113 protein-coding genes (2 of these 113 running past the window's edge) are annotated in these 109,177 nt (G+C 68.7%); 58 read left to right on the forward strand and 55 right to left on the reverse strand.

All coding sequences use genetic code 11. The annotated features are described in order from the left end of the window. A protein-coding gene (gene dnaQ / locus RSP_RS14565) for a DNA polymerase III subunit epsilon (RefSeq protein WP_009563276.1) crosses the window boundary here: on the forward strand, positions 1–167 show its 3' portion. It extends 523 nt beyond the left edge of the window; the window shows 167 of its 690 coding nt (coding positions 524–690); its start codon lies off the left edge, out of view; it ends in the stop codon at positions 165–167. Between the two features lie 3 nt (positions 168–170). Here dnaQ and secB read toward each other — a convergent pair whose 3' ends face one another. Next, on the reverse strand, positions 171–671 hold the full coding sequence (gene secB, locus RSP_RS14570; protein ID WP_002721743.1) for a protein-export chaperone SecB: 501 nt from the start codon (positions 669–671) through the stop codon (positions 171–173). 60 nt (positions 672–731) lie between these two features. Further along, positions 732–1,208 (reverse strand): FxsA family protein, encoded by a 477-nt coding sequence (locus RSP_RS14575; protein ID WP_009563277.1) that lies wholly within the window; start codon positions 1,206–1,208, stop codon positions 732–734. Between the two features lie 143 nt (positions 1,209–1,351). Here RSP_RS14575 and RSP_RS14580 point away from each other — a divergent pair, with 143 nt between their 5' ends. From RSP_RS14580 to RSP_RS14590, 3 genes are read left to right on the forward strand one after another with little or no spacing between them, the layout of a single operon-like run. After that, complete coding sequence (locus tag RSP_RS14580) at positions 1,352–2,011, forward strand: Tim44/TimA family putative adaptor protein (RefSeq protein ID WP_011338812.1); 660 nt, start codon at positions 1,352–1,354, stop codon at positions 2,009–2,011. After that, positions 2,011–3,036, forward strand: a complete 1,026-nt coding sequence (gene mltA, locus RSP_RS14585) for a murein transglycosylase A (RefSeq protein WP_011338813.1) — start codon at positions 2,011–2,013, stop codon at positions 3,034–3,036. Before RSP_RS14580 ends, mltA begins: the two co-directional genes overlap by 1 nt. Beyond that, positions 3,036–3,632, forward strand: coding sequence for a Smr/MutS family protein (locus RSP_RS14590; protein ID WP_011338814.1), 597 nt, complete (start codon positions 3,036–3,038; stop codon positions 3,630–3,632). Before mltA ends, RSP_RS14590 begins: the two co-directional genes overlap by 1 nt. Before the next feature lie 27 nt (positions 3,633–3,659). On the opposite strand, the gene RSP_RS14595 is transcribed toward RSP_RS14590, so the two are convergent. Both RSP_RS14595 and RSP_RS14600 read right to left on the reverse strand, forming a co-directional pair. Further along, positions 3,660–4,073 (reverse strand): glyoxalase/bleomycin resistance/extradiol dioxygenase family protein, encoded by a 414-nt coding sequence (locus RSP_RS14595; RefSeq protein ID WP_002721753.1) that lies wholly within the window; start codon positions 4,071–4,073, stop codon positions 3,660–3,662. Next, positions 4,070–5,089 (reverse strand): LacI family DNA-binding transcriptional regulator, encoded by a 1,020-nt coding sequence (locus tag RSP_RS14600; RefSeq protein ID WP_011338815.1) that lies wholly within the window; start codon positions 5,087–5,089, stop codon positions 4,070–4,072. Before RSP_RS14600 ends, RSP_RS14595 begins: the two co-directional genes overlap by 4 nt. 150 nt (positions 5,090–5,239) lie before the next feature. On the opposite strand from RSP_RS14600, the gene RSP_RS14605 reads away from it, so the two are divergent. From RSP_RS14605 to RSP_RS14625, 5 genes are read left to right on the forward strand one after another with little or no spacing between them, the layout of a single operon-like run. After that, positions 5,240–6,298, forward strand: a complete 1,059-nt coding sequence (locus RSP_RS14605; protein ID WP_011338816.1) for a sugar phosphate isomerase/epimerase family protein — start codon at positions 5,240–5,242, stop codon at positions 6,296–6,298. Further along, positions 6,295–7,440: a Gfo/Idh/MocA family protein gene (locus RSP_RS14610; RefSeq protein ID WP_011338817.1), complete on the forward strand. Its 1,146-nt coding sequence runs from the start codon at positions 6,295–6,297 to the stop codon at positions 7,438–7,440. Before RSP_RS14605 ends, RSP_RS14610 begins: the two co-directional genes overlap by 4 nt. Next, positions 7,437–8,936 (forward strand): sugar ABC transporter ATP-binding protein, encoded by a 1,500-nt coding sequence (locus RSP_RS14615; RefSeq protein WP_011338818.1) that lies wholly within the window; start codon positions 7,437–7,439, stop codon positions 8,934–8,936. Before RSP_RS14610 ends, RSP_RS14615 begins: the two co-directional genes overlap by 4 nt. After that, a complete protein-coding gene (locus RSP_RS14620) occupies positions 8,933–9,925 on the forward strand; it encodes an ABC transporter permease (RefSeq protein ID WP_002721763.1) in 993 nt (330 codons plus the stop codon). The genes RSP_RS14615 and RSP_RS14620 overlap by 4 nt, the downstream gene beginning before the upstream one ends. Positions 9,926–9,943: 18 nt before the next feature. Continuing rightward, positions 9,944–10,906, forward strand: a complete 963-nt coding sequence (locus RSP_RS14625; protein WP_009563288.1) for an ABC transporter substrate-binding protein — start codon at positions 9,944–9,946, stop codon at positions 10,904–10,906. Here the strand turns inward: RSP_RS14625 and RSP_RS14630 are convergent. Further along, positions 10,882–11,079 carry a cupredoxin domain-containing protein gene (locus RSP_RS14630; protein WP_017139999.1) on the reverse strand — a complete coding sequence of 66 codons (198 nt, stop codon included), beginning with the start codon at positions 11,077–11,079 and terminating at the stop codon, positions 10,882–10,884. The genes RSP_RS14625 and RSP_RS14630 overlap by 25 nt on opposite strands. A gap of 355 nt (positions 11,080–11,434) precedes the next feature. Here RSP_RS14630 and RSP_RS14635 point away from each other — a divergent pair, with 355 nt between their 5' ends. Both RSP_RS14635 and RSP_RS14640 read left to right on the forward strand, forming a co-directional pair. Further along, a complete protein-coding gene (locus RSP_RS14635; protein WP_011338819.1) occupies positions 11,435–11,836 on the forward strand; it encodes a hypothetical protein in 402 nt (133 codons plus the stop codon). Between the two features lie 296 nt (positions 11,837–12,132). Then, on the forward strand, positions 12,133–12,411 hold the full coding sequence (locus RSP_RS14640) for an H-NS family nucleoid-associated regulatory protein (RefSeq protein ID WP_002721771.1): 279 nt from the start codon (positions 12,133–12,135) through the stop codon (positions 12,409–12,411). A gap of 55 nt (positions 12,412–12,466) precedes the next feature. Here RSP_RS14640 and RSP_RS14645 read toward each other — a convergent pair whose 3' ends face one another. From RSP_RS14645 to RSP_RS14670, 6 genes are all read right to left on the reverse strand, one after another. Next, positions 12,467–13,408 (reverse strand): NAD(P)H-dependent flavin oxidoreductase, encoded by a 942-nt coding sequence (locus tag RSP_RS14645; protein WP_011338820.1) that lies wholly within the window; start codon positions 13,406–13,408, stop codon positions 12,467–12,469. A 324-nt stretch (positions 13,409–13,732) separates the two neighbouring features. Beyond that, entirely contained in the window at positions 13,733–13,918 is a 186-nt protein-coding gene (locus RSP_RS14650; protein ID WP_002721775.1) for a hypothetical protein, read from the reverse strand. A 134-nt stretch (positions 13,919–14,052) separates the two neighbouring features. Next, the gene (locus RSP_RS14655) at positions 14,053–15,243 is read right to left on the reverse strand and encodes an acetate/propionate family kinase (protein ID WP_011338822.1); all 1,191 of its coding nucleotides are present in this window, start codon (positions 15,241–15,243) and stop codon (positions 14,053–14,055) included. Continuing rightward, positions 15,240–16,661, reverse strand: coding sequence for a bifunctional enoyl-CoA hydratase/phosphate acetyltransferase (locus tag RSP_RS14660; RefSeq protein ID WP_011338823.1), 1,422 nt, complete (start codon positions 16,659–16,661; stop codon positions 15,240–15,242). Before RSP_RS14660 ends, RSP_RS14655 begins: the two co-directional genes overlap by 4 nt. Then, positions 16,648–17,406 carry an enoyl-ACP reductase FabI gene (fabI, locus tag RSP_RS14665; protein WP_011338824.1) on the reverse strand — a complete coding sequence of 253 codons (759 nt, stop codon included), beginning with the start codon at positions 17,404–17,406 and terminating at the stop codon, positions 16,648–16,650. Before fabI ends, RSP_RS14660 begins: the two co-directional genes overlap by 14 nt. Before the next feature lie 12 nt (positions 17,407–17,418). Continuing rightward, entirely contained in the window at positions 17,419–19,140 is a 1,722-nt protein-coding gene (locus tag RSP_RS14670; protein WP_011338825.1) for a PHA/PHB synthase family protein, read from the reverse strand. 306 nt (positions 19,141–19,446) lie between these two features. Between RSP_RS14670 and RSP_RS14675 the strand changes: the two genes are divergently transcribed. The 3 genes from RSP_RS14675 to RSP_RS14685 all read left to right on the forward strand — a co-directional run bounded on the left by RSP_RS14675 (position 19,447) and on the right by RSP_RS14685 (position 21,187). Then, entirely contained in the window at positions 19,447–20,385 is a 939-nt protein-coding gene (locus tag RSP_RS14675) for an alpha/beta fold hydrolase (protein WP_011338826.1), read from the forward strand. Positions 20,386–20,466: 81 nt separating this feature from the next. Further along, positions 20,467–20,670: a PLD nuclease N-terminal domain-containing protein gene (locus RSP_RS14680; RefSeq protein ID WP_002721784.1), complete on the forward strand. Its 204-nt coding sequence runs from the start codon at positions 20,467–20,469 to the stop codon at positions 20,668–20,670. 55 nt (positions 20,671–20,725) lie between these two features. Further along, positions 20,726–21,187 carry a ferritin-like domain-containing protein gene (locus RSP_RS14685; protein ID WP_002721785.1) on the forward strand — a complete coding sequence of 154 codons (462 nt, stop codon included), beginning with the start codon at positions 20,726–20,728 and terminating at the stop codon, positions 21,185–21,187. A 46-nt stretch (positions 21,188–21,233) separates the two neighbouring features. Here the strand turns inward: RSP_RS14685 and RSP_RS14690 are convergent, their stop codons facing one another. Further along, on the reverse strand, positions 21,234–21,656 hold the full coding sequence (locus RSP_RS14690) for a BLUF domain-containing protein (protein WP_011338827.1): 423 nt from the start codon (positions 21,654–21,656) through the stop codon (positions 21,234–21,236). Positions 21,657–21,727: 71 nt separating this feature from the next. Continuing rightward, a complete protein-coding gene (locus RSP_RS14695; protein ID WP_011338828.1) occupies positions 21,728–22,315 on the reverse strand; it encodes a response regulator in 588 nt (195 codons plus the stop codon). Between the two features lie 834 nt (positions 22,316–23,149). Here RSP_RS14695 and RSP_RS22275 point away from each other — a divergent pair. From RSP_RS22275 to RSP_RS14725, 7 genes are read left to right on the forward strand one after another with little or no spacing between them, the layout of a single operon-like run. Next, the gene (locus RSP_RS22275) at positions 23,150–23,290 is read left to right on the forward strand and encodes a hypothetical protein (protein ID WP_165446439.1); all 141 of its coding nucleotides are present in this window, start codon (positions 23,150–23,152) and stop codon (positions 23,288–23,290) included. A 12-nt stretch (positions 23,291–23,302) separates the two neighbouring features. Next, positions 23,303–23,389: a K(+)-transporting ATPase subunit F gene (gene kdpF / locus RSP_RS14700; protein WP_002721789.1), complete on the forward strand. Its 87-nt coding sequence runs from the start codon at positions 23,303–23,305 to the stop codon at positions 23,387–23,389. A gap of 7 nt (positions 23,390–23,396) precedes the next feature. Beyond that, a complete protein-coding gene (kdpA, locus tag RSP_RS14705; protein ID WP_011338830.1) occupies positions 23,397–25,052 on the forward strand; it encodes a potassium-transporting ATPase subunit KdpA in 1,656 nt (551 codons plus the stop codon). An 8-nt stretch (positions 25,053–25,060) separates the two neighbouring features. After that, a complete protein-coding gene (gene kdpB / locus RSP_RS14710; protein WP_011338831.1) occupies positions 25,061–27,088 on the forward strand; it encodes a potassium-transporting ATPase subunit KdpB in 2,028 nt (675 codons plus the stop codon). Positions 27,089–27,100: 12 nt separating this feature from the next. Next, the gene (gene kdpC / locus RSP_RS14715) at positions 27,101–27,658 is read left to right on the forward strand and encodes a potassium-transporting ATPase subunit KdpC (protein ID WP_011338832.1); all 558 of its coding nucleotides are present in this window, start codon (positions 27,101–27,103) and stop codon (positions 27,656–27,658) included. A 3-nt stretch (positions 27,659–27,661) separates the two neighbouring features. Further along, on the forward strand, positions 27,662–30,325 hold the full coding sequence (locus tag RSP_RS14720; RefSeq protein WP_011338833.1) for a sensor histidine kinase: 2,664 nt from the start codon (positions 27,662–27,664) through the stop codon (positions 30,323–30,325). Continuing rightward, on the forward strand, positions 30,322–31,008 hold the full coding sequence (locus RSP_RS14725; RefSeq protein ID WP_011338834.1) for a response regulator: 687 nt from the start codon (positions 30,322–30,324) through the stop codon (positions 31,006–31,008). The genes RSP_RS14720 and RSP_RS14725 overlap by 4 nt, the downstream gene beginning before the upstream one ends. A 76-nt stretch (positions 31,009–31,084) precedes the next feature. Here RSP_RS14725 and RSP_RS14730 read toward each other — a convergent pair whose 3' ends face one another. The 4 genes from RSP_RS14730 to RSP_RS14745 form a co-directional block, all read right to left on the reverse strand. After that, positions 31,085–31,282, reverse strand: a complete 198-nt coding sequence (locus tag RSP_RS14730) for a CsbD family protein (RefSeq protein ID WP_002721800.1) — start codon at positions 31,280–31,282, stop codon at positions 31,085–31,087. Between the two features lie 105 nt (positions 31,283–31,387). Beyond that, entirely contained in the window at positions 31,388–33,169 is a 1,782-nt protein-coding gene (locus RSP_RS14735; protein WP_011338836.1) for a sensor histidine kinase, read from the reverse strand. Next, positions 33,166–33,750 carry an RNA polymerase sigma factor gene (locus tag RSP_RS14740; protein WP_002721805.1) on the reverse strand — a complete coding sequence of 195 codons (585 nt, stop codon included), beginning with the start codon at positions 33,748–33,750 and terminating at the stop codon, positions 33,166–33,168. Before RSP_RS14740 ends, RSP_RS14735 begins: the two co-directional genes overlap by 4 nt. Next, on the reverse strand, positions 33,747–33,953 hold the full coding sequence (locus RSP_RS14745) for a NepR family anti-sigma factor (RefSeq protein ID WP_002721806.1): 207 nt from the start codon (positions 33,951–33,953) through the stop codon (positions 33,747–33,749). The genes RSP_RS14740 and RSP_RS14745 overlap by 4 nt, the downstream gene beginning before the upstream one ends. A gap of 102 nt (positions 33,954–34,055) precedes the next feature. Between RSP_RS14745 and phyR the strand changes: the two genes are divergently transcribed. Continuing rightward, on the forward strand, positions 34,056–34,865 hold the full coding sequence (phyR, locus tag RSP_RS14750) for a response regulator PhyR (protein ID WP_011338837.1): 810 nt from the start codon (positions 34,056–34,058) through the stop codon (positions 34,863–34,865). Between the two features lie 13 nt (positions 34,866–34,878). Here the strand turns inward: phyR and RSP_RS14755 are convergent, their stop codons facing one another. Beyond that, positions 34,879–35,238, reverse strand: a complete 360-nt coding sequence (locus RSP_RS14755; protein ID WP_009563311.1) for a hypothetical protein — start codon at positions 35,236–35,238, stop codon at positions 34,879–34,881. A gap of 74 nt (positions 35,239–35,312) precedes the next feature. Between RSP_RS14755 and RSP_RS14760 the strand changes: the two genes are divergently transcribed. After that, a complete protein-coding gene (locus RSP_RS14760; RefSeq protein WP_011338838.1) occupies positions 35,313–36,062 on the forward strand; it encodes a Crp/Fnr family transcriptional regulator in 750 nt (249 codons plus the stop codon). A gap of 97 nt (positions 36,063–36,159) precedes the next feature. Further along, positions 36,160–36,654: a hypothetical protein gene (locus RSP_RS14765; protein WP_002721815.1), complete on the forward strand. Its 495-nt coding sequence runs from the start codon at positions 36,160–36,162 to the stop codon at positions 36,652–36,654. A gap of 301 nt (positions 36,655–36,955) precedes the next feature. Here the strand turns inward: RSP_RS14765 and RSP_RS14770 are convergent, their stop codons facing one another. The 9 genes from RSP_RS14770 to RSP_RS14810 form a co-directional block, all read right to left on the reverse strand. Beyond that, on the reverse strand, positions 36,956–38,212 hold the full coding sequence (locus tag RSP_RS14770) for an AGE family epimerase/isomerase (protein WP_017140001.1): 1,257 nt from the start codon (positions 38,210–38,212) through the stop codon (positions 36,956–36,958). 47 nt (positions 38,213–38,259) lie between these two features. Beyond that, positions 38,260–38,916, reverse strand: a complete 657-nt coding sequence (gph, locus tag RSP_RS14775) for a phosphoglycolate phosphatase (RefSeq protein ID WP_011338841.1) — start codon at positions 38,914–38,916, stop codon at positions 38,260–38,262. Further along, positions 38,916–39,608 (reverse strand): HAD family hydrolase, encoded by a 693-nt coding sequence (locus RSP_RS14780; RefSeq protein WP_002721822.1) that lies wholly within the window; start codon positions 39,606–39,608, stop codon positions 38,916–38,918. The genes gph and RSP_RS14780 overlap by 1 nt, the downstream gene beginning before the upstream one ends. Further along, positions 39,605–40,534 carry a CbbX protein gene (gene cbbX, locus RSP_RS14785; protein WP_017140002.1) on the reverse strand — a complete coding sequence of 310 codons (930 nt, stop codon included), beginning with the start codon at positions 40,532–40,534 and terminating at the stop codon, positions 39,605–39,607. The genes RSP_RS14780 and cbbX overlap by 4 nt, the downstream gene beginning before the upstream one ends. Before the next feature lie 170 nt (positions 40,535–40,704). Further along, on the reverse strand, positions 40,705–41,094 hold the full coding sequence (locus RSP_RS14790; protein WP_002721826.1) for a ribulose bisphosphate carboxylase small subunit: 390 nt from the start codon (positions 41,092–41,094) through the stop codon (positions 40,705–40,707). An 11-nt stretch (positions 41,095–41,105) separates the two neighbouring features. Beyond that, complete coding sequence (locus RSP_RS14795; RefSeq protein ID WP_002721829.1) at positions 41,106–42,566, reverse strand: form I ribulose bisphosphate carboxylase large subunit; 1,461 nt, start codon at positions 42,564–42,566, stop codon at positions 41,106–41,108. Positions 42,567–42,580: 14 nt separating this feature from the next. Continuing rightward, positions 42,581–43,660, reverse strand: a complete 1,080-nt coding sequence (gene fba / locus RSP_RS14800; RefSeq protein ID WP_011338843.1) for a class II fructose-bisphosphate aldolase — start codon at positions 43,658–43,660, stop codon at positions 42,581–42,583. A gap of 123 nt (positions 43,661–43,783) precedes the next feature. After that, a complete protein-coding gene (locus tag RSP_RS14805; protein ID WP_002721831.1) occupies positions 43,784–44,656 on the reverse strand; it encodes a phosphoribulokinase in 873 nt (290 codons plus the stop codon). 6 nt (positions 44,657–44,662) lie between these two features. Continuing rightward, entirely contained in the window at positions 44,663–45,670 is a 1,008-nt protein-coding gene (locus RSP_RS14810) for a class 1 fructose-bisphosphatase (RefSeq protein WP_043764031.1), read from the reverse strand. Between the two features lie 84 nt (positions 45,671–45,754). Here RSP_RS14810 and cbbR point away from each other — a divergent pair, with 84 nt between their 5' ends. After that, on the forward strand, positions 45,755–46,687 hold the full coding sequence (cbbR, locus tag RSP_RS14815; protein WP_011338845.1) for a LysR family regulator CbbR: 933 nt from the start codon (positions 45,755–45,757) through the stop codon (positions 46,685–46,687). A 4-nt stretch (positions 46,688–46,691) separates the two neighbouring features. On the opposite strand, the gene RSP_RS14820 is transcribed toward cbbR, so the two are convergent. The 5 genes from RSP_RS14820 to RSP_RS14840 are packed head-to-tail and all read right to left on the reverse strand — an operon-like array spanning position 46,692 to position 51,177. Beyond that, a complete protein-coding gene (locus tag RSP_RS14820) occupies positions 46,692–47,387 on the reverse strand; it encodes an ABC transporter ATP-binding protein (protein ID WP_011338846.1) in 696 nt (231 codons plus the stop codon). A gap of 1 nt (position 47,388) precedes the next feature. Beyond that, positions 47,389–48,090 carry an ABC transporter ATP-binding protein gene (locus tag RSP_RS14825; RefSeq protein ID WP_011338847.1) on the reverse strand — a complete coding sequence of 234 codons (702 nt, stop codon included), beginning with the start codon at positions 48,088–48,090 and terminating at the stop codon, positions 47,389–47,391. After that, the gene (locus RSP_RS14830) at positions 48,087–49,019 is read right to left on the reverse strand and encodes a branched-chain amino acid ABC transporter permease (protein WP_011338848.1); all 933 of its coding nucleotides are present in this window, start codon (positions 49,017–49,019) and stop codon (positions 48,087–48,089) included. Before RSP_RS14830 ends, RSP_RS14825 begins: the two co-directional genes overlap by 4 nt. Beyond that, positions 49,016–49,894 (reverse strand): branched-chain amino acid ABC transporter permease, encoded by an 879-nt coding sequence (locus RSP_RS14835; protein ID WP_011338849.1) that lies wholly within the window; start codon positions 49,892–49,894, stop codon positions 49,016–49,018. Before RSP_RS14835 ends, RSP_RS14830 begins: the two co-directional genes overlap by 4 nt. A 2-nt stretch (positions 49,895–49,896) precedes the next feature. Further along, entirely contained in the window at positions 49,897–51,177 is a 1,281-nt protein-coding gene (locus tag RSP_RS14840) for an ABC transporter substrate-binding protein (RefSeq protein WP_011338850.1), read from the reverse strand. Between the two features lie 246 nt (positions 51,178–51,423). Here RSP_RS14840 and RSP_RS14845 point away from each other — a divergent pair, with 246 nt between their 5' ends. Then, positions 51,424–51,948, forward strand: coding sequence for a DUF2478 domain-containing protein (locus tag RSP_RS14845; RefSeq protein ID WP_011338851.1), 525 nt, complete (start codon positions 51,424–51,426; stop codon positions 51,946–51,948). On the opposite strand, the gene amaB is transcribed toward RSP_RS14845, so the two are convergent. From amaB to RSP_RS14865, 4 genes are all read right to left on the reverse strand, one after another. After that, positions 51,932–53,416, reverse strand: coding sequence for an L-piperidine-6-carboxylate dehydrogenase (amaB, locus tag RSP_RS14850; RefSeq protein ID WP_011338852.1), 1,485 nt, complete (start codon positions 53,414–53,416; stop codon positions 51,932–51,934). The two genes, RSP_RS14845 and amaB, sit on opposite strands and share 17 nt — an antisense overlap. Further along, positions 53,413–54,447 (reverse strand): ACP S-malonyltransferase, encoded by a 1,035-nt coding sequence (locus RSP_RS14855; protein ID WP_011338853.1) that lies wholly within the window; start codon positions 54,445–54,447, stop codon positions 53,413–53,415. The genes amaB and RSP_RS14855 overlap by 4 nt, the downstream gene beginning before the upstream one ends. After that, complete coding sequence (locus tag RSP_RS14860; protein WP_011338854.1) at positions 54,444–56,627, reverse strand: thiamine pyrophosphate-dependent enzyme; 2,184 nt, start codon at positions 56,625–56,627, stop codon at positions 54,444–54,446. The genes RSP_RS14855 and RSP_RS14860 overlap by 4 nt, the downstream gene beginning before the upstream one ends. A gap of 75 nt (positions 56,628–56,702) precedes the next feature. Beyond that, entirely contained in the window at positions 56,703–57,914 is a 1,212-nt protein-coding gene (locus RSP_RS14865; protein WP_011338855.1) for an acyl-CoA dehydrogenase, read from the reverse strand. Positions 57,915–57,993: 79 nt separating this feature from the next. On the opposite strand from RSP_RS14865, the gene RSP_RS14870 reads away from it, so the two are divergent. Next, the gene (locus RSP_RS14870; protein WP_011338856.1) at positions 57,994–58,908 is read left to right on the forward strand and encodes a LysR family transcriptional regulator; all 915 of its coding nucleotides are present in this window, start codon (positions 57,994–57,996) and stop codon (positions 58,906–58,908) included. Here RSP_RS14870 and nagA read toward each other — a convergent pair. Beyond that, positions 58,880–60,013, reverse strand: a complete 1,134-nt coding sequence (nagA, locus tag RSP_RS14875; RefSeq protein ID WP_011338857.1) for an N-acetylglucosamine-6-phosphate deacetylase — start codon at positions 60,011–60,013, stop codon at positions 58,880–58,882. The two genes, RSP_RS14870 and nagA, sit on opposite strands and share 29 nt — an antisense overlap. Positions 60,014–60,134: 121 nt before the next feature. Between nagA and RSP_RS14880 the strand changes: the two genes are divergently transcribed. From RSP_RS14880 to RSP_RS14920, 9 genes are all read left to right on the forward strand, one after another. Continuing rightward, entirely contained in the window at positions 60,135–62,069 is a 1,935-nt protein-coding gene (locus RSP_RS14880) for a hypothetical protein (RefSeq protein WP_011338858.1), read from the forward strand. Between the two features lie 27 nt (positions 62,070–62,096). Further along, positions 62,097–63,035, forward strand: coding sequence for a phosphatase PAP2 family protein (locus RSP_RS14885; RefSeq protein WP_011338859.1), 939 nt, complete (start codon positions 62,097–62,099; stop codon positions 63,033–63,035). A gap of 1 nt (position 63,036) precedes the next feature. Then, positions 63,037–64,707 (forward strand): S8 family serine peptidase, encoded by a 1,671-nt coding sequence (locus RSP_RS14890; RefSeq protein WP_011338860.1) that lies wholly within the window; start codon positions 63,037–63,039, stop codon positions 64,705–64,707. Between the two features lie 130 nt (positions 64,708–64,837). Continuing rightward, a complete protein-coding gene (locus tag RSP_RS14895; protein WP_011338861.1) occupies positions 64,838–65,731 on the forward strand; it encodes a hypothetical protein in 894 nt (297 codons plus the stop codon). 74 nt (positions 65,732–65,805) lie between these two features. After that, entirely contained in the window at positions 65,806–66,642 is an 837-nt protein-coding gene (locus RSP_RS14900; RefSeq protein ID WP_009563338.1) for a flagellar motor protein MotB, read from the forward strand. 94 nt (positions 66,643–66,736) lie between these two features. Beyond that, the gene (locus tag RSP_RS14905; RefSeq protein WP_002721867.1) at positions 66,737–68,134 is read left to right on the forward strand and encodes a flagellar hook protein FlgE; all 1,398 of its coding nucleotides are present in this window, start codon (positions 66,737–66,739) and stop codon (positions 68,132–68,134) included. A gap of 12 nt (positions 68,135–68,146) precedes the next feature. Then, positions 68,147–69,592 (forward strand): flagellar hook-associated protein FlgK, encoded by a 1,446-nt coding sequence (flgK, locus tag RSP_RS14910; protein WP_011338862.1) that lies wholly within the window; start codon positions 68,147–68,149, stop codon positions 69,590–69,592. Next, the gene (locus RSP_RS14915) at positions 69,593–70,594 is read left to right on the forward strand and encodes a flagellin (RefSeq protein ID WP_011338863.1); all 1,002 of its coding nucleotides are present in this window, start codon (positions 69,593–69,595) and stop codon (positions 70,592–70,594) included. It abuts the gene before it with no gap. Further along, positions 70,594–71,685, forward strand: coding sequence for a flagellar basal body P-ring protein FlgI (locus RSP_RS14920; RefSeq protein WP_011338864.1), 1,092 nt, complete (start codon positions 70,594–70,596; stop codon positions 71,683–71,685). Before RSP_RS14915 ends, RSP_RS14920 begins: the two co-directional genes overlap by 1 nt. On the opposite strand, the gene RSP_RS14925 is transcribed toward RSP_RS14920, so the two are convergent. Continuing rightward, on the reverse strand, positions 71,661–74,510 hold the full coding sequence (locus RSP_RS14925; protein WP_011338865.1) for a hybrid sensor histidine kinase/response regulator: 2,850 nt from the start codon (positions 74,508–74,510) through the stop codon (positions 71,661–71,663). The two genes, RSP_RS14920 and RSP_RS14925, sit on opposite strands and share 25 nt — an antisense overlap. 120 nt (positions 74,511–74,630) lie before the next feature. Here RSP_RS14925 and RSP_RS14930 point away from each other — a divergent pair, with 120 nt between their 5' ends. Then, positions 74,631–75,656, forward strand: coding sequence for a helix-turn-helix domain-containing protein (locus RSP_RS14930; RefSeq protein WP_023003751.1), 1,026 nt, complete (start codon positions 74,631–74,633; stop codon positions 75,654–75,656). Here RSP_RS14930 and fliP read toward each other — a convergent pair. The 4 genes from fliP to fliF are packed head-to-tail and all read right to left on the reverse strand — an operon-like array spanning position 75,647 to position 78,840. Continuing rightward, on the reverse strand, positions 75,647–76,363 hold the full coding sequence (gene fliP / locus RSP_RS14935) for a flagellar type III secretion system pore protein FliP (protein ID WP_017140004.1): 717 nt from the start codon (positions 76,361–76,363) through the stop codon (positions 75,647–75,649). The two genes, RSP_RS14930 and fliP, sit on opposite strands and share 10 nt — an antisense overlap. Further along, positions 76,363–76,629 (reverse strand): FliM/FliN family flagellar motor switch protein, encoded by a 267-nt coding sequence (locus RSP_RS14940; protein WP_009563345.1) that lies wholly within the window; start codon positions 76,627–76,629, stop codon positions 76,363–76,365. Before RSP_RS14940 ends, fliP begins: the two co-directional genes overlap by 1 nt. Beyond that, positions 76,622–77,212: a FliH/SctL family protein gene (locus RSP_RS14945; RefSeq protein WP_011338868.1), complete on the reverse strand. Its 591-nt coding sequence runs from the start codon at positions 77,210–77,212 to the stop codon at positions 76,622–76,624. Before RSP_RS14945 ends, RSP_RS14940 begins: the two co-directional genes overlap by 8 nt. Further along, positions 77,212–78,840: a flagellar basal-body MS-ring/collar protein FliF gene (gene fliF / locus RSP_RS14950; protein WP_017140005.1), complete on the reverse strand. Its 1,629-nt coding sequence runs from the start codon at positions 78,838–78,840 to the stop codon at positions 77,212–77,214. Before fliF ends, RSP_RS14945 begins: the two co-directional genes overlap by 1 nt. 69 nt (positions 78,841–78,909) lie before the next feature. Between fliF and RSP_RS14955 the strand changes: the two genes are divergently transcribed. The 10 genes from RSP_RS14955 to RSP_RS15000 all read left to right on the forward strand — a co-directional run bounded on the left by RSP_RS14955 (position 78,910) and on the right by RSP_RS15000 (position 88,456). After that, the gene (locus tag RSP_RS14955) at positions 78,910–79,398 is read left to right on the forward strand and encodes a flagellar basal body-associated FliL family protein (protein WP_011338870.1); all 489 of its coding nucleotides are present in this window, start codon (positions 78,910–78,912) and stop codon (positions 79,396–79,398) included. Between the two features lie 9 nt (positions 79,399–79,407). After that, positions 79,408–79,794: a DUF6468 domain-containing protein gene (locus RSP_RS14960; RefSeq protein WP_023003752.1), complete on the forward strand. Its 387-nt coding sequence runs from the start codon at positions 79,408–79,410 to the stop codon at positions 79,792–79,794. Next, the gene (locus RSP_RS14965) at positions 79,791–80,348 is read left to right on the forward strand and encodes a MotE family protein (protein WP_011338872.1); all 558 of its coding nucleotides are present in this window, start codon (positions 79,791–79,793) and stop codon (positions 80,346–80,348) included. Before RSP_RS14960 ends, RSP_RS14965 begins: the two co-directional genes overlap by 4 nt. A gap of 56 nt (positions 80,349–80,404) precedes the next feature. Further along, entirely contained in the window at positions 80,405–81,274 is an 870-nt protein-coding gene (gene motA / locus RSP_RS14970; protein ID WP_002721884.1) for a flagellar motor stator protein MotA, read from the forward strand. Continuing rightward, positions 81,271–83,229 (forward strand): hypothetical protein, encoded by a 1,959-nt coding sequence (locus RSP_RS14975; RefSeq protein WP_011338873.1) that lies wholly within the window; start codon positions 81,271–81,273, stop codon positions 83,227–83,229. Before motA ends, RSP_RS14975 begins: the two co-directional genes overlap by 4 nt. 295 nt (positions 83,230–83,524) lie before the next feature. Next, positions 83,525–84,205, forward strand: coding sequence for a transglycosylase SLT domain-containing protein (locus RSP_RS14980; protein WP_011338874.1), 681 nt, complete (start codon positions 83,525–83,527; stop codon positions 84,203–84,205). A 3-nt stretch (positions 84,206–84,208) separates the two neighbouring features. Beyond that, positions 84,209–86,275 carry a flagellar biosynthesis protein FlhA gene (flhA, locus tag RSP_RS14985; RefSeq protein WP_011338875.1) on the forward strand — a complete coding sequence of 689 codons (2,067 nt, stop codon included), beginning with the start codon at positions 84,209–84,211 and terminating at the stop codon, positions 86,273–86,275. Next, entirely contained in the window at positions 86,272–87,054 is a 783-nt protein-coding gene (locus RSP_RS14990; protein WP_011338876.1) for a flagellar biosynthetic protein FliR, read from the forward strand. Before flhA ends, RSP_RS14990 begins: the two co-directional genes overlap by 4 nt. Further along, entirely contained in the window at positions 87,051–88,130 is a 1,080-nt protein-coding gene (locus RSP_RS14995; RefSeq protein WP_011338877.1) for an EscU/YscU/HrcU family type III secretion system export apparatus switch protein, read from the forward strand. Before RSP_RS14990 ends, RSP_RS14995 begins: the two co-directional genes overlap by 4 nt. Beyond that, positions 88,127–88,456 carry a hypothetical protein gene (locus RSP_RS15000; protein WP_011338878.1) on the forward strand — a complete coding sequence of 110 codons (330 nt, stop codon included), beginning with the start codon at positions 88,127–88,129 and terminating at the stop codon, positions 88,454–88,456. Before RSP_RS14995 ends, RSP_RS15000 begins: the two co-directional genes overlap by 4 nt. Before the next feature lie 31 nt (positions 88,457–88,487). Here the strand turns inward: RSP_RS15000 and RSP_RS15005 are convergent, their stop codons facing one another. Genes RSP_RS15005 through RSP_RS15045 form a run of 9 tightly spaced genes read right to left on the reverse strand, consistent with a single transcriptional unit; the run spans position 88,488 to position 92,993 of the window. Next, entirely contained in the window at positions 88,488–89,003 is a 516-nt protein-coding gene (locus RSP_RS15005) for a flagellar basal body-associated FliL family protein (RefSeq protein WP_017140007.1), read from the reverse strand. Between the two features lies 1 nt (position 89,004). Further along, positions 89,005–89,724 carry a flagellar basal body L-ring protein FlgH gene (flgH, locus tag RSP_RS15010; RefSeq protein WP_002721891.1) on the reverse strand — a complete coding sequence of 240 codons (720 nt, stop codon included), beginning with the start codon at positions 89,722–89,724 and terminating at the stop codon, positions 89,005–89,007. A 10-nt stretch (positions 89,725–89,734) separates the two neighbouring features. After that, entirely contained in the window at positions 89,735–90,154 is a 420-nt protein-coding gene (flgA, locus tag RSP_RS15015; protein WP_002721892.1) for a flagellar basal body P-ring formation chaperone FlgA, read from the reverse strand. After that, positions 90,154–90,939 (reverse strand): flagellar basal-body rod protein FlgG, encoded by a 786-nt coding sequence (gene flgG, locus RSP_RS15020; RefSeq protein WP_011338880.1) that lies wholly within the window; start codon positions 90,937–90,939, stop codon positions 90,154–90,156. The genes flgA and flgG overlap by 1 nt, the downstream gene beginning before the upstream one ends. Continuing rightward, positions 90,936–91,655, reverse strand: a complete 720-nt coding sequence (locus RSP_RS15025; protein WP_011338881.1) for a flagellar hook-basal body complex protein — start codon at positions 91,653–91,655, stop codon at positions 90,936–90,938. Before RSP_RS15025 ends, flgG begins: the two co-directional genes overlap by 4 nt. Before the next feature lies 1 nt (position 91,656). Further along, entirely contained in the window at positions 91,657–91,923 is a 267-nt protein-coding gene (locus RSP_RS15030; protein WP_011338882.1) for a flagellar biosynthetic protein FliQ, read from the reverse strand. Next, a complete protein-coding gene (fliE, locus tag RSP_RS15035) occupies positions 91,923–92,213 on the reverse strand; it encodes a flagellar hook-basal body complex protein FliE (protein WP_011338883.1) in 291 nt (96 codons plus the stop codon). The genes RSP_RS15030 and fliE overlap by 1 nt, the downstream gene beginning before the upstream one ends. 13 nt (positions 92,214–92,226) lie before the next feature. Further along, positions 92,227–92,607 carry a flagellar basal body rod protein FlgC gene (flgC, locus tag RSP_RS15040; RefSeq protein ID WP_023003754.1) on the reverse strand — a complete coding sequence of 127 codons (381 nt, stop codon included), beginning with the start codon at positions 92,605–92,607 and terminating at the stop codon, positions 92,227–92,229. Between the two features lie 2 nt (positions 92,608–92,609). Beyond that, positions 92,610–92,993, reverse strand: coding sequence for a FlgB family protein (locus tag RSP_RS15045; RefSeq protein WP_011338884.1), 384 nt, complete (start codon positions 92,991–92,993; stop codon positions 92,610–92,612). Between the two features lie 83 nt (positions 92,994–93,076). Here RSP_RS15045 and RSP_RS15050 point away from each other — a divergent pair, with 83 nt between their 5' ends. Then, positions 93,077–94,387, forward strand: a complete 1,311-nt coding sequence (locus RSP_RS15050; protein WP_011338885.1) for a FliI/YscN family ATPase — start codon at positions 93,077–93,079, stop codon at positions 94,385–94,387. Between the two features lie 3 nt (positions 94,388–94,390). Here the strand turns inward: RSP_RS15050 and RSP_RS15055 are convergent, their stop codons facing one another. Continuing rightward, a complete protein-coding gene (locus RSP_RS15055; protein WP_011338886.1) occupies positions 94,391–94,714 on the reverse strand; it encodes a hypothetical protein in 324 nt (107 codons plus the stop codon). After that, positions 94,704–94,982: a rod-binding protein gene (locus RSP_RS15060; protein WP_011338887.1), complete on the reverse strand. Its 279-nt coding sequence runs from the start codon at positions 94,980–94,982 to the stop codon at positions 94,704–94,706. The genes RSP_RS15055 and RSP_RS15060 overlap by 11 nt, the downstream gene beginning before the upstream one ends. Positions 94,983–96,732: 1,750 nt before the next feature. Here RSP_RS15060 and fliK point away from each other — a divergent pair. Together fliK and RSP_RS15070 are read left to right on the forward strand one after the other, a co-directional pair. Then, positions 96,733–97,305, forward strand: coding sequence for a flagellar hook-length control protein FliK (fliK, locus tag RSP_RS22450; protein ID WP_227590614.1), 573 nt, complete (start codon positions 96,733–96,735; stop codon positions 97,303–97,305). A 9-nt stretch (positions 97,306–97,314) separates the two neighbouring features. Further along, positions 97,315–97,983, forward strand: a complete 669-nt coding sequence (locus tag RSP_RS15070) for a flagellar hook assembly protein FlgD (RefSeq protein WP_011338889.1) — start codon at positions 97,315–97,317, stop codon at positions 97,981–97,983. On the opposite strand, the gene ubiB is transcribed toward RSP_RS15070, so the two are convergent. Both ubiB and ubiE read right to left on the reverse strand, forming a co-directional pair. After that, on the reverse strand, positions 97,978–99,507 hold the full coding sequence (ubiB, locus tag RSP_RS15075; RefSeq protein ID WP_017140011.1) for a 2-polyprenylphenol 6-hydroxylase: 1,530 nt from the start codon (positions 99,505–99,507) through the stop codon (positions 97,978–97,980). The genes RSP_RS15070 and ubiB overlap by 6 nt on opposite strands. Before the next feature lies 1 nt (position 99,508). Next, positions 99,509–100,261, reverse strand: coding sequence for a bifunctional demethylmenaquinone methyltransferase/2-methoxy-6-polyprenyl-1,4-benzoquinol methylase UbiE (gene ubiE / locus RSP_RS15080; protein WP_002721909.1), 753 nt, complete (start codon positions 100,259–100,261; stop codon positions 99,509–99,511). A gap of 93 nt (positions 100,262–100,354) precedes the next feature. Between ubiE and mutM the strand changes: the two genes are divergently transcribed. The 8 genes from mutM to gyrB all read left to right on the forward strand — a co-directional run. Then, positions 100,355–101,206, forward strand: a complete 852-nt coding sequence (gene mutM, locus RSP_RS15085) for a bifunctional DNA-formamidopyrimidine glycosylase/DNA-(apurinic or apyrimidinic site) lyase (protein WP_011338891.1) — start codon at positions 100,355–100,357, stop codon at positions 101,204–101,206. Between the two features lie 60 nt (positions 101,207–101,266). Then, positions 101,267–102,043 (forward strand): enoyl-CoA hydratase, encoded by a 777-nt coding sequence (locus RSP_RS15090; protein ID WP_002721912.1) that lies wholly within the window; start codon positions 101,267–101,269, stop codon positions 102,041–102,043. A gap of 110 nt (positions 102,044–102,153) precedes the next feature. Continuing rightward, a complete protein-coding gene (rpsT, locus tag RSP_RS15095; protein WP_002721915.1) occupies positions 102,154–102,432 on the forward strand; it encodes a 30S ribosomal protein S20 in 279 nt (92 codons plus the stop codon). A 538-nt stretch (positions 102,433–102,970) separates the two neighbouring features. Beyond that, entirely contained in the window at positions 102,971–104,338 is a 1,368-nt protein-coding gene (gene dnaA / locus RSP_RS15100; RefSeq protein ID WP_002721917.1) for a chromosomal replication initiator protein DnaA, read from the forward strand. Positions 104,339–104,455: 117 nt separating this feature from the next. Then, the gene (dnaN, locus tag RSP_RS15105) at positions 104,456–105,574 is read left to right on the forward strand and encodes a DNA polymerase III subunit beta (protein WP_011338892.1); all 1,119 of its coding nucleotides are present in this window, start codon (positions 104,456–104,458) and stop codon (positions 105,572–105,574) included. Positions 105,575–105,641: 67 nt separating this feature from the next. Next, positions 105,642–106,733: a DNA replication/repair protein RecF gene (gene recF / locus RSP_RS15110; RefSeq protein ID WP_017140012.1), complete on the forward strand. Its 1,092-nt coding sequence runs from the start codon at positions 105,642–105,644 to the stop codon at positions 106,731–106,733. Next, positions 106,730–107,152, forward strand: a complete 423-nt coding sequence (locus tag RSP_RS15115) for a VOC family protein (protein WP_011338894.1) — start codon at positions 106,730–106,732, stop codon at positions 107,150–107,152. Before recF ends, RSP_RS15115 begins: the two co-directional genes overlap by 4 nt. 91 nt (positions 107,153–107,243) lie before the next feature. Beyond that, a protein-coding gene (gyrB, locus tag RSP_RS15120) for a DNA topoisomerase (ATP-hydrolyzing) subunit B (RefSeq protein WP_002721924.1) crosses the window boundary here: on the forward strand, positions 107,244–109,177 show its 5' portion. It continues 502 nt past the right edge of the window; the window shows 1,934 of its 2,436 coding nt (coding positions 1–1,934); it begins with the start codon at positions 107,244–107,246; the stop codon falls past the right edge of the window.

Here is a 109,177-nt window from a genome sequence, read left to right on the forward strand (position 1 = left end):
GACTGGCCAGCTCGGCCGGTGCGCGTCCGGGCAGCCCGGAGGGCGAATGGCGCCCGCGTCCCCGGCCCGTGGCGCTGCCGCCGCGCATCACCGAGGAAGAGGCCGCCGCCCATGCTGCCTTCGTGGCGAAGCTGGGCGACGGCGCGATCTGGCTCAAACGGGCCTGAGCCTCACTGGACGGGCTGGGCCGCCTTCTGCGCCTCGGCGCGGCGGGCCAGCTCCATCCGGTAGAGCGCGAGGAAATCGACCGTGTCGACGTTCAGCGGCGGGAAGCCGCCGTCGCGCGTCACGTCCGAGATGATGCGGCGCACGAAGGGAAACAGCAGGCGCGGGCATTCGATCAGCAGGAACGGATGCAGCTGGTCTTCCGGCACGTTCTCGACATGGAAGATCCCGCCGTAGTCGAGCTCGAGCAGAAACAGCGTCTCGGCCGAGCCCGACTTGTTCTTCGAGGTCACCTTGAACTTGGTGATGACCTCATACTGATGTTCCACCGACCGTTTGCGGGCGTCGAGGCTCACCTGCACCTGAATGTCGGGCTGGACGTCGCCGCCCTGAAGGCCCTTCTGGGCCACCATGTTCTCGAAGGACATGTCGCGCACATATTGCGCGAGCACCTGCATCCGGATCTGCGGTGCGGCCTCTGCGGGCGCTCCATTGGCATCGGTCATCGTGTCTCTCCCTGGGTCACGGGCCATTTGCGGCCGGTGTATCAGGTCGACGGCTGCGCCTCAATGCCGCGTCCAGCCGGAGCTGCCCGGCGGCTGCGACGGCGGAGCCAGCGGATCGCGCACGGGCTCGACCTCGTGATAGTCCGCCTCGATGGGCGCATCGTCCCGCACCGGCCCGCGCCAGGTCGTGCTGCGCACCTGCACATTGCGCCCGAGGCGGCGGATCAGCGCCCGCCGGACCGGCGGGATCAGAAGCAGCAGACCCACCGTGTCGGTGAAGAAGCCGGGCAGGATCAGCAGAGCCGCCGCCAGCGACACGGCAGCGCCGTCGGCCATCAGCGCCAGCGGATCCATCCGCCGCGGCATCTGCAGCGCGGCCTGCATCTCGACCCCCTGCCGCCGCAGCAGGAAGACACCGAGCGCGGCCGTCCCGAAGATGATGAGCAGCGTGGCCAGAAGGCCGATCGCGCCGCCGATGGTGACGAACAGCGCGATCTCGAGGATCGGCAGCGCGAGGATGGCCGCAAGTGGCCTCATGGGATGTCTCCTCTATCGAACGTCTTGCAGGCGCGGCGGTGGACTTGCCGCGGGGCCTCCCCTACATAGGGAGGGATCGCTATCCATACCAACCCCGATATGCCGCGGGACTTCAGGCCCGACGCCCCCGACCGAGGTTAAAAATGAGTTCGTCCCTGATCCAACTGCTGGTGCTGGCCGGGATCGCCGTCTTTCTGATCATCAAGCTCAAGAGTGTTCTGGGCACGCGCGAGGGCTTCGAGAAGCCTGCGGTGCCGCTCGAAGATCCCAAACCGCGTACCCGGCGCGACTTCGAGGTGATCGAGGGCGGACCCGACCGCGACATCATCGACCATGTGACCGATGGCAGCCCCTCGGCCAAGGCGCTGGCGGGCATGAAGATGGCCGAACCGGGCTTCTCGGTGTCGGAATTCCTCACCGGCGCCCGCGGCGCTTATGAAATGATCGTGATGGCCTTCGAGAAGGGCGAGCTGGAGCAGATCCGGCCCTTCCTCTCGTCGGACGTGTTCGAAAGCTTCGAGGAGGCCGTGAAGGCCCGCGAGGCCGAGGGCCTGAGCGTCGAGGCCACTTTCCTCGGCCTGCGCGAAATCGATATCCACGAGGCCTCGTTCGACCGCGACACCCGCGTAGGCCAGGTGGCCGTGCGCTTCGTGGGCGAGCTGACCTCGGTTGTGCGCGACCGGACGGGTCAGGTGATCGAGGGCAGCCCGACCGAGGTCAAGCGTCAGCGCGACGTCTGGACGTTCGAGCGCCGCATGGGCGCGAACGACCCGAACTGGCAACTCGTCGCCACCGGGGAGTGATGCGTGCCCTCGTCCGTGCGCTGGCGGTCTGTGCCGTGACGGCGGCCTCCGGCGCCGCGTCGGCGCAGGTTCTGGAGTTCGAGGCGCTCGACGGCTGGACGAAGGACGATCACGCCGCGGCGCTCGCCACCTTCCGCCAGACCTGCGACCTCCTGAAGGAGCCGGACTGGCAGCCGCTCTGCCGGCTCGCGGCCGAGGCCGCCGAGCGTCCTGAAGCCGCACGCGAGTTCTTCGAGCTCTTCTTCCGGCCGGTGCAGGTGGGCGATCCGCCTGCCCTCTTCACCGGCTATTACGAGCCGGAGCTGGATGGCTCGCCCATCCGCACCCCCCGCTTCGCCTGGCCGATCTATGCCCGTCCGCCCGAGTTGCAGGACGGCGCCGTCTGGCGCACCCGGGCCGAGATCGAGAGCGGGCTCCTCGCCGGACGCGGGCTCGAGATCGCCTGGCTCGACGATCCGGTCGAGGCCTTCTTCCTGCAGGTGCAGGGGTCCGGCCGGATCCGCATGCCCGACGGCCGGGTGGTGCGCGTGGGCTATGCCGGCAAGAACGGCCATCCCTACGTCTCCGTCGGCAAGGAGATGGTCCGTCGCGGGCTTCTCCGGCTCGAGGAAGCCTCGGCGCAGACGATCCGGGCGTGGGTCCGGCGCAATCCGGCCGAGGGCGCGGCGCTCCTCGCGCTCAATCCCTCCTTCGTCTTCTTCCGCAGGCTGCCGCAGCTGGGCGCAGACCGGGGTCCCATCGGCGCGATGGGACGGTCGATCACCACCCTGCGCAGCATCGCGGTCGATCCGCTCTTCACGCCCCTCGGCGCGCCCGTCTGGGTCGAGAAGGACGGGCACCGCCCGCTCCGGCGCCTGTTCGTGGCGCAGGATACCGGCGGGGCGATCAAGGGCATGCAGCGGGCCGACATCTTCTACGGCACCGGAGCCATGGCGGGAGAGGTCGCGGGCGAGGTCAAGGACGGCGGGCGGATGATGGTGCTGCTGCCCATCGACCGCGCCTACGCCATGCTGCCCGAGAACTGATGGCCCGCCGGCGCACCCTCCGTCCCGATGAGGAAGAGCTGTGGCAGGCCGTGGCGCGGTCGGCCCAGCCGCTCCATCCGGCCCGCATCCGGACGCATCTGCCCAAGGACGAGCCCGCCCCGCGCGCGCCCGAGCCACAGGTGCAGGTTCCGATCTTCCCCCATTTCCGGGTGGGCGAGAAGGTGCGCCACGGCACCTCCCACAATCTCGTGCCGCCGCTGCGCGACCATCTCGCGGCCCAGCCTTTGCGCATGGACGCCAAGAACTTCGCCCGCATGTCGCGCGGCAAGCTCTCGCCCGAGGCGCGGATCGACCTGCACGGCATGACCCTCACCGAGGCCCATCCCGAGCTCATCCGCTTCGTGCTGAATGCCCATTCGGACGGGCTGCGGCTGGTGCTTGTCATCACCGGCAAGGGCAGCCGCCGGCCCGACGATCACGGGCCGATCCCGCAGCGGCAGGGCGTGCTGCGCCATCAGGTGCCGCAGTGGCTCCGGATGCCGCCGCTCGGCGCCGTGGTGCTGCAGGTGGCGGTGGCGCATCTGAAGCACGGCGGCGAGGGCGCCTATTACGTCTACCTGCGCCGCGGTCGCTGAGGCCCGCCATTCGCGCTTCGCGAACGGTCAGGCCCAGATCGAGGGATCGGCGAACTCGATCGAATTGCCGCCCGGATCGCGGACATAGACCGAGCGCGCGCCGTTCGGCCAGTGAAAGTCCGCCTCGATCTCGACGCCCCCCGCCTCCATCCGCTGCCGCCAGAGGTCGAGCGCCTCGGGCGGGACGGCGAAGCAGTAATGCCCCTGCCCGCGCATCCCGTGCGGCGGCACCGGCAGGTCCGGGTTGCCGCCCGGCACCTCGGTCTCGGCCGGGTTGAAGACCAGCAGCACGCCCTCGCCCACCCGGAAGAAGACGTGCCGCCCCTCGGCGCGGGTCACCACGGGCAGGCCGATCAGATCGCCGTAGAAGGCTTCGGCCGCCGCGAGGTCCGGCACATAGAGCGCGGATTCGAGCGTGCCGAGGATGGGAGGATGGGTCATGGCAGGTCTCCTTGGCCGGGGGGTGGCGGGGCAACGCTCTGCCGGCGGATCAGCTCCACCGGCAGCAGTTCCGACGGACCGCCGAGAGCGCGCGCCTCGATCATGGCGGACAGCAGCTCGCCCGCCCTTCGTCCGATCTGGCGCCGCGGCTGGCGGATGGTGGTGAGGGGCGGCACCAGATGGGCCGCCACCTCGATATCGTCGAAGCCCACCACCGACACGGCCGAGGGCACCGAGATGCCCGCATGCTGCAGCGCGCCCATGAAGCCGCAGGCCGCCTCGTCCGAGGCGCAGAAGACCGCCGTCGGCCGCTCCTTGAGCCCGAGCCAGGTCATCGCGGCGGCCGAGCCCGAGGCAAGCCCGAAGTCGCCGCGGAAGATCCAATCCTCGCGCAGGGGCAGCCCCAGCGCCTCGAGCTCCCGTCGCGCCCCCGCCAGACGGCTCTCGGTCAGCACATTGCCCACGGGCCCCATCGCATGACCGATCCGCCGGTGCCCCATCTCATAGAGATGCCGGATCGCGATCTCGGCGCCCGCGGCATTGTCCACCCGCACCGAGGGCAGCGTCTCGCCCATCCATTCGCAGGCAAGGATCACCGGCGGGCGCCGCCGCGTGGCCAGCGCCTCCTCGGGCAGGGTGCCGTCGAAGACCACCACGCCGTCCGCCAGCCCGCTCTCGAGATAATAGGTGAGCCGCCCCGCGGGATCGGTGTGGGTGTCCGCGATCAGAAGCCCATAGCCTGCGGGCGTCAGCACCGAGGCGAGGCCGGACAGGATCTCAGAGAAGAACGGGTTGGCGAGGTTCGGCACCAGCGCCAGAATGCTGCCCGTGCGCCGCCGCCGGAGGTTCCGTGCCATCGGGTTGGCGACATAGCCCGTCTCGCGCACGGCCCGCAGCACCGCCTCGCGCGTGGGCTCGGCCACCCGGTCGGGATGGGACAGCGCCCGGCTGACGGTCGCGGTCGACACGCCTGAGAGACGTGCAACATCCTGAATTGTGGCCACTTTCTGCCGCATGACGCCTCGCTGTTCCGCGACATCCTGCGCCGCAGGAAAATCGTTGTAAACGTTTGTCGCGCGTCTATAGTGACTCTGCAAACGATTACATCAACGACAGCGGTCGCGATGGAGGAGTTGCGCCGGTGGCGACCGGAGGGAGGAAATCGCTTGAAGACGATCAAGGGGCCTGCGCTGTTTCTGGCGCAGTTCGCGGGCGATGCTGCGCCCTTCAATTCATGGACGTCGATTACCCGCTGGGCGGCCGATTGCGGCTATGCGGGCGTCCAGGTGCCGACCTGGGACGCGCGCCTGTTCGATCTCGACCGGGCGGCGGAGTCGAAGGACTGGTGCGACCAGTTCAAGGGCGAGGCGGCCGAGGCGGGCGTCGAGGTGACCGAGCTTGCGAGCCACCTGCACGGCCAGCTCGTCGCGGCCCATCCGGCCTATGACACGATGCTCGACGGTTTTGCCGATCCGTCCGTCCGCGGCAATCCGAAGGCGCGGCAGGAATGGGCGGTCGACCGGGTGATGAAAGGCCTGACCGCCTCGCGCAATCTGGGGCTCAAGGCGATGGCCACCTTCTCGGGGGCGCTGGCCTGGCCCTATCTCTATCCCTGGCCGCAGCGGCCCGCGGGCCTTGTCGAGACCGCCTTCGACGAACTGGCCGCCCGCTGGCGCCCGATCCTCGACCATGCCGAGGACTGCGGGATCGACCTCTGCTACGAGATCCATCCCGGCGAGGACCTGCACGACGGCGTGACCTTCGAGATGTTCCTCGAGCGCGTCGGTGGCCATGCCCGCTGCAACATGCTCTACGATCCGTCGCACTATGTGCTTCAGGCGCTGGATTACCTCGACAATATCGACATCTACGGCAGCCGCATCCGCATGTTCCACGTCAAGGACGCCGAGCTGAACCCGACGGGGCGGCAGGGCGTCTATGGCGGCTTCCAGTCCTGGGTGAACCGGGCGGGGCGCTTCCGCAGCCTCGGCGACGGGCAGGTGGATTTCGGCGCGATCTTCTCGAAGCTCACCGCGCTCGATTTCGACGGCTGGGCGGTGGTCGAATGGGAATGCGCGCTGAAGCATCCCGAGGACGGGGCGCGCGAGGGGGCGGAGTTCGTCCGCAACCACATCATCCGCGTGACGCCCAACGCCTTCGACGATTTTGCGGGCGCAGGCACCGACGAGGCCGCCAACCGCGCCATGCTGGGGCTCGACCGATGAGCCGGTTCGCAGGGAGGGAGGGGCCCATCCGGCTCGGCATGGTGGGCGGCGGCAGCGGGGCCTTCATCGGCGCGGTTCACCGGATCGCCGCCCGGCTCGACGGGAAATATCAGCTGGTCGCAGGCGCGCTGTCCTCGACGCCCGAGAGGGCGCGCGAGAGCGCGGCGGCTCTCGGCATCCCGCGGAGTTACGACGATTTCACCGCCATGGCGAAAGCCGAGGCCCGGCGGCGCGACGGGATCGAGGCGGTGGCGATCGTCACCCCGAACCACATGCACGGCCCGGTGGCGCGCGAGTTCCTGAAGCGCGGCATCCATGTCATCTGCGACAAGCCGCTGACGGCGACGCTGGCCGAGGCCAAGCGCCTTCAGCAGGCGGCCGAGAAGGCGGACGCGCTCTTCGTGCTCACGCACAATTACACCGGCTATCCGATGGTGCGCGAGGCGCGGGCGCTGGTGGCCTCGGGCGCGCTCGGGCGGCTGCGGGTGGTGCAGGTCGAATATCCGCAGGGCTGGATGGCCGCGCCCGTCGCCAACAAGCAGGCCGAATGGCGCAACGATCCGGTGCGCGGCGGCGCGGGCGGCTCGACGGGCGACATCGGAACGCACGCCTACAACCTCGCCCGCTTCGTCACCGGCCTGAAGGTCGAGGCGCTGGCGGCCGACCTCTCGGAGTTCGTCGAGGGGCGGCAGAACGACGACAACGCCCATGTGATGCTGCGCTTCGAGGGCGGGGCGCGCGGGATGCTCTGGTGCAGCCAGGTGGCGGTGGGGCATGAAAATTCGCTGCGCCTGCGGGTCTATGGCGAGAAGGGCGGGCTCGAATGGGCGCAGGAGAATCCGACCGAGCTCTGGCATACCCCTCTGGGCGAGCCGAAGCGCCTCATCACCCGCATGGGCGCGGGCGCAGGCCCCGAGGCCGCGCGGGTGAGCCGCACGCCCGCGGGCCATCCCGAGGGTTTCCTCGAGGCTTTCGCCACGATCTATTCGGAAGCGGCCGAAGCGATCCTCGCCCATCGCGAGGGGAAATCCCCGCCCGAGGGCGTGACCTATCCCGGCATCGCCGACGGCCTTGAGGGCATGGCCTTCATCGACGCCTGCCTGCGTTCGTCGCGCCGGAATGCCGCCTGGGTGGTGCCATGACCGAGCCCGTGCTCGCGATCCGCCAGGTCTCGCGGCTGTTCGGGCCGGTTCAGGTCCTGTTCGATGTGGATTTCGACCTCCGCCCCGGCGAGGTCCATGCGCTGATCGGCGAGAACGGCGCGGGAAAATCCACCACGATGAAGATCCTCGCGGGCTATCTCGCGCCCTCGGCGGGAGAGGTGCTGCTGGACGGCAAGCCCGTCCACTTCCCCTCCTCGCGCGAGGCCGAGGCCGCGGGGATCGTGATGATCCATCAGGAATTCAACCTCGCGACCCCGCTCACGGTCGAGGAGAACATCTTCCTCGGGCGCGAGTTGAAGCGCGGCCCGTTTCTCGACCACCGGGCGATGCAGGCCGAAAGCCGCCGCCTGCTCGAGCGGCTGCACTGCACGGTCGATCCGCGCGCCCGTGTCTCGACCCTGTCCGTGCCGAACCGGCAGATGGTCGAGATCGCCAAGGCGCTGGGGCTGAAGGCGCGTGTCCTCATCATGGATGAGCCGACGGCCGTGCTCACCCACCGCGAGACCGACACGCTCCTTGAACAGGTGGACAGGCTGCGGGCGTCGGGCACCTCCATCCTCTACACGTCGCACAAGCTCGACGAGGTGGCGCGGATCGCCGACCGGGTAACGGTCCTGCGCGACGGCCGCCGGGTGATGACGGCCCCGGCGAAGGGCCTGTCCGAGGACCGGATGGCCGAGACCATGGTCGGCCGCGAACTGTCCGGCCTCTTCCCGCCGAAGTCCCCTCCCGCGCCCGAGCCTGTGCTCAAGGTGACGGGCCTCACCGTGCCGGGCTTCGTCCGTGACGCCTCCTTCACCCTGCGCCGCGGCGAGGTGCTGGGCTTCGCGGGTCTCGTGGGCTCGGGCCGGACAGAGTTGATGGAGGGGATCGTTGGTCTGCGCCCGGCCACGGGCGAGGTGCGGATGGAAGGTTCCCCCCTGCCCCGCCATTCCGTGTCGGCGGCGCGCGCGGCGGGCCTCGTCTACCTGACGGAGGACCGCAAGGAGAAGGGCCTCCTCCTCGGCAAGCCGCTGGGAGAGAACCTCACCCTTCTCGCGCTCGACCGCTTCGGGCGCGTGCTGATCGACAAGGGGGCCGAGGATCGCGCCCTGACGCAGGCGATCTCGGACTTCGACATCCGGGTGGGCGACCGCGGGATCAGCGCGGGCAGCCTCTCGGGCGGGAACCAGCAGAAGCTGCTTCTGGCCAAGACCATGCTGGCCGAGCCGCGTGTCGTCATCATCGACGAGCCCACCCGCGGGATCGACGTCGGCACCAAGCAGCAGATCTACGGCTTCATCGCCCTCCTCGCCGCCGAGGGCCGCAGCGTCATCGTCGTCTCGTCCGAACTGCCCGAGGTGATCGGGCTTGCGAACCGCGTCGTCGTGATGAGCGCGGGCCGCATCGCCGGCGAGGTCGAGGGCGACGCCATCACCGAAGAGAACATCGTCCGCCTCGCGATGGGGCTGAACCACCGGAAGGCCAGCGCATGAGTGCCGTCACCGCCCCCCGTCCCCGCTTCCATCTGCATGTGCTGGGGCCGCTGCTCGCGCTCTTCGTGCTGATCGCGCTCGGCGCCTGGCTGAACCCGAACTTCCTCAGCTACGGCAACGTGACGAACGTGCTGGCGCGCTCGGCCTTCATCGGCATCATCGCCGTGGGCATGACCTTCGTCATCACCTCGGGCGGCATCGACCTCTCGGTGGGATCGATGGCGGCCTTCATCGCGGGGCTGATGATCCTGTCGATGAACGCGCTTCTGCCCCACATGGGCGAAGGGGTCTCGGTCATCCTCGTGGGGGTGCTGGTCGCCGCGGGCGCGGGCCTGCTTGCCGGCTGGCTCAACGGCTTTCTCATCGCCAAGGTGGGGATCGAGCCCTTTATCGTGACGCTCGGCACCATGGGCATCTACCGCTCGCTGGTCACCTGGCTGGCCGACGGCGGCACGCTCTCGCTCGATTTCGGCCTCCGCGGCCTCTACCGGCCGGTCTACTACGGCGGGATCCTGGGCGTCGCCTGGCCGATCATCGTCTTTGCGATCGTGGCCATTCTGGGCGAGATCGTGATGCGCCAGACCGCCTTCGGCCGCCATGTCGCGGCCATCGGCGCGAACGAACAGGTGGCGCGCTACTCGGCCGTCAAGGTGCCGCGCGTGCGGATCGCGACCTATGCGCTTCTGGGGCTGCTCGTGGGCCTCGCCACGATCATGTATGTGCCGCGGCTGGGCTCGGCCTCGGGCTCGACCGGCGTCCTGTGGGAGCTCGAGGCCATCGCCGCCGTCATCATCGGCGGCACGGTGCTCAAGGGCGGTTACGGCCGCGTCTGGGGAACGGTGGTGGGCGTCCTGATCCTCAGCCTGATCGACAATATCCTGAACCTCGCCTCGATCGTCAGCCCCTATCTCAACGGCACGATCCAGGGCGTCATCGTCATCCTCGCTGTCGTCTTGCAGCGGGAGAAGAAGGCCGCGGACGCGCGGTAGATCCTTGGGAGGAACGTGATGAAACGCAGAGAATTCCTGACCACCGCGGCCGTGGCCGGTGTGGCCGCCGGGGCCGGCGCAGCCCCCGCCCTCGCGCAGGAGAAGGTGGGCACCATCGGGGTGGCGATCCCCTCGGCCACGCACGGCTTCATGGGCGGGCTGAACTTCCACGCGCAGGACACGATCAAGCGCCTGCAGCAGGTCTATCCGCAGCTCGACTTCGTGCTGGCCACCGCCGGAAACGCGGGCAAGATGGTCAACGATATCGAGGACATGGTCGCCACGCGCAACATCAGCGCCCTCGTCGTCCTGCCGTTCGAGAGCGAGCCGCTCACCTCGCCCGTGCAGGCGGTCAAGGAAGCCGGCATCTGGGTGACGGTCGTGGACCGCGGCCTCTCCGTCGAGGGGATCGAGGACCTCTATGTGGCGGGCGACAACCCGGGCTTCGGCCGCGTGGCGGGGGAGTATTTCGCCCAGCATCTCGAGTCCGGCAAGAAGATCGTCGTCCTTCGCGGCATTCCCACGACGCTCGACAACGAGCGGGTCGAGGCCTTCACCGCGGCCATCGAAGGCTCGGGCATCGAAGTGCTCGACATGCAGCACGGCAACTGGAACCGGGACGACGCCTTCAACGTGATGCAGGACTTCCTGTCGAAATATCCCCAGATCGACGCGGTCTGGGCCGCCGACGACGACATGGCCATCGGCGCGATGGAGGCCATCGCACAGGCCGGCCGCACCGAAGAGATGTGGGTGATGGGCGGCGCGGGCATGAAAGAGATCATCCGGCGCATCGCCGACGGCGATCCGCAGCTTCCGGCGAACGTGACCTATCCGCCGGCGCAGATCTCCACCGCCATCGAGCTCACGGCGCTGAAGCTCGTGTCCTCGACCCCGGTCTCGGGGCGTTTCATCATCGGCTCGCAGCTCGTCACGCCCGAGAATGCCGAGCAGTTCTACTTCCCCGACAGCCCGTTCTGAGCCGGGGCGAAGCGCGGCCCCTCCCCCGAGGGGCCGCGCTCTCCTCGATCCTGCCCGGCGACCTGCGCGAGCAGCGGATCGAACCGCTTCTTGGCCGCGCCCTTCATCGGCACCTCGGCCACGGCCGCCCTGTTCACGGGCTGGCCCACCTGGATCAGCTCCACGATCCCCATCGGGAAGTGCGGCGCGCATCGTGTCGCCCGGCGCTGCGGTGACGAAGGCGGGTACGAAGACCAGCCAACGGCCTGAGCATCTCGCATTCCTTCCGTCTGCTGCTCCGGGCCCAGCCCTCCCTGCGAAGCCGCTTTCTGCGCTGCCGTAAGCTCGGGCGATTCGGCTGCGGCCCCTCCGTGCGGCCAGCAAAGGCAGGGCGGACGGCTTCTTCTGCGCGCGCAAACGATTGCGCTTGCAGTCGCAGCATTCTCCGCGCCAGCTCCCGCGGATTTTCGTTGACGGGTGGGGCGCGAGTCCGCACCGTTCGGTCCTGCGGCCCGGGCCGCAGCGTAACGACCGATCTGGAGGATGATGATGACCAAACCGGCCGAGACCTCCCGCACCTTCCTAGACACGATGACCGAGCTGCTCTCCACCCTGTCGGTGGCCCCCATGGGCACGATCATGGCCAAGCGTATGCTCGACATGCAGCAGGGGATCGCGGGCGAGATGAACCAGGCGGCGCATGACTGGCTCGACCGCCGTCAGGCCGCCGTCAGCAGTCTCGTCGGCACCGCCCACAAGGTGATGGACAAGGGCTTTTCCGACACCGCGACCTATACCTCGATGCAGGAATGGTATGGTGGCATGGTCGAGCGCCTGGCCGCCGACATGAAGAGCCCCTACGACCTGATGCTGGCTTGCAGCGCCCATGTGACGCCGCCGGTCGCCAAGCCTGCCGAGAAGACCGCCTCCACCTTCCGCCGCGCCGCCTGAGGCGACCGTCGACCGCAGGGCCGGAAGCGGTGCGCCCGCCTCCGGCCCTTGCCTGTCAGGCGGCTCTCGGCCGGCCGCCCGTCGCGATTTTCGCACGGCCATCAGGCACCCCCAGAATCCGCCGAGCCCCGGTCTTGCTGCGAAATGCCGCAGGCCGGAGCGGCTAACCCATTCCAAAGGATGGGTATTCATGGCCCAAAGACATTTTCTCTCCGCGGGAACCTTCTGTAAGATGAAGGAAAGAAGGCTAAGACGCCGGTCTCTCCTCCGGCGCCAAGGGCCGAAGGACGATCGTTATGAAAAAGACTATTGAGCGGTTGAACTGGGACGAACTGCTGGACCTCTATGGACGGATCTCCAAGGCACTCGACGCCTGCGAGACCCGGCAAGCCGCCGCGAAGGCGCGATCCATGGCAGCAGCGATCTCCAAAGGGGCAGGAAGCGGGACGAAGCGCGTGAGCTACTTCAACCCGGCAAATCGCGCCGTGTCGTGGAATGGCCGCGGGCGGTGTCCGAACTGGTTCAAGGTGGCCATGGCTCAGGGGCGCACGCCCGAAGAACTGGCCTCCCTCTGAAAAGCCTGTCAACGGCCGGGTGGAGAGGGCTCCGGCCGGCCATTGACGCTGTCGCTTACAGCCAGCCTTCGCCGCGAGCTTCCTCGGCGGCCCCGGAGACAGCCTCCCGATAGTCCGCGATCAGGCGACGGCAGAGCTCTGCCGCCTTCGGAATGTCGGAGATGCCGCCCACGCCCTGCCCCGCCGACCAGACGTCGCGCCACACCTTTGCCTCGGAAGCCATGTCGAGATGCGGGGCCGCCCCACCCTCGGGATCGATCCCCGCAGCGGCGAGGCTCTGGCGCAGGAAGCTCGCCGGAACGCCGCTCACCTTCGGCGTATAGACGATGTCCGCCGCCGCGCTCTCGGCCACCATCCGTTTCTGTGCCTCGGACACCTGCGCCTCCTCGGTCGCGAGGAAGCGCGTGCCGAGATAGGCGAAGTCGGCGCCCATCATCCGGGCCGCTGCCACGTCCCGCCCGGTGTTCATCGCGCCCGACAGGACGATGGTGCCCGCGAAGAACGACCGGATCTCCGAGACCAGCGCGAAGGGGCTCAGCGTGCCCGCGTGCCCGCCCGCCCCCGCCGCCACGGCAATGATGCCGTCGACGCCCGCCTCGGCGGCCTTGCGGGCATGGCGCGCATTCACGACATCGTGGAAGACGAGCCCGCCGTAGCCATGGACGGCCGCCACCAGCTCCGGCACTGCGCCGAGCGAGGTGATGACGAGCGGCACCTTTTCGGCCACGCAGACCGCCAGATCCGCCTCGAGCCGCGGGTTCGACCGATGGACGATCAGATTGACCCCGAACGGCGCGGCATGGGGCTCGAGCCGGCCCTGGATCTCTTGCAGCCAGTCGCGGAACCCTTCGGTGGAGCGCTGGTTCAGCGCCGGGAAGGTGCCGAGGAGGCCTGCATTGCAGGTCTCCACCACCAGATCCGGGCCCGACGTGAGGAACATGGGCGCAGCGATCACGGGCGCCTTCAGGCGGCCCCTCAAGGCTTCAGGAACGGGCATCGGATCCTCCTCTCGCGTGGCGCGAGGTGACACCGCCTGCCGCGCTCCGGTCAACCGTTCCGCTGCGTCGGGGACGGTGCGCGCGCGGGACACTGGCCGATGGGGATCCTTGACGAAAGCCGGCGGCCGGATCGAAAGGGTGGAGAGACGGGAGGTTTGCCGAACGAATATTCGGTAACAAACGCAAAGGGCTCTCAGAGACGGCGCCTCGCCGAGGATCGCAGGATGAGATGCGGTGCGCGGGCCGGTGTCACGCGAGGTCAGCACCCTTGGGACGACGGGAGAGGCGCGGGCGAGGGCGGATCGGCCTCGCCCGCAGCCGGATCACCGAATGACGGCACCGCCCACACCGCCGATCACGGCGCCCGTGATGGGGTCGTCCGCGATCACCTGGCCCGCGACGGCCCCGCCGAGGGCGCCGGTCGCGGCGCGCTGGGTGCGGGTGTCACCACAGGCGGCAACCGCCACGCTCAGCACGAGGGCGGGAAGCAGGAACTTGGGAATGCTCATCGGGATCCTCCATGTCGGGTCCGGGCGGTGTGCCCGCCCGGAACATTACGCTGAGGAATGCGCAGAGCGGCAGGAACGTTCCGTCGCAGGGTCTGCCGCTGGCGAAGAATTGCCGTCAGGCGCCGAAAGACCGGTCAGGCAAGCGCCACCCCGGCCGAGTAATGCGCGACCTCGCCGCAGTGAAGGGCGCGGAGGATCACCGCCTCCTCGTCCGTCGCGATCACGGCCGCCGTCACCCGACTGCCCGGAGCCGAGATCACACCCTGTCCCGCACCATTCGCGGCCGCATCCATCTCGAGGCCGAGCCAGCCGAGCCCCTCCATCACCCGCGCCCGGATCTCGGGCGCGTGCTGCCCGATTCCCGCGGTGAAGACCAGCGCGTCGAGGCCGCCCATTCCCGCACTCAGGGCGCCGATCTGGCGCAGGATGAAACGGACGAAGAGATCGACCGCCTCGGCCGCCTCGGGCCGGTCGCTGGCCAGAAGGTCGCGCATGTCGGGGCTGATCCCCGAGACGCCGGCGAGGCCGCTCTGCCTGCCGAGGATCGTCTCGATCTCCGGCCCCGTCAGGCCCTGCCGCAGGAAATGCAGGATCACGCCCGGGTCCAGCTGACCGCAGCGCGTGCCCATCATCAGCCCGTCGAGCGCGCTGAAGCCCATGGTCGTGTCGAGGCTGCGCAGGTTCTCCATGGCGCAGAGGCTCGCGCCGCTGCCGAGATGGGCCACGATCACCTTGCCGCGCCCGGTCTCGCCCAGCACCTCGGGCAGGCGGCCCGCGATGTAGTCGTAGGAGAGCCCGTGAAAGCCGTAGCGCAGGATGCCTTCCTCGGCCATGGCGCGGGGCAGGGCATAGAGCCGGGCAAGGCGCGGCCGGTCGTGGTGGAAGGCCGTGTCGAAGCAGGCAATCTGCGGCACACCCGGCCAGCGCGCCTCGACCGCCCGGACCCCGGCGAGGTTGAAGGGCTGGTGGCTGGGGGCGAGCGGCGAGAAGCTCTCCAGCCGCTCGATCACCTCGGGCGTGAGCAGGACCGGCGCGTTGTAGTCGGGCCCGCCATGCACCACCCGGTGTCCGGCCGCATGCAGGTCGAGCGGCCCGAGGCGGCCTTCGAGCAGGCCCAGAAGCCACAGCGTCAGCTCCTTGGCGTCCCGCGCATCGGCGGGCGCGCGCAGTTCGAGCGTGCCGTCGGGCAGGCTGGCCTTCAGCCGCGGCTGAAGGCCGATCCCCTCGATCAGGCCGCGGACGAGCGGGCGCGCATCCGCCACGTCGAACAGGCCGAACTTGACCGTGGAAGAGCCGATGTTCAGGACGAGCCAGACGGGTTTCATTCGGCCACCGGCTTCGTTGGCCGCGCCTCGGCATGGAGCCGGGCAAGGGCCGCCGAGGTGAGGCGCGCGGAAGGACCGTCGGCGCGGCTCGTCAGCATGATCGGCACCTTCGCCCCGAGCACAAGACCCGCAGCCTCGGCGCCGCCCAGATGGATCAGCTGCTTGGCGATCATGTTGCCACTCTCGAGGTTCGGCGCCACGAGGATGTCGGCGCGCCCCGCCACGTCCGAGACGATGCCCTTGGCCTTCACCGCTTCCATCGAAATCGCATTGTCGTAGGCGAGCGGCCCGTCGATCAGCCCGCCCACGATCTGGCCGCGGTCGTGCATCTTGCAGATCGAGGCCGCGAGGAGCGTCGAGGGGATCTTGCCCGTCACCGTCTCGACCGCCGACAGGAGCGCCGTGCGCGGGCACTCGATCCCCAGCGCCATGACGAGGTCGATGGCATTCTGAACGATGTCCTTCATCGTCTCGAGGTCGGGCGCGATGTTGATCGCGGCATCGGTGATGAAGAGGATCCGGTCCACGTCCGGCACGTCGAGCGCGAAGACATGGCTGAGGCGCCGCTCGGTCCGCAGACCCGTGTCGCGGCGGAGCACCGCCGACAGCAGCTCGTCGGTGTGCAGCTTGCCCTTCATCAGCGCGCCCGCGCGTCCGTCGCGCACCAGATCCACCGCCACTTCGGCCGAGGCATGGCTGTGGGGGGTGTCGACGATGCGGCTCTCGTCCAGCGTGACATTGGCCGCGGCCGCCGTGGCGAGGATCCGGGCCTTCGGCCCCACCCACCAGGGCGTGATGAGGCCTGCGCCTTCCGCCTGGATCGCGCCGAGAAGGCTCAGGTCGTCGCAGGGATGGACGATGGCCGTGGGCAGCGGAGGCAGGCTCCGCGCGGCGAGGATGAGGTTGGCAAAGCGCGCGCCCGGCGTGTGCAGCCGCACCTCGGGCAGGTGCGAGACCGGGCGGCGCACCTTCTCGCGCGGGGCCATCACCAGCGCCTCGCCGGTGATGACCAGTTCTCCCGCCTGATTGAGGCAGAGGCAGTCGAGCGTGACCTTGGCCGAGGCCATGTCCTTCTCGCGCACCGTCACCCGCACGGTGATCCTGTCGCCGGGCGAGACCGGGCGGCGGAAGCGCAGCGACTGGCCGAGGTAGATCGTGCCGGGGCCGGGCAGGCGGGTGCCCAGCACCGCCGAGATCAGCGCGCCGCCCCACATGCCGTGGGCGATGACATGGTGAAAGCCCGTCTCGGCCGCATAGGTCGCATCGAGATGGGCCGGGTTCACGTCGCCCGACATGACGGCGAACAGCTCGATGTCCTCGGGGGTCAGCACGCGGTCCACCTCGGCGCTCTCGCCGATCTGGAGTTCCTCCAGCGTCCGGTTCTCGACCGTGGTGATGGAAGGATCACATCCGAACATGTCGGCCTCCGTCGATGTGGGTCACGGTTCCGGTGACGCCCGAGGCGGCATCGGAGGCGAGGAAGGCGGCCACGGCACCCACCTCGTCGATGGTCACGAGACGCCGCTCGGGCGAGCGGGTCTTGGCATCCTCGATCAGCGCGTCGAAATGGTCGATGCCGCTCGCTGCGCGGGTCGCGATCGGGCCGGGCGAGAGCACGTTGGCCCGGATCCCCTGCGGCCCGAGCTCGGCCGCCACATGGCGGGTGCAGGCTTCGAGCGCGGCCTTCACCGGACCCATGATGTTGTAATGGTCCACCACCTTCTCGGCGCCGTAGTAGCTGACCGTCATCAGGCTGCCGCCCGCGCTCATCAGCGGTTCGGCCAGCTTCGCCATCCGCAGGAACGAGTGGCAGGAGATGTCCATGGCCTGTGCGAAGCCCCGGGCCGAACAGTCGGTGACGCGGCCGTGCAGATCCTCCTTCGGGCAGAAGGCCACCGAATGGAGCAGGAAGTCGAGACGCCCCCAGCGTTGCCTGACGCTCTCGAAGACCGCTTCCAGCGCATCTTCCTGCGACAGGTCGAGCGGCAGCAGCGCCGCGGCGTCCACCTCCTCGGCCACCGGCTGGACATGGGGCAGGGCGCGCTCGTTCAGATAGGTCAGCGCAAGCTCGGCCCCGGCGCCCGCGAAGGCGCGGGCGCATCCGGCGGCGATCGACTGGCCGTTGGCGACACCCACCACCAGCCCATATTTTCCCTTCAGCATCGTCCCGGCCCTTCAGCGTTGCAGGATGTAGGTGCCCGGCGCCTCGCAGAGCGCAGGGTAGCCGCTCCGGGCGTTGCCCATCGGGGGCAGCTTGCCCTTGGGCGTGGAGCGTTCGGCGAGCCAGGCGCCCCAGGCGGGCCACCACGACCCCTCGACCGGCGCCGTTTCGGCGAACCATTCGTCGGCGTCGCGGTAGGGATCGTCGCGCCCGGTGGTGGCGATGCGGAAATGCCGCCGCGGATGCCCCGGCTCGGACACGATGCCGGCATTGTGCCCGCCCGAGGTGAGCACGAAGGTCGTCTCGGTCTCGGTCAGCCGCTGGATCTTGAACACCGACCGCCAGGGCGCGACATGGTCCGTCTCGGTGCCCACCGCGAGGATCGGCAGCCGCAGCTCGGTCAGCGACAGCGCATGGCCCTCGAGCTCGAACTTGCCCTCGGCGAAGCGGTTCTCGAGGAACAGATGGCGCAGATATTCCGAATGCATCCGGTAGGGCATCCGGGTCGAATCCGCGTTCCAGGTCATCAGGTCGTTCGGATGCGGCCGCTCGCCCATCATGTATTCATGGATCATCCGCGACCAGATCAGATCGTTCGACCGCAGAAGCGTGAAGGCCCCGCTCATCTGATCGCTGTCGAGATAGCCCTGATGCCACATCATGTCCTCGAGCAGCGCCACCTGCGCCTCCGAGATGAAGAGCGCGAGCTCGCCCGCTTCCGAGAAATCGACCTGCGCCGCGAACAGCGTCATCGAGGCCAGCCGCTCGTCGTGATCGTGGGCCATGCGCGCGGCCATGATCGACAGAAGCGTGCCGCCGAGGCAGTAGCCCGCCGCATGGACCTTCGGCGCGCCGGTGATCGTCTGGATCGCCTTCAGCGCGGCGCGCGGCCCCTGATCGAGATAGTCGATCAGACCCAGATCGCGGTCCTCGGACTCGGGGTTGCGCCAGGAGATCATGAAGACGGTGAAGCCCTGCGCCACCAGCCAGCGGACCAGCGAATTCTGCTCGCTCAGGTCGAGGATGTAATATTTCATGATCCAGGCCGGCACGATTAGCACCGGCTCGGGATGCACCTCCCTGGTGGTGGGGCTGTACTGGATCAGCTCCATCAGATGCGTGCGCAGGACGACCTTGCCCGGTGTCGCGGCCAGCGTCTCGCCGATGCGGAACCCGCCTTCGTCCATCGGCACGCCGGTCGCGAGGCGGGCCATGTCGCCCGCGAAATTCATCGCGCCCTGCATGAGGTTGGCGCCCCGCGTCTCTGTCGTGCGGGCCAGCACCTCGGGGTTGAGGAACGGGTTGTTCGAGGGCGACCAGACGTCGAGCATCTGGCGCACCGAAAAGCTCAGCGCCGCCTCATGCGCCCGGTCCATCCCGCGCAGGCCGGTGGTGGCCGTCTGCCACCAGTCCTCGGTCAGAAGGAAGCTGTCGCGCAGCGCGGCGAAGGGCTGGCGGCTCCACGCCTCCGAAGCGTAGCGGCGGTCCCTGACCGGAGCCTCGTGCGGCTGCAGCCCCGCTTGCATCAAGGCGGCGGACGCAGTTGCCGCCTTCTCCCACAGCTCCGCCTGTTTTCCGGGGGCCGCGGCCAGATGCATCATCCAGTCGAGCGCAGCCGTCGCCAGCACCGAGGGCGCCAGACCCCGCGTCATGCCTGCGATGGCGGCGCGTGCCGCCCGGTCCAGCGCTTGCCCATAGGCCGGCGCACCTTCCGCATTCCACTTCATGTCAGACATGGATCGTTCCGTGTTCCGAGAGCTCTGGAGCCCGCTTACGCTTCTTTCATGAAATCGGTGTAATGCAGCCGCAGCATTTTTGATTTGAGCAAGATCAAGTTATTAATTTGCCGTGATTTAGGGCATCGCAATCTTTGCCGCATTGCAGCACAACGGCTTGGCGCAGCCCTGCGACGGATGGTCGCGCTGCAGGATGCGGCATTGACCAGGCAGGGCCGCGCCCTAGTTCCCCGATTCGTGGGTGAGGTGAGTCTCCGTGGTCTCCGGGCAACGGAAAGGCGCCTGTCGAGTTCCGAGCGGTGTATCATGCGCAGGGTCCGTCTTGTCCGTCTGCTGTTCGTGTTCAACCTCATGATTGCGGTCATGATGGGGGCAGGGATCGCGCTCTGGACGCCCGACCTGCCACGGGCAGAGCTCGAGGGGCGCTATCTCGCCCGGCCGGGCGATCTGGTGTCGGTGGCGGGCACCACGATCCACATGCGCGACCGCGGCCCGAAGGGCGCGCCCGCCGTCATCCTCATTCACGGCTTCGGATCGAGCCTGCATACCTGGAGCGCCTGGCAGGACCGGATGGCCGCCACCCGGCATGTCATCAGCTTCGATCTGCCCGGCCTGGGCCTCTCGCCGCCCGATGCGACCGGAGACTATTCCGACCGGCGGGTGGCCGAAATCCTGATCGCCATCATGGACCGAGCGGGCCTGCATCAGGCCGACCTGATCGGCAATTCCATCGGCGGGCGCATCGCCTTCACCTTCGCCGCCGCCCACCCCGAACGCGTGCGCAAGCTCGTCCTCGTGTCGCCCGACGGCTACGAGAGCCCGGGCTTCACCTATGGCGAGGCGCCCGAGGTGCCGCTTCTTGCCGAGGCTCTGCGCTACTGGCTGCCGCGGCCGCTGCTGCGCCTGTCGCTCGGCATGGCCTATGCCGATCCCAATGTCATGTCCGACCAGATCGTCAGCCGCTACTACGATCTGATCCGCGCACCGGGTGTCCGCGAGGCGCTGATCGACCGGATGCGGCAGACCGTCCTCGTCCCGCCCGAGACGCTGCTGGCGCGGGTGCACGCGCCGACGCTGCTCCTCTGGGGCGAGGAGGATGCGGTGATCCCGGTCTCGAACGCCCCGTCCTACGCGCGGGCCCTGCCCGATGTGCGCACCGTGCTCCTGCCCCGCATGGGCCATGTGCCGCAGGAAGAGGGGCCTGACCGCTCGCTCGCCCCGGTCGAGGCCTTTCTCGCCGGCTGAAGCCGTCCTTCATGCCCTACAGGAACCGGCGAAGGTTCAATGCGTTGGCCGACAGATGAGTTCGCAGAAGGGATCCTGCACATGGAAATGAATATGTTTCAGCTTCGCGGCTTCGGCGGCCTGATCATCCTTGCGCTGGATCTCTGGGCCTTGGTATCCATTCTCGGCTCCTCCGCCTCGACCGGGCGGAAGGTGCTCTGGGCGCTGATCGTGATCCTGCTCCCGGTGATCGGCTTCATCCTGTGGCTGATCTTCGGGCCGCGCGGAGCCTCCCGCGGGATCTGACCGCCCCAGGTTCCGGCCCGCATGTGCGCGGGCCGACCAGAGGGAGAAAGAGTGGATGGTCGGGATCAGATCCTACGGTGCGCCGGAACCCGCGGCGCTGGATGCCCTCGAGACGCTGCATCTGCGCTCCCTCGACGTTCTGGCCGGGTTCGAGACCATGGTGGAGCGGGCCGAGCCCGCGTTCCGGCCCACCGCCGCGCGGTTTCGCGATCTGCACCGCGTTCAATCGGAGGAGCTGGCCGAGATGATCGCCCGCTTCGGACGCGAGCCCGAGAGCAAGGGCAGCCTCATGTCCACCGTCAACCGTGCGGTCGTCTCGCTTCGGTCGCTGGTGAACGGCGTCGATGGCAATATCATCGACCAGATTCAGGACGGAGAGCAGCATGTGGTCACCGCCTTCGACGATGCGCTGGGCGAGGGGCAACCGATCGACGTGACCGCACGGCTCCGCTCGATGCGGCGCGAACTCTGCCTCCTCCTGTTCGAGACCCAGGCCGCCGCCGCCACAGGCCGGTGAGACCCCGGCCTTCGCCCTCTGCACCGGACCGACCCTCCCGCCCGCATCAGCCGCTTGCGTCGGCGTCTCCCTTGGACAGGGACGCGGCGATGGTCCTGTGGAGCTCCGCCACGTCCTCGGGGCCGCTCAGATCCAGCCGCTCGAGGTCGGGCGCAAGGGCGCGAAGTTCCTTGCGGGACACGATTCGCATGGACCAGTCCGGGAAGCGGCGCGCGGTGATCGGCTCGAGGTCGAAGGCGAGGATCTCCTGATGCCGGGGGTCGGCAGAGATCAGGCGGAAGAGCTCGTCGCAGGCCGAGCGCGGCCCTTCGATGGTCTGCACGAAATGCACGCCGTTGTAGAGCAGGATGCCGGTGATGCCGAGGCGCAGGTTCCTGACCCGGCTCGCCCGCATGATCTGCACGATGTCCGCCACCGGATCGGCCAGCCGCACGCGGCTTCGATAGGTCAGGGATACCAGCTCATCCATGCTGCCAGTGTGAAGGAGCCTGTGGTCGCTGCAAGGCCAAACTGCAGACTGAGGACTGCGGTTGCGCCGCCTCAGTTCAGGTGCCGGCCGCGGCGCGAGCGGCTGCCTTCCTGCAGGAGATCGACCAGCCGCTGCCGCAGCTCCTCGTCGCGCTCGGGCATCCGGCCGGGCGTCTCGATGAGGGCGCGCAGCGCGCTCTCGACCAGCCGGTCGGCCGAGGGCCCGTCCGGCATCAACTCGCGCGCGTGCAGGCGCAGGTCGCGCACGAGCCGGTCGAGATCGGCCGAGGACGTGCGTTCGGCCAGTTCGATCTGGCGCGCCAGCTGGCGCAGCATCGCGCGCGCTCCGCAGGGCTTGGCGAAGAACATCACGCGGTGGAACCGGTCGGGCACCGACGTGCGATCGGCCGCGGTGCAGAAGACGAAGGGCACGCTCCGGTTCAGCAGGCAGTCCGCCAGCTCGTAGCTCTGCTCGGATCCGAGCCGTATGTCGAGGACGGCGGCATCCACCTCGTCGAGCCGGTGGATCGCCTCGTGGATGTCGGCGAAGGGTCCGATCACCCGATGGCCCATGCGGCCAAGGTCCCGGGCCAGGTCCTGCGCCTGTATGTGGTCGTCTTCGACCACGAGGATGCGAAGGGACAGGGCAACATTCTGCATCGAGAACCTCTCGGGACTGATGCGGAATGAACCGGATCGGCGGCCCGAAGTTCCGGGCCGCCGCGGAGTCCGGTGGATGGCGGGAATGGCGATCTGGCGGCTGCCGCAGGACGCGCCTGACCTGTGCCCCCGATGGCGGCCGGGAAAGTTGACAGCCGTACAGATGTCAGGGTGGGGCAGGGTGCCGAGCATCGCATCTCATCGGGGCTGGAGCCTGACCCGTCTGTCCGGCCGCAGGGGCTTTCCGCGAGGTGCCGGTGCCTCTCCGATGACATGGTCCGATCTGAAAATCCACTTCATGCGAGCAGATGCTCTCCGACATGGTCGGAGCCGGGACCGAGGCGCAGGGCCGACGGTGCCGTGTTGCCGGTGTCGGGCCAGAGGGCGAGCCGCGGTCCCGGGGGCAGGGCGAGCGGTTGCCGGAGAGCGGGCGCAGAGCCGCGACGGTGCCGTGTTGCCGGTGTCGGGCCAGAGGGCGAGCCGCGGTCCTGTGGGCAGGGCGAGCGGTTGCCGGTGAGCGTGCGCAGAGCCGCGACGGTGCCGTGTTGCCGGTGTCGGGTCAGAGGGCGAGCCGCGGCCCTGTGGGCAGGGCGAGCGGTTGCTGGTGAGCGTGCGCAGAGCCGCGACAGTGCCGCGTTGCCGGTGTCGGGTCAGAGAGCGAGTTGCGGTCCCGGGGGCCGGGCGAGCGGTTGCTGGTGAGCGTGCGCAGAGCCGCGACGGTGCCATGTTGCCGGTGTCGGGCCAGCGGGCGAGCCGCAATCCCGGCGGCAGGGCGACCGCGCGGAGCCGCCGCAGGCCTTTACGCGGCCTTTACGGAGAAGCGCCCTATCCCGAATGGCGCCCTTACGCGGCTTCGGGCGAGCCTTCGGCCATCCCATTCAGGAGCGGAAGATGACCGATCTTGCCTATCTCGTTCTCGGCCTCGGAGGCTTCGCGGCCTTTGCCGCCCTCGTGGCGGCTCTCGGGCGCAGTTGAGGAGAGCCACCGATGTTCGAACCCATTCTGGGCCTTGCGGTTGCCGCGGGCCTCTTCGTCTATCTCGTGGCGGCGCTCGTCCGCCCCGACCGGTTCTGAGGGTCCCATGTCAGAGATCTGGGGCCTTCTCCTCTTTCTTGCGGCGCTGGCGGGCGGCGGCTGGCTGCTCGGCGCCGGCATGGCGCGCCTTTATGCGGGCGACGGCCTGCCCGCCGGCCGGCGTCTCCTCGGGCGGAGCGCCCGGCCGCAGGGCTGGACCGACTATGCCATGGCCGTGCTCGCCTTCAATGCCGCGGGCTTTCTGGCGCTCTATGCGCTGCTGCGGCTGCAGGGCCTCCTGCCGCTGAACCCCGACGGGGTGGCGGGCATGGCGCCCGACCTCGCCTTCAACACCGCGCTGAGCTTCGTCACCAACACCAACTGGCAGGCCTACAGCGGCGAGGCGCAGCTCAGCTACCTCGCGCAGATGCTGGGCCTGACGGTGCAGAACTTCGTATCCGCGGGCACCGGCATGGCGGTGGGCGTCGCGGTGATCCGCGGCTTCACCGCGCCGAAGGGAGAGAGCCTCGGCAACTTCTGGACCGACCTCTCGCGCTCGGTGCTCTGGGTGCTCCTGCCGCTGTCGGCGGGGCTCGCGCTCATCCTCATCCTGCAGGGCGTGCCGCAGACGCTGCTGGGCGCCGTGCGGGCCACGACCCTCGAGGGGGCCGAGCAGATCATCGCCCGCGGCCCGGCCGCGAGCCAGATCGCGATCAAGCAGCTCGGCACCAACGGCGGCGGCTTCTTCGGGGTCAACTCGGCCCACCCGTTCGAGAATCCGACGATCCTGTCGGACCTCGTGCAATGCTACGCGATCCTCGTGATCCCGGTGGCCTTCTGCTTCCTCTTCGGCCGCATGGCGGGCGACGGGCGGCAGGGGCGGGCGATCTTCGCCGCCATGTCGGTCCTGTTCCTTGCGGGTCTGGCCGTCATCCTGTGGCAGGAGAGCGCGGGCAATCCGCTGATGGCGCTTTCGGGCGGCAACATGGAGGGCAAGGAGGTGCGCTTCGGCCCGATCCTGTCGGGCCTCTGGGCCGCGGCGACCACGGCGGCGTCGAACGGATCGGTCAATGCCATGCACGACAGCTTCCTGCCGCTCTCGGGGCTCGTGATGCTCGTGAACATGCAGGTGGGCGAGGTGATCTTCGGCGGTGTGGGCTCGGGCCTCTACGGGATGCTGCTCTATGTCGTGCTCGCGGTCTTCCTCGCGGGGCTGATGGTGGGGCGGACGCCCGAATATCTCGGCCGGCGCGTTGAGGCGCGCGAGGTGGTGCTGGCGGTTCTGGCCTTCCTGTCGATGCCGGTGGGCATCCTTGCGGGAGGGGCGCTCTCGGCCAGCATCCCCGCCATGGCGGCCTCGGTGCAGGAGGCGGGCCCGCACGGGCTGTCCGAGATCCTCTATGCCTATTCCTCGGCCACGGGCAACAACGGCTCGGCCTTCGCGGGCTGGAATGCGGCCACGCCCTGGCAGACGACCGCGCTGGGCCTGCTCATGCTCTTCGGCCGCTTCGCGATGATCGTGCCGATGCTCGCCATCGCGGGATCGCTCGTCCGCAAGACGCCCGCGCCCGCCACGGCCGGCACCTTCCCCACGCACGGGCCGCTCTTCGTGACGCTGCTCGTGCTGACCGTCGCCGTCTTCGGCGCGCTCACCTTCTTCCCCGTCCTGGCGCTGGGACCTTTGGCCGAACAGGCCGCCCTCGCCGCCGGACAGAGCTTCTGAGGCAGATCATGTCCCGACATCCCAGACCCGAGGCACGGCTCGCAACCCTTGCGCCCGCAGCCCTCCGGCAGTCCTTCGTCAAGCTCGACCCGCGCAGCCTGTCGCGCAACCCGGTGATCTTCACCACGGCCGTGGTGGCGGGCCTGACCACCGTTCTCGCCCTCCCGGCGCTGGCGACCGACCTGTCCCGCGGCCTCACGGCGCTGCATATCTCGGCCTGGCTCTGGATCGCGGTGCTGTTCGCGAATTTCGCCGAGGCGCTGGCCGAGGGCCGGGGCCGGGCCCGCGCCGACAGCCTGCGCGCAAGCCGCTCCGAGACGCCGGTCAAGCTTCTCGCCTCGGCCGAGGCCGCGCCCGCGAGCGCGACGCTCGTGCCCTCGGCGGGGCTCCGGAAGGGCCAGATCCTGCTCGTCGAGGCGGGCGACCTGATCCCGGCCGATGCCGAGGTGATCCGCGGCGTGGCCTCGGTGGACGAGAGCGCCATCACCGGCGAGAGCGCGCCCGTGATCCGCGAGAGCGGCGGCGACCGGTCGTCGGTGACGGGCGGCACGCGCATCGTCTCGGACAGTCTCGTGCTGCGCGTCACCGCCGATCCGGGGCGCAGCTTCCTCGACCGGATGATCGCGCTGGTCGAAGGGGCCGAGCGCAAGAAGACCCCGAACGAGATCGCGCTGAACATCCTGCTCGCGGGGCTCACGCTGATCTTCCTGATCGTGGTCGTGACGCTCGAGCCTTTCGCGCGCTTCTCGGGTGCGACCATCCCGGTCGTGTTCCTCGCGGCGCTCTTCGTCACGCTCATCCCCACCACCATCGGCGGCCTGCTTTCGGCCATCGGCATCGCGGGGATGGACCGGCTGGTGAAGGCCAATGTCATCGCCAAGTCGGGCCGTGCGGTCGAGGCGGCGGGCGACGTGGACACGCTTCTGCTCGACAAGACCGGCACGATCACCTTCGGCAACCGCATGGCCGACCGGTTCGTGCCGGCCGAGGGCGTGAGCCTGCGCGAGCTGGCCGACCGCGCCATGCTGGCCTCGCTCGCCGACGAGACGCCCGAGGGCAAGTCCATCGTCGAGCTGGCGCGCGCTCAGGGGGCCACGGCGGTGCCCGAGGGGCAGGCCGTGGCCTTCTCGGCCCAGACGCGGCTTTCGGGCGTGGATCTGGGCGAGGTCGCGCTGCGCAAGGGGGCGGTCGATGCCGTCCTGCGCCACACGGGCCGGGTGCCCGATGCGCGGGTCGCGGCCGAGGTCGAGGCCATCGCCCGGTCGGGCGGCACGCCGCTGCTCGTCTCGGAAGGCAACCGGATCCTCGGCGCGATCCATCTGAAGGATGTGGTGAAGCCCGGTGTGCGTGCCCGCTTCGCCGACCTGCGCCGCATGGGGATCCGCACGGTGATGATCACGGGCGACAACCCCCTGACCGCCGCCGCCATCGCGGCCGAGGCCGGGGTCGACGATTTCCTCGCCGAGGCCACGCCCGAGATGAAGCTCGACTACATCCGGCGCGAACAGGCGCAGGGCCGGATGGTCGCCATGTGCGGCGACGGCTCGAACGACGCCCCGGCGCTGGCGCAGGCCGATGTGGGCGTGGCGATGAATTCGGGCACGCCCGCCGCCAAGGAGGCCGCGAACCTGATCGACCTCGACAGCGACCCCACCAAGCTCATCGAGGTGGTGATGGTGGGCAAGGAGCTGCTCATCAGCCGCGGCGCCCTCACCACCTTTTCGGTGGCCAACGATGTGGCGAAATATTTCGCCATCCTGCCGGCCATGTTCGTGGCGGCCTATCCGGGCCTTCAGGCGCTGAACATCATGCGTCTGGCCAGCCCCGAAAGCGCGATCCTCTCGGCCGTGATCTTCAACGCGCTGGTGATCGTGGCGCTGATCCCGCTCGCGCTGCGCGGGGTGGGTTATGCGCCCGCCTCGGCTGCGGCCCTGTTGCGGCGCAATCTGACGATCTATGGTCTGGGCGGACTGGTCGTGCCGTTCGTGGGGATCAAGATCATCGACATGGGCCTCGTGGCCCTCGGCCTCGCCTGAAAGGAGCCTGCCATGATGACCCATCTCCGCCCCGCGCTGGCGAGCCTTCTGGCGCTGAGCCTGCTGACCGGCGTGGCCTATCCGCTGGCCCTGACCGGCATCGCCGCCGTCATCGCCCCCGACCGCGCCGCGGGCAGCCTGATCCTGCGCGAGGGGCAGGTCGTGGGCTCGGCCCTGATCGGGCAGGGCTTCGACGGCCCGGGCTATCTGCATCCCCGCCCCTCGGCGAGCGACTGGAACGCGGCCGGCACCTTCGCCTCGAACCTCGGCCCGACCTCGGCTGCGCTGCTGGCCGAAGTGCAGGAGCGGCAGGCGGCTTACGAGGCCCGGAACGGTGCCTCCGCCCCGGTGGATGCGGTCACCGCCTCGGGCAGCGGGCTCGATCCCCATGTCTCGCCGGCCAATGCCCGGGCGCAGGCGGCCCGCATCGCCCGCGCCCGCGGCCTGGACGAGGCTGCCGTGCGCCGCCTGATCGAGGCCCATGTCGAGCCGCCGCTGCTGGGTCTCTGGGGGCAGGCGCGGGTCGATGTGCTGGCCGTTAACCTCGCGCTCGATGCGGCCGGGGCCTGATCCATGGCGGACGAGGATCTCCGTCCCGAACCCGAGGCGCTTCTGGCGGAAGCCGCGCGCGAGGGCCGGGGGCGGCTCAAGATCTTCCTCGGGGCGGCGCCGGGCGTGGGCAAGACCTTCGCCATGCTCGAGGCCGCCCGCCAGCGGCTGCGCGAGGGTACCGACGTGGTGGCGGGCGTGATCGAGACCCACGGCCGCGCCGAGACCGAGGCGCTGGTCCATGACCTTCCCGTGGTGCCGCGCCGCCCCGGCTACTACCGCGGCCGCATCCTCTCCGAGATGGATCTCGACGCGCTGCTGGCCCGGCGGCCCCGGCTGGCGCTGATCGACGAGCTGGCCCACACGAACCTCGAGGGCAGCCGGCACGAGAAGCGCTGGCAGGATGTCGAGGAGGTGCTGGCCGCGGGCATCGATGTGTGGACCACGCTCAACGTCCAGCATGTCGAGACGCTGAACGATGCCGTGGCGCGGATCACCGGCATCCGCGTGCGCGAGACGGTGCCGGACCGGATCCTCGACACCGCCGACGAGATCGAGCTGATCGATCTCTCGCCCGAGGATCTGATCGCGCGGCTGCGCGCGGGCAAGGTCTATGTGCCCGAGCAGGCGGCGCGGGCGGTGCAGAACTTCTTCGCCAAGGGCAACCTGACGGCGCTGCGCGAGCTGGCGATGCGGGCCGCGGCCGACCGGGTGGATGCGCAGCTGCGCGAGCACATGGCCGCCAATGCGATCCCCGGCCCCTGGCCCGCGCAGGAGCGCCTCCTTGTCTGCGTCTCGGACAGTCCCGCGGCGCGGAATGCGATCCGGGCGGCCAAGCGGTCGGCGGATCGGGCGCGGGTCGAGTGGATCGCGCTGTCGGTGACCTCGCCCCGGATCGAGACCCTGCCCGAGGGCGCGCGCGACGATCTGGCGCTGGCCCTCCGGCTGGCCGAGCGGCTGGGCGCCACGGTGGCGAGCCTGCAGGCCGGCGGCGACGTGGCGCGCGAGATCCTCGATTTTGCGCGCCGGAACAATGTCCGCCGCATCATCGTGGGGCGGCCCCGCCCCCGGTCCACGCTCCACGCTCTGGCTCACCCCTTTCGCGAGCGGGTGGCCGAGCGCCTGTTGCGGCTCGGGACCGAGTTCGAGGTGACGCTGGTCTCGGCGGAGCCCGGGCGCGCGCGGCCGCAGGCCCGGCGCCTGCCCGCCCTGTCCTTCCCCGCGACGGGCTGGGCGCTGCTCGCCACCGCGCTCGCCTCGGGCGCCGCCTGGGTCGTGGACCGGATGCTGCCGGTGGCGAGCCTCGCGCTTCTCTTCATGACGGCCGTCATCGTGGTGGCCACGCGCTTCGGCCGCTGGGCCTCGGCCCTGACCGCCGTCTCGGGCTTCTTTGCCTACAATTTCTTCTTCACCGAGCCGCGGCTGACCTTCACCGTTCACTATCGCGACCAGATCCTGACGCTGGGCCTGTTCCTCGCGGCCTCGCTGCTGACGGGGGGCCTTGCGGCCGAACTGCGGGCGCGGGTCGATGCGCAGCGCGCGGCCGCCGACCGGATGGGGAAGCTCTACGATTTCAGCCGGCGCGTCGCGGCCGCGGCGGCCTTCGACGATGTGGTCTGGGCCGCCGTCAGCCATGTGAGCATGACGCTGGCCTGCCGGACGGTGCTTCTCGTGCCCGAGGGCGAGCGGCTTGCGGTGGCCGGGGGCTTCCCGCCCGAGGATCGGCTGGAGCTGCGCGACATGTCGGCTGCGCGCTACGCCTGGCAGCGGGGCGAGGAGGCGGGGCGCGGCTCGGCCACGCTGCCCGCGGCCGACTGGCTCTTCCTGCCGATCCGGGCGGGCGAGCGGCGGCTGGGCGTGGTGGGGGTGGCCTACGAGGGCGGGCGCAGCTTCTCGCCGGTGGACCGCCGCCTGCTCGATGCGCTGATCGATCAGGTGGCGCTGGCGATGGAGCGGGTGCGTCTGGCCGAGGATCTGGAGGGCGCGCGGCTGGCGGCCGAGACCGACCGGCTCCGGACGGCGCTTCTGTCCTCGGTGAGCCACGATCTGCGCACGCCGCTCGTGACCATCATCGGCGCCGCTGGCAGCCTCGCCGAGCCGGGGGCGCTTCCGCCCGAGGCGCAGCAGGCCTTGGCGGAAACGATCCGCGAGGAGGGCGAGCGGCTCGACCGCTACGTCCAGAACCTGCTCGACATGACCCGGCTCGGCCACGGGGCGCTGAAGCCGGCGGTCCAGCCCTCGGATCTGGCCGAGCTGGTGGGTGCGGCGCGCACGCGCCTGGCCGCCGTGCTGCGCGGCCACCGGCTCGGGACCGATCTGCCGCCCGATCTGCCCGCCGTGCTGGTCGATCCGGTGCTGACCGAGCAGGTTCTGGTCAATATCCTCGACAATGCCGCGAAATATGCGCCTCCGGGCAGCCCGATCACTCTGGCGGCGCGGCTTGACGCGGGGCGGGTGGTGCTGTCGGTTGCCGACGAGGGGCCGGGCATCCCGCCGGCCGACCGCGAGAAGGTCTTCGACATGTTCTACCGCGTCGCGGGCACGGACCGGCGGCGGGCGGGCACCGGGCTGGGCCTCGCCATCTGCCGCGGCCTTCTCGAGGCGCAGGGCGGCACGATCCGGGCCGAGGCCGCACGGCCGGACGGGCAGGGGACGCGCATCCTGCTGACCCTGCCGGTGGCGCCGTGACCGGGCCCGCACGCATCCTGATCGTCGATGACGAGCCGCCGATCCGGCGCTTCCTGCGCGTGGCGCTCGAGGCCGAGGGCCATCGCGTGACCGAGGCCGCCAGCGTGCGCGAGGGGATCGACCGCGCCGCCCTCGATGCGCCGACGCTGGTGATCCTCGATCTCGGCCTGCCCGACGGCGACGGGATCGAGGTGCTCCGTACCGTCCGGGGCTGGTCGCAGGTGCCGGTGATCGTGCTCTCGGTGCGCAGCGACGAGGCGGGAAAGGTGGCGGCGCTCGATGCGGGGGCGCAGGATTATGTGACGAAGCCCTTTGCCACGAGCGAGTTCCTGGCGCGGATCCGCGCCCTCCTGCGCGACCGGTCGGGGCCCGCCGCGCCCTCGGTGATCTCGGTGGCCGAGCTCGAGATCGACCTCGCGGCCCGCAGGGTCAGCGTCTCGGGCACCGAGGTGAAGCTCACGCGGCGCGAGTTCGATCTTCTGCGGCTGCTCGCCTCGCAGGCGGGGCGGCTCGTCACGCAGGCGATGATCCTGCGCACGATCTGGGGGCCGGCGCATGAGGAAGACAGCCAGTATCTGCGGGTCTATATCCGCCAGCTGCGCGCCAAGCTCGGCGACGATGCGGCCGATCCGCGCTGGATCTTCACCGAGCCCGGCATCGGCTACCGGTTCCGCGGCCGCTAGACAGCGCCGCGCGAGCAGGTCTTTTGACATGAAAAAGGCCCGCCGAAGCGGGCCCTGTCGTGCGTCTCAGGTGACCTCAGAGGCCGCGCATCCAGTCGTCGACCTTGCGCTCGGCGTCGGCCTTGTTGTCGCCGTATTTCGTCTGGAGGAGGCCCACCATGCGCTCACGGTCGCCGTCCACCTGCTCCAGCTCGTCGTCGGTGAGCTCGCCCCACTTGGCGCGGGCCTCGCCCTTGATCTGCTTCCAGCGGCCGGCAATCTGATCCCAATTCATGTCAATCACTCCTTGTACTGTTCCCATATCGGGCTGCCGGGGAAACTCCCGACCGCCCGTGCCAGTTCCGCATCCCGGATCACGAAGACGCGCGGACCCGTGAGGTCACGGGGCCTCGGCGGGGGCCGCCTCGGCAGCGCTCTCGTTGCGCGCCTCGGCATCGGCAAGGGGGCGGATCTCGAACCGGACGCTGAGGCTGTGGCTCGTCTCGGTCTTGTCGATCCTGACCTCGCCGCCGATCTGCTGCGCGAAGCCCGCCAGAAGCTGCGCGCCGAGCCCGGTGCCCATCGCCGTCGTCTCGGCCGAGGGCGGCTCGGTGCCGAGGCTGTTGGTGACGTCGAGCACCGCCATCGACGACTCCTCGCGCCGGAGCGACACGTCGAGCCGCGGCGTCTCGCCCGCGGGCGCGCCGGCATATTTCATCACGTTGGTCAGGGCTTCGGTCAGCAGCAGCGCCAGCGGCACCGCCTGATCGGGGGTGAGGCGCACGTCGCCGAAGGAGGTATGGACGGCGATCCGGCGACCGGGACCCGTCGCCAGATTGACCACCTGCCGCACGATGTCGGACAGGAGCTCGTCGGCGCGGATGTCGGTGAGGCCGGTCGTCTGGTAGAGCCCGCGGTGGATCGTGGCGAGGCTCATCACCCGGTCCTGCAGCCCCTTCATCAGCCCCTTGGCCTCGGGCGTGCGGGCCTGACGCATCTGCATGTTCATGATCGAGGCGATGAGCTGGAGGTTGTTCTTCACGCGGTGATGGACCTCGCGCAGCAGAACCTCCTTCTGGTGCACCATGTCCTCGAGTTCGGCCTCGTCATGCAGGATCGTGTCGGTCATCCGGGCGAAGGCCTCGGCCAGTTCCCGGATCTCCTGCGGCGCATCGGCGAAGTCCAGCGGATCGACGACCCGGCTGCCCTTCGCGAATTCGAGGATCGCCTTGCGGAGGCGTCGGATCGGCTGGGTCATCATCCGCTCGGCCGCGAGCCATGTGACGAGGAGGCAGGCGAGCCACATGAGCGAGGGCAGCGCGAACGACGGCAGCGCCCGAACCCAGAGCCCGGCTTCGCCGCCCGCAGGCCAGGAGCCAAGGGCATAGAGGCGGCCGGCGATGATCGGCACGACCGAGAAGACCCGCTCGGCGCCCGACTCGGTGGCCGCGGTGAAGGCGAGGGTTCGCGCCTCGCCGGTGAGGGCGGCGAGGGCGCGGTCGCGCGGCAGTAGGCGCGCGCCCGTCTCGAAGCCGACCGAGGAGGTCAGGATCTCGCCGGCGCCGTTGAAGGTCATGAGAACCGGCGGCACCTGCCCCTGGGATGCGGCACTGTCGCGGCCCAGAAGCGCACTGTGCGCAAGCGAGATCGCCAGCACGCCGAGCTGACGCCCGCTCGAGTCGGTGACCGGGTTCGTGGCGACGACGACCGACTTTCCCGATAGCTGCCCTTTCGGGTTGATCTGGAGCAGCGGCTCGCCCGCCTTCAGGGCCGCCGCGGTCAGGTCGGACCCGGAAAAATCGATCACACGCCCGATGGAAGAGCAGGTCATCTGCCCGTCGTTGTCGATGAAACCGATGGCGGCGTAGCCCTGCGATGCGTTCTTCACGTCACGAAGCGCGGTTTCGCAGGCATCCCCCGTCGCGAGCAGCGGACGCACGACTTCGGCCAGAGCCGCGGCTGCGCCCTGGGCTTTCTGGATCAGCCGAACCTCGTGTTCGGCTGCCCGCATGGTCTCGCCGGTGAGGGCCGCCTCCGACCGCGCCTCGGCCTCTCTCAGCACCGCATGAGACTGCAGCACCGAGATCGCGCCCAGAGGCAGCAGGGCGACGGCGAGCAGGAAGGCCATCCGCGACCCGATCCTGTCCCCGTAGCGCCGCCGCAGCCCGGGGAAAAAGGTCATGCAGCCGTCATCCCCGACCGGGACATGACCGCGAGCGTCTGTCCGTCCACACCCGAGAAGATCTCCTCGCCCTTTTCGAGGCCGAGCAGCTCGGCGAGCCGTGCGCGGGCGCGGTTGGCGCGGCTCTTCACCGTGCCGACGGCGACGCCCATCATCTGCGCCGCATCCTCATAGGCGAAGCCCGATGCGCCGACGAGGATCAGCACCTCGCGATGCTCCGGCGAAAGCTGGTCGAAGGCCGCGCTGAAGTCCGAAAAGGCCAGATGCCCGTCATGGGCCGGCTTGACGAAGAGCGAGGCCGCATGGACCCCCTCGGGATCGGGCACTTCGCGCCGGTGCTTGCGCTTGTCCGAGTAGAAGGTGTTCCGCAGGATGGTGAAGAGCCAGGCCCGCAGGTTGGTGCCTTCGGTGAACTTGTCGAAGTTCGTCCAGGCCTTCACGATCGTGTCCTGCACGAGGTCGTCGGCGACGGCCACGTTGCGGGTGAGGCTGATGGCGAAGGCGCGCAGCGCCGGGAGGTGCTCGGGAAGCTCGTCGCGGGGATCGCGATGCTTCGCCGGAGCTTTCGGGGTCTGCGTCATTTTCCGGTTCCCTTCTGCCGCAGCTGATCGAGCAACATGGCGAAGCGATCGGGGACTTCCTGCACAAGGGCCTCCTCGTAGACGCGTCTCAGGTTCTCGTCGATCTGCTGCTGCAGCTCCTTCCGGCTCTTGCCCTTGGTGTTGTCTCCTCCCTTGGCCGTCGCCTCTTGCGGCGATGCCTTGGGTTCTGTCGATTGCGCCATGGAAACTGCCACGCCCCTCACAAAAGTTGATAAGATCCCCGGAACCGAACGCGGGCACCGGCGTTCGGTTCCCAAGAATGTTGCAGCCAGGGGACCTTGTATATGACCTCCGACACGACGCCCGACCTCGCCAGTGTGATCGGGACCAACCTGCCGTATCTGCGCCGCTATGCGCGTGCGCTGACCGGCAGTCAGGAGACGGGCGATCGATACGCCGCCGCGACCCTCGAGGCCATTCTGGAGGATACGCACATCTTCGAGGCGACCGAAAGCCCGAAGGTCGCGCGGTTTCATGCGTTCCATCTCGTCTGGGCCAGTGCCGGGGCGCCGCTGGGCGAGCCTGACAGCCGGCTCTCGCAGCGGGCGCAGGACCACATGTCGCGCCTGACGCCGAACACCCGCGAGGCGCTGCTGCTTCATGCGATCGAGGGGTTCCACCACGAGGAGATCGGCGCGATCATGCAGATCGACGCGGCCGAGGCCGCCGAGCTGATCGAGATCGCGCAGCGCGAGATGGCGAACTCCGTCGCGGGCCGCATCATGGTCATCGAGGACGAGGCGATCATCGCGATGGATATCGTGGCGATCGTGCGGGAGATGGGTCACGGCGTCACCGGCATCGCCCGCACCCGGACGGAAGCCGTGGCGCTGGCCGCCAAGGAGCGCCCGGACCTGATCCTGGCCGACATCCAGCTTGCGGACAATTCCTCGGGCATCGACGCGGTGAACGACATCCGCAAGCAGTTCGAGGATATTCCGGTCATCTTCGTCACCGCCTTCCCCGAGCGACTGCTGACGGGCAAGCGCCCGGAGCCGGCCTTCCTCATCACCAAGCCCTACTCCGAGGATCAGGTCCGCTCGGCCGTCAGCCAGGCCATGTTCTTCTCCTCGACCGAAACGCTCAGCGCCTGACGGTCATGGGCGTTCAGTCCGCCTTCTGGTCGCGCCGCTCTTCGGCGGCCCGTTCCAGAAGGGCGAGGACGGCATCGCTCGTGAAGGGGCGCGACAGGATCCACCAGTCGGCGCCCTCTCCCGCCTCCTCGGCCTCTTCGCCGAGAAGGACCAGACGGGTGCCCTCGTGCAGAAGTTCCCTGATGGCGGGATGTGCCAGCGCCTTCTCCGGGGAAAGCCCCACGAAGGCCACGCGCGGGTGGCAGGTCGGGCCCAGATCCTCGGGTCTGCGTCCGACGATAACCTCTGCCTCCGGATCGTGGTCGAGGATCGTCTGCGCAAGATCCTGCGCCACGACCACATGTTTCAGAACGACGAAATAGCAGGAGCGCACCTTGTCCCGGCCTCGAGCAAATGGATTTGCGCCTTCTATGCGCCCAATCTTCCGCCCCCGCATTAAACTGTGACATGTTCGTGCCCGCTCCTGATGCCACAATCACCAATTGCAGGAACTGTCCGCTCCGGCGGAAACCGCTGTTCCTTCCCTTCTCCGACAGCGAGCTCTCCTTCATGGAGCAGTTCAAGGTGGGCGAGCTGGTCGTCGCGCCCGGCGTGACCCTCCTTGAGGAGGGACAGGGCAGCGCGCATCTCTTCACCGTCCTGAGCGGGCTCGGCATCCGCTCGACCATGCTCGAGAACGGCCGGCGTCAGGTCATCAACTTCCTCTTCCCGGGCGATTTCATCGGGCTGCAGGCCGGTCTGGCGGGAGAGATGCGCCATTCGGTGGAAAGCACGACCACCATGGTGCTCTGTGTCTTCAATCGCGCGGATCTGTGGGATCTGTTCCGGGAAGAGCCGGAGCGTGCCTACGACCTCACCTGGATCGCAGCGGTCGAGGAGCATTTCCTGGGCGAGACCATCGCCTCGCTCGGCCAGCGGGACGCGACCGAGCGGCTGGCCTGGGCGCTGCTGCGCATCCATGAGCGGCTGTCGGCCATCGGCCTCGCCGAGCGGGGCCGGGTGCCGATGCCCTGGCGGCAGCAGGATCTGGCGGATGCGCTGGGACTGTCGCTCGTTCACACCAACAAGACGATCCGCCGCCTGCGCGAGACGGGCCACGCGCTGTGGGAGGGGGGCACCCTGTTCGTCGACCGGGAGCGGCTCGCCACGCTGGCACTGGCCGATCCCGACCGTCCGCGCCGCAGGCCCCTCATCTGACGGTCGACAGGGAACCGCGGCCGGATTTCCACGTTCCATTCCCACAGGATGGGCGAGACCATCGCCCGCGTCCAACGATCAAGTTCGGAGAAAATCAATGTACGGGAAGACCCTTGCGGCCGCCCTTCTGGGCGCGGCCATGACCCTGCCTGCGCTGGCTCTGGCCGATGCGCCGATGATCAAGTCGATCGACGTCGAGACCTCGCTGAACGACCTGAGCAACGCCGAGGCCGCGGCCTACTGGAAGTCGCTCGATACCGACCTCGAGACCGCCATTGCGGCGCAGCTCGTGGGCCGTCTCGGCGACGAAGGCATGGACATCAAGATCGACATGAACGAGGTGGCGCTGGCCAACTTCTTCCAGTCGGCCGTGGGCTCCGCCGAGAGCACCATGTCGGGCACGGTCAACGTGATCGACCTGAACAACAACACGAACTTCAACACGTTCGATCTCACGGTCACGATGGCCCAGGCCCTGCCGATGATGCCGCCGGGCACCGACATCACCGTGATCCCGCCGACCAGCGACGAAGTCTATGCCGGCATGGTTGCGACCTTCGCCGCCGCGGTGGTCGAGCGCATCGACGGCTGATGCCGGGCACCTCGACCTGCCCTTCGGGGCGGGTCACGCACGACCCAGGGCGGCGCCTCCGGCGCCGCCGTTCGTTTTTGATGGTGGGCGTTGAGCGAGGCATGCCGACAACCCGCTACGCCGTATAGGCTTCTGGTTCGGAAACGAGACGCGCCGCCAGCAGGGGAGGGAAAACCCTGGTGGCGGCGCTCGGCCCGCGGCAGTTCAGGGCAAGGCGTCGGGGAAAAGCGCCAGCCACGGGATTGTGGGATGAACACCCCCCAAAAGAGGAAGTTCCACCTTTCGGAAAAAATCCTGTGCCTCAGTGCGCGACGAGGAGACTGCGGGACGCGGCGCGCAGGCCGCGCGTGACGCTGGCCGTCGGCGGCACGAGCGGAATGAGGCAGGCCTGCACCGCGTGATAGAGGTCGGGCTTGCCGCGGAACACCCGCTCGACCGGGCGCAGGTCGCCGTCGAGCTCGGCAAACCAGCCGCCGTGGGTGCGATCGAGAAAATGATCGGCGACGAAGTCCCATATCCGGCGATACCAGCCCTCGAAGCGTGCATCTCCGCCGGAATGTCGCAGGACATGTGCCGCGCCGATTCCTTCGGCGCAGGGCCACCAGAAGCGATCCTCGCGGTCGGGCCGGTCGCTCCAGTGCAGTGTGTAATAGAAGCCGCCTGCGCGGCGATCCCAGCCGATCTCGACGGTGCGGAGGAACAGCGCCTCCGCCGCTTCGCGCAGCCAGCTCTCGCGCTGCCCGCCCAGATGCCACAGCTGCACGAGAAGCCGGCTCCATTCCAGCGCATGGCCCGGCGTCGTTCCGGCCGGGCGAAACATGGGATCGCCTGCATAGTCGCGGTCCACCCGCCAGTCTGCGTCGTAATGTTCGGGCACCCGCCAGTGCTCGGCGCGGGCGTGCCGGTCGATCAGTAGCCGCGCGATCCGTTCGGCCATCTCCAGCCACTCCGCATCGCCCGTGGCCTCGAAGGCCGCCATCAGCGCCTCGGTCAGGTGCATGTTGGAATTCTGGCCCCGGTAGGGGCCCAGCGGATGCCAGTCCTCGGTGAACTCCTCGCGCGAGGCGCCGGCCGCCGCATCCCAGAACCGGTGCCGGATCACCTCGCCCACATCGGCCAGAAGCCGGTCGGCGTCCGGATGCCCTGCGACCCGGGCCGAAGCCGCCGCCAGGAGCACGAAGGCATGGCCGTAAGCCTGCTTCGAGGCGTTCACCGGCCCGTCGGGATCGAAGCTCCAGACATAGCCGCCATGCCGGGGATCGCGGTGGCGGGACCAGAGCGTCTGCATCCCGTGGTCGATCATCCGGTCCGCGCCGGGCAGCCCCAGCTCGCGCGCGAGCGTGTAGCAATGGACCATGCGCGTCGTGTCGTGGATCTGACGCAGCCTGCCCGCCGCGCCGCCCAGCGGCTGGCCGCGCAGGTCGAGCGGATGAAAGCCGCCGGCCGGATCGAGGGCGGGTCGAAAGAGGTCGAACAGCCCCCGCGCCTGATCCAGAAGCCACAGCCGGTGCGCCGGCCGCTCCACCCAGTCCGGTCCCTCGGTCCCGCTCCAGCCCATGCGCGCCTCCCGCCGATGTTCCGGCAAGGATAGGCCCGGGGGCCCCGTCACGCCAAGAGGCGCCTCAGAAGATCCTGCAGCTCGTCGTGATGGCTGAAGAGCCCGTGGTGCGGCAACTCATGCACCGGCGCATGGCGATAGCCCTCGGTGAAGAGCGCAAAGCGCAGCCCCGCGGCCTCGGCGGTGGCGGCATCCACCTCGCTGTCGCCCACATAGAGCACGACCTCCTCGTTCAGCGCGGCCGCCGTCGCGCGGAGCGGCGCGGGGTCTGGCTTGCGCTGGGGCAGGCTGTCGCCGCCGATGATGGCATCGAACAGCTCGAGCAGGCCGAAGAGCGACAGGATCTGCCGAGAGGCGCCCACCGGCTTGTTGGTGCAGAGCCCGATGCGCCACCCCTCCGCACGCAGGTGCCGGATCGCCGCCTCGGCACCGGGATAGACGCTGGTGAGCGTCGCCGGATCCGCCTCGTAATGCGCCATGAACCGGCCCTGAAGCTCAGCCTGGCGGTGCGCATCCGGCGCCTCGCCCCGGGCGGCGAGCACGCGCTGGATCAGCACCGGCACGCCGTTGCCGATGAAGCCGGTGATCTCGGCAAGCGTGAAGGGGGCGCCTCCCTCCTCGGCCAGCGCCTTGTTGACGGCGGCATGGATGTCGGGTGCGGAATGGACGAGGGTCCCGTCCAGATCGAAGACGACTCCCGGCATCAGGCCACCGGCGCCGTCAGGTCGAGGCCGGCCAGCCCGCCGAGCTCGGCGAAACTGTCGAGGAGCCGGTCGGCCCCCGCGAACTCCTCGTGCCGGGTGTAGAAGCCGGGCGAGACGATGCAGCGCAGCCCCGCCCCCTTGGCGGCCCGAAGACCGTTGAGCGAATCCTCCAGCGCGACGGCCCGCTCCGGCGGCACGTCGAGCTCGCGCAGCGCAAGCCGGTAGATGTCCGGCGAGGGCTTCTTCTCGGCCACCATGTCTCCCGCCGCGATCACGTCGAAGATCTCGCGCGCGGGATGGCCGAAACAGGCCCGGCACAGGGCTTCGACATTGGGCAGGCTGGTGGTGGTGGCCACGGCGAGCCGGATCCCGGCGCGCTTCGCCTCGGCGATCAGGTCGGCGATGCCCGGGCGCAGCGCGATCTCGCCCTCGGCCATCAGCGCCACGAACCGCTCGGTCTTGGCGCGGTGGATATCGGCGATGGGCAGCGGCGCCGGATCGCCCTTCTGATGGCGCAGGAACCGCGCGATGCGCTCCTTGCCGCCCGTGGTGGTCAGAAGCTCGCGGTATTCCTCGCGGTCCCAGAACCAGTCCACCCCCAGCGCGGCGAAGGTCTCGTTAAAGGCGCGCCGGTGCAGCTCCTCGGTCTCGGCGAGCGTCCCGTCCACGTCGAAAAGGATCGCCTCGATCATCTGGCCAGAGCCTCCGCGGCGCGGCGCTCGCTGTCGAGCCCGCCCTTGAACACCCGGCTCGCGCGGATGTCTTCCTCGGCGATGGTCGAGAGGGCGCGCGCGTCGAGCGGCCCGGACGAGGCGGTGAACAGCCGGTTGGCCTGCCGGAGCCGCGCGCGGTCGAGCGCATTGCGGATCGAGCGGGCATTGGCGAAATGCGGCTGGTTGCGGCGCAGGCCGATATAGGCGCGCAGCGCCGTCTCGGCCTCCGGGGTCATCTGATAGTTCTGGTCGTCCAGCATGTGTCCTGCGATCTCGAACAGCTCTTCGTCGCTGTAGTCGGGGAATTCGATGTGATGCGCGATGCGCGAACGGAAGCCGGGATTCGACTGGAAGAAATTCTCCATCCGATCCGCGTATCCTGCAAGGATCACCACGAGGTCGTCGCGGTTGTTCTCCATCACCTGAAGCAGGATCTCGATGGCTTCCTGCCCGTAGTCGCGCTCGTTGTCGGGCCTGTAGAGGTAATAGGCCTCGTCGATGAAGAGCACGCCGCCCATGGCGCGCTTGAGAACCTCCTTCGTCTTGGGCGCCGTATGGCCGATATACTGCCCCACCAGATCGTCGCGCGTGACGCTGACCAGATGTCCCTTGCGGACATAGCCGAGGCGGTGCAGCAGCCCCGCCATCTTCAGCGCGACGGTGGTCTTGCCGGTGCCGGGATTGCCGGTGAAGCTCATGTGCAGCGTGGGCGTCTCATGGGCGAGGCCCAGCTTCTGCCGCGCCCGCTCGACAAGAAGAAGCGCCGCCGTCTCGCGGATCCGGTCCTTGACCGGCTTCAGCCCGATCAGCTCGCGGTCGAGCTCCTCGAGCACCTCCTTCGCGCCCGATCCCTCATATTCGGCGCGCAGGTCGATCGAGGTGGGGGCCGTTGCCGCGTCGGTCATCGCGAACTCCGATAGCTGTCGGTTGAGAGAGTAGCCCGGCGCAGCGCCGGTCAAGCCACGCCATTCGTCGCAGTCCCCCCTCTCACTCTGGGTCAAATATCCCGCGGGGGGTCCGGGGGGCGCGAAGCCCCCCGGCCTTGGCCCGTCCGCCGATCCGTGGGAGGAGCGGCTCAGCGGACGATGCTGTGCGTGTAGCGGATCGACCGGCCGTCGACCTCGGTGCGCTCCATGCGGAGGCTGGGCTCGACCTCGGGGCGGTTGACGATGAAGCTCATCGTGACCGTCTCGAAGCCGCGGGTGGAATCGAAGGCATTGATGCGGATGTAGCGGCCGGGCCAGGCCTTGCGGCACTCGTCCAGCTCGATCATCACGCCCTTGGGGTCGCGCAGGTCGAACATCGGCATGCCCCACATTTCCCAGTAGGTGTTCCGGGGATGCGGGTCGTCGGTATGTTCGAGGCTCACGGCCCAGCCGCGGCCGAGGCAATAGTCCACCTGCGCCGAGATCTGCGCGTCGGTCAGGTCGGGCAGGAACGAGAAGCAGCCTTGGGTGATGCGCATGTCCGGTCTCCTTACATCGCGACCGAGGCGGTCGGCACGAAGTCCGACGTGTCGGTGGAGGTGTAGTTGAAGGTGATGTTGCCCCAGGTATCGAGGGCGGCCTCCAGCGGCTTGCACCATTTGGCCGCGGCGCGGAGGATCTCCGGGCCCTCCACATCGATGTTGCGGCCCTCGTTGCGCGCCAGCACCATCGCTTCCAGCGCCACGCGGTTCGCGGTCGCCCCGGCCTGGATCCCCATCGGGTGGCCGATGGTGCCGCCGCCGAACTGCAGCACCACATCGTCGCCGAAGAGGCTCAGAAGCTGGTGCATCTGCCCGGCATGGATCCCGCCCGAGGCCACCGGCATGACCTTCCTCAGGTCCGCCCAGTCCTGCTCGAAGAAGATCCCGCGCGGCAGGTCGACCGTGTTGAAGGGCTCGCGGCAGACATTGTAATAGCCCTGCACCGTCAGCGGGTCGCCCTCGAGCTTGCCCACGGCCGTGCCGCAATGCAGATGGTCCACCCCCGCCAGCCGCAGCCACTTGGCGATCACGCGGAAGCTGATGCCGTGGTTCTTCTGCCGCGTGTAGGTGCCGTGGCCCGCGCGGTGCATGTGCAGGATCATGTCGTTCTGCCGGCACCATTCCGAGATCGACTGGATCGCCGTATAGCCGATGATGAGATCGACCATCACGATGACCGAGCCAAGCGACTTGGCGAATTCCGCCCGCCGGTACATCTCCTCCATCGTGCCGGCGGTGATGTTGAGGTAGTGGCCCTTCACCTCGCCGGTCTGGGCCGAGGCGAGGTTCACCGCCTCCATCACATAGAGGAACCGGTCGCGCCAGTGCATGAAGGGCTGCGAGTTGATGTTCTCGTCGTCCTTCATGAAGTCGAGGCCGCCCTTCAGCCCCTCATAGACCACGCGGCCGTAGTTCTTGCCCGACAGGCCGAGCTTGGGCTTCGTGGTGGCGCCGAGAAGGGGCTTGCCGAACTTGTCCAGCCGCTCGCGCTCGCCCACGATGCCGGTGGGCGGGCCCTTGTAGGTCTTCACATAGGCCACGGGGAAGCGCATGTCCTCGAGCCGGGCGGCCTTCAGCGGCTTGAAGCTGAAGACGTTGCCGATGATCGAGGCGGTGAGGTTGGCGATCGAGCCTTCCTCGAACAGGATCAGGTCATAGGCCACATAGCAGAAATACTGCCCCGGCGTGCCCGGCACCGGCTCCACCCGGTAGGCCTTGGCGCGGTAGCTGTCGCAGGCGGTCAGCCGGTCGGTCCAGACCACGGTCCAGGTCGCAGTCGAGCTTTCGCCGGCCACGGCGGCGGCCGCCTCGACCGGATCCACCCCCTCCTGCGGTGTGATGCGGAACAGCGCCAGCACGTCGGTGTCCTTGGGGACGTAATCGCCGTCCCAGTAACCCATCTGGGCATATTTCAGGACGCCGGCCTTGTAGCGTTCCTTGCCCTTGATCTCGGTGGTCTTGGTATCCATCTCGCACCCTCCCTTCAGGCGGCTTTGGCGGTCGCGACCGCAGGATCGAGCGCTCCGCTCGCGTAGCGCTTGGCCATGTCATCCATCGGGATGACGGTGATCTTCGAAGCATTGCCCGCAGTGCCGAACCGCTCGAACCGGTCGCGGACGAGGGCCTCCATCTCCTTCATCGCGGGGATCATGAACTTCCGCGGGTCGAACTCCTTCGGGCTCTCCATGGCGACCTTGCGGAACTGGCCGGTCAGGGCCATCCGGCAGTCGGTGTCGATATTGACCTTGCGGACCCCGTGACGGATGCCGCGCTCGATCTCCTCGACCGGGACTCCGTAGGTCTGAGGCATATCGCCGCCATGGGCGTTGATGAGATCCTGCAGCGCCTGCGGCACCGAGGACGAGCCGTGCATCACCAGATGCGTCGCGGGCAGCCGGGCGTGGATCTCCTCGATCACGCGCATGGCGAGGATCTCGCCGTCCGGCTTGCGGCTGAACTTGTAGGCGCCGTGGCTCGTGCCCATGGCGATGGCCAGCGCGTCGACGCGGGTCGCCTGCACGAACTCCACCGCCTGATCCGGGTCGGTCAGCATCTGGCTGTGGTCGAGCTTTCCTTCCGCACCCGAGCCGTCCTCGGCCTCCGCCTCGCCCTTCTCGAGGCTGCCCAGCACCCCCAGCTCGCCCTCGACCGAGGCTCCGACCCAGTGGGCCGCGTCGGTCACGCGGCGGGTGATGTCCACGTTGTAATCGTAGGAGGCCACCGTCTTCATGTCGGCCTGAAGCGATCCGTCCATCATCACCGAGGTGAAGCCGTGCCGGATCGCCGAGAGGCAGGTGGCCTCGTTGTTGCCGTGGTCCTGATGCAGGCAGATCGGGATCTGCGGATACATTTCGGCCAGCGCCTCGACGATGTGGCGCAGCATGATGTCGCCGGCATAGCTGCGCGCCCCGCGGCTGGCCTGCAGGATCACCGGCGCGTCGCAGGCGCGGGCGGCGGCGAGGATGGCGAGCCCCTGCTCCATGTTGTTGATGTTGAAGGCGGGCACGCCATAGCCGCGCTCTGCGGCATGGTCGAGCAATTGTCTGAGCGTGATCAGGGCCATGGGTCTCCTCCCGGGTCGTCATGTCAGTCGGATGGGTGCGGGATATCGGCCGGCCGGGCGGGTGCCGGCCGGGACGGTCGAGCCGAGGGTCCGAGGCGGCTCTGCGCCCGCCCCGGGTCCGGATCAGGCCACCTTGCTCTCTCGGACGAGGCGGTCGATCAGCGGTGTCAGGATCAGCTGCATCGCGAGGTCCAGCTTGTTGCCGGGCACCACGATGGAATTGGCGCGGCTCATCCACGAGCCGTGGATCATCGAGGTGAGATAGGGGAAGTCGATCCCGCGCGGATTGCGGAAACGGATCACCACCACGCTCTCGTCGGCGGTGGGGATCCAGCGCGCGATGAAGGGGTTCGAGGTATCCACCACCGGCACGCGCTGGAAGTTGATGTCGGTCTGCGAGAATTGCGGCACGATGCAGTGAACGTAGGCATGCATCCGGCGCAGGATCACGTCGGTGACCGCCTCGGTCGTGTAACCGCGGGTCGCGCGGTCGCGGTGGATCTTCTGGATCCATTCGAGGTTGATGACCGGAACCACGCCGATCTTGAGGTCGGCCAGCCCCGCGATATTGACCTCGCTGTTCACCACCGCCCCGTGCAACCCCTCGTAGAACAGCAGGTGGCTGTCGCTGTCGAAGTCGCGCCAGTCGGTGAAGTTGCCGGGCGCCACGCCGGTGCGCGCCGCTTCGGCATCGTCATGGACGTAGGTCCGCGTCCGCCCCTGCCCGGTCTCGCCGTACTCGCGGAAGACGCGCTCCAGCTCCTTCAGCTCGTTCGCCTCGTAGGAGAAGTGCGAGAAGGTGGCGTCGCCCGCCGCATAGCGCCGGTCCAGCTCGGCCTTCATGTCGGCGCGGTTGAAGCGGTGGAAGGCGTCGCCCTCGATCGAGACCGCCTTGACCCCCTCGCGCCGGAAGATCTGGTCGAACGTGTGCTTCACCGTCGAGGTGCCCGCGCCGGACGAGCCCGTGACCGAGATGATGGGATGCTTCTTGCTCATGGATATTCAGCTCCGGAACAGGCCGCGATTGCCGAAGAGGGCCGACGTCTCCTGCTCGGGCAGGTCGTGATACGCGGTGATGCGGGCCACCTTCTCGGCGGACCCGAAGACGAAGGGCGTGCGGGCATGAAGCCGCGAGGGCGTCTGTCCGAGGATCGGATTCTCGCCGTCGGTGGCCCCGCCGCCCGCCTGGGTGATGACGAAGGCGATGGGCGCGCATTCGTAGAGATAGCGCAGGCGACCCTGCTCGTAGCCCTTGCGGCTGTCGCGCGGATAGAGGAACACGCCGCCCCGCGCGAGGATGCGGTGGGTCTCGGCCACCAGCGAGGCCAGCCAGCGCATGTTGAAGTTGCGTCCCCGCGGCCCCTCGGTACCCGCCACGCAATCGTCGATATAGGCGCGGATCGGCTTCGGCCAGTGGCGGTAGTTCGAGGCGTTGATCGCGAATTCGGTCGAGCTGGGCGGCACCTTCACGGCACGGTCGACCAGCACGAAGCTGCGGCTGCCGGGATCGAGCACATATTTCTGCGTCCCCTTCCCGAAGCTCACCATCATGCAGACTTGCGGGCCGTAGATGACATAGCCCGCCGCGATGAGCTCGGAGCCCAGGCGCAGGAAGCTCGCCTCGGCCGTGGCCGCGGCAGGCCAGATGGCGAAGATCGTGCCGACCGAGAGGTTGGTGTCGATGTTGGACGAGCCGTCCAGCGGATCGATGGCGAGGGCCAGCGTCCCGGCCTCGTTCAGCGTCACCGCCGTGTCCTGCTCCTCGGAGGCGTAGAAGCGGACCGCCGAGCCTTCCAGTGCCACGCGGAAGGCGTCGTCGGCGATTACGTCGAGCGCCTTCTGCCCGTCCCCGTCGGTGTTGGTTCCGCAGAGACCGGCGAGATCCTCGTCGATACCCCCGCGGGCGATCCGGTTCGCGACTTCGATCGCGACCGAGCCCAGACGGTCCATCACGTCCTGCAACTCGGCCGGTATGGCATCGGGGTGGGTGGGAAAGGGCTTCACTGGCATCTCCTCCGCGACGTGTGCCCAGCTTGCCGCGGATCGGATTTTATGGAATTTAATAAGGTAGAAGTTCTGTTCGGGAATTTGGAAATGGTGCGGCTCGATGCGATCACCCTGAAGCAGCTGCGCGCCCTCGTGGCGGTGGCGGGCAGCGCCTCGCTGACGGGCGGGGCCACGCGCCTCGGTCTGACGCCTCCGGCAATCCACAGCCAGATCAGGAACTTGGAGGAAGCCTTCGGCGTGCCGCTCCTCCATCGGCCGCCCGAGACGGGCTCCTTCACGCCGACGCTCGCCGGAATCGCCGTTCTCGAGGCCGCTCAGCGGATCGAGGTCATTCTGTCGCAGTGCTCATACCAAGTGATGGCGGTGAGCGAGGGCCGGGCCGGGCAGGTGACGCTGGGTGTGGTCTCGACCGGGCGCTATTTCGCGCCGCGGCTGGTGAAGATGCTGAGCCTCGCCTGCCCCGAGATCCGAATCGCCCTCCGCGTGGGCAACCGCGAGCAGCTGATCGACGATCTGGCGCGGCACATGGTGGATCTGGCGGTCATGGGACGCCCCCCGCGCCAGCCCGAGGTGGCGTCGGTGGCGCTCGGGCCGCATCCGCACGGGATCGTGGCGCCGCCCGATCATCCGCTGGCGGGTCTGGCCGAGGTGCCGGTGCCGGACCTTCTGTCCCAGACCTTTCTGGCGCGCGAGGAAGGGTCGGGGACACGGGTGCTCATGTCGCGCTATCTCGACCGGCTGGGCGAGGGGCAGGTGGTGGACCTGATCGAGATGGATTCGAACGAGACCATCAAGCAGTCGGTCATCGCGGGGCTGGGGCTCGCCTTCCTGTCGCTGCATGTGGTGATGGACGAGCTGCGCTTCGGCCAGCTCGTGCAGTTGGCGGCCCCCGGCCTGCCCATCGAGCGGCACTGGTTCCTCGTCCATCCGGTCGATCGGCCGCTGAATCCGGCCGCGCTCAGGGTGCAGGGCGAGATCGTGAAGCTGAAGGGAGCCTATCTGCCCGGCGCCCCCGCCTGAGCCGTCAGACGCCGACGTAGCGGGCGAACTGCTGTGCGGCGGGGGAGAGATCGGCCGCGGGCAGGGTTTCGGCCACGCGGCCCGTCTCGACGAAGGCCACCCGGTCGGCCAGATCCAGCACCGCCTCGATCCGCTGCTCGACCAGCACCACCGCGACGCCCATCCCGCGCAGCCGGCGCACCGTGTCCCGGATGAGCGCGATCATCGAAGGCTGCAAACCCTCGGTCGGCTCATCGAGCAGCAGAAGCTTCGGCTCGAGGCAGAGGGCGCGGCCGATGGCCAGCATCTGCTGCTCGCCGCCCGAGAGGGTCGAGGCGGCCTGATCCAGCCGCTCGCGCAGACGCGGGAACAGCTCGAGCACCCGCTCGCGCGTGCGGCTGCCCCGGCCGCGCGTCATCAGCCCGATCTCGAGATTCTCGGCGACCGTGAGCGGCCCGAAGAGGCGCCGGCCCTGCGGCACATAGCCGATCCCGAGTTGCGGGATCCGGTGGGGGGCGAGCCCCTCCAGCGCCGCGCCGTCGAGCAGGATCCGTCCCGATGTCACGGCGACCTGTCCCATGATCGCGCGCAGCATGGTGGTCTTGCCCGCGCCATTGCGGCCCATGACGCAGGTGACCTCGCCCGCGCGCGCCCCGAAGGAGAGGCCGCGCAGCACCTGCACCCGTCCGTAGCCCGCATCGACGTGCTCGAGGGTCAGCATCTCAGCCTCCGAGATAGGCGGCCTGCACCGCGCGGTCGGCCTGGATCTCGGCGGGCGTGCCCCGCGCCAGCACCCGGCCGGCGTTCAGCACCGTGATGCGTTGGGCGAGATCCATCACCACCTCCATGTTGTGCTCGATCAGAAGCACCGTCACCTCGGGCACAAGGCTGCGCACCAGCGTCATGAAGCTCTCGATCTCGCCCGAAGCGAGGCCCTGCGTCGGCTCGTCGAGGATCAGCAGCCGCGGCGCAAGGGCAAGCCCCATGGCGATCTCGAGCAGCCTCTGGTGGCCGTAGGAGAGCGTGCCCGCAAGCTGCCCCGCCTCGCCCGAAAGCCCCACGCGGGCGAGGGCGGCCTCCGTCGCGGCGGCCAGATCCCGCGCGCCGGTGCGCTGCACGGCCAGCGCCACATTGTCGAAGGTCGTGAGCCTCGGGAAGACCGAGGTGATCTGGAAGGCATAGGCGATGCCGCAGCCCACCCGGGCATGGGCCGGCAGGCGGGTGATGTCGCGCCCGTCGAAGCGGATCGTGCCCGCCTGCGCCGGGATGCGCCCCGACAGAAGCCCCACGAGCGTGGACTTGCCCGCGCCGTTCGGCCCGATCAGCGCATGGATCTCTCCCGCGGCGAGGTCGAAATCCACCCCGTCGATCGCGCGGAGGCCGCCGAAGTGGCGCACGAGACCGCGGGCTTCCAGAAGGCTCATGGCAGGCTCCGGAGGCCGCAGTCGCGCAGAAGACCCAGGAGCCCGCGCGGCGCGAAGAGGACGAGGAGGATCAGCACCGCCCCCACCACGAACTGCGACGCCGTGGTGACGGAAGAGGCCCAGTCGATCAGGTAGAACAGGAGCGCGGTGCCCAGAAGCGGACCCAGCACGGTGCCCGCGCCGCCAAGCAGCACCCAGATCAGCGGCAGGATCGAATACTGGATCGCGGCGAAGGAGCCGCCGACATAGCCGAACATGAGCCCGTAGGTCGCCCCCGCCGCGCCCGACAGCAGGCCCGACAGCGCGAGCGCCAGCAGCTTCGCGCGGAACGTGTCGTAGCCCAGCATGCGTGTGCGCTCCTCGTTCTCACGCACCGCGATCAGCACGCGGCCGGTGCGCGAGCGGACGAGGGCGAGGCAGCCCAGCATGGCCGCGGCAAAGAGCAGGAAGGCCGCACCGTAGCGCGTGGTCGGATCGGCGAGATCGAACGGTCCGATCCGCCGGGCCGCACCCGAGAGGGTGAAGCCCTCGTCGCCGCCGGTGAAGCGCCCCCAGTAGAGGATGGCCAGATGGAAGGCCTGCGCGAACATCAGCGTCACGATCATGAAGGCCGGGCCCGCCGTCCGCAGCGCGAGGAGCCCCACGCCGGCCGCCAGCACGCCCCCCGCGACGGGCCCCGCCAGGAGCGCAGCCCAGGGCTGCCAGCCGCCCTGATCGATCAGAAGCCCGGTCGCATACATGCCGCCCGCGAAGAAGAGCGCATGGCCGAGCGACAGAAGCCCGGTGTAGCCGAAGGCGATGTTGAACCCGATCGCATAGGTGGCAAGCACGAGGATGCGGGCCGCGTTCGTGTGATGATAGGCAGGCAGCACGAACTGCAGCGCGGCGATCCCCGCCAGCACGGCCAGATGAAGGGCGAGCATCCTCATGCGCGGGCTCCGAACAGCCCCTGCGGGCGGAAGACCAGCACCAGCGCCACGAGGAGAGTGGCCAGGATCTTGGCCAGCGTCGGCTCGAAGAAGGTCGAGATCACGCCGTCCGACACGCCGATCAGCAGGGCCGCCACCAGCGTGCCGCGGAGCGACCCCAAGCCTCCGATCACCACGACGATGAAGGACAGCAGGAGCGGATCGCCCCCCATCAGGTAATGGGCCTGCTGGATCGGCACGATCAGCACGGCGGCGATGGCCGCCAGCGCCGCGCCGAGCGCGAAGGTTGCAGCATAGACCCGGTCCACATCGATGCCGAAGGCGCTGGCGGTCTCGCGGTCGATCTGCGTGGCGCGCATCACGAGGCCGATCCGGCTCCGCGCGAGGAGCAGCCACAGGCCGGCCAGCACCGCGCCCGCCGCGCCGATCACGAAGAGCTTGTAGCCCGACCAGCCGAACCACGGCAGCTGCAGCCGCGCCTCGAACGGCGGCGGCACCGGCCTCGCTTCGGGGCCGTAGAGCGTGAGGGCAGCCTGCTGCAGGATGTAGAGAAGCCCGATCGTCGCGATGATCGTGGCCTCGGGCTCGTAGGCGAGCCGCTTCAGCACCAGCCGGTCGGCCAGGGCCGCAAGCCCCGCCACCAGCAGCGGGCAGGCCACCAGCGCCACGGCGAAGGCCAGTGCGGGCGGGCCCGGCACCCACTGGCTCACGAACCATGCGGTGACCGCGCCCAGCATGAAGAACTCGCCATGGGCCACGTTCACCACCCGCAGCACGCCGAAGACGAGGCTCAGCCCCGAAGCCGTCAGCGCGAGCACCGCCGCGCCGACCAGCCCCTCCATCACGGCGAGAAGCAGGAAGGGTCCGAACTCCATCCTCAGAAGGAGGTCGCGAGATAGTCCACGTCGCTCGGATAGATCCCGTCCTCGAGCGAGGTCTCGTGGACCTTCACGAGCTTGCCGCCCTCGAGCCTGCTGATGAACTGATGGCCGAAGACCTGATGGAGCTTCGGATTGAAGACCTTGGCACCCTGCGGCCGCTCGCGTCCCGCGGGCATCTCGGTGAAGGCCTCGACCGCCTCGACGAAGGCCTGCCGGTCCTGCGGTCCGCGCCAGTTGCAGGCCTCCATGCCCTGCTTGATGGTAAAGAGAGTCTCCCAGACCGAGAACATGTGCCCGTAGCAGGACACGTTCTGCGGATCCTCGACCGCGGCGCCCGTGTCGTCCACCCCCACCGCGGCCCGGTAGAAGGTCTCGGCCTCCGAGGCATCGGGCTGGAGCATCCGGCACTGGCCCTCCCAGAAATGCGAGCCCTCGAGGAACTGGAGGCCGGGGTTGGCGATGTCCACCGCCTCGAGCGAGTCGATGAAGCCGAAGATCTGGGGCCGGTCGCCCGAGCCGTAGAACTCGCCCAGCTCCTTGACGAAGGTGAGGACGGCCGGGCCCACCATGACGTGATAGAGCACCTCGGTGTCGCGCGGGATGCGCGGGAAGTAGCGGGTGAAGCTGGTCTCGGTCGGCGGAATGGCGATCTGCGCCACGACCTCGCCCCCCTGCGCTTTCACCGCTTCGGTGAAGAAGTCGCGGTGGTCGTGGCCGAAGGCATAGTCCGGGAAGATCATCGTGACCTTCTTGCCGAGGTTCTGCGTGACCCAGGGCGCCATCGCCGTGACCTGCGCGCGCACGTCGGTGATGCCCGGTTGCAGCGTCCAGCGGTTCAGCTTGCCCGAGGCGACGTGATAGCCTTCCGAGCAGACCAGATAGGGGATCTTCAGTTCGGCCGCCCGGGGGGCTGCGGCGATCACCACATGGCTGAAGAGCGGCCCGAAGATCATGTCCACCTTGGCCTGCGAGGCCAGCTTCTCGACCACCTCGGCACCGCGGCGCGGGTCGGTCGCATCGTCCTCGAACAGGATCTCGACCGGACGCCCGGCGATGCCGCCCGCCTCGTTCACCACCTTCAGCGCGGCGAGCGCCGTCCGCTCGTACCACCGCCCGTAGGCCGCGCCGATCCCGGTGCGATGGAGCTGGAACCCCAGCCGGATCGGCTCGGAGCTCTGCGCCTGCACGAAGCGGGGCAGGGTCGCGGCCGTCAGGGCGGCAGCCCCTCCGGCAAGCAGCGAACGGCGGGTGGGATGCAGGATCGTCTCGCGGTTCATGGCAGTCTCCACGGCGGGCAAGGGCCCTGAGGTTGAGTCGCCGCAACGCAAAACATTGGAAGCCCGGTTTTTCAAGCAATAATGTTGCGCTGGACGCCGGATGTTGCCCTTCCCGGCCGCCTTCGGCGGCAGCGTGGCTTCTGCGGCACGAAGCGGAGGCAGATGGCGCCACATTGGCCCATGGACGGCGCACCGGTTTCGGTGTCATCTCGAGCCGCCCGCGCACCGCCGGGGCAGGGAGAGGTGATGGAGCAGGATGATCCCTCGGGCGAATGGCCCCTGATCGCGGCCCTGCCGGTCCGGCAGGACGTGCCGGTCGATGCGCTTCTGGCCGATGTGGCGGCGCAGCTTGCCGCCGAAGGTCTGCGCACGGCGGGCTTCCTGCAGCGCGACGGTGTCCGGCTCGAGGATCTGACCTCGGGCGCGCTCTATCCGATCACGCAGGATCTGGGCCCCGGGTCGAGCGGCTGCAGGCTCGATCCCGCAGGGTTGGCCCTCGCCGCCGCCGCCGGTCTCGCGGCGCTGGAGCGGGGGGCCGATCTTCTGGTGATCCCCCGCTTCGGCAAGGCCGAGATCGAGGGCGAGGGGATGCGCGGCGTGATCGGCCGGGCCTGCGAGCTGGGCGTGCCGACCCTCGTCGGCGTCCGCCAGAGCGCCGAGCCCGCGTGGGAGACCTTCGCGGGCGGGTTGGCGGAGTGGATCGCGCCCGAGCGGCAGGCGGTGGCGGGCTGGTGCCGCACCGCCTGCGCGCCGGTCAGATGTCGAACCTGACCCCCTGCGCCAGCGGCAGCGCCGCCGACCAGTTGATCGTGTTCGTCTGCCGCCGCATGTAGCCCCGCCAGGCGTCCGAGCCGCTTTCGCGGCCGCCGCCGGTGTCCTTCTCGCCGCCGAAGGCCCCGCCGATCTCGGCGCCCGAGGGGCCGATGTTCACATTGGCGATCCCGCAGTCCGAGCCCGCCGCCGAGACGAAGGCCTCGGCCTCGCGCAGGTTCAGCGTGAAGATGCAGGAGGACAGGCCCTGTGGCACCGCATTCTGCAGCGCGATGGCCTCGTCCAGCGTCTCGTAGCCCATGACATAGAGGATCGGCGCGAAGGTCTCTTCGCAGACGACGCCGGTCTGGGCCGGCATCTCGACCAGCGCGGGCTGGATGTAGGCGCCGCCCGGCACGCCCTCGACCGGCTTGCCGCCATGGACGGTGCCGCCCTTGGCCCGCGCCCGGTCGAGCGCCGCCACCATCCGGTCGCGCGAGGCCGCGTCGATCAGCGGACCGACGAGGGTTCCGTCCGCGCGCGGATCGCCGATCTTCAGCGACGCGTAGGCCTTGACCAGCCGCCCCACCAGTTCCTCGCGCACCGAATGATGCACGATCAGCCGCCGGAGCGAGGTGCAGCGCTGGCCAGCGGTGCCCACGGCCGAGAAGACGATGGCGCGCACCGCCATGTCGAGATCGGCCGAGGGCGCCACGATCATCGCATTGTTGCCGCCGAGCTCGAGGATCGGGCGGCCGAAGCGGGCCGCTACCTTGGGCCCGACGATCCGCCCCATCCGGGTGGAACCCGTGGCCGAGACGATCGGCACCTCGGGCGAGAGCACCAGCGCCTCGCCGATCTCGGGCCCGCCCATCACCAGTTGCGCAAGCCCCTCGGGCGCGTCGCCGAAGCGGGCGAGCGCCCGGCCGAAGATCGCCATCGAGGCGAGCGCGGTGAGCGGCGTCTTCTCGGAGGGCTTCCAGATCACCGGATTGCCGCAGACGAGCGCCAGCGCCGCGTTCCACGACCAGACCGCCACCGGGAAGTTGAAGGCCGAGATGACCGCGCAAGGCCCCATCGGGTGCCAGGTCTCCATCATCCGGTGGCCCGGCCGCTCGGAGGCGATGGTCAGGCCGTAGAGCTGCCGCGACAGGCCCACCGCGAAATCGCAGATGTCGATCATCTCCTGCACTTCGCCCAGACCCTCGGAGGTGATCTTGCCCGCCTCGAGCGTCACGAGGGCGCCGAGCTCGGCCTTGGCCGCGCGCAGTTCCTCGCCGAAGAGCCGGACGAGTTCGCCCCGCCGGGGGGCGGGCACCTCGCGCCAGTGGCGGAAGGCCTCCTGCGCGCGGGCGATGAGGCCGGGCATGGCGGCGGGGTCTGTGGGGCGGACGCGGCCGATCTCGGCCCCGTCGATGGGCGAGAGGACGGACAGGCTGCCGCCGGTGGCTGCGTCCGCGATGCCGAGGGCGTGGAATAGGTCTGTCATCTGGGTCCTCCTGTGACGTGCCCGCGCTGGTCCTCTCGCCCCAGTGCGATCAGCAGGGGGCTCTCGGCCTGACGGGTCTGGAAATCCTTGCGGTCCTTCATCCCGCGCCAGCCGGCGAGGATCAAGCTCTGCGCCACGGCCCCGCCCAGCGTGGTGCCGGGGCCGAGTACGACGAAGGCGTCGGGCGCGAATTCCCGCGCGGCGACCGCGATGGCGCGGGTGAAATCGTAGGGCTCCGTGACCTGATGGCCGAGCGTATAGGCCCGGAGCGCCGCCGCGTCGGTGGCTTTCGGCCACCAGACGGCGCCGCGCCCGTCGATGAGCGGCAGCCGCGGCTGACCGAACAGCGCCTCGGGCAGCGCCGCCTGTCCGCGCGCGGCGACCGGCGCCTGAAGGGCGGTGTGGAAGGCCGCGTGATTGGCAAGGCGCATCGGGAAGCGGCCCTGTTCGGGCGGCACTTCGGCCTCGAAATCGGCCAGACCTTCGGCATTGCCCGCCAGCACGAGCATCCCGCCGAGCGCGATGGAGAGGCCGAGGATGCGCCCCGGGCGGGCGTCGATCCCGGCCACCTGATCCAGCAGTTGCGCGCGGCGGGCAAGGTCGGGCCGCCAGTCCTCGCCCATGACCGGATGGACGATCTGGCCGCCGATCAGCGCCTCCTGCATCAGCGTGCCCATCGTGTTGACGACCCGGAAGCCGTCTTCGGCCGAAAGGGCGCCGCCGCAGGCCAGCGCCGTATACCAGCCCATCGAATTGCCGGTGACGGCCACCACCTCGACGCCCGTGAGCGACAGGAAATCGGCGTAGCCCGCGGCATAGATCAGCGCCGAGGCATTGTCGCCCCGCGTGTGGCGCGCCACGGAATAGCTCGCTTCGCCGTCGAGATCGGCCAGCGTCTCCTGCCCCGCCACCCGGCGCTGGGCATCGAACCGGGCGAACAGCGCGGCCTTGTCGGGATGGAGCCGGCCGAGAGAGCCCAGTTCTGCCTTGGTGTAGGTGCCGCGGCCGGGACAGACGACGACGACCCTCATGCCCGCACCAGCGCAAGCGCCGCCTCGGCGATGCCGGCGGCCGAGGGCAGGGTGGCGGCATAGGCGGGGCCGGTGGCGATGAAACTGTCCTCGGCGGTGATGCGGGCGATGCGGGTGCGGCCTGCCTCGGCCAGGGCCGTCATCAGCGCCTCGGCCGGGCCGCCGGCCGAGCGGCGGCATTCATCCACCACGAGGACGGCGCGGCAGTCCTGCGTGGCCCTGAGCATCGCCTCGAGCGGCAGGGGCGCGAGCCAGCGCAGATCGAGGATCCGCGCGGCCACGCCATTTTCACGAAGCGTGAAATTCGCCTGTTGCGACAGATAGATGCCGTTGCCGAACGTCACGATGGCAAGATCCCGGCCCTCGCCGTGGCAGCCGATCTCGCCGAAGCGGAGCCGCTCGGACGGGTCGGGATAGGTGCGCATCCAGCCCCCGTCCTTCTCTTCCGCAAGGTCGCGCATCGGATAGAGCGCGATGGGCTCGAGGAAGACCACCAGCCGCTGCTCTTCGCGCGCGAGCCGCACGCATTCGCGCAGCATCATCGCGGCCTCGGCCCCGTCCGAGGGGCAGGCGAGGATCAGCCCGGGGATATCGCGCAGGACGGCGATGGAATTGTCGTTGTGGAAATGGCCGCCGAAGCCCTTCTGATAGCCGAGCCCCGCGATCCGGAGCACCATCGGGTTGGTATATTGTCCGTTCGAGAAGAAGGGCAGGGTGGCCGCCTCGCCGCGGATCTGGTCCTCGGCATTGTGGAGATAGGCGAGGAACTGGATCTCGGGGATGGGCAGGAAGCCGTTGTGGGCCATGCCGATCCCGAGGCCGAGGATCGACTGTTCGTCGAGGAGCGTGTCGATCACCCGGTCGGGGCCGAAGCGGGTCTGGAGCTTCTGGGTCACGCCATAGACCCCGCCTTTGCGGCCCACATCCTCGCCCATCAGCACGATCTCGGGGTGGGCGAGCATGAGGTCGGTGAGCGCCCAGTTGATGAGGCGGCTCATCGGCTGCGGCTCGGCCATCGCCTTGAGGTCGGAGCCGAAGGCCGCGGCGCGGGAATCGGCCGAGGGGCCGTTGGTGGGGGCGCAGGGCCGGGCCGGGGGGATCAGGCTCGCCATCACGTCGGAGGCCGTCTTCAGTCTCGGCCGGGTGACCGCCTCGGCCGCGACCCGGTCGACGCGCTCCTGCGTCTCGAGGTAGATCGCGAGCGCGTCGTCGGGGTCGAGCGCGCCTGCGGCCTCCATCAGCCGGACGCTGTGCAGGAGCGGATCGTTGGCCTCCTCGGTCTCGACCTCCTCGCGGCTCATGTAGGTGGTGGGCAGGTCCGCCCCGGCATGGCCGTAGAGGCGGACGGTTCCCAGATGCAGGAAGGCGGGTTTGCGGCGGTTGCGGACATAGGCCGCGGCTTCGGCCGCCACGGCGTAAGTCTCTGACATGTCGAGCCCGTTGGCGCGGAAGTAGCGCAGGCCGGGGCGGGCGCGGAAGCTTGCCTCGATCCAGCCGCGCGGGGTTCTGGTCGAGATGCCGATGCCATTGTCCTCGCAGACGAAGAGGAGCGGCAGCGGCACCGACTGGAAGGCGGTCCAGCCCGCGGTGTTGAAGGCGCCCTGCGCGGTGGAATGGTTGGCCGAGGCGTCGCCGAAACTGGCCATCACCAGCGCATCCTCGGGCAGGGCGCGGTGCTCGGGCGGGCGGCGCCGCGCGAGCCCCAGCGAATAGGCCGCCCCCACCGCCTTCGGCAGGTGGCTCGCGATGGTCGAGGTCTGGGGCGGGATGGCCAGCGCCTTCGAGCCCAGCACCTTGTGGCGCCCGCCGGAGATCGGATCCTCGGCGGAGGAGGCGAAGGAGAGAAGCATGTCCCAGGCGATGCTCTGGCCGAGCTGGGCCGCGCGCGCGATCTGGAAGGCCGCGTCGCGGTAATGGAGGAAGGCCATGTCGCTGGGGCGCAGCGCATGGGCCACGGCGGCCATCCCCTCGTGCCCCGAGGAGCCGATCGTGTAGAAGCCCTGCCCCGCCTTCTGCATGGCTCGGCTGGTCCGGTCGAGCGCGCGCGACAGGCACTGGTTGCGGAAGAGCGCCACCATCTCGTGCGGGGCGAGGCCGGGGGTGGGCGGGGCGCCCTGCGGCAGGTCGCGGGCCTTCACGCGGGAGAGGAAATTCTCATGGACGATGAGCGAGCGGGGCATGGGGCCTTTCCGTCCGGCGGAAGCTCCGGGGAACGGTCGGAGCCTCCGGCGGGGATATTTTCGCCAGAATGAATGTCAGAAGAAGGCCTGCAGCCCGGTGATCGCGCGGCCGAGGATGAGGGCATGAACGTCGTGGGTGCCCTCGTAGGTGTTCACCGTCTCGAGGTTCGCCATGTGGCGCATGACATGGAACTCTTCCTGGATCCCGTTGCCGCCGTGCATGTCGCGGGCGTGGCGCGCGGCCTCGAGCGCCTTGCCGCAGTTGCTGCGCTTGACGATCGAGATCATCTCGGGCGCGGCATTGGCCTCGTCGAGGAGGCGGCCGACGCGGAGGCTCGCCTGTGCGCCGAGCGCGATGTCGGTCATCATGTTGGCGAGCTTGAGCTGGTAGAGCTGGGTCTGGGCCAGCGGGCGGCCGAACTGCCTGCGGTCGAGCCCGTACTGGCGCGCGGCATGGAGGCAGGCCTCGGCCGCGCCGAGCACGCCCCAGCTGATGCCGTAGCGGGCGCGGTTGAGGCAGCCGAACGGGCCCTTGAGCCCTTCGACGCCGGGCAGGAGCGCCTCCTCGCCGACCTCGACCCCCTCCATCACGATCTCGCCGGTGATCGAGGCGCGCAGGGAGAGCTTGCCGCCGATCTTCGGGGCCGAGAGGCCCTTCATCCCCTTTTCCAGCACGAAGCCGCGGATCTTGCCGCCGTGGGCCTCGGACTTCGCCCAGACGACGAAGACATCCGCGATGGGCGCGTTCGAGATCCACATCTTCGAGCCGGAAAGGACGTAGCCCTGCGCGGTCTTGCGGGCCACGGTCTTCATGCCCGCGGTGTCGGAGCCCGCGTCGGGTTCCGTCAGGCCGAAACAGCCGATGAGCTCGCCCTTTGCCAGGCCCGGCAGGTAGCGGCGGCGCTGATCCTCCGAGCCGTAGGCGTAGATCGGATACATCACCAGCGAGGACTGCACCGACATCATCGAGCGGTAGCCCGAATCCACCCGCTCGATCTCGCGCGCGATGAGGCCGTAGGAGACGTAGGAGGCGCCGAGCCCGCCATATTCCTCGGGGACGGTCGCGCCGAGGAGGCCCATCTCGCCCATCTCGCGGAAGATGGCCGGATCGGTCTGTTCCTCGCGGTAGGCGGCGGTCACCCGCGGCATCAGCCGCTCCTGCGCATAGGCGCGGGCGCCGTCGCGCAGCATCCGCTCCTCCTCGGAGAGCTGAAGCTCCATCCGGAAGGGATCCTCCCAGTCGAAGCGGCCGAGATCGGGGGCATCCTTGGCCTTCAGGTCCTTCATGGCGTCCTCCGGAGATATGCGGTTGCGGGCAGATACCGCTTCATGCCGGCCAAGGATAACGCTAATTTCGCCGGAGTTCATGCAGGGAGTGCATCAGGTGGCATTCGCGCGGCGCTATCTGCCCCCGGTGGGGCAGCTTGCGGCCTTCGAGGCGGTGACGCGGACGGGCTCGACGGCGGCGGCCGCACGCGAGCTCGATCTGACGCAGGGCACGGTGAGCCGGCTGGTGCAGGGGCTCGAGGAGCAGCTGGGCGTGGTGCTGTTTCAGCGGCAGCGGAAGCGGCTGAGGCCCACGCAGGCGGCGCTGGCCTATGCGGCCGAGGTGCGGCGGGCGCTCGACATTCTCGGGCGCGCCTCGCTGCGGCTCGCGTCCGACCCGGAGGGCGGGGTGCTGTCGCTGGCGATCCTGCCGACCTTCGGCACGCACTGGCTGGCGCCGCGGCTGCCGGGCTTTCTCAAGGCCCATCCGGGGGTGACGATCAATCTCGCGACGCGGCTGAAGCCCTTCGAGTTCGAGGGCGAGGAGTTCGACGCGGCGATCCATTTCGGCAGCCCCAGCTGGCCGCGGGCCGGGCATCTGCGGCTGTTCGGCGAGGGGGTGGTGGCGGTGGCGTCGCCGGAGTTTCTTGCCGCGCATCCGGTGGCGGGGGCTGCGGACCTGCTGGCGCTGCCGCTCCTCACGCTCGAGACGCGGCCGCGGGGCTGGGCGGGGTGGTTCGCCCATCACGGGGTGGCGGCGGCGGTGCCGCGGGGCATGGTGTTCGACCAGTTTGCCACCATGATGCAGGCGGCGATCCACGGGATCGGCGTGGCGCTGCTGCCCGAGTTCCTCGCCGGGCCCGCGCTGGCCGAGGGGACGCTGGTGCCGGCCCATGGCGGCCCGGTCGAGGGGCGGCACGCCTATTGGCTGGTCTGGCCCGAGGACCGCGGCGACCACCCACCGCTCGCGGCCTTCCGCGACTGGCTCAGGGCCGAGACGGAAGGTCTTGCCTGACGCCCGCGCGCCAGAGGGCAGCGGGATGGAGGTCGGGGGTCAGGAGGACGAGATCGGCGGGAACGCCGGGCGCGAGGCGGCCCAGATCGGGGCGGCCGATGGCGCGCGCCGGGGCCGAGGTCGCCATGGCCAGCGCGCGCTCGGGCGGGATGCCGAAGCGCACGAGGGTGCGGATGGCCTGCGGCAGGGTCAGATCGGCGCCGGCGAGCGTGCCCGAGGCCAGCGTGAGGCGCCCCCCACGGCGCAGGATGCGCCGGCCGTTCAGCTCGAACCCGTCGAGGTCGGTGCCCGCCACCGCCATGCAGTCCGAAACGAGGAAGAGACCCTCGGGCTTGGCCGCGAGCGCGATGCGGATCAGCTCGGGGGCGACATGGTGACCGTCGGCGATGAGGCCGGTCGGCACCGCAGAGGTCAGCGCCGCACCCGGCAGGCCGGGCTCGCGGTGGCCGAGCGGGCTCATCGCGTTGAAGAGATGCGTGACGCAGGCGGCCCCGGCAGCGAAGGCCCTGCGGGCCTCGTCCATCGTGCAGTCGGTATGGCCGAGGCTCACGACGATCCCGGCGGCGGCGAGGGCCGCGATCTGTTCCGGGCGGGCCGCGGCTGGCGAGAGGGTCAGCATGAGCCCCGGCAGGCTCCGGGCGGCCTCGAGATAGAGCGCGAGGTCCGCCTCCTCCAGCGGGCGGACGAGCTTCCCGTCGTGCGCGCCCTTCTTCGCAGGGTCGATATGAGGCCCTTCGAGATGCAGGCCGAGAAGGCCCGGCGTGCCCGCGGCCTCCAGCGCGGCGGCAATCACGCTTGCCACGGCGGCGGGCCTGTCGGTGACGAGCGTCGGCAGCACATGGAGGACCCCGAGCCCCTCCTGACTGGCGCAGATCCGGGCGAAGGTTGCGGCGGTGGCGGTGCCGTCGAGCATGACGCCGCCGCTGCCGTTCACCTGAAGGTCGATCAGGCCGGGGGCGAGGATGCCCTCCACCTGCTCCACCCGTTGTCCGGGCGCCTCTCCGGGAGGCAGGATCGCCGCCACCCGTCCGTCGCAGAGGAGGAGGTCGCCCTCCCGGAAGTCGGCCCCGTCGAAGAGGGTGGCGCCGCGAAGAACGAGAGACATCGGATCTCCTTTTGCGGGAGCGGAAAAATGCACGGAAGCGCCCGGTCTTTGACGCTCGTTTGACGCACCGATCACGCAGGGGGGCTAAGGGTCGGGCGGGAAGTCGTCAAGGAGGGTCGCGATGTTGTGCGGGACAGCATCCGCGGTCGGCGCCGCAAGGGTGCAGCCGTTCATCATCGTAAATGCTTTACCCGGCGTCGCGGCTCGGTCACTGTGGCGTGAGCGGGCGGTTGCCGGGGCAGCGTCCGAGGAACCAGCGGCTGGCCGAATGACGGGAGCGTCTCCTGACCTGCGGATGTATCTGTTCGGGCCCTTCACCCTGCTGGGACCCGACGGAGAGGAACTGACTCCGAAATCCCGCAAATCGCGCGCCATCCTCGCCATGCTGGCGGTGGCGCCTCGGGGCTCGCGCTCGCGCGTCTGGCTGCGCGACAAGCTCTGGAGCGACCGGGGCGAGGATCAGGCCTCGGCGAGCCTCCGGCAGGCGCTTCTGGATATCCGCAAGTCGCTGGGGCCCCGCGCCGCGCATGTGCTGACGGCGGACAAGAACACGGTCTCGCTGGATCTGGCGGCGGTGGCGGTGGATGCGCTGGAACTCGCCGCTCGCGAGCGGCGGGGCGAGGACGGCAGCACGGAGCATTTCCTCGAAGGGATCGACGTGCGGGATCCCGAATTCGAGGACTGGCTGGCGCTGGAGCGCCAGAGTTGGTTCGCGCGCCTCGAAGAGGCCGGCTTCGAGGCCGATCTCGCGCCGCGCCCGGCGCCCTCGGAGGCGCGGCGCGAGGCGTCGCAGGCGGTGCCGCGCACCTCGCCGCCGGCTGCGCCGCAGCCGCCGCAATCGCTGCTGCGGCAGGAGGACGAGGGCGGCTGGCGCGTGGCTATGATGCCGCCCGTCATCCTCGGCGGCGATCCGGCGGCGGCGGTGCTGCAGGCCGATGTGCAGCGCGCGCTGCGCCGCGCGCTCGTCGAGACGGGCGATCTGCGGCTGGTCGACATGGCGCCCGTGGCGCTGGGTGATCTGGGGGCCGGCCTTGCGGGGGGCGGGCTGCTCGCGCGTCTGCCCGAACAGGTGCATCTGAGCGTGCAGGTCCGGGTTCTGGCGGATCACAGCTACCTCCGCGTCGGGATCGTGCTGCAGAACCCGGCCGACAATGCGCTGGTCTGGTCCGACGAGGTGATCGTGCCGCGGCGCGAGTCGATCGGCGAGGCGAGCTTTGCCATGCCGCTGATCGTGCGCGCGACCGAAGAGGCGACGCTGCATTTCCTGCGCCGCCACGGCACCGAGGGGGCCGAGGCCGAGGGGCGGATCGCGGCCGCCGTGGCCTCGATGTTCCGGCTGGCGCGGGGCGATCTCGACCGGTCCGAGGAGATCCTGCGCCGGCATCTCGACCGGACCCCGACCGCGCAGGGCTATGCCTGGCTGGCCTTCCTCAACACCTTCCGTGTGGGCCAGCGCTTCAATCCCGCCGACGCGCCGCTGATCGAGGAGACGCAGCATCTCGCACGCCGCGCGCTGGGGCTCGAGCCCAACAATGCGCTGGTCTCGGCGCTGGTGGGCCACATCCACTCCTACCTCTTCGGCGAGTTCGACTATGCCGCGGCGCTCTTCGAGCAGTCCCTGCGGGTCAATCCGGCGCAGACGCTGGCCTGGGATCTCTATGCCATGCTCCATGCCTATGCCGGCCAGCCGAAGCGGGCGCTCGCCATGGCGCGCTGGGCGCGTCATCTGGGCGCCTTCAGCCCGCATCGCTACTATTTCGAGACCACCCGCGCGATCACCGGAAACTTCTCGGGCGATCATCAGACGGCGATCGACGCCGGACAGTCGGCGCTGGCCGAGCGGCCGGACTTCAACTCGCTGCTGCGGGTGCTGGTCTCGTCGAACGCCCATCTCGACCGGCCCGAGGAAGCGCGGCTGTTCCTCGAGCGGCTGTTGCAGGTCGAGCCGAACTTCTCGGTCGCCTCGCTGCGGGACGCGGGCTATCCGGGCCTCGATACCGAGGGCGGGCGGCATTTTCTGGATGGTCTCGTGAAGGCGGGCGTGCGCAAGCACTGACCCGGCCGATGTTCCTGGAGGATGAGGATGTGTGAACCCCAACCGGTGGGCGTGGCGGCGTTTCTGAACCGCTATCCGTTCGAGGTGAATGCCGAGCGCGTGCTGCCCGCAGGCGGCGGCGCGGGCCAGTCGGTCGCGAGCGACGGCTCGGCCGAGGGCAACACGGCGGCCGGGGTCGCGGCCCTGTCGGCCCTCAACAAGTCGGTGCAGAACAAGTCGTCTCTCAACAAGAACAAGAACAAGAACAAGAATAAAAACAAGAACAAGAACAAGGTGGCAGGTGCCGGCGGCGGCGCGGCGGCCCTGTCCAGCCTGATGCCGGCGCTGGAGTTGCGGCGCCTGCATCAGTTGCCGCAGGCCGATCCGTTCACCGTCGCCTCCCGCTTCGTCTGGGAGTGCCTCGACATCTGCCTGCCACCGGGGCCTGATTTCACCCGTCTCGAGACCGCGGTGATGCTGGCCATGCAGGCCCGCGATGCCGAGCGGATGCGGCGGCTTCCCGACATCCAGGCCCAGGCTGCCTTCTCGGTCGACGAGTTCCTGCGCCCGCTCGGGATCGAGGGGCTCGCCGGGTACGAGGCGACCGAGGGGCTGTTCCTGAACATCCTGCAGGCCACGGAATATGTGGGGCTGCTCTACAAGGCACGGATCGACCGCGACCGGCCGAACGTCGTCGAGCCGCGGCTGCGTCCGCTGCTCGCGGTGCCCGCCCACCAGAGCTATCCCTCGAACCATTCGTTCCAGGGCCATTCCATCGTCTTCGCCTTCAACGCGATCCTGCCCGAGCATCCCGCGACCGAGGAGTTGCAGCGCATCGCGCAGAACGTGGCGGAGAACCGGGAATGGGCGGGGCTGCATTTCCCTTCGGACACGCTGGCCGGAAAGGAGCTCGCGCGGCGGTTTGCGCCCTACCTGCGCGATGCGTTCGGCGCGGCCTTCCTTGCGGCGCAGGCGGAGTGGCACTGACATGGACACGCAGACGATGACTCACGCGGCTCCGGCGCGGGCGGTGGCCCCCCGCTACTACTGGCTCTGGCATCTGGCGGCGCTGAAGGTGCTGGATGCGGATTTCGGCGCGGCGCCGGAGCCGGTGCCGCCCCTGTCGCAGAGCGCCCTGCGCGAGGTGCCCGTGCCGCAGATCAGAAGCACGGTCTGGGACCGCATCCCCGGCGGCACCGCCACCGTGGCGCTCATCGATACGGGCGTGAGCCGCACCCACCCGAACCTCGCGAGCCGGGTGGATGCAGAGCGGTCGATCGATCTGACCACGCACCGCTACGGGGCGCAATCCGTGCCGGTGGCCGATGCGACCCCCTGGACCCGCGAGGGACGGCGCGCCTTCTTCGCCAACCTCGACCTCGAGGGGCTTCAGCCGCTTCAGCTCTCCTCGCACGAGCAGGACTTTCTCGAGGCGATGGTCGAGGATTTGCGCCAGTCGCAGGGCGTGACGCGGCCGCTGAGCGATGGAGACGAGAGCTTTTCTGCCCACGGCACCGCCTGCGCGGGTTTGATCGTGGGCGAGCCTGCGGCCGTGGCGCCGGGCACCGGCGCGCTTCTGCCTCCCGCCGAGGCCTTCCCGGACGGCGAGCCCAATCCGAACGGCAATCTCCTGCCCTATTTCGGGGTCGATCCCTTCTCGCGCCTGCTCTCGATCCGCACCTCGTTCGAGAGCGATCCCTATCAGTTCATCACGGCTTTCCTCTATGCCTGGCAGCACAAGGTGGATGCAATCGTGCTGCCGCGCGGCCTGCCCGATCCGGTGCGCGCGCCGCTCCAGCCGAAGGAGGATCTGAAGGCCGATCTCGAAACCTGGAAGAGCCGCGATGCGGCGGATCTCTTCCAGCGGCTGCAGATGCTCGGCAACGGGTCGGGGGATCCGGATGCGGCGCAGGCGGGATTCCAGCCCGACCGGCCCTGGAAGATCCTCTCGCACCTGATCCAGGCGATCTCGCGCCACATCCCCATCGTCTGCGCCGCCGGAAACGACGGCGAGAGCCAGCTCATCTACCCGGCCAGCCTCGCCGACGACTCGAACGGCATCGTCTCGGTCGGGGCGGTCACGGCAGAAGGGCTGCGCGCCGGCTATTCGAACTACGGCGAGGGTCTGACGCTGGTGGCGCCCTCGGACGATTACCCGGTCTACAACCGTCACCAGATGCGGCTGAACAGGTTCGATCCGCTGATCGGGCTGCACGATTATGCGGTGGGCGCGGGGCGCGAGCATGTCTACTGCCCGCTCGAACTGGTCACGACCGATCTGCCCGGCGTCTTCGGCTATGACAGCGGGGCGCAGCCCTGGGCTCAGGTCATGCCCGCGCAGGGCAACCCCGGTCTCGGCGGCGGCTACTACACCGGCTTCGGCGGCACGTCGGGTGCCTCGGCGCTGGTGGGCGGGCTTCTGGCGCTGGCCCAGCGGGCGCGCCGGGCCGCCGGTAAGGCGCCGCTCGGCGGGCACGCGCTGAAGCGTCTGCTCCGGCGGGCCTCCTCCACCGCCGCGGTCGTCGCGCCGGGCTACCGGCCGCTGACGCCCGATACGATGAACGCGGACGACGAGACCCTCCTCGGGCCGGCGGCCTTCTTCGGAGCAGGTCTGCCCGACGCACGGCTGCTGGTCGAGGAGGCCGTGGCCCATCCGTGAGAAGGATTGCTGCCGGAGCCCGAGGTCGCATCCGCGGCGCATCTTGAGATTTGACGGATGTTTGACGGGTCCGTTACGGTGGAGTCACACCGTTGGAGGCAAGCTGACCGGAGAAAACAGGGAGCAAGCCATGTCTGCCACAGTGGCATCGTCACATGAGGTGCGTGTAACCCTCGTCTCCGCACCAGCGCGCCCCGGCCTCGCCGCGGGCGTGATATCGGATCACCTCGGCCTCGACCGGCCGCAGGTCACCCGGCTCCTGACCCGCGAGGGCGGGGTGCTGGCCGAGGCGGTGGCGCGGCCGGTGGCCGAGCGTCTGGTGCCGCTCCTTCTGGCGCTGGGCGTGACGGTCAGGCTCGATCCCTCGGGCAGCGCCGAGGCGGCCCTGCCGGTTGACGTGGCGGTTCAGCCGGTGCGGATGCCCTCCGAGGGAACGGTGGCGCGGCTCGCGGCACAACTCTTCTACGACGGGGATGCTCTGCGCACGGCGCTCGCCCGGCCGCAGGGCCTTGTGCTCCGGATGGGGCGCCGCGAGGCCGAGACGCTGAGGCGGAGCTTCCGGCGCGACGGCAGTGTGCGGATCGCGCTGTCGAACGTGGCTGGCGCGCGGTTCGACCTGTTTCTCAAGCCCGGATGCAGGATGAGCGCGGGGCTCGAGACGCTCCTGCGCAGGCTCGGGCTCAGGCCGTGTCTGTTCAGCGGTGCGGTGGGCGCGGGCCTGAGCGCCCGAACCGCGGCTCTGGTGGTGCGCCAGCACGGCGGTCTGGTCGATGCCGTCAATCGGGATTTCCAGCGCTTCGACCTGTTTCTGGCAGGCGGACGCGAACTCTCGCGCCCGGACCTCGCCGATTTCCTCGCCACCCGGGCCCGGGTCGAGCGGACGCGCCTGCTCTCGCCCGCCGAGGCCCGCAGCATCCGGCTCGAGGCGGGGCTGAGCCGCGCGGCGGCGCGCCGCTTCCATGAGGATTACGCCGCCATCGGCCTCGACACCCGGATCGAACTGGTCGCGCTCGCGGAGGGCTGAAGTCCGGGAATTAAGGCTCCCTTCACCCGCCGCCCTTAGGGTGGCTCCCGGGTGTGTATGAACGGGGTGCCGGGATGGCAGGGCAGTCAAATGCCGCGCCAGTCGTCATCAAGCGGAAGAAGGTCGTGCAGGGGGGCGGGCATCATGGCGGTGCCTGGAAGGTCGCCTATGCCGATTTCGTGACGGCCATGATGGCCTTCTTCATGCTGATGTGGCTGCTGAACGCGACGACGGAGAAACAGCGCAAGGGGCTCGCGGACTATTTCAATCCGACGATTCCGATGAACCGCGTGTCGGGCGGGGGCGAAGGGGCCTTCGGCGGCAACTCGGTCTTCCACGACCAGACCATGACCCAGACCGGCACCGGGGCGGCCAACGACCGCGCGACGGCCGAGCTGAAGGCAAGCGGCGAGATGGGTCAGGAGGGGGCGGACGCCGCCGAGCAGAAGCAGCTCGAGGAGGTCGAGAAAATGCTCAAGGCCCGTTCGGGCGAGAGCATGACCATGCAGCGGCTCCTCCGCCATGTTGTGACCCGGATCACCGACGAGGGGCTGGTCATCGAGATCTTCGATCTGCCGGACGTGCCCCTCTTCTTCGGCGACACCGACCAGCCCGAGGCCGTGCTGCCGCAGATCGCCCGCCTCCTGGCCGAGATCCTGCCGATCACCACCAACAGGATCGCCGTGAACGGCCATATGCGCAGCTACCCGATCACGTTGATCCGCAATCCGGTCTGGGACATCTCGGCCGCCCGGGCGCAACGGATGCGCGGCCTGCTCGAATCGGAGGGCCTGCCGGGCGAGCGGATGCAGCGCGTCTCGGGCTTCGCCGACCGCAAGATCGTCACGCCGGATCCGATGGCGGTGCGAAACAACAGACTCGAGGTAATTCTCCTGCGCCGCGACCGCTGAACGCTCAGGCGACACGGCGGCGTTAGGCGGGTGTTAAGCCGCCGCGCGCATTTTCGGGCGATCAAGGGCTCGAAGCAGCAGAAAGGCGCTTTCCATGACGATCTCTTCTTCGCTCAATGCGGGGGTGGCGGGACTCAATGCCAACGCCACCAAGCTCGCGACCATTGCCGACAATATCGCCAATTCCGGCACCTATGGGTACAAGCGCGCCGATGCCGATTTCGAGAGCATGGTCATCACGCAGTCGGCCAATGGCGGCTCCTACGCCGCGGGCGGGGTGCGGGCCAACACCATACGGCGGGTGGAGGAATGGGGCGCCCCCGTCTCGACCGCGAGCGCCCTGGATATCGCCATCTCCGGCCGCGGGATGCTGCCCGTGATCCGCGAAACCTCCCTCGGCGCCAGTTCGGGCAATGAGGCGCTGCTGATGACGCGGACCGGCTCCTTCGCCACCGATCCGAGCGGTGTGCTGAAGACGGACACCGGCCTCGTGCTCCTGGGCTGGCCTGCGACGGCCGACGGCACGATCCCCACCATGTCGCGCGATTCCATTGCCCAGCTCGAGCCGGTCGTGATCGCCGCGAACCAGACCGCGGCGGATCCCACCACGCGGATCAACCTCGGCGTCAACCTTCCGGCCGAAGAGACCAAGTACGGCGCGTCCGGTCGCGTTCTGACGGTCTCGGTGGAGTATTTCGGCAACCTCGGCACGTCGGAAACCCTGTCGGTCAGCTACCATCCGACGCTGCCGGCGGCCGCGGGAGACCCGCCGACGAACAACTGGACGATGGTCATCCGGGATTCCGCCAATGCCGACAAGGTCATCGGCATCTATACGATGCAATTCAGCGATGCCCGCAGCGGCGGCGGCACGATCCTTGACGATACCGCCATCACCCCGCTCAACACGGTGACGCTCGACGGCACCACCTACACGGTCGAGAATGCGGGCTCGACGCCCCCGGACAGCAGCCCGGCCTACGATCCGCTGACGGGCGGCATCGTTCTGGAAGTGGCGGGGAATGCGGACAATAAGATCGCGATGACCTTGGGCAAGCCCGGCAGCGCGAACGCCATGACGCAGGTTTCAGGCGATTTCGCCCAGACCGGGATCACCAAGGATGGCTCGCCGGTGGGCAACCTCACGGGGGTCGAGATCGACGACGGCGGCTTCATGCGCGCCACCTACGACACGGGGTTCACCCGCGTGATCTACCAGGTGCCGCTGGTCGACGTGCCGAACTACAACGGGCTCACCGCCCTGAACAACCAGACCTTCGCGATCTCGCCGGATTCAGGCAATTTCTACCTCTGGGACGCCGGCGATGGGCCCACGGGCGACGTTCTGGGCTATGCGCGCGAGGGATCCACCACTGATGTCGCGACCGAGCTCACCAACCTCATCCAGACCCAGCGCGCCTATTCCTCGAATGCCAAGATCATCCAGACGGTGGATGAGATGCTGCAGGAAACCACCAATCTCAAGCGCTGAGGGGGCTGAGACATGAGCATCACCGGCGCCCTGTCGAACGCTCTCTCGGGGCTGAACGTCACCTCCCGCAGTATCGAGAACAGCTCGAACAATGTCGCGAATGCGCTGACCGAAGGGTTTGCCCGGCGCGAGCTGGAGGTCACGGCCCGCTCCTACGGAGGCGGCGGGCAGGGTGTCCGCACGGTGGGCATCGACCGGATGGTGAACATGGCGCTGGTCGCCGACCGCCGCCTCGCGGATGCCGCCACCGGCGATCGGGACACCCGCGCCGCCTTCTACCAGGCGCTGGCTGATGCCACCGGCGACACGGGCGGCGGCTCGCTCCTCGCCCGGATCTCGGCCTTTTCCGCCTCGCTGGTCACGGCCGCAAGCAGGCCCGAGTCGCAAGCCCGGTTACAGGATGTCTTGGATAAGGCTCAATCCTTGGCCGCCGGCCTGAGAGCTGCCTCCGACGCCGTGCTGGAGGCCCGGCGCGCGGCCGATGCCTCCATTGCCGATCAGATCAAGACCCTGACGGCCACCTTGGCGCGGGTGCAGCAGATGAATGCGACCATCACCGAGATGCGCGTCAACGGGCGGGACAGTTCCGCCGTCGAGGATGAGCGGCAGAGGCTCGTGGATGGGATCTCGACCATCGTGCCGGTGCGCGAGGTCACTCGCCAGAACGGCCAGATCGCGCTTTTCACCGCCGGCGGGGCAGCTCTCCTTGATGGACGGGTCGCCGACATCGCCTTCGAACCGGAGCCGGGTCTGGTGGCGGCTTCTTCGGTCGCGGCGGGTGACCTCGGTCTCCTCAAAGTGAACGGATTGCCTCTTGATCTGGCCGGGGATGGGGGGATGATGGGCACCGGATCGCTTTCGGCAGCTTTCGCTGTCCGTGACGACCTCGCACCGGCCGAGCAGGCGCGCCTCGACGCGCTGGCGCAGGATCTGATCGGGCGGATGGCCGCCGCCGATGCCTCGCTCGGGGCGGGCGACGCCGGGATCTTCACCGACGACAGCGCGGCCTTCGATCCCGCCGCTCCGGCAGGGCTTGCCGGTCGCCTGTCCGTCAATGCGCTGGCCGATCCCGACCGCGGCGGAGCGCTCTGGCATCTGCGTGACGGCCTGCAGCGCCCGTCCGAAGGCGACAGCGGCGATCCGACGCTTCTCAACGCCCTCGCCGCGGCCCTCGACGCCCGCACCGCTCACGCCGCGAACGGCCTCAGCGGTACTTTCAGCTTCTCGGGGCTTGCCGCGGAGACCGTCTCTGGCGCCGCCGTCGCGCTCGTCTCGGCCGAAGCCGAGGCGAGCTTCGCGTCCGCCCGGCGCGACGAACTGCAGGCGCTGATCCTGGCCGACGGCGTGGATACCGACCGGGAGATGGAGCAACTGCTGCTTCTCGAACGCGCCTATGCCGCCAACGCGAAGGTGGTGACCGCCTGCGATGACCTCCTTCAATATCTGCTGGAGATGTAGATGAGCGCCGTGTCCCTGGGTGATCTCGCCCGCACTTTCCTGCTCCGGCGGCAGAACGCGGCTCTGAAAGCGGATGTCCAGCGACTCTCGACCGAGGTCGTGACGGGGGTGGCCGCGGATGTGCACCAAAAGACAGGCGGCGATCTTTCCGCCCTGCAGGCAATCGACGGAAGCCTGACGGTTCTTGCCGCACGCGCTTCGGCCACCGGAGAAGCCGCTTCGATCGCCTCCGCTCTTCAGACGGGTCTTGCCCGGCTCGACGGTCTTGCGTCGGACATGTCCATGAAGCTCCTGAGTGTCGGGAACAACGCCACTGCGATGACGACGGACCAGTTGGGGGAGGAGGCCGAGGAAGCCTTTCGTACGGCGGTCGCCACGCTCAACACGCGGGTGGGCGACCGGTCGATCTTCGCAGGCACGAGGCCTCAACAAGCGGCGGTGCTCGATGCGGACACCATTCTGACCGCTCTCGACACCGTCATCGCCGGTGCGACTACGGCTGCGGATGTGCAGACGGCCATCGAGGCCTGGTTCGACGATCCGAGTGGCTATTCCGCTCTCGCCTACACCGGTGGAGGCCGCCCGGCATCTGTCACGATTGCGACCGGGGAGACTGTCGCCCTTGAGGTGACGGCCGACAGCAGTGCCATCCGCGACTCCCTCAAAGGGCTTGCGCTGGCCGCCATGCTGAACCGCGGCGCCCTCTCAGGCGCGCCGTCGGAGCGCGTCAGTCTGGGCGAACGGGCAGGCAGCGCCCTTCTCCAAGGGCAGACAGCGCGCGTCGACCTCGGGGCCAGGCTCGGGCGGGCAGAGGCCAGGATACACAGCGCGACGATCTCGAACGCGGCCGAGGTTACGTCCCTCCAGATGGCCCGGAAGGAGCTGCTGGGGACGGATGAATATGAGACGGCCACCCTGCTGAAGGCGACCCAGGCGCAACTGGAGACACTCTACAACTTGACTGTCCGGCTCAGTCAGATGAGTCTCACGGACTACCTTTGATGCTCATTCGTCTTCTCCTCCTGGTGATCTGCCTGGCGGGTCCGGGCGTTGCGGAGGAAATCCGCATCAAGGACCTCGTACGATTCGACGGTGTCCGGGGTAACGACCTTTTGGGCTACGGCCTTGTCGTCGGCCTCAACGGCACGGGCGACGGCTTACGCAACGCGCCCTTCACCGAAGACATCATGTCCAATCTGCTCGAGCGGCTGGGCGTGAACGTGACAGGCGAGCAGTATCGGCCGAAAAACGTGGCGGCAGTGTTCGTTACGGCCACGCTGCCCCCCTTTGCCCGGGCCGGGGCACAGATCGATGTGACCGTTTCGGCGATGGGCGATGCGAAGAGCCTGCTGGGCGGGACGTTGGTGATGACGCCATTGAACGGCGCGGATGGTCAGATATATGCGGTGGCACAAGGAACAATCATTGCGGGCGGAGTCTCGGCCGAGGGGCAGGCCGCGCGCGTGGTTCAGGGGGTGCCCACGGCAGGCACCATTCCTGAAGGCGCCCGAGTGGAACGTGAGGTCGAATTCGAGTTTGCGCGCCTCGACAGGGTTCGTCTGGCGCTGCGATCACCCGACTTCACCACCGCCGGACGTATCGAGGATCGGATCAATCGCGAGCTTGGCCGGGGCGTGGCAACCATGCTCGATGCAGGGACGGTCTCCCTCGACCTCGGAAGGCTGGGCCCGCCGGCCCGGGTCATGGGCCGGATCGAGAATCTCGAGGTCGTACCGGAGACGGTGGCGCGGGTTGTGGTGGACCAGCGATCCGGCACGATCGTGATGGGCGAGGACGTCCGGATCAGCCGGGTCGCGGTGGCGCAAGGCGGCCTGACGCTTCGCGTGGAAGAACAGCCGATGGTGGTTCAGCCCAACCCCTTCAGCCGGGGGGAGACGGTGGTCGTTCCGCGCACGACAGCCTCGATCCAGCAAAGACCCGGGACCGGCCTCGCCGAAATACCGGCAGAGACCTCGCTTTCACGTGTCGTGGCGGGCCTCAACGCGCTGGGCGTGGCGCCCAACGACATGATCGATATCCTCAAGAGCATCCATGCCGCCGGGGCGCTTCATGCAGAATTCATCGTGAGATGAGGGCGCCTGCCGACCAATCGGGCCACCCCGTCCAGCAGGGCCTCATCGCCGAACGGCTTGGCGAGCACGGCGACCCGGGGCCGGAACTCCTCATCCGGCACCCGGCTGTCGCCCGTGGCGAAGAGGATCGGCAGATCGGGGTGGAGCGCGCGGGCCGCCCGGGCCAGGTCCACGCCGCTCATGTCGGGCAGGCCCAGATCGACCAGCAGCAGATCGGCCGCACCGTGCTGCAGTACGCTCAGGGCGGCCTCGCCGGAGCCGGCCTGCGAGACCCGGCACCCCGCCTCCGTCAGACCTTCGACAAGGTTCATCCGGATGATGACATCATCCTCGCAGACGAGGACATGGATATTCTTCAAACCGTCTTCCTCGGGAGGGCCGCTCGCACCGCTGACAAGAACCTCCCGGATCTTCCGGGCCAGAGCTTCCTGCGTATAGGGCTTGCTGAGCAGATGCACGCCGCTGTCGAGCCGTCCGCCGTGAACGATGGAGTTCTGCGTGTAGCCCGAGGTGAAGAGCACCGGCAGTCCCGGGCGCAAGCCGCGCGTCTTCTCCGCGAGCTGACGGCTCGTCAACTTGCCCGGCATGACCACGTCGGTGAAGAGAAGGTCGATCCGTGCACCGCTTTCCACGATCGTGAGCGCGCGGTCCGCGTCCTTGGCCTGCAGAACCGAATAGCCGAGATCCTGCAGCAGGCCCGCCGCGGTGGATCGCACCTGCTCGTCATCCTCCACCAGCAGGATGGTCTCGGTTCCTCCCGTCATGGGGCCGGTGGCGAGGGGTCGCATTGCGTCCTCGGCCTCCAGCGACCGGGGAAGATAGATCTTGATGGAGGTTCCGTTGCCGAGCTCGCTGTAGATCTTGACGTGGCCGCCCGACTGTTTGACGAACCCGTAGACCATGGACATGCCGAGTCCTGTGCCGCGCCCTTCCGCCTTGGTGGTGAAGAACGGCTCGAACACGCGCTCGATCACCTCCGGGGACATGCCGCAGCCCGTATCGGTCACGGCAAGCATCACATACTGGCCCGGCTCGAGGTCGGGATGGCCGCGCGTATAGATGTCGTCCAGGAAGGAGTTCCCGATCTCGATGGTGAGACGCCCGCGCCCCTCCATCGCGTCCCGGGCATTGATTGCGAGATTGAGGATCGCGGTCTCGACGTTGGCGGGGTCGACGCAGGTGTTCCAGAGCCCGCCAGCCACCAGAGTCTCGACCTCGACCCCCTCGCCCACGGCGCTCCGGACGATGTGGTCCGCGTCGCGCAGCAGACGTCCCAGGTTGATGACCCGAGGCGCAAGGGGCTGCCTGCGTCCGAAGGCCAGCAGCTGTGACGCGAGCGTCGCCCCGCGCTCGACCGCGCGAAGAGCCTGGTCGAGACGCGGGCGCGCGGCGTGATCCTCGTCAAGAGCGCGAAGAGAGAGCTGGATACTGCCCGTGATCGTCTGCAGGAGATTGTTGAAATCATGCGCGATTCCGCCCGCCAGATTTCCGATCGCCTCCATCTTCTGGCTCTGGCGCAACGTATCGCTCATTTCTTCGAGCTCACGGTTGCGCTGCTGCACCCGCTCCTCCAGCGCAGCATTCAGACCCGCGATGGCTTCCTCGGCAACCTTGCGATCCTCGATATCCGTGTTGGTCCCGATCCAGCGCAGGATCCGGCCCTGATCGTCGCGGATCGGCAGGGCGCGCGACAGATGCCAGCGATCGGCGCGGTCGTGGCGCCGGATCCGCAGCTCGCGCTCGAAGGCGGTTCCCTGGGCCAGCGATTGCACCCAGGCCGCTTCCGCCTGCGGCCTGTCTTCCGGCCGGACGATCGCCATGGGCGGCAGGCCGATCAGGTCGGCTTCGGTGCGTCCGCAATAGTCGAGGAGCCGGTCGTTCAGCCAGTCGAGCCGCCCTTCGGGCGTGGCCGTCCAGACGTGGTTGGGCATGGTCTGGGCCATGGTCCGGAACCGCTCGCGCGTCTCGATCACCTCGGCCTCGGCAATCTTCTGGCGCGTCACGTCATGTCCCTCGACGAAGACGCCGCGCACCTGTCCGTCGGGTCCCCTCAGCGGGCACATGATGAAATCGACGAAACTGCGCTCGATCTCGGGGCCGCGCCGGAGCAGCACGGGCGCCGCCAGCCGGGTGAATGCGAGCCCCGTCAGGAAGACCTCGTCGAGGAGTTCGAAGAAGCCCTGGCCGTCGAGTTCGGGCAGCGCCTCGCGGACCGTGCGGTTCAGCAGGTCTCGGCGGCCGACGAGCTGGTGGTAGGCCTGGTTCACGATGCGGAAGATATGGTCGCGCCCGTCGAGCACGGCCATGAAGCTCGGCGCCTGGTCGATCGCGCTGCGAAAGAAGTCGACCGCGCTGCCGAGTTCGAGATTCTGACGCGTGACCGCTTCGGCCCGCTGGAGCATCCTGGCCTGATCGTTCGGTTGGGAAGAGGTCCGATCCTCACGATACAGCGCCGTGATGTCGTTGGTGTTCTGAAGGATGAACTCGACGTGGCCCTCGGCATCCTTGATGGGCGTATTGGTCGCGCTCCAGAACCGCTCCTCCATCCGGCCGTCCTGATTGCGGATCGGATAGGGAATCAGCGGCAAATGGTCCGGTCGGCCCTGCTCGACCGCGCGGCGCAAGGAGGCGCGCAGCATCTGGTCCGGGATGGACTCGGCCTCTGCGGGGAAGACGTCGAACATGCGGCGCCCGACAACCTCGTCGCGCGCCAGACCCGTGGCGCGCAGGTAGGCGGCATTGGCCCAGATCATCGTGAGATCCCGGTCAAGAAGGACGTAGGGCGATGGGTCTTCGGCAAATATCTTGTCGAGGGCGACGAGCATCGTTCGGCTCCTTCAGAATTGGCCGCAGGATGACGGGGTTGCGCGGCAGCGGCAAGGGCAGACATGCGGCAACAGGACGCACTCTCCCCTCGGCGCGGGAGGCCGTGCTATGGTCGGCGAATGAAGCGCCCTCTTCTCGATCCGGAAGAAACGCAGCCCTCGCTGTACGATCCGACGCCCGTCGATGAGGACCTGTGGTTTGCGGGGCCCGACCTCGAGGACGATGTCTTCGCGTCTTCATTGCCGCGGGCCGAGCGAACGGATCTCCTGCGCGTGGTGGAGTGGCGGCGGGCCGAGGCGGCGCTCGCCGCCGATCTCGCGCGGGCCGCGCAGCGGCTCGGCGCCTTCGAAGAACGGTTGCGGCGCACGCCGGCCGGTGTGCGCGAGCGTCTCGCGGTGCTCGAGGCGTCCGAACTCAGCTGGTGGGCCGGCGACCGCGTGACGCCCGACCGGCTGTCGCTCTGGATGTCGCTCCGCCTGAGCGGGGCTCAGGAGGACAGTCTTGCCCTGACACGGGCCGGCTGGGCTGCGCGGCGGCTCGTCAGCGGGCCGGGCCCGGAGGCGGGACTCGCCTCCTTCCTCGGCCGGGGCGAGACGACCGAGCGTATGATGGACTGGGCCGAGATCGAGGAGGCATCGGCCGGAATGCATCCGATCAGCCGGGCGGCGATGGGCTTCCATGGCTGGTCGCAGATCGCTGGCGGGCCCGGCAGCGCCCGGATCGAGGCCGCCGTCGTTGCGGCCCGGGCGGCCGGGACCAGTGGGCAATCGGCGGCCTTCCTGCCGCTCGCCTCGGGTGGCAGCACCGCGCTTCGGCCCGGCGGCTCGCCCGAAGAGCGCCTCCGGCGCTGGTATGCCGGGGCGGAGCGGGCCACGCTTGCGCTTCTGCGGGACCTCGACCGGCTGGAGGACTGGCGCGGGCGGGCGCTGGGCGACATTGCCAGCCTGTCCGGCCGCACGGCACCGCGGCTCATCCAGGCGCTCTGCCGCTGGCCGCTCCTGTCGGTACCGGTCGCCGAAGCGGAGACCGGCGCGTCGCGCGCGGCGGTCCAGCGCAATCTGGAGAGGCTGGCCGATCTCGGCCTGATCCGGGAGGTCACCGGGCAGGAGCGGTTCCGGCTCTGGACCGCGGCCGTTCAGAAGTAGCTGCGGACGAGCGCGCCCGAGATCAGGCTCCAGCCGTCGGCCACGACGAAGAAGGCCAGTTTGAAGGGCATCGAGACGACGGCCGGCGGGACCATCATCATGCCCATCGACATGAGGACGGCCGAGACGACGAGATCGATGATGAGGAAGGGCAGGTAGATCAGAAAGCCGATCTCGAAGGCGCGCTGGATCTCGGACAGTAGAAAGGACGGCACCAGCACGGAGAAGGACACCTCGGACGGCGGGGCCGCAGGGCCCGGCCGGAGGGCCTGCAGGGCGGCGAGGGTGTCCGGGTCGATCCGGCCGGTCATGAAGCCCCGGAAGGGAACGGCGGCGGCGGCGAGGGCCTGGGGCAGGTCCAGCTCGTTCCGTGTGAGCGGCCCGATCCCTCGCGTCCAGGCTTCGGTGAAGACGGGATCCATCACATACCAGGTCAGGAACAGCGCGAGGCTCACGATCAGCATGTTGGGCGGCGCCTGCTGCAGGCCGATGGCCTGGCGCAGGATCGACAGCACCGTCACGATGAAGGGAAAGCAGGTGATCATCATCGCCAGCGCCGGCACGAGGCTCAGGAGCGTGATGACGGCGATGAGTTGCACACTGCGCGCGGTGAGCGAGCCGCCGTCGCCGAGGTCGAGCGAGAGGCTCTGCGCCGTGGCCGGGCCGACGCCGCCGAACACGAGAAGCAGGACCAGCAGGAGGCGCATCACAATCCGCCGCGCAGGTTCGCGACCTCGGTGAGGCGGACGGCCAGCTGGCCCGCCTGCTCGCCCTCGAGCTCCGTCAGTTCGCCACGCCCGATCAACTTGTCGCCTACATAGAGCTCCACCGGATCGTCCACCCGTCGGTCGAGCGGCAGCACGGCGTCTCGCTGCAGGCGGAGCAGCTCGCGAACGGGAGGGCGGGCGCGGCCGACCGAAATGGTGATCTCGATCGGGACCTGGGTAAGGGGATTCTGGTCGGCCTCATCCATGCCGGACCTCCTGTTGCGTGAGATCGAAATAGCTGCGCACGGCGGCCGCGATGTCTGTCACCGCTCGGTCGAGGTCGACCTGCGTCTCGGTGACGCCCAGGCGGATCGTTGCCTGCCCCTCGTCGAGGCTCGGTTCGTCGTGGATCACGAGGGGAAGGGCCACGGCACCGTCGAGCAGCCGCTCGAGGCAGGCGCGGGCGGACGGGTGGACGAGAAGCGCGACGGGTGCCTCGCTCATTCCATCGGCCAGGGGCATCAGCGTCTCGAGCACCAGGGGCGCCAGCATCTGCCGTGCCATGTCGGGCAGGATGCGGCCGACGAGCGCCTCCATCAGCGGCTCGATTCCGCGCAGGACATGCATGCGCGCCTCGCGGAAGGTGAAGCCCAGAGCCTGCAGGTTCCGGGCGAGATCGGCCTGCATCCGGGCCTCCTCCTCGGAGCGGGCCTTCACCGCATCTTCCCATCCGGCGCGGTAGCCCTCTTCGTAAGAGGCCTGCCGGCCCTCCTCCACGGCCACAGCGTCGGTCACGACGATGGCGGGCTCCGGTGCCGTGACCTCGAAGACCTCGAGCCGGAGCGCCATCACGGCGCCTCCCGCTGCGGTTCCATCCAGCCGCGCAGGATCTCGACAGACTCGGCCTGGCGCTCCTCGATCAGACGGCGGAGCCGCGCGACCGGATCCGCCTCCTCGTCGAGGTCGAGAGGCGCGGAGGACACCATCGGGAAGTCCGGCAGATCGCCGCTATCGTCGATCTCGCCCGTCAGCGCCGGTTCGCCGCCCTCGTAACCCGGGAGCGCCAGAGGCTGCGGGGCAGCCGGCGGGCGCGGCGGCGCCGTCAGGACCGGGCGGACGACGAAGAGACCGAGGATCAGGGCCACCAGAGCGAGCACGCCGATCTGGATCAGGCTCATCAGGTCGAAGGCGCCGAGGCGGCTGAGGAAGCCGGTCTCGGCCAGGGTTCCCGCTTCGGGCGGCGTCTCGAAGGCCAGCGAGCGCAAGGTCAGCCTGTCGCCACGCGATTCATCGAGCCCCACCGCTGAGCCGACCAGTTCGCGCAGGACGGCAAGCTCCTCCTCGGGGCGCGGTTCCCAGCCCACGGTGCCATCGTCCGCAACCGTCTTGATCCCATCGACCAGAACGGCAACCGTGAGCCGCCGGATGGCACCCGGCTGGCGCATGAGTTCGCGCTGGGTCTGGGAGACCTCGAAATTGACCATCTCGCGAGTTTCGCTGGTGCTCGACTTGCCGCCCGTGCCTCCCTTCGCGTCGCCTTCCGGCAGGTTCGACGCCACCGTCACGTCGGGCGAGGGTTCGGTCGAGTTGCTGGATTTCTCCTGGGTTTCCGACGAGATCGGCACGCGGCCCTTGGGGTCGAAGCTCTTCTCCACGATCGACTCGCGCGCGGTCTCGACATCGACGCTGACTTCGACCACAGCCCGGCCCGGCCCGACCCGCGCCTCGAGCAGCCGCTCGACGTTGCTCCGGAGTTCGGCGGCGCGGCTCTCGCCCGCGGCGGTGGCGCCGTCCTTCTCGTCCCCGGACCGGATCAGGCCCATCACGCTGTCGATCACCGACACGTCTTCGGGCTGCAGCCCGGCCACGGCCGAGGCCACCAGATGTTTGAAGGCCCGCGCCTGATCCGCGGTCACCGCGCCGCCCGATGTGGTCACCGTGACGCTCGCCGTCGGCCGCTGCTCCCGCCGGAACGGCTGGGCCGCCGGCTGCGCGATATGCACCCGTGCCGCCTTGACCTGCGGGCTGGCGAGGATCGTCCGGGCAAGTTCGCCCTCCTTCGCGCGCAGATAGGCCGCGTCGAACATCTGCGACGTGGTGCCGAAGCCCGAGAGTCCGTCGAGGAGTTCGTAACCCGCGGCGCCCGTGGCGGGCAGCCCCTCGCCCGCGAGTTTCATGCGGATCTCGTCCCGGCGGGCCGCCTCGACATAGACCGAATCGCCCCTCACCTCGTAGGCCGCGCCCTGCGCCTCGAGCGCGGTCACGACTTCGCCCGCCGCCGGTCCCTGCAGACCGGCATAGAGCAGCGCCATCGGCGGCCGGCCGGCGAGCTGCGACAGACCGAGCACGGCCAGGAACATGGCAACCGTCGCGCCCACGACGACGGCCCTGCGGCGTCCGTCGAGATCGTTCCAGATTGAGATGAGGTTCTGCACTTCGGTCTCCGACACGGGCTTCTGCCTTGCCCGACCATCCATGACGGATGTGGCTTAACAATCGGTTAGGGGGATCCGGCCTATAGATCGACGGACGGAAAGGAGTCGGCCATGGCGGATGCTGGCGCGGATCAGATTGAAACGACAAAGAAGCGGTCGCTGCTGCCGCTGATCCTCGGCGTCGTGCTGGCCCTGGTTCTGGGGGGCGGCGGGTTCTACGCCACCTGGTCGGGCCTGATTCTGGGCGCGTCCGGCGGGCACGAGGCCGAGACCGCACATGAGGCGCCGGCGGCCCTTCCCGACATCGCCTTCGTGCCGATCGACCCGATCGTGATCAGCCTTGGCCGCGGGTCGGACCTCTCTCACCTCAGATTCGCGGCACAGCTCGAGGTGGCGAAGGCGAATGCGGCCGAGGTCACGATGCTGATGCCGCGGATCGTCGATGTCATCAACGGCTACCTGCGGGCGGTGGCCGTCTCGCGGCTGGAGGATCCGACCGCGCTCGTCGAGCTGCGGGCGCAGATGCTGCGCCGCATCCAGATCGTCACCGGTGAGGGCCGCGTCCGCGACCTGCTCGTGACGGAATTCGTCCTGAACTAGGAGGTGGCAGTGGATTTCATCGCGAATATCCTGATGGCTGGCGGCACCTTCGGAGCGGCGCTCTACTGCTACGTCCTCGGCCAGAGGCTGAAGCGCTTCTCCACGCTCGAGGGCGGGATGGGCGGCGCCATAGCGGTCCTCTCCGCGCAGGTCGACGAGATGACCCGCGCGCTGGAAAAGGCGCGGGCCGCGGCGACCCACTCGGCAAGCTCGCTCGATGGGTTGACCGAACGGGCCGAGTCGGTCGCGGCCCGGCTTGAACTGATGCTCGCCTCGATGCACGACATCCCGGCCAGAGCGCCGGATCCGCGGCCGGATCCCGAGGTCGAGGCCGAGCGCCGCAGGCGGTTCGTCCGCCGCCGCAGCCTGCGCGAAAGCTCGGAGACCGACGCATGAGCCACAGATCGCGCACCCGCGGCGCCCTTGCGCTTCTGGCGCTCCTGCTCGCGGCATCGGGGGCGATGAGGGTCGGATCCGGGGTCGGGGCAGCGATGGCACGGGCGTCCAACGACCCCGTGTCAGGGGCTCCGCTCGACTGTCCCGAACCGCCGCTTGCCTTGGCCGAGGCCCTCCGCGACCGCGAGGCGGCGGTCCGTGCGCAGGAAGAACGGATGCAGAAGCGTCAGGCCGCGCTGGACGAGGCCGAGAAATCCGTGCGCGCCCAGATGGCGGAGCTGGCAGAGGCCGAAGCGGAGCTGAACAAGACGATCGCCCTCGCGGACGGGGCCGCCGAGAACGATGTCTCGCGCCTGACATCTGTCTATGAGTCGATGAAGCCCAAGGAGGCCGCCCGGCTCTTCGAGGCGATGGCTCCCGAATTCGCCGCAGGTTTCATCGGCAGCATGCAGCCTGAAGCGGCGGCGGCCGTCATGTCGGGCATGTCGGCCGAGGCCGCCTACAGCGTGAGCGTCCTTCTTGCCGGCCGGAATGCGCTGGCCCCCTCCGAGTGAAGTTATCTTAACCCCGCCTTGCGAAGGTCGCGGGCAACTGAGGCAGGAGTCCGTGCATGTTCGGGATCGTCGGCATCCTCGTGATTTTCGTGATGGTGTTCGGCGGCTACATGCTTGCCGGTGGCAAGCTGGGCGTGATCCTGAAGGCGTTGCCGTTCGAGATGATCATGATCGGAGGAGCGGCCGTGGGCTCGTTCCTGCTCGCGAACGACCTCGCCACGGTCAAGCACACGCTCAAGGATTTGGGCAAGGTCTTCAAGGGACCGAAGTGGAAGCCGGGCGACTACCGTGACCTGCTCTGCCTGCTCTTCGAACTCGTGCGGATCGCGAAGGTCAATCCTGTCGGGCTCGAGGAGCATATCGAGAATCCCGAGGAGTCGTCCGTCTTCTCGCGCTATCCCAAGATCCAGCACGACCATGACGCGATCGAGCTCATCTGCGACACGCTGCGGGCCGCCTCAATGAACTACGACGATCCGAACCAGGTCGAAGAGGTTCTGGACAAGCGGGTCGAGAAGGCGCAGCACCACGCGTTGCATTCCAGCCACGCGCTCCAGTCGATGGCCGACGCGCTTCCGGCGCTCGGCATCGTGGCGGCGGTGCTGGGCGTCATCAAGACGATGGGCTCGATCGACCAGCCGCCGGAGATTCTGGGCAAGATGATCGGCGGCGCGCTCGTGGGCACCTTTCTGGGCGTGTTTCTCGCCTACGGCATCGTCGGCCCCTTCGCCACGCGGGTGAAGGCCGTGGTCGAGGAGGACGGCCATTTCTACAATCTGATCCGCGAGGTGCTGATCGCGAACCTCCACAATCATCCGGCCAACATGTGCATCGAGGTCGGACGGCAGAACACGCCCCATCACGTCCGCCCGAGTTTCACCGATCTCGAAGAAGCCATCAGGGCCCTGAAGCAGGAGGCCGCATGAAACGACTTCCGAGCTGCTGGCTGCTCGTGGCGCTGGTGGTATTTCCGGTCATGGCGTGTGCCGAGGCTGCCGTGCGAACGGGCGAGCATCCGGGCTTCACCCGTCTCGTGGTCGAGGATCCTTCCATCCGCTCCTGGCAACTCGGGCGCTCGGCCGAGGGCTACCGTCTCCGGCTCACGCCGACCGCTCGGGCCTTTGCGCTGTCGCGTGCCTTCCGCGCCATCACCCGAAAGCGTCTGGCCTCGCTGGCGATGGCCGGAAATGGCGATCTCGACGTGGGACTTGGCTGTGCCTGCCACATAGAGGCATTCGAGATCCGCCCCGGCGTGATCGTGCTCGATATCCGCGACGGGCCTCCATCTTCCCCCGAGCACGAGCAACCGCTTCCTGTGGAGGAGCAGGCTCCCGAATCAACTCCTCCAGCTCCGGATCCTGCTCCGTCTTCGCCACCCGCCTACGATTGGCGCAAGGTCACTCCCGCACCTCTCCGAGCGCCAGAGCTTGCCCTCGAGGCGCCGGTCGTGACGGCGATGCGCCAATCGCTCGTTGAGCAGTTGAGCCGGGGCGCCGCGGCGGGCGCCGTCGATTTCGCAGGCAAGCCGCCCCCGCCGAAGAACGCCGATACTCCGCCCGCCCCCAATGTCCGCATCCTGCCCGAGCCGGGGTTCGAGGTGACGTCCGAGGCTCCTCCGAAGGATCGGTTGACCGCCGAGGGATCGCCATGCCCCTCCGATGAGCGGTTCGACGTGGCTGCATGGAGGGGCGACAGTCCAGTGGCCGAACAGATCGGCGCCATGCTCGCAGGCCTTACCGGCGAGTTCGACGATCCGCAGGCGGAACCGTTGGCCAGGGCTGTCCGCTTCTACCTGAGCCTCGGGTTCGGCGCCGAAGCGCGACAGCTCCTTGCGGCCTTTCCCGTCGATCATCCAGATCGGGGCCTCTGGGAAGCGATGGCCCATGTCTTGGATGGCGAACGCCAGCCGGGGGGGCCGCTGGCCGCCATGGCGCTGTGCGATGGTGCCGCGGCCCTCTGGTCGGTGCTCGCCGATCCGCCTTCAAGCCTTCGTGACGTCAATGCTCCAGCTGTCCTGCGCGCCTTCTCCGGCCTGCCGCCCGATCTCCGGCAGGAGTTGGGCCCGAGATTGGCGGAGAATTTCCTTGCTTGGGAGGATCCGGCCAACGCGCAGGCGATCCGAGAAGCGCTGGTCCGCGGCGCACGCAAACCGACGCCGGCGGCGACGCTCACCGACGCCCGCCTTGCCGCTGCCCGAGGAGAGGCGCCACCCGCGGCGGATCTCGCGCGGATCGGCCAGCAGCCCGGTCCCGAAGGGGCTGAGGCGCTGGCGCTGCTCGTGGAAGGTCAGGTGGCGGAAGGCAAGGCGCCGTCCGCGCAGGATGTGCTGAGCCTCGGAGCCATGTACCAGGAGACCGAGGGAACGGACTTGGGCCAGAGGGTCGGCCGGGCCTATCGCCTCGCACTTGCCGCCACGGGCGACTATGACCGCGCCTTCTCCGGGCGCGCTCTCGCGCCCGACGCGGATGCCGAAGTCTGGCGTATCCTCGCCGTCTCCGGTCCCGACAGCCAGTTGCTCGAGCGGGCCGTTCTTCCGGAAACGGAACCTCTGCCGTCATTGCCTGACACGACCCGCCGGGCGCTGGCGGACCGTTTGCGAGCGCTTGGCCTCGAACGCTCCGCCGATCGATGGCATCCCGCCGAGACGGCCACCGCCGCGCCGCCGGACGAGCCTCCGCCCCCGCCCGTCCCGGCAGAGGCGGCCGGCCCGTCGTCTCCCGGAACTGATGCCGCGTCCCTTCCGCCTGCGGCGGCTGCATCCCCGTCTGTTCCGGCGTCCCTCACCCGGAGCCGCGCCCTGGTCGAGGAAAGCGCACGTGCGCGCCAGCGCATCGAGGATCTGCTGCGCGCAACGGGCGGCGAACAACCGCCCGACGGTTAGATGCGGACCGGTGAGAAGTGGGGTCCTGCCCCAAGACCCTGCCACCAGGTCGAGGGTCGGTCGTCCAGCACGGCGGGCCCTATGCACCCCATGTCCAGCGCCTGTATGCCATTTGCTGGCAGAGCCTGGCTCGTCGTGGAGGGGGATAGACGAAAGCGCGGCGTCATCTGTCAACCGCCTTGGATCTCGAAGCCGCTCATCCTCCGCCGCCGGACATGGTTTGCCAAGGCACCGCTAACCGTTTCCCAAGGATCGCGCGGCACACTGCGCCGCAGGAAGTCACAGGAGTCTCCAGATGATCCCTAGCAGCCGATTGCGCGCGATCCTTTCGGCCGCTCTTCTGGGGCTGGCCTTGATGCTCCACGTCTCACCTGCTTCGGCAAGGCTTCGGGACGCGGATCTGTGCGAGGAAGCTGCCCGTCGTGCCGCGCGCGCGACGGGCGTGCCGCAGGAGGTGCTGATGGCGATTACCCTGACGGAGACGGGGCGCCGGACCGGCGGCGGGCCGATGCGCCCCTGGCCCTGGGCGGTCAATGTCGCGGGACAGGGACACTGGTTTCCGAGCAGGGCAGAGGCGGAGCAGTTCGTGGCCAGTGTGCTGGACCAAGGTCGTGGGAATTTCGACGTCGGATGCTTCCAACTGAACAACCGCTGGCATGCCGCGAACTTTGCCTCAATGCACGACATGTTCGATCCCGACGCGAACGCGCTCTATGCCGCGCGCTACCTGCAGGACTTGCGGGGTCCGTCCGACGATTGGTCGAGCGCGGCGGGCGCCTATCATTCGGCGACGCCCGAACTGGCCCGCCGCTACCGCTCCCGCTTCGAGATGCTGCTCGCAGACCTGCCGGCCGCCGCAGCTGAGGGCGTCGTGGCTCGCGTCAACGTCTTCCCGCTCTTCCGCGCCGGCGACGTGAGAAGCACGGGCTCGCTCGTGCCGCTCGACGCGCCTGCGCGTCCCCTGTTCGGAGAGTGAGAAATGCGCCTGTCCCGGGACCGCCTTTTCCAGCCGACCATCCTGCTGGCGCTTGCCCTCATGGCGGTCATCGTCATGATGGTCCTGCCGGTGCCCGCCTGGATGCTGGACCTGGGCCTCGCCCTCTCGTTCTCGCTCGCCATCCTCATGTTCACCGTCACGCTCTTCATCGAGCGGCCTCTAGATTTTTCGGCCTTCCCCACCGTCCTTCTTTCGTCGCTGATGCTTCGCCTCTCGCTGAACATCTCCTCGACAAAGCTCATCATCGGCAACGGTCACACCGGCACCGCTGCGGCCGGTCATGTCATCGAGGGCTTCGCCAGCTTCATCATGAACGGCAGCGTCATGATGGGGGTCGTCATCTTCTGTGTCCTGCTGATCGTGAACTTCGTTGTCATCACCAAGGGCGCCGGGCGCATGGCCGAGGTGGGCGCGCGCTTTGCTCTTGACGGCATGCCCGGCAAGCAGCTTGCCATTGACAGCGACATGTCCGCCGGCGCCATAGATCACGCGGAGGCCAGACGCAGGCGCGAGCAGGAGCTGGCTGAAACCAACTTCTTCGGCTCGCTCGACGGCGCCTCGAAATTCGTCAAGGGCGACGCAGTCGCCGGATTGCTCATCACGGGCCTCAACATCGTCGTGGGCTTGCTCGTCGGCGTCCTGATGCATGACATGCCGATCGGCCGCGCCTTCGAGACCTATGCCATCCTCACCATCGGTGATGGGCTTGTGAGCCAGATCCCCGCGGTCATCATCTCGATCGCGGCGGCCCTTCTCCTGGCGCGTGGGGGTGCGGCAGGTGCCGCGGATGTCTCCTTCTTCAAGCAGCTTGGCCGCTTTCCCGCCGCTCTCGCCACTGTGTCGCTTCTGATGGCTCTGTTCGCGCTGGTGCCCGGGTTGCCGTTCGGCCCGTTCATGGCGGCGGCGACCGGGCTCGGCGCCCTCTCCTTCATGGGCCTTCGCAGGGCAGAAGACCCGACCGCTCCCACCTCGACCGAGGCCGAGGTTCCGACTGCGAGGTCTCTGGGTGACGTCCTCGACTTTGACGACATTCACATCGAGTTCGCTCCGAACCTCGTCGGGATGGTGCTTGATCCGGCGACGGGGCTCGATGCGCGCATCGTGAACATGCGCAACCATATCGCTGGCGCCTTCGGGCTGATCCTGCCGGAAATCCGGGTGACCGACGAGACTATGCTTCCTCCCGGGAGCTACAGGATCCGGCTTCAGGGGGTCGAGCGCGTGCGTGATCGCCTCCTGCCGGACCGTCTGCTCGTGCTCCTGATGGAGGGGACCGAGGCGCCGGAAGGGATTGACGTGCGCGAGCCGGTGTATGGCGCGCCCGCGCGCTGGATCCTTCCGGACGATCAGGAGAGGGCCGCCCTGGCCGGGTTGACTGTGGTCACACCGGCAGAGGTGCTTGCCACCCATCTTCTCGAGGTCATGAAGGGCAATCTCGCGCGTCTCTTGACGCTCAAGGGTCTGCGACGTCTGCTGGATGAGTTCACCAATCTCTCGGACCGCAGCCGGGCCGAGGCGAACCGGCGCCTGCTCGACGAGCTTGTGCCAGACCGTGTGCCGGTGGATCTGCTGCTCGCGGTGCTCCGTCTTCTCCTGGAGGAGCGGGTGTCGATCCGAAATCTTCCTCTGATTCTCGAAGCCATTGCCGAGGCTCGCCCTCTCGGTTCGCCCGAAGAGATCTGTGAACATGTGCGACAGCGGCTGGGCTTCCAGATTGTCGCCGAGCTGAAACGCGAGGATGGCACCGTTCCCCTGATCCAGCTCGCGCCGGAATGGGAAAAGACCTTCGCGGCGCATCAGCTCGAAGGGCGGGGTCTGCGTGACGTGGCGTTGCCACCGGAGGCTTTCAGCCGATTGGCGAATGGTCTGGCCGAGAAGCTCGCACGGGCGGCCGACATGGGGCTCCAGCCGGCACTCGTGACCTCGACGCTCCGCCGCCGCTTCCTGCGCGCCGTTGTGGCCGCCAAAGGACTGATCGTTCCGGTGATCTCCTATGACGAGATCGGCACGGAGGCGCGCGCCGCCATGGTGGGCACCGTCCCGGCATGAGCACGCTTTTCGAACGGCTCGCAGAACTCGTCCTGTTGGCGCAGGATCTGTTCCGCGGAGGCTTCCTTGTCTTCCTGAGGGTAGGAGCCGCCATGGCGCTCCTGCCGGCGTTTGGCGAGACGAGCCTGCCCGTCCGGGTGCGGCTCGCCGCCGCCTTGGCCTTCACTGCGATCGTCTTTCCGGCGGTCAGCGACCGCGTCCCCACTTATGACAGCACCGTCGCCCCTCTTCTGACGGAGACAGCGGTGGGGCTGCTTCTCGGCGCTTCGCTCCGGCTCTTCGTCCTCGCGCTTCAGACAGCGGGAACCATTGCAGCGCAGGCGACGTCGCTGGCGCAGCTTTTCGGATCGACTGCGGGAGAACCCCAGCCCGTCATGACTAATATTCTGACGCTTGCGGGACTGGCCCTCGCAGTGGCGGGCGGACTGCATGTGCAGATCGCCCTGTTCCTCATCCAGTCCTACGATATCCTGCCTGCAGCCCGGTTGCCTGAACCTGCGGACGTCGCGACCTGGGGCCTTGCGCTGGTGGTGAAGAGTTTCGCCCTCGGCTTCCTGCTCGCGATGCCCTTCGTTGCGGCCTCCTTCATCTTCAACGTGGCCCTCGGGATCGTCAATCGTGCCATGCCGCAGCTCATGGTCTTCTTCGTCGGAGCGCCTGCACTGACCTTCGGTGGCCTCGTCCTCCTGGCGCTTGCGGCGCCGGCCGTGCTGGGCATCTGGCTGGTGGATCTGCGTACTTTTCTCGAGGCGCCGTTCATGGGAGCGGGATCTCCATGACCGACGGGGAGGATGACAAGCCGCACGAGCCGTCTCAGCGCAAGCTCGAGGAGGCGCGACGGAAGGGCGAGGTTCCGCGCTCGCAGGATCTGGTGACGGCTGCGGCCTATGCAGGCCTGCTTGCGGCTGCAATGACCTTGGGCGACCGGGTCTTGCAACGCACGGGTGACATCGGCAGCACGCTCCTCGGACAGGCGGACCGGCTGTCGACGCTCTTCTCGGGTCAAGCTCAGGCGCCGGTGGGTGGGCTTCTGGCCGCGGCGGTCTCCGCTGTCCTGCCTCTGTTCCTCCTGCCCGCGCTTGCAGCGGGGGGCGCGCTTCTGGCGCAGAGATCCCTCGTGGTTGCACCATCCAAGCTCGCGCCGCGGCTCGAGCGGATCTCGCCGCTCGCGGGTCTGCGCAACCGCTTCGGGCGCGCCGCGTTGGTGGACTTCCTCAAGAGCTTCGTCAAGCTGCTGCTCGTCGGCCTACTCCTTGCCTTCTTCATCTTGCGTCGGAGCGACGATATCTTCGGCCTTCTCTGGATGGAGCCGAAGATCGCACTCGGCACCATGTTCGCCCTGCTCCTCCAGTTCCTGCTGCTCGTGGTGATCCTCTCCGTCGCGGTTGGCCTCGTGGATTACCTTTGGCAGCGGTTCGAGCATCTGCGCCGCAACCGGATGTCGCGTCAGGAACTGGTCGAGGAGGCCAAGGACGCCGAGGGCGATCCCCATGTGAAGGCGCAGCGGCGGCGGCGGGCGGTGGAGATTGCAACCAACCGGATGCTGCAGGACGTGGCGAAGGCCGATGTCGTGGTGGTCAACCCGACCCATTATGCGGTGGCGCTGCGCTGGAAACGGGGCGACAAGCGCGCGCCCGTCTGTGTGGCAAAGGGAGTGGACGAGGTCGCCGCCCGTATCCGTGAGCGTGCGATCGAGGCAGGCGTGCCGATCCACCGCGATCCTCCGGCGGCCAGGGCGTTGCACGCGATGGTTCAGATCGGCGAGGAGATTCGCCCCGAACATTACCAGGCCGTCGCCGCCGCGGTGCGGTTCGCGGAAACGATCCGGCGCAAGATGAAGGGACGGCGGAGATGAAGCGGGCGGCCGAGATCGACCGACTGGAAGGGCTCGCGCGACTGGTGCTGGATCTGCGCCTCGCTGACCTCAGCCGGGTGGCCCGTCAGCGGCAGGAATGTCTCGACCGTCTTGCCGCGCTGGAGCCGGCTGCAGCCGAGAATCTCGATCCGGTATCGGCGGCCCGGGCACTGCTGCTCTATCAGGCGTGGGCAGATGGCCGACGGGCCGAGATCAACGGAACGCTGGCGCGATTGACGGCCGAATGGGCGCAGAAGAGCGCTGCGGCCCGGACGGCCTTTGCCCGGACGGAGGCGCTGCGGCTTGTGAAGGCCCGCATCGGATGATCCGGGCCTGCCGCAACCGGCCGATCCGGCCTCAGCTGTCCTGACGCATAATGTCGGTGATGAGCACGTCGATGGCCGTCGGGCCAAGTACGGATCGGGCCACCTCCAGCAGCGCGCGGCGCAGGGCGACCAGATTGGCGGCTTCCGTGAAGGCGCCGCGAAAGCCGCCGGCATTGGCGTGATCGAAGAGAACGCTCAGCATCCCGTCGCGCAATTTGGGCTCGACCGCATAGACCTGCTCGGTCCCGCCCGGCGGAACCTCGAGGCTGAGCGAGAGGATGACCATCGAGGCCACGCGCCCGTCCTCGATGATCGGCACGATGAACTGGTTGTTGAGCTTGGCATATTCCGGCTGCTCTTCCGGATTTGCGGAATGGCCCTCGGTTGCCGGCTCGGCCGCGGGGGCATGTGCATCGGCAGCACCTTCGCCACCGGTCGCATGGTCCGGTCCGGCAGCCTCGGCGGCGGGACGCAGGAAGAGCCCTGCGCCCACGCCCGCTCCGAGACCCGCCAGCGCCAGAAGAAGGGGGAGAAGAAAGCGCATCATGTCAGAACGGGAGGATGATGTCGGCCACCTGCTGGCCGTAGCGGGGTTGCTGGACATCGGTGATCTGGCCGCGCCCGCCGTAGGAGATCCGGGCTTCCGCGATCTTGTCGTAAGTGATCTCGTTCTGCCGCGAGATATCGCCCGGCCGGACATAGCCTGTCACGACCAGTTCGCGCAGCTCGTAATTCACGCGCACCTCCTGCTGGCCCTGGATGCGGAGGACGCCGTTCGGCAGTTCCTCGACCACCGTGGCCGCGACACGGAGGGTCATCTTCTCCTTCCGGCGCACCGACCCGTCGCCCGCATAGTTCGAGGAGGAGGTGGTCGAGACCGCATCTGCCATCGAGGCCCCGTCGGGAAGGTGGCGGTCGATCCGCTGCGGCAGGCCGAAGAAGGACGGCAGGCCCAGTGTCTCGCCGCCCGACCGGCTGCGTCCCGTGGAGTTCGAGATCTCGGCACGGTCGTCGATCTCGATCACCACCGTCAGGATGTCGCCGCGGCGGCTGGCCCGCCGGTCGCCGAGCAGCGAGGCCCGGTCGCCCGCCCAGAGCGAGGAGCCGGCGGTGGGCCCTGAATTGGCCACATCCTCGGGCAGCGGCAGCGCATACATCGCATGATACTGGAACGTGTCGTCGGCTGGCGTGAAGGACGGAGCCTTGCCGACCTCGGACAGGCGCGCGCAGGAGGGCAGGACGAGGATCAGAAGGATCAGGCGTCGCATGGGATGTCCTTCAGGAGCCGGGGCCGACATGCACCGCGCCGTCTTCCGCGATGCGGCCCGACACGGTGGTGCGCGACGAGAGGTTCATCACGCGGATCTCGTCGCCCACGCCGCCGCGGGAGAGGGCGCGGCCCTCCGCCCGGATCTCGAGCGCCCCCAGCCGGTAGGAGAGCGGCACGAGCTGGTTGCGGTCGATGATCGCGGGCGGCCCCAGATCTGCGGCCCGCACCGGCCGTCCGGCATAGAGGGTGACGCGCGCCTCCTGACCGAGGGCCTGCGACAGCTCGGCCAGGGCGCCGGGCATGTCCTGCGGGGCGAGAGCGAGATCCTCGGGGCCCAGGATCGAAAGGGCGCGCACCGTGCGCGCGGCAACGACCGTCTCGGCAGAGGCCGGCCACGCGAGAAGAAGCAAAAGGGGGAACGCGCGCATCACCGCACCTGCGACGTGGCCGCGAGCATCTGGTCGGCCGCGGTGATCACCTTCGCGTTCAGCTCGTATCCGCGCTGGGCCTTGATGAGCTCGGTGATCTCCTGCACGGAATCGACGGAGCTCTCCTCCAGATAGCCCTGCCGGAGCGTGCCGAACCCGTCCTCGCCTGCCACGCCCGCGATGGGCGGGCCGGAGGCTGCCGTCTCGAGGAAGAGGTTCGAGCCGATCGCCTCCAGCCCCTTCTCGTTCGTGAAACCGGTGAGCGAGATCTGCCCCAGAAGCTGGGGCTGCACCTGGCCCGTAAAATAGCCCCAGACCTCGCCCGTCGCATCGATCGAGATGCTGGCGGCATCCTGCGGAATGGTGATCCCCGGCGCGACCTCGTGGCCGTCCGAGCTGACGATCAGCCCCTCGGCCGAGCGCTTCAGGGCGCCGTCCCGGGTATAGGCCGACTGGCCCGAAGGCAGCGTGACCTCCAGATAGCCGCGCCCGTCGATCGCCAGATCGAGATCCCCCCGCGTCTGGGCAAGCGCTCCCTGCGAGAGCACGACCGAGACGGCCGAAGGGCGCACACCCATCCCGAGCTGGACGCCGGTGGGCAGCATCCGGCCGTCCTCGGCGCTGACGGTGCCGGGGCGCACCGCCTGCTGATAATGGAGATCGGCGAAATCTGCCCGGCGGGCGTTGTAGCCTGTCGTCGACATGTTCGCGAGGTTGTTCGAGATGACATCGACGCGGGTCTGCTGCGCGCTCATCCCTGTGGCTGCGATCTGAAGCGCCTTCATCGGCTGTCTCCGAGTGTTCTGACGGTGGTGCGGATCCGGTCATCCTCGCGGTCGAGGAAGCTCTGACCCATCTCGTAGGCGCGCTGCACCTCGATCATTCGCGCGATCTCGGAGACCGGCTCGACGTTCGAGTCCTCCAGCGCGCCTTGAACAAGGGTGGCGCCCTCGGCGGGCTCGGTTCCGCCCTCGGCCGAGAAGCGCGTGCCGCCCTCGTGCCGGAGCCCGAGGGGATCCGTGGGCTGCCAGAGCCCGACGCGGCCGATGGGCTGGTCACCGGCCGACAGCGTGCCGTCGGCCGAGAGAACGACCCCTCGCGCATCGGGCGGGATGAAGAGCGGGGCGGCCCCCGCATCGAGCAGACGGTTGCCGTCGGCATCCACCAGCTCGCCCTCGGCATTGGGCGTGAAGCTGCCCGCGCGCGTCAGCTCCTGCCCCTGCGGCGTCTCGATCAGGAAGAAGCCCTCGCCCATGATCGCGAAATCGAACGGCGCGCCCGTGTGGGTAAGGCCCCCCTGCGTGAGGTCGATCTGGCGCGCGCTGGCGCTCGCCATCGAAAGCGAGGCCTCGCCCTCGAGCCGCTTCACATGTTCGGTGAAGACGATCCCCTCGCGGCGAAAGCCTGTGGTCGAGAGGTTCGCGATGTTGTTGGCCACGCTCTGCATCTCGCGCATGAGGCCCGACTGGCGGGTGAGCGTGGTGTAGCCGGCCGCGTCCATGTCAGCGCCCCTCTATCCGGGGAACGATGGAGTCGGTGAAGAAGGCCACGAGGGTCGTCGTCATGAAGCTCATCGAGACCCAGAAGACCAGCAGCATGGCGCCCACCTTGGGAACGAAGGTGAGCGTCATCTCCTGCACGGAGGTGAGCGCCTGCAGGAGACCTATGGTGACGCCCGCCACCAGCGCCACCCCGAGGAGCGGCGAGGAGATCAGCACGGCGACCCAGAGCCCCTGCCGGAGGGCATCGTAGAGCGCGAGCTCGGACATCAGACCGGCATCCTCAGGATCTCCTGATAGGCCTCGACCACCTTGTCCCGCAGGGTGACCGCCGTCTCGACGGCCATCTGCGAGGCGGCCAGTGCTTCGACCAGCGCGTGGGGATCGGCCTTTCCGGTCATGGCGGCACGGGCGGTTTCTTCCCCCTGCGCCAGCGTCTGCGTGAAGCTTTCAGCCGCACGCTCGAATGCGGCCGTGAGCCCCACCGACGGTTGGTCGGGCGCGGCTGCGGTCCGTGCCTTCGCATAGCTTTGTGCTGCGGTGGAGGTTCTGATGTCCATTCTGGAACTCCTTTCAACGACGCAGGAGGTCGAGCAGGCTCTGCGTCATCTGGCGCGCCTGATCGAACATCCTGAGATTGGCCTCGTAGCTGCGCTGCGCCTCGCGGGCGTCGGCGATCTCGACGACCAGATCCACGTTGGACCCGTCATAATAGCCGTCCTCCCCGGCCAGCGGATGGCCGGGCGCGTAGATCTTCTGCAGCTCGCTCCGGTCGAGCCGCACGGGGCCGGTCGAGACCAGGCCGCTGTCGGGATCCTCCTGAAAGCTCACGGTCTTGCGGTGGTAGCCCGGCGTGTCCGCGTTCGCGATGTTCTCGGAGACATGTCGCAGCCGGAGCGCCTGCGAGCGCATGCCGGACGCCGAGAGGCCCAGGGATTGCAGGAGATCAGTCATGATCATGCACTCCGGCCAAGGCTGGTGCGGATCAGGCGCGAGCTGCTCTGATAGATTGCGAGCGCCAATTCATGCTGCTGCCGCGCCGCCACGGCCCGCACCATCTCATCCTCGAGCGAGACCGTGTTGCCGTTGGGCGAAGCCGCGCCCGGCCCCTCGACCGGGACGGGATCCGTCGCCGAGGCCTCGGCCGAGCGCAGGTGACCCGGTCGGGTCGTGCGAAGACCCACGGTGCCCGAGGCATAGCTTTCGAAATCCGGCAGGTCCTGCGCCCGATATCCGGGCGTGTCGGCATTGGCCAGATTGTGCGCCACCACCTCGGTGCGCAAGCCGGCGTGGCGGGCCATGGATTGCGCCATTCTGACGATCACGAGCTTCTCGAACATCGGGGCTTCTCCCTCGATCGGTTTCACCAAGGCTTAAGGGCGATTCCTTTAGAAAGGGTAAGGCGCGAACAAAGAGGGATTTGATGTCGGGTGAATTTGACGGACTTCTGGCGGAGATCGCGGCGATCTCGCTGAGCCGCCGCTATGGGCGCGTGACCGGGATCGGCCGGGGAACCTTGTCCGTCGGAGGCCTCGAGCAGGGCACCGCGCTGGGCGACCGGGTGGAAATCTGCGGCGCGGGCGGCATCCTCGGCGGCGAGGTTCTGCGGCTTTCGTCGCACGAGGTGACGATCCTGCCCGACGGCAGCCCGGAAGGCCTCGCGATCGGCGATGCGGTTGCTCTCGTCGGCCCCGCAGAGATCGCGCCGGACGACAGCTGGATCGGCCGGATCGTCGATCCGCTCGGCCGCCCGCTCGACGGGCGCCCGCTGTTTCGCGGCCCGCGCGCGCGTCCCTTGCGCGCGGCCGCGCCGCAAGCTGCGGCGCGCCGCAGCCTCGGGCCGCGGCTTCCCACCGGAGTTGCGGTCTTCGACACGCTGCTGCCTCTTGTCCAGGGGCAGCGGATCGGGCTCTTCGCGGGGTCAGGGGTGGGGAAGTCCTCGCTTCTCGCCAAGTTCGCGCGGAGCGTCGTGGCCGATGTGGTGGTGATCGGGCTCGTGGGCGAGCGGGGTCGCGAGCTGCGCGAGTTCACCGAGCGGGTGCTCGGGCCTGCGGGCATGGCGCGTGCGGTGGTGGTGACGGCCACCTCCGACCAGTCGCCGCTGGTTCGCCGTCGCTGCGGCTGGGCGGCCATGGCGGTGGCCGAGCATTTCCGCGACCAGGGGCTTCACGTGTTGCTCCTCGTCGATTCGATCACCCGTTTTGCCGAAGCTCATCGCGAGGTCGCGCTCGCGGGCGGCGAGGCGGCGAGCATGAGAGGCTTTCCCCCGTCGACAGCCCACACGATCATGGCCCTGGCCGAACGCGCGGGACCGGGCGCTGAGGGCACCGGCGACATCACGGCGGTCTTCTCAGTTCTCGTGGCCGGGTCCGACATGGAGGAGCCGGTGGCAGATATTCTCCGCGGAGTGCTCGACGGCCATGTGGTGATGGATCGCAAGATCGCCGAGCGCGGACGCTTTCCGGCGATCGACCTGCTGCGATCCGTGTCGCGGGCCCTGCCTGAGGCCGCGAGCACGGCCGAAAATGCGCTGATCGCCGAGGCGCGTCGGCTGCTCGGGGCCTGGGACCGTGCCGAGATGATGATCCAGGCGGGGCTCTATGCCAGAGGATCCGATCCGCTCGTGGATGCGGCGATCCGGGTCTGGCCCGCGCTCGACGCCTTTCTGGCCGAGGATGCGTCGGACGGCATCGACGCCAGTTTCCGTCGCCTGGCCGACTGTCTCGGGCTCTGACAGTCAGAGCCTGTGCCGAGGAGCGGCTTCCGGCCGGGTTTCAGCGCGCCGACCGCGGCCGTCGTAGACGACGACGGTGCCCGATGCCGCCTGCCGGATCTCCTCGAGCCGCCGGCGCGCCGCGCGCACCCCGCGGGCGGCCGCGGCGAGACAGGCAAGGTTGCCCTCGGCCTTTCGGCGCAGGGCGGCCAATCGTACGGGCTCGGGGGGCAGCCGCTCCAGCGCCTCGGCGAGCCGCGTCTCGAGGTCGGGCAGGGCGGCAAGGTCGCCCGCAGAGACCGTCCGGCGGATCTCGTCGAGCAGGGAGTCGAGCGGATCAGAGACCATCGTCCATCCCCTTCGTCAGAGACCGGTAAAATTGCTCGGCAAGGCCGATGCCGCCGGAGCGGACCATCCCGGTCGCCTGCTCGTCCCGCAGGAACGAGGCGAACTGCTGCTCGCCGATGCCGCCCCCGAACGGACCCGACGCCGACCCCAGGCCGGTGTGGCCAAGCATTTCGGAGAGGAAGGCGGCCTCGAGTTCCTCGGCTTTCCGGCGCAGGTCCGGCCTGGGGTCGTGGGCCAGAGTCGGCTTGGGAGTGATCGTTACGGACATGGGGGTCTCCTTGGGTCGGATTTTTTCGATCCTGCCGGAGAGGCGTAAATGTTCCGTAATCCCTTTCCGCCAGAAAGGGCAAAAGCGACAGAGGGCTCCGGCCGTGATCATTGGTGCAATTCCGCAGGCGGTTGCCTCTCCTGAACTGGCGCTCAAGGCGCCTGCCGCGACGCTTGCAGGCGAGGCCTTTGCCGCTGAACTGGAGTCCAGTGCGCTGCCCGAGCCGCCGCCCGCGGAGCCTCTCACTGCCGAGGCTCCGACCAGCCCGGTCCCGGCTGAGGATCGGGATGCGGACGGAGATGCATCCCCGAACGAAGAACCTGTGCTCTGTGTCTGCAATCCCGTGGCCCCGCCGTGGCAAATCCGCGTTCCAACTTCGTCCGCCACAGAACCGGAGCTGCCCCCGGTGCCGACGACGAGCCTTCCCGGCGAGGACGAGGGTGCAGGCACCCTTGCCGCGCCAGGCCCTGCGGTCGAAGCAGATGCCGGGCTTCCGCCCAAGGATGGCGACCCCGCTCCGCCTCCCGATGCAAGGCACCGAGACCCGCCTGCCGAGCCTGCCGCGGACGCGCCGCCTGGCGGAGGCCGAGAGGCTGGAGCTTGCCCCTCTGCCGGGTTGAACAGGCTCGGTGTCGCCGGTCCCGAGACAGGGGGGGCGCCACCGCCAGACCCGGATCGCCTTTCTCAGGTCTCGCCGGCGCAACCCACTCCTGCGGCGCCCTTGACGGTCAGCTTTGCAGCTTCAAGCGGACTTCCGGAGGGGAAGACTGTCAACCTGTCGTCGCGAACCGCCGAGGCATTGCCTCGCAGGGACGAGGCAGCAGGGGCGAAAGATACCGCAGCCGCGCCTGTCGTGGCAGCTCCCTTGTCGTGCGACAGGCGAGACAAGGGGGAGGACTTGCCCAGCAGTGGCGCCGGCAAGATGCTGCAGCCTTCCGCGAACAAGGATGTTGCGGAGCTCCGCCTAACGGAGGCAAGCCCCGCTGCGCCCGCGCCGACCGTGCTGCGCCCCTCTCCCTATCCGGCGCCGCCCGTGGGCCTTGCCTCAAACGGGAGGGCTCCGGCGCTGCCGTTGGCAGTGTCGCCCGTCTCTTCTCATCCGGAGGCGCCTGTGGTCCGCGTCCCATCCGGGGTGGATCCGGCGCCCGCGCCGGCGGTGCCGCTGGTCTCCCCCTATCCGGTTGCGCGTTTAACCCGCGTCCCGACAGGGCTGGCTCCGGCGCGACCGCCGTCTCCGGTGGACGGCTCATCCGAGCAGGACGACGCCTTCCGAGCGCGTGTCGCCTATATCGTCAGCATTCCGCAAGCCCGATCCGAGCCCGGGCTGAACCTGCTGCCGTGCCAGGGCGCTTCTGCCAACATGTCGGATTCGGACCCGAATCTGTCGAATCCGAGGGGCGCAGCCAATGGATCCGATGTTGGACCTCCGCAAAGGCATTCGGCGCACGACCCGGCACCTGCTGTGGGCTACGATCTGCCGGCAAAGCTCGAGATGCCACTTTCGCGCCATGCGCCGCTTCAGCCGAAGGAGCCTCAGCCGGCTCATCCGCAGGCGGAAAGAATGCCTGTACCGCCCCCGGTTCCGGCTTCGTCCGAAGGAGCGCTTCCGGCAGCGCAACCGACGGCCGTGGCACCCCGGGATGTTGCGATTGCGGCTCCCGTAATCACGGTGCCTGCAGCAGCCGAGCGCGGAGGAACCAAGGAGTCCGCATCAGCGGAGCGCGGAGGAACCAAGGCAATACGGCATCAGATGGCATCGGAACGACTGGCAGGTCCCGGGAACTCCGCCTCGTCGAGGCCCGAACCGCAGTCGGCCGCGTCTGGCGAAACTCAGAGGCAATCGCCAGAAACGGACTTGGCGCCTGACCTGCCTGTCGCTCACGATCCTCCGACGTCCGCTCCGGTGCTTTCCGAGCCGCGGGTGGCGCCGGATCAGGCGCGCACACCCGCTCATCCGGCGCCGCAAGCCCCCGCCCGAGCGGCGGCCGAGGCCCAGAGCGGCGAGGAGGATGCAGTGGAGGTCGTCCTGCAACCGGATGAACTCGGCCGGGTGAAGATGACCGTGGCCCATGACGGTGGTCATGTGCGCGTGCTCGTTCAGGCGGACCGGACCGACACGCTCGACATGATGCGTCGGAACTCGGGAGAGCTCGGCGTCGAGATGCGGCAGGCGGGCTTCTCGGGCGCCTCGCTCAGCTTCGGCGGGCGCGAGGGGCAGCCGCCGCCCCGGGCGCGGGCCGCATTGGAGGCGGAGAGCACGGATGTTCAACCCCCGACGGCCGCGACCAGCCGGTCGGCGACAGGCCTCGACCTCAGGATTTAGGAGTTCATCATGAATGTCACGGGCACGGAAACGAGCGCCGGCAGTTCGACCACGCGGAGCAGGGGCGAAGCCTCTGCCGACAAGGCGGTCACGTCCGACTACGAGACGTTCCTGCGGATGCTGACCACGCAGCTCCAGAATCAGGATCCGATGAACCCCATGGAGTCGGACGATTTCGCCATGCAGCTCGCGACCTTCTCGGGCGTGGAGCAGCAGGTGAAGACCAACGAGATCCTGACCGGGATGGGGGCCTCGATCGGGGTGATGGGCCTCTCCGAGCTGGCAGGCTGGATCGGGCGCGAGGCGGAGGTCGAAGCCCCGGCCTGGTTCGACGGCGCGCCGCTCACCCTTTCGCCGAAACCTTCCGAGGATGCGGATCGGGCGGTGCTGGTCGTGCGGAATGCCGCGGGCGCGGTTGTGGCGCAGGAGGACATCCCGATCGGCGGAGGGCAGATGGAGTGGGCGGGCGCGGATTCCTCCGGGCAGCCGCTGCCGAAGGGCGCCTACAGCTTCACGGTCGAGAGTTACTCGGGCGATCAGGTCACGGACACGTCGAAGGTGGGCGTCTACGCCGAGATCATCGAGGCGCGCGGCGGCAGCAGCGGCACGCTCCTCGTGATGAAGGGGGGCATCGAGGTTCCCGCAAGCGCAGTCACTGCGCTGCGGGACGCCTCATAGAAGGCTGCCGATCCACACGCCCGCAGCCGTGAGCCCAGCCCCCGCCAGCATCCAGACCATCGAATGGGTCTCGCGCTGCGGCGGTTCGTCAACCTCGGGATGGCCCTGCCGGATCAGCCGTGCCTCGACGAGTCGCGGCAGGCGCGGCCCGAACCGCCCGAGGATCCGCGCTGTCCGCAGGAGATCGCGGGCGACAGCCTTCGGCCCCACATTGTCGCGGATGTAATCCTCGACGATCGGGCGGGCGACCTGCCAGATGTTGATATGGGGATCGAGCGAGCGTGCGACCCCTTCGACGACTACCATTGTCCGCTGAAGGAGGATCAGTTCGGTCCGCGTCTCCATGCCGAACCGCTCGGTCACCTCGAAGAGGTAGGCGAGCAGCCGCGCCATCGAGATCCGCGAGGCATCCATGCCGAAGATGGGTTCGCCCACCGCGCGCAGGGCGCGGGCGAATTCGTCGATGTCGCGGTCGGCCGGAACGTAGCCCGCCTCGAAATGGACTTCGGCCACGCGGCGATAGTCGCGCTGGATGAAGCCGAAGATGATCTCGGCATAGACGCGGCGGGTATATTCGTCGAGCCGCCCCATGATCCCGAAATCATAGGCGATAATATCGCCGTTCGCGGCCACCTTCAGGTTGCCCTGATGCATGTCGGCGTGAAAGAAGCCGTCGCGCAGCGCATGACTGAGGAAGAGCGAGAGCACGCGCGTGCCGAGCTCGGTCCGGTTGTGGCCGGCCGCGTCGAGCGCGGGATTGTCCGCAAGCGAGAGGCCCTCTGCCCAGCCGATGGTCATGACTTGCCGCGCCGAAAGGTTCCAGACCGGCTTGGGCACCTGAAAGCCCGCGTCCGCCTCGGTATTCACCGCGAATTCGCCGGCCGAGGCCGACTCGAGCCGCAGGTCGAGTTCGCCGTTCACCACGCCTTCGAAATGACGGATGACCTCGGTCGGACGCAGGCGGCGCGAGGAGGGAGACAGAAGCTCGATGATCTGCGCGGCGAGATAGAAGGCGTCGATGTCGGTGCGGAAGGCGCGCTCGATCCCCGGGCGCAGGACCTTGACCGCCACCTCGACCCCGGTGTCGGCCAGCCGTGCGCGGTGGACCTGCGCGATCGAGGCCGCCGCGACTGGCTCGGAGAATTCCGAGAAGACGCGGTCGACGGGGAGATGCAGCTCCTCCTCGATCAGGGCCTTGGCGACGGACGTGGGGAAGGGCGGCAGCTTGTCCTGCAGATACTGGAGCTGCAGCGCCATCTCGGGGCCCACCACGTCGGGCCGGGTCGAGAGGATCTGTCCGAACTTGATGTAGGCCGGCCCGAGCGCCGTCAGCGCCCGCGTCGCCGGCGGCAGCGCCGGATCGCCGGGCAGCCCCAGCCACTTGAACGGCCAGCCGAGCACCCGCGCCACCACGCGCAGATTGGCGGGCGCATCCATAGCCTCGAGCACGGCGCCGATGGCGCCTGTGCGCTCCATGGTGGCAGCGGTGCGAACCAGCCGCCAGATGTTGTGGGGACCCCTCAAATCAGATCTTCCAGCCGGAATGCAGCGCGGCGATGCCCAGGGAGAGGTTGCGGTATTTCACCAGACCGAAGCCGGCCTTGCGGATCATGTCCGCGAACGTCTCCTGATCCGGGAACTTGCGGATGGATTCCACAAGATATTGATAGCTGTCGCGGTCGTTCGCCACGATCTGCCCCATCACCGGGATCACGTTGAAGGAATAACGGTCATAGGCCCATTGCATCATCGGGTTGGGCAGCTGGCTGAACTCCAGCACCATGAGCCGGCCGCCCGGCTTCAGCACACGGTAGGCCTCGTTCAGCGCGTCCTGCACGCGGGTCACGTTCCGGATGCCGAAGCTGATCGTATAGACGTCGAACGTGTTCGAGGCGAAGGGCAGGGCCATCGCATCGCCCACCACCCAGTCGAGCCGGTCGGCCATCTGGGCCGCGTCGGCGCGTTGCCGGCCCTCGACCAGCATCGACTCGGTCATGTCGCAGACGGTCGCCTCGGCGCCCGGCGCGCGCTTGAGGAAGCGGAACGAGATGTCACCCGTGCCGCCCGCCACATCGAGGAGCTTCTGGCCCGGCCGCGGCGCGAGCCAGTCCATCATCGCGTCCTTCCAGAGCCGGTGCACGCCGCCCGACATCAGGTCGTTCATGATGTCGTATTTCGAGGCCACGCGGGTGAAGACCCCATGAACCATCCCCGCCTTCTCGCCTTCCGGAACCGTCCGGAAGCCGAAATGTGTCGTGTTGGAAGTTTCGTCGCTCATGGGCTCTTGTCGTCCTCTGCTGCGCCCTCTTTATAGGGCCGGGCGCGGGGGCTGCAATGGACCCCCTTGCTGCCATCTGTCGCGGAGTGGCCGATGCCCGAGCTTCCAGAAGTCGAAACCGTGCGCCGGGGGCTCGAGCCCGCGATGGCGGGCAGGCTGATCGCCGAGGCGCGGGTGAACCGCGCGGATCTGCGCTGGCCCTTTCCCCCGCGCATGGCCGAGCGGCTGACGGGCCAGCGGGTTCTGCGGCTGCGGCGGCGGTCGAAGTACATTCTCGCGGACCTCTCGGGGGGGCAGTCGCTGCTGATCCATCTCGGCATGTCGGGGCGGATGCTGGTCTCGGGCGCGCAGCTGGGAGAGTTCTTCCACGACCATCCCGCGCCCTCGCGTCACGATCATGTGGTGCTCGAGATGGAGGGAGGCGCGCGCATCACCTTCAACGATGCGCGCCGCTTCGGGGCGATGGATCTGGTGGCGACGGAGGCGGCCGAGGCCCATCCGCTGCTCGCCGTGCTGGGCCCCGAGCCGCTCGGCAACGCCTTCGACGGCGCCTATCTCGCGGCCCGGCTCGAAGGGCGGCGGACGCCGATCAAGGCGGCGCTCCTCGACCAGCGGATCGTGGCGGGCCTCGGCAACATCTATGTCTGCGAGGTGCTGTTCCGCGCAGGCCTGGCGCCCGGCCGCCTGGCGGGCAGCCTGAGCCGCGCCGAGGCCGAGGGCCTCGTGCCGCTGATCCGCGAGGTGCTCCTTGAGGCGATCGAGGCGGGCGGATCCTCGTTGCGCGATTACCGTCAGGCGGATGGCGAGCTCGGCTACTTCCAGCACACGTTCAGGGTGTACGGACGCGAGGGTTTACCCTGCGTGACGCCCGGTTGCTCCGGCACCGTGGGGCGGATCGTGCAGTCGGGACGCTCGTCCTTCCACTGCCCGCTCTGCCAGAGATGACTTGATCCCTGCCGCCGGACTGCTAGACCTTCGCGGAATTGCCATGACGAGGGAACCCGAATGGCCTACGAAACCCTGATCGTCGAGATCGAGGATTATGTGGCGCTGATCCGGCTGAACCGCCCGGACGCGCTCAATGCGCTCAACAGCAAGATGATGTCCGAACTGGCCGATGCGCTCGGCGCGGCCGACCGGAACGAGAAGGTGCGCTGCATCGTCCTCACCGGGTCGGAGAAGGCCTTCGCCGCCGGTGCCGACATCAAGGAGATGGCCGAGCAGAGCTTCGTCGATGTCTTCGGCAGCGATTTCTTCACCTCGGATTCCGAGGCGATGCTGCGGGTGCGCAAGCCGATCGTGGCGGCGGTGGCGGGCTATGCGCTCGGCGGCGGCTGCGAGCTGGCGATGATGTGCGACTTCATCATTGCCGCCGATACGGCCAAGTTCGGCCAGCCCGAGATCAACCTCGGCGTCGTGGCCGGGCTCGGCGGCACGCAGCGCCTGACGCGCTTCGTGGGCAAGTCGAAGTCCATGGACATGCATCTGACCGGCCGCTTCATGGATGCGGCCGAAGCCGAGCGCTGCGGCCTCGTGAGCCGCGTGGTACCGGCCAAGAACCTGATGGAGGAGGCGATGAAGGCCGCCTCCAAGATCAGCGAGAAGTCGCTTCTGACCGCCATGGCGGTGAAGGAGGCGGTGAACCGCAGCTACGAGACCACGCTGCGCGAGGGTGTCCTCTTCGAGCGCCGCCTCTTCCACGCGCTTTTCGCCACCGAAGACCAGAAGGAGGGCATGGCGGCCTTCCTCGAGAAGCGGACTCCGCAGTTCCGCGACAAGTAATTCGCCGGGCCGCGGCGGGAATCGATCCCTGCGGGTTGACTTGTCACCGAGTCGCCCGTAAAGACGCGGCTTCAACGAGAGATCGAACGTAGAGACGGAAGTCCTGATACATGGCCAACTCGCCCCAGTCCAAGAAGCGTGCCCGCCAGGCCGAGGCCCGCGCCGCCGTTAACAAGGCCCGCCGGTCGCGGATCCGCACCTTCCTGCGCAAGGTCGAGGAAGCGATCGCCACGGGTGACGCGTCGGTTGCTGCCGCCGCCCTGAAGACCGCCCAGCCCGAGCTGGCGCGCGGTGTCACCAAGGGTGTGCTGCACAAGAACACCGTGGCCCGCAAGATGTCGCGCCTCGCGCACCGTGTGAAGGTGCTGTCGCAGCCCGCCGCAGCCTGATTTTCCTGCATTGTCAGCAGGTTGAAACGCGCCCCTCGGGGCGCGTTTTTCATTTTCCGCGTCTTCGATGGTCGCCTTTTGCCCGGCCTGTGGCGCTTCCGCACGGTTGCCGGGATTCGCTGCGACAAAGGATTAGTCAACAACGAAGTTCGGTTGCAGATGCTCGGCGCCGCTTGCTAGCGTCATCCCAGCGATTCACACGTCCTTGGGGGGACATGGCCGATCGCGGATTGTCATACGTTTGCTGCCAACTGCCGCGCCAAGCGGTGGGATGAATGATGTTCCGTGGTCTCGGGGTTACGATTCTTGTGCCCAAAAGGCACGATCCGCGTTGGCGGAGAAGCGACGTCATGTCCGCTTCATCCGTGGCGGTTACCCGGTAGCCGCACTGCCTGCATTCGCAGGCGGTGGGGTGGTCTCATGCGCGCCGGTCTTCCGGCGCCCCCATTTGCGTTGCTTCGCAGAACCAAAACAAGGCATCCCCGCGCATTCGGCGCGGGCGGGGCCGCAGGCGATGAACGGCGAACGGGCATAGGAAATGACGAATGAGACCTGGGTTCAAGTGCGCGAAGGGCTCCTCAAGAGGGTGGGCCGCAACAATTTCGTGACCTGGATCGAGCCGCTCCGGCTCATGGGTCTCGACGAGGGTGTCGCACGGTTCGAGGTGCCCACCCTGTTCTTCGGCGACTGGGTCCAGCGCAATTTCGCGGACCATATCCGCATGCGTCTGACCGAGGCCGGTTCGCCGGTCGAGCGGCTGGAGTTTGCCGTCTCCAACACGCCCCGCGCACCGCTCAAGGAGGTCAAGGCCGCTGCCCCCGCCGCATCCCCGGCCCGCGCCCGTCCGGCGCCGCCCGAGGAGGATCTGCGCGGCGCCCCGCTCGATGCCCGCTTCACCTTCGACAGTTTCGTGGTGGGCAAGCCCAACGAGCTCGCCCATGCCGCCGCCCGCCGCGTGGCCGAAGGGGGCCCCGTCACCTTCAACCCGCTGTTCCTCTATGGCGGCGTGGGTCTCGGCAAAACGCACCTCATGCATGCCATCGCCCATGACCTGCAGAAGCGCCAGCCGGGCGCGCGCGTGCTCTATCTCTCGGCCGAGCAGTTCATGTATCGCTTCGTTCAGGCGCTCCGCGAGCGCGAGATCCTGGGCTTCAAGGAGCTGTTCCGGTCGGTCGACGTGCTGATGGTCGATGACGTGCAGTTCATCGCTGGCAAGGACTCGACGCAGGAAGAGTTCTTCCACACGTTCAACGCGCTGGTGGACCAGAACAAGCAGATCGTCATCTCGGCCGACCGCGCGCCGGGCGAGATCAAGGATCTCGAGGAGCGGATCAAGAGCCGCCTGCAATGCGGCCTCGTGGTGGACCTGCATCCCACCGACTACGAGCTGCGTCTGGGCATCCTCCAGCAGAAGGCCGACTTCTACCGCGAGCAGTACCGCGGCCTCGTGATCGCCGACGGTGTGCTCGAGTTTCTGGCGCACCGCATCACCACGAACGTCCGCGTGCTCGAAGGGGCCCTCACCCGCCTCTTCGCCTTCGCAAGCCTCGTGGGCCGCGAGATCACGCTCGATCTGGCACAGGACTGTCTGGCCGACATCCTGCGCGCCTCGGACCGCAAGGTCACGATCGAGGAAATTCAGCGCAAGGTGGCGGAACATTACAACATCCGCCTGTCGGACATGATCGGCCCGAAGCGCCTGCGCACCATCGCCCGGCCGCGCCAGGTGGCCATGTATCTGGCCAAGCAGCTCACGCCCCGCTCGCTGCCCGAGATCGGCCGTCGCTTCGGGGGCCGCGATCACACCACGATCATGCACGGGGTGCGCAAGATCGAGGAACTGATGGCGACCGACTCGCAGCTGGCCGACGATCTGCAACTGCTGCGCCGTCTGCTGCAGGCCTGAGCCTGTGGCCCGGGGGGCGCTTGACGCTCCCCGCAATCCATCCATAGTCGGGAAAAATCTTGAGGTTCGGTGCGAAACCGGGCAGTTTCGGCGTCCGCGTCAAGAAGGGGTGAGGGAATGAAGATCAGCATCGAGCGCGGGGCTCTGCTCAAGGCCGTGGGTCAGGCCCAGTCGGTCGTCGAGCGTCGAAACACGATTCCGATCCTCGCGAACGTCCTGATCGAGGCCGAAGGCGACACCGTGTCCTTCCGCGCGACAGACCTCGACATCGAAGTGGTGGACCGCACGCCCGCGGTGGTCGAGCGTGCGGGCGCCACCACCGTCTCGGCGGTCATGCTGCACGAGATCGTCCGCAAGCTGCCTGATGGCGCGCTTGTGGGCCTGTCCGAGGACCCGGCCTCGGGGCGGCTCACGGTGACGGCGGGCCGGTCGGTCTTCAGCCTCGCGACCCTGCCCAGGGAAGATTTTCCGGTGATGGCGAGCTCGGAATACAGCTCGACCTTCAAGGCGCCGGCCCCCGTGCTGCGGCGGCTGTTCGACAAGGCCAAATTCGCGATCTCGACCGAGGAGACACGCTATTACCTCAACGGCGTCTACATGCATGTGGCGACGGGCGAGGAGGGGTCGGTTCTGCGCTGCGTGGCGACCGACGGCCATCGGCTGGCGCGGATCGATGCGGCCCTGCCCGAGGGGGCGCAGGGTATGCCCGGGGTGATCGTGCCGCGCAAGACCGTGAACGAGCTGCGCAAGCTGCTGGACGATGACGAGGTGGAGATCGCAGTCTCGGTCTCGGAGACGAAGGTGCGCTTCGCCACCCCGCAGATCACCATGACCTCGAAGGTCATCGACGGGACCTTCCCCGATTACAGCCGCGTGATCCCGACCGCGAATGCGCGCCGGCTCGAGGTGGATGCCCAGGAATTTGCCAAGGCCGTGGACCGGGTGGCCACCGTCTCGTCGGAACGGTCGCGGGCGGTGAAGCTCTCGCTCGACGAGGACCGGCTGGTTCTGTCGGTCAATGCGCCCGACTCTGGCGCGGCCGAAGAGGAGCTGGCGGTGGCCTACGGCGACGAGCGGCTGGAGATCGGCTTCAACGCCAAATATCTCCTCGAGATCGCGAGCCAGGTGGACCGCGAGAATGCCGTCTTCCTGTTCAATTCCTCGGGCGATCCGACGCTGATGCGCGAAGGCAACGACATGTCGGCGGTCTATGTCGTGATGCCGATGCGCGTGTGACGAAGGGCGCGCGGGGGCGCTGCCCCCGCACCCCCGGGATATTTTCCCCAGAATGAAAGGAGAAGGGATGCGCGGGCTTGCCGTCACATCCCTCGCTCTCTCGCACTTCCGCTCGCATCGTGCGGCGCGGATGGGGTTCGACGGGCGGCCGGTGGCCTTCGTGGGGTCGAACGGAGCAGGCAAGACCAACCTGCTCGAGGCGATCTCGCTGCTTTCGCCGGGGCGGGGGTTGCGGCGCGCGGCGGCCGACGAGATCGCGCGGCGGCCCGAGGCGCTCGGCTGGAAGGTGGCGGCCGCGGTGACGGGCCTTCATTCCGGGCATGAGATCGAGACCTGGGCCGAGGGTGGCGGCGCTCGGCAGGTGCGGGTCGATGGCAAGGCCGCGACGCAGGTGATGCTCGGGCGGCTGCTGCGCATCGTCTGGCTGGTGCCTGCGATGGACCGGCTCTGGACCGAAGCCGCGGAGGGGCGGCGGCGCTTTCTGGACCGGGTGGCGATGAGTTTCGCGCCCCATCATGCCGAGGCGGTGCTCGATTACGAGAAGGCCATGCGCGAGCGGAACCGGCTCCTGAAGGAGCAGGTGGCCGATGCCCACTGGCATGGCGCGCTCGAGGGGCGGATGGCCGAGGCCGCGCGGGCGATCCGGGCGCACCGGGACGAGGCGGTGGCGCGTCTGATGGCGGCGCAGGGGGCGGCCGAGACGGCCTTTCCGAGGGCGATGCTGTCCGTGGCCTCGGACGATCCCGAGGATCTCGGCGCCGCCTGGGCCGAGGGGCGGCGGCGCGACATGGCCGCGGGGCGGACGCTGGTGGGGCCGCATCGCGCGGATCTGACGGCGATCTATGCAGCCAAGGACGTTCCTGCCGCGCAATGCTCGACGGGCGAGCAGAAGGCGCTTCTCATCTCGCTCATTCTTGCCAATGCCCGCGCGCTGGCCGAAGATCTGGGTGCGGCCCCCGTGCTGCTTCTGGATGAAGTGGCGGCCCATCTGGATGAAGGGCGGCGGGCGGCGCTTTTCGACGAGATCTGCGCGCTCGGCGCGCAGGCCTTCATGACCGGCACGGGGCCGGAACTGTTCACGGCGCTCGGCGACCGGGCGCAGCGGATCGAAGTGACGGAAGCCCAAGGGCTTTCGCAGACAAGGGACATCGGGCCATGACACCGCAGCGCATCACGCTCGTCACGCTGGGCGTCGCCGATCTGGCGGCGTCGGTTGCCTTCTACGAAAAGCTCGGCTGGAAGCAGCACCGGGCACAGGAGGGGGTGGCCTTCTTCCAGCTGCAGGGCTCGGCGCTGGCGCTGTTCGGGCGGGCGGACCTTGCGGCCGACCAGGGCCGGCCCGAGGCGGCGCTGGGGACGGGGGCCGTGACGCTCGCGCAGAATTTCCCGACCGAGGCCGAGGTGGATGCGGCCTTCGAGGCGGCGCTGGCGGCGGGCGCGACGGCGATCAAGCGGCCCGAGAAGGTGGTCTGGGGTGGCTATTCCGGCTATTGGGCCGATCCCGACGGCCATGTCTGGGAGATGGCCATGAACCCGGTCTGGCCGCTCGCCGAGGACGGGAGCCTGACCCTGCCCTGACGGGCGGCAGGCCGCTAAATCTTGGGCCTCGGGCGTGACATTCCCGGGTGGGACCGCTATAACTCGCGCGCAAAGCAAAGGGTTTGTCCGAATGGCCGAAGCTGCCCGCGTGCCGGAAGAGTATGGCGCCGATTCCATCAAGGTTCTCAAGGGGCTGGAAGCTGTCCGGAAACGTCCGGGCATGTATATCGGCGACACCGACGACGGCTCGGGCCTCCACCACATGGTCTATGAGGTGGTGGACAATGGGATCGACGAGGCTCTGGCCGGCCATGCGACGGCCGTGACGGTGAAGATCCACGCCGACAGCTCGGTCTCGGTGCGCGACAACGGCCGGGGAATTCCGGTCGACATGCATGCCTCCGAGGGCGTGTCGGCGGCCGAGGTCATCATGACCCAGCTCCATGCCGGGGGCAAATTCGACCAGAACAGCTACAAGGTCTCGGGCGGCCTGCATGGCGTGGGCGTCTCGGTGGTGAACGCGCTGTCGGACTGGCTCGAGCTGCGCATCTGGCGCAACGGGCGCGAGCATTTCGCCCGGTTCGAGAATGGCGAGACGGTCGAGCATCTGCGCGTCGTGCGCGATGCGCCGGGCGAGAAGGGCACCGAGGTGCGCTTTCTGGCCTCGGCCAAGACCAACCGGCCCGACGGGACCTTCTCGAACCTCGACTACAGCTTCAAGACGCTGGAGGCGCGGCTGCGCGAGCTGGCCTTCCTGAACTCGGGCGTCCGGATCCTGCTCGAGGACGAGCGTCCGGCCGAGCCCCTGCACAGCGAGCTCTTCTACGAGGGCGGCGTGCGCGAGTTCGTGCGCTACCTCGATCGGTCGAAGAGCCCGGTGATGCCCGAGCCCATCTTCATCACCGGCGAGCGCGGCGGCATCGGCGTCGAGGTCGCGATGTGGTGGAACGACAGCTATCACGAGACGGTGCTGCCCTTCACCAACAACATCCCCCAGCGCGACGGCGGCACCCACCTTGCGGGCTTCCGGGGGGCGCTGACGCGGACCATCACCAAATATGCGCAGGACAGCGGCATCGCCCGGCGCGAGAAGGTGGATTTCACCGGCGACGACGCGCGCGAAGGGTTGACCTGCGTTCTGTCGGTCAAGGTGCCGGATCCGAAATTCTCCAGCCAGACGAAGGACAAGCTGGTCTCCTCCGAGGTGCGGCCCGCGGTCGAGAACCTCGTGAACGAGAAGCTCGCCGAGTGGTTCGAGGAGAACCCCGCCATCGCCAAGTCCATCGTCGGCAAGATCGTCGAGGCGGCGCTGGCACGCGAGGCGGCGCGCAAGGCGCGCGAGATGACCCGGCGCAAGACCGCGATGGATGTGGCTTCGCTGCCCGGCAAGCTGGCCGACTGTCAGGAGAAGGACCCGGCGCTGTCCGAGCTCTTCATCGTCGAGGGCGACTCGGCCGGCGGCTCGGCCAAGCAGGGGCGCGCGCGGAAGAACCAGGCGGTGCTGCCGCTCCGGGGCAAGATCCTGAACGTGGAGCGGGCGCGGTTCGACCGGATGCTCTCCTCCGAGACGGTGGGCACGCTCATCACGGCGCTCGGCGCGGGCATCGGGCGGGACGAGTTCGACATCGCAAAGCTGCGCTACCACAAGATCATCATCATGACCGATGCGGACGTCGACGGCGCCCACATCCGGACGTTGCTCTTGACCTTCTTTTTCCGGCAGATGCCCGCGATCATCGAGGGGGGCTTCCTCTACATCGCGCAGCCGCCGCTCTACAAGGTCGCGCGCGGCAAGTCCGAGGTCTATCTCAAGGATCAGGCGGCGCTCGACGATTACCTGATCCACCAGGGGATCGAGGGCGCCATCCTGCGGCTGGCCACCGGCGAGGAGATCGCGGGGCAGGACCTTCTGCGCGTGATCGAAGGCGCACGCCAGTTCCGCCGGGTTCTGGACGGCTTCCCCACGCATTATCCGCGCAACATCCTCGAACAGGCGGCCCTGTCGGGGGCGTTCGATCCGGGCCGGGCCGATGACGACCTGCAGCTCGTGGCCGACCGCGTGGC

Origin of the sequence: Cereibacter sphaeroides 2.4.1 (assembly GCF_000012905.2) — a bacterium.
GTDB lineage: Bacteria > Pseudomonadota > Alphaproteobacteria > Rhodobacterales > Rhodobacteraceae > Cereibacter_A > Cereibacter_A sphaeroides.

Bases quoted from the DNA above. Each gene is read 5' to 3' on its own strand.
- RSP_RS14795 (WP_002721829.1), bottom strand. From the start codon at position 42,566: ATGGATACCAAGACCACCGAGATCAAGGGCAAGGAACGCTACAAGGCC.
- RSP_RS14590 (WP_011338814.1), top strand. From the start codon at position 3,036: ATGGCCCGCCGGCGCACCCTCCGTCCCGATGAGGAAGAGCTGTGGCAG.
- rpsT (WP_002721915.1), top strand. From the start codon at position 102,154: ATGGCCAACTCGCCCCAGTCCAAGAAGCGTGCCCGCCAGGCCGAGGCC.
- RSP_RS14745 (WP_002721806.1), bottom strand. From the start codon at position 33,953: ATGGCGCAATCGACAGAACCCAAGGCATCGCCGCAAGAGGCGACGGCC.
- RSP_RS14990 (WP_011338876.1), top strand. From the start codon at position 86,272: ATGAGCACGCTTTTCGAACGGCTCGCAGAACTCGTCCTGTTGGCGCAG.
- RSP_RS14640 (WP_002721771.1), top strand. From the start codon at position 12,133: ATGAAAAAGACTATTGAGCGGTTGAACTGGGACGAACTGCTGGACCTC.
- RSP_RS14655 (WP_011338822.1), bottom strand. From the start codon at position 15,243: ATGAAACCCGTCTGGCTCGTCCTGAACATCGGCTCTTCCACGGTCAAG.
- flgA (WP_002721892.1), bottom strand. From the start codon at position 90,154: ATGCGCGCGTTCCCCCTTTTGCTTCTTCTCGCGTGGCCGGCCTCTGCC.
- fliE (WP_011338883.1), bottom strand. From the start codon at position 92,213: ATGGACATCAGAACCTCCACCGCAGCACAAAGCTATGCGAAGGCACGG.
- RSP_RS14840 (WP_011338850.1), bottom strand. From the start codon at position 51,177: ATGAACCGCGAGACGATCCTGCATCCCACCCGCCGTTCGCTGCTTGCC.
- RSP_RS14610 (WP_011338817.1), top strand. From the start codon at position 6,295: ATGAGCCGGTTCGCAGGGAGGGAGGGGCCCATCCGGCTCGGCATGGTG.
- RSP_RS14870 (WP_011338856.1), top strand. From the start codon at position 57,994: ATGCAGGGAGTGCATCAGGTGGCATTCGCGCGGCGCTATCTGCCCCCG.
- fliK (WP_227590614.1), top strand. From the start codon at position 96,733: ATGGCATCGGAACGACTGGCAGGTCCCGGGAACTCCGCCTCGTCGAGG.
- RSP_RS15050 (WP_011338885.1), top strand. From the start codon at position 93,077: ATGTCGGGTGAATTTGACGGACTTCTGGCGGAGATCGCGGCGATCTCG.
- fliF (WP_017140005.1), bottom strand. From the start codon at position 78,840: ATGGATGGTCGGGCAAGGCAGAAGCCCGTGTCGGAGACCGAAGTGCAG.
- RSP_RS14680 (WP_002721784.1), top strand. From the start codon at position 20,467: ATGGAAATGAATATGTTTCAGCTTCGCGGCTTCGGCGGCCTGATCATC.
- RSP_RS14885 (WP_011338859.1), top strand. From the start codon at position 62,097: ATGTGTGAACCCCAACCGGTGGGCGTGGCGGCGTTTCTGAACCGCTAT.
- RSP_RS14735 (WP_011338836.1), bottom strand. From the start codon at position 33,169: ATGACCTTTTTCCCCGGGCTGCGGCGGCGCTACGGGGACAGGATCGGG.
- dnaA (WP_002721917.1), top strand. From the start codon at position 102,971: ATGACGAATGAGACCTGGGTTCAAGTGCGCGAAGGGCTCCTCAAGAGG.
- RSP_RS14810 (WP_043764031.1), bottom strand. From the start codon at position 45,670: ATGCCAGTGAAGCCCTTTCCCACCCACCCCGATGCCATACCGGCCGAG.
- flgH (WP_002721891.1), bottom strand. From the start codon at position 89,724: ATGCGACGCCTGATCCTTCTGATCCTCGTCCTGCCCTCCTGCGCGCGC.
- RSP_RS14730 (WP_002721800.1), bottom strand. From the start codon at position 31,282: ATGAATTGGGATCAGATTGCCGGCCGCTGGAAGCAGATCAAGGGCGAG.
- RSP_RS14685 (WP_002721785.1), top strand. From the start codon at position 20,726: ATGGTCGGGATCAGATCCTACGGTGCGCCGGAACCCGCGGCGCTGGAT.
- RSP_RS14600 (WP_011338815.1), bottom strand. From the start codon at position 5,089: ATGCGGCAGAAAGTGGCCACAATTCAGGATGTTGCACGTCTCTCAGGC.
- RSP_RS14615 (WP_011338818.1), top strand. From the start codon at position 7,437: ATGACCGAGCCCGTGCTCGCGATCCGCCAGGTCTCGCGGCTGTTCGGG.
- RSP_RS14720 (WP_011338833.1), top strand. From the start codon at position 27,662: ATGGCGGACGAGGATCTCCGTCCCGAACCCGAGGCGCTTCTGGCGGAA.
- RSP_RS15000 (WP_011338878.1), top strand. From the start codon at position 88,127: ATGAAGCGGGCGGCCGAGATCGACCGACTGGAAGGGCTCGCGCGACTG.
- kdpC (WP_011338832.1), top strand. From the start codon at position 27,101: ATGATGACCCATCTCCGCCCCGCGCTGGCGAGCCTTCTGGCGCTGAGC.
- RSP_RS14915 (WP_011338863.1), top strand. From the start codon at position 69,593: ATGAGCGCCGTGTCCCTGGGTGATCTCGCCCGCACTTTCCTGCTCCGG.
- RSP_RS14595 (WP_002721753.1), bottom strand. From the start codon at position 4,073: ATGACCCATCCTCCCATCCTCGGCACGCTCGAATCCGCGCTCTATGTG.
- RSP_RS14650 (WP_002721775.1), bottom strand. From the start codon at position 13,918: ATGAGCATTCCCAAGTTCCTGCTTCCCGCCCTCGTGCTGAGCGTGGCG.
- kdpF (WP_002721789.1), top strand. From the start codon at position 23,303: ATGTTCGAACCCATTCTGGGCCTTGCGGTTGCCGCGGGCCTCTTCGTC.
- RSP_RS15115 (WP_011338894.1), top strand. From the start codon at position 106,730: ATGACACCGCAGCGCATCACGCTCGTCACGCTGGGCGTCGCCGATCTG.
- RSP_RS14790 (WP_002721826.1), bottom strand. From the start codon at position 41,094: ATGCGCATCACCCAAGGCTGCTTCTCGTTCCTGCCCGACCTGACCGAC.
- RSP_RS15070 (WP_011338889.1), top strand. From the start codon at position 97,315: ATGAATGTCACGGGCACGGAAACGAGCGCCGGCAGTTCGACCACGCGG.
- RSP_RS14740 (WP_002721805.1), bottom strand. From the start codon at position 33,750: ATGACGCAGACCCCGAAAGCTCCGGCGAAGCATCGCGATCCCCGCGAC.
- RSP_RS14660 (WP_011338823.1), bottom strand. From the start codon at position 16,661: ATGTTCGGATGTGATCCTTCCATCACCACGGTCGAGAACCGGACGCTG.
- RSP_RS14940 (WP_009563345.1), bottom strand. From the start codon at position 76,629: ATGGATGAGGCCGACCAGAATCCCCTTACCCAGGTCCCGATCGAGATC.
- RSP_RS15055 (WP_011338886.1), bottom strand. From the start codon at position 94,714: ATGGTCTCTGATCCGCTCGACTCCCTGCTCGACGAGATCCGCCGGACG.
- RSP_RS14835 (WP_011338849.1), bottom strand. From the start codon at position 49,894: ATGGAGTTCGGACCCTTCCTGCTTCTCGCCGTGATGGAGGGGCTGGTC.
- RSP_RS14865 (WP_011338855.1), bottom strand. From the start codon at position 57,914: ATGAAGGACCTGAAGGCCAAGGATGCCCCCGATCTCGGCCGCTTCGAC.
- RSP_RS14920 (WP_011338864.1), top strand. From the start codon at position 70,594: ATGCTCATTCGTCTTCTCCTCCTGGTGATCTGCCTGGCGGGTCCGGGC.
- cbbR (WP_011338845.1), top strand. From the start codon at position 45,755: ATGGTGCGGCTCGATGCGATCACCCTGAAGCAGCTGCGCGCCCTCGTG.
- RSP_RS14945 (WP_011338868.1), bottom strand. From the start codon at position 77,212: ATGGCGCTCCGGCTCGAGGTCTTCGAGGTCACGGCACCGGAGCCCGCC.
- fba (WP_011338843.1), bottom strand. From the start codon at position 43,660: ATGGCCCTGATCACGCTCAGACAATTGCTCGACCATGCCGCAGAGCGC.
- RSP_RS14690 (WP_011338827.1), bottom strand. From the start codon at position 21,656: ATGGATGAGCTGGTATCCCTGACCTATCGAAGCCGCGTGCGGCTGGCC.
- nagA (WP_011338857.1), bottom strand. From the start codon at position 60,013: ATGTCTCTCGTTCTTCGCGGCGCCACCCTCTTCGACGGGGCCGACTTC.
- RSP_RS14580 (WP_011338812.1), top strand. From the start codon at position 1,352: ATGAGTTCGTCCCTGATCCAACTGCTGGTGCTGGCCGGGATCGCCGTC.
- RSP_RS14855 (WP_011338853.1), bottom strand. From the start codon at position 54,447: ATGAGGGTCGTCGTCGTCTGTCCCGGCCGCGGCACCTACACCAAGGCA.
- cbbX (WP_017140002.1), bottom strand. From the start codon at position 40,534: ATGACCGACGCGGCAACGGCCCCCACCTCGATCGACCTGCGCGCCGAA.
- RSP_RS14890 (WP_011338860.1), top strand. From the start codon at position 63,037: ATGGACACGCAGACGATGACTCACGCGGCTCCGGCGCGGGCGGTGGCC.
- RSP_RS14975 (WP_011338873.1), top strand. From the start codon at position 81,271: ATGAAACGACTTCCGAGCTGCTGGCTGCTCGTGGCGCTGGTGGTATTT.
- RSP_RS14930 (WP_023003751.1), top strand. From the start codon at position 74,631: ATGAAGCGCCCTCTTCTCGATCCGGAAGAAACGCAGCCCTCGCTGTAC.
- kdpA (WP_011338830.1), top strand. From the start codon at position 23,397: ATGTCAGAGATCTGGGGCCTTCTCCTCTTTCTTGCGGCGCTGGCGGGC.
- flgG (WP_011338880.1), bottom strand. From the start codon at position 90,939: ATGAAGGCGCTTCAGATCGCAGCCACAGGGATGAGCGCGCAGCAGACC.
- kdpB (WP_011338831.1), top strand. From the start codon at position 25,061: ATGTCCCGACATCCCAGACCCGAGGCACGGCTCGCAACCCTTGCGCCC.
- RSP_RS15060 (WP_011338887.1), bottom strand. From the start codon at position 94,982: ATGTCCGTAACGATCACTCCCAAGCCGACTCTGGCCCACGACCCCAGG.
- RSP_RS14675 (WP_011338826.1), top strand. From the start codon at position 19,447: ATGCGCAGGGTCCGTCTTGTCCGTCTGCTGTTCGTGTTCAACCTCATG.
- RSP_RS14995 (WP_011338877.1), top strand. From the start codon at position 87,051: ATGACCGACGGGGAGGATGACAAGCCGCACGAGCCGTCTCAGCGCAAG.
- RSP_RS14900 (WP_009563338.1), top strand. From the start codon at position 65,806: ATGGCAGGGCAGTCAAATGCCGCGCCAGTCGTCATCAAGCGGAAGAAG.
- RSP_RS14670 (WP_011338825.1), bottom strand. From the start codon at position 19,140: ATGTCTGACATGAAGTGGAATGCGGAAGGTGCGCCGGCCTATGGGCAA.
- ubiE (WP_002721909.1), bottom strand. From the start codon at position 100,261: ATGAGCGACGAAACTTCCAACACGACACATTTCGGCTTCCGGACGGTT.
- motA (WP_002721884.1), top strand. From the start codon at position 80,405: ATGTTCGGGATCGTCGGCATCCTCGTGATTTTCGTGATGGTGTTCGGC.
- RSP_RS14630 (WP_017139999.1), bottom strand. From the start codon at position 11,079: ATGGGGATCGTGGAGCTGATCCAGGTGGGCCAGCCCGTGAACAGGGCG.
- RSP_RS15005 (WP_017140007.1), bottom strand. From the start codon at position 89,003: ATGATGCGCTTTCTTCTCCCCCTTCTTCTGGCGCTGGCGGGTCTCGGA.
- RSP_RS14845 (WP_011338851.1), top strand. From the start codon at position 51,424: ATGGAGCAGGATGATCCCTCGGGCGAATGGCCCCTGATCGCGGCCCTG.
- RSP_RS14620 (WP_002721763.1), top strand. From the start codon at position 8,933: ATGAGTGCCGTCACCGCCCCCCGTCCCCGCTTCCATCTGCATGTGCTG.
- RSP_RS15090 (WP_002721912.1), top strand. From the start codon at position 101,267: ATGGCCTACGAAACCCTGATCGTCGAGATCGAGGATTATGTGGCGCTG.
- flgC (WP_023003754.1), bottom strand. From the start codon at position 92,607: ATGACTGATCTCCTGCAATCCCTGGGCCTCTCGGCGTCCGGCATGCGC.
- RSP_RS14955 (WP_011338870.1), top strand. From the start codon at position 78,910: ATGGCGGATGCTGGCGCGGATCAGATTGAAACGACAAAGAAGCGGTCG.
- RSP_RS15025 (WP_011338881.1), bottom strand. From the start codon at position 91,655: ATGGACGCGGCCGGCTACACCACGCTCACCCGCCAGTCGGGCCTCATG.
- RSP_RS14635 (WP_011338819.1), top strand. From the start codon at position 11,435: ATGACCAAACCGGCCGAGACCTCCCGCACCTTCCTAGACACGATGACC.
- RSP_RS14770 (WP_017140001.1), bottom strand. From the start codon at position 38,212: ATGGGCTGGAGCGGGACCGAGGGACCGGACTGGGTGGAGCGGCCGGCG.
- amaB (WP_011338852.1), bottom strand. From the start codon at position 53,416: ATGACAGACCTATTCCACGCCCTCGGCATCGCGGACGCAGCCACCGGC.
- dnaN (WP_011338892.1), top strand. From the start codon at position 104,456: ATGAAGATCAGCATCGAGCGCGGGGCTCTGCTCAAGGCCGTGGGTCAG.
- RSP_RS14905 (WP_002721867.1), top strand. From the start codon at position 66,737: ATGACGATCTCTTCTTCGCTCAATGCGGGGGTGGCGGGACTCAATGCC.
- RSP_RS14760 (WP_011338838.1), top strand. From the start codon at position 35,313: ATGTTCGTGCCCGCTCCTGATGCCACAATCACCAATTGCAGGAACTGT.
- RSP_RS14880 (WP_011338858.1), top strand. From the start codon at position 60,135: ATGTTGTGCGGGACAGCATCCGCGGTCGGCGCCGCAAGGGTGCAGCCG.
- RSP_RS14980 (WP_011338874.1), top strand. From the start codon at position 83,525: ATGATCCCTAGCAGCCGATTGCGCGCGATCCTTTCGGCCGCTCTTCTG.
- RSP_RS14645 (WP_011338820.1), bottom strand. From the start codon at position 13,408: ATGCCCGTTCCTGAAGCCTTGAGGGGCCGCCTGAAGGCGCCCGTGATC.
- RSP_RS14860 (WP_011338854.1), bottom strand. From the start codon at position 56,627: ATGCCCCGCTCGCTCATCGTCCATGAGAATTTCCTCTCCCGCGTGAAG.
- RSP_RS14575 (WP_009563277.1), bottom strand. From the start codon at position 1,208: ATGAGGCCACTTGCGGCCATCCTCGCGCTGCCGATCCTCGAGATCGCG.
- RSP_RS14925 (WP_011338865.1), bottom strand. From the start codon at position 74,510: ATGCTCGTCGCCCTCGACAAGATATTTGCCGAAGACCCATCGCCCTAC.
- gph (WP_011338841.1), bottom strand. From the start codon at position 38,916: ATGCCGGGAGTCGTCTTCGATCTGGACGGGACCCTCGTCCATTCCGCA.
- RSP_RS14825 (WP_011338847.1), bottom strand. From the start codon at position 48,090: ATGAGCCTTCTGGAAGCCCGCGGTCTCGTGCGCCACTTCGGCGGCCTC.
- recF (WP_017140012.1), top strand. From the start codon at position 105,642: ATGCGCGGGCTTGCCGTCACATCCCTCGCTCTCTCGCACTTCCGCTCG.
- flhA (WP_011338875.1), top strand. From the start codon at position 84,209: ATGCGCCTGTCCCGGGACCGCCTTTTCCAGCCGACCATCCTGCTGGCG.
- RSP_RS14895 (WP_011338861.1), top strand. From the start codon at position 64,838: ATGTCTGCCACAGTGGCATCGTCACATGAGGTGCGTGTAACCCTCGTC.
- phyR (WP_011338837.1), top strand. From the start codon at position 34,056: ATGACCTCCGACACGACGCCCGACCTCGCCAGTGTGATCGGGACCAAC.
- RSP_RS22275 (WP_165446439.1), top strand. From the start codon at position 23,150: ATGGCGCCCTTACGCGGCTTCGGGCGAGCCTTCGGCCATCCCATTCAG.
- RSP_RS14625 (WP_009563288.1), top strand. From the start codon at position 9,944: ATGAAACGCAGAGAATTCCTGACCACCGCGGCCGTGGCCGGTGTGGCC.
- secB (WP_002721743.1), bottom strand. From the start codon at position 671: ATGACCGATGCCAATGGAGCGCCCGCAGAGGCCGCACCGCAGATCCGG.
- fabI (WP_011338824.1), bottom strand. From the start codon at position 17,406: ATGCTGAAGGGAAAATATGGGCTGGTGGTGGGTGTCGCCAACGGCCAG.
- RSP_RS14780 (WP_002721822.1), bottom strand. From the start codon at position 39,608: ATGATCGAGGCGATCCTTTTCGACGTGGACGGGACGCTCGCCGAGACC.
- mltA (WP_011338813.1), top strand. From the start codon at position 2,011: ATGCGTGCCCTCGTCCGTGCGCTGGCGGTCTGTGCCGTGACGGCGGCC.
- mutM (WP_011338891.1), top strand. From the start codon at position 100,355: ATGCCCGAGCTTCCAGAAGTCGAAACCGTGCGCCGGGGGCTCGAGCCC.
- RSP_RS14695 (WP_011338828.1), bottom strand. From the start codon at position 22,315: ATGCAGAATGTTGCCCTGTCCCTTCGCATCCTCGTGGTCGAAGACGAC.
- RSP_RS14805 (WP_002721831.1), bottom strand. From the start codon at position 44,656: ATGAGCAAGAAGCATCCCATCATCTCGGTCACGGGCTCGTCCGGCGCG.
- RSP_RS15030 (WP_011338882.1), bottom strand. From the start codon at position 91,923: ATGTCCGAGCTCGCGCTCTACGATGCCCTCCGGCAGGGGCTCTGGGTC.
- RSP_RS14830 (WP_011338848.1), bottom strand. From the start codon at position 49,019: ATGAGGATGCTCGCCCTTCATCTGGCCGTGCTGGCGGGGATCGCCGCG.
- RSP_RS14965 (WP_011338872.1), top strand. From the start codon at position 79,791: ATGAGCCACAGATCGCGCACCCGCGGCGCCCTTGCGCTTCTGGCGCTC.
- RSP_RS15045 (WP_011338884.1), bottom strand. From the start codon at position 92,993: ATGTTCGAGAAGCTCGTGATCGTCAGAATGGCGCAATCCATGGCCCGC.
- flgK (WP_011338862.1), top strand. From the start codon at position 68,147: ATGAGCATCACCGGCGCCCTGTCGAACGCTCTCTCGGGGCTGAACGTC.
- RSP_RS14765 (WP_002721815.1), top strand. From the start codon at position 36,160: ATGTACGGGAAGACCCTTGCGGCCGCCCTTCTGGGCGCGGCCATGACC.
- RSP_RS14820 (WP_011338846.1), bottom strand. From the start codon at position 47,387: ATGCTGACCCTCGAGCACGTCGATGCGGGCTACGGACGGGTGCAGGTG.
- fliP (WP_017140004.1), bottom strand. From the start codon at position 76,363: ATGCGCCTCCTGCTGGTCCTGCTTCTCGTGTTCGGCGGCGTCGGCCCG.